We start from the raw sequence: 113,969 nt of genomic DNA on the forward strand, positions 1-113,969 counted from the left end.
CCCTGAATGCTGTGCACGATAAAAACAACGGCGCCTGCGAGGCGCCGTTTGTTTACCAGTAGTTTTCCACGGCCACCTGCCCGGGCCGACGGGTCAGGCTCAGGCTCATGTGGCGCTTTTTCAGCAACGCGCGAGTGTCATCGATCATCTGCGGATTGCCACACAGCATGACCCGCGAGTGTTCCACCGAAAGCGCCACACCCGCGGCACGTTCCAGTTCACCGTTTTCAATCAATGTGGTGATGCGCCCGTGCAGTGCGCCAGGATGCACTTCACGCGTCACTGTCGCGATGAACTGCAATTTGTGCGCATATTCGCTGAGGTATTCACGCTGCGTGAGCCCGGCTATCAACTGCTGATACGCCAGTTCCCGCGCTTCGCGCACGCTGTACACCAGAATGATGCGCTCGAATTTTTCCCAGACTTCGAAGTCCTGCAGAATCGACAGAAACGGCGCCACCCCGGTGCCCGTCGATAACAGCCATAGATCGCGGCCGTCGACAAAGCGATCAAGAGTCAGATACCCGAAAGCCTGGCGATCCACGAGCAAGGTGTCGCCGACCCTGAGACGACTCAGCTCACTGGTGAATTCACCGCCCGGCACCACGATGGAAAAGAACTCAAGAAACTCGTCAAAAGGCGACGACACCATCGAATAAGCCCGCCACACGATACTGCCATCGGCTTTGGTCACACCCAGCCTGGCGAACTGCCCTGCACGGAAACGAAAACCTGCGTCACGGCTGGTTCGCAAGGTAAACAGGCTCGGGGTCAAAGGCTGTACCTCGAGCAACGTCTGTGTGGTGAATTTCTCTGCGCTGGCGGTCATGGGGTACTCCATTGAACGATTGCCGTCAGTGTCGCGCAAATCGACCGCATCAAACACCGACAATGAGTAATGCCATTCGCCTACGTGAATGGAATTCAACTCATTAATAAAACTTCAGTATTTAGAATTTAGGATGACAACTTAAATACCAAACTCGGCCAATCGCTAAGAACCTTTTATAAAAACATTCTCACCTTCAATATCGAAAAAATTTAATGCCCGTTGTATGAAACGTCCTACACTCCGTTGCGTGCAGGATCTTTTGGATCCATTCGCCCCGCACCCCGATGGAGATTCTGTAATGGAAACGTGGAAGGAGTCGCAGTTAAAGCAACTGACCTTTGCCAAGGGTATAGATGCTGCCTATCCGATTCTGCTGAGATTCGCTGAAAACCTCGGTTTTAATTTTTGTGCAGTTTCGGTGACCTCAGCCAATCGAGAATTACAACTCAATGCCTTACAAATCAATAACTACCCCAAAGAATGGAACAGCCAATATAACCAGAAAAGTTACAGTAAAATCGACCCACTGATAGCACACTGCAATCATTCGATGATGCCGATCATCTGGAGCGAGTCAGTCTTCACAGAAACTCCGCAGCTCTGGCACGGCTTGCAACAACATGGACTGCAACATGGCTGGTCGCAATCATTCCATCATGAGCCCAGCGGTTTGTGCAGCATTATCAGCCTGGCCCGCAAACACTGTTCGATCAGTCCCTTGGAGCTATACGAGCATTTTGGTTATATGTTCTATGCCGCCAGTCATCTGAGTGAACTCTTTGCCCGGACGATGCCGCCACAGTCTCTCAAACCCCGGCAACCGCACCTTTCGCCACGAGAACTGGAGGTTCTGCAACTGTCCGCGGGAGGCAAAACGGCCTATGAGATTTCCAAAATACTCAGCCTGAGCGAACGCACGGTTAACTACCACGTGCAAAACGTCATTGAGAAGCTCAACGTCTGCAACAAGATTTCCGCAGTAATCGCGGCCGCCAGAGCCGGCATCATCTAATCGATCAGTCTTGCGTCCCCTATAAAACGTGCAGGTAATAACGAAGAAAAAAACGTACCATTCGCGACCCTCCTGAGTGATGACGTGAACGTTCTGCGTTGCATTACACTCAGTCGGTTCCGCCGCACATCGTCAGGGCTGCGGAACACCCCGTTGATTACCCTGAGTTCCCGCCCGATGCCTTTGCTTGATACGCCTTTTGCCCAACTCGACCTGATCCGCCAGCCCGAACAGCAGAACGAACCGCTGCAGGCATTCGATGCGGCCGACGAATACCTGCTCAACCATCTGGCGGCGCAGCAACCGACGGCTGACACGCGCGTATTGGTACTCAACGACAGCTTCGGTGCACTGGCAGCCAGCCTGCTCGGCAAGGTCCGGATCAGCAGCAGCGGCGACTCGTTTCTGGGTTTTCAGGGGCTGGAAAAAAACCTGCTGCGCAATGGCCTGGCGTTCGATGCCATTCGTGGAGTTCCCGCCAGTGAGCCATTGGTCGGACCGTTCGACCGGGTGCTGATCCGCGTACCGAAAACCCTCGCGCTGCTGGAAGAACAACTGATCCGCCTGCAGGGGCAACTCGCACCCGGCGCCGAAGTGATCGCCGCCGCCATGGTCAAGCACTTGCCCCGCGCCGCCGGTGATTTGCTCGAGCGCTACATCGGCCCGGTGCAAGCCTCTCTCGCAGTGAAGAAGGCGCGGCTGTTGATCGCCACGCCCGAAGCCAAAGCTGCGGCCGTCTCGCCCTACCCTTCACGGTATCGCCTCGATGAGCCGCCGATTGAATTACTCAACCATGCCAACGTCTTCTGCCGCGAAGGCCTGGACATTGGTACGCGGGCCTTTCTGCCGCATCTGCCGAAAAACCTGGGCAATGCCCGCGTCGCCGATCTGGGCTGTGGCAACGGTGTTCTCGCGATCGCCAGCGCTCTGCACAACCCCGATGCGCATTACACGCTGGTCGACGAATCGTTCATGGCGGTGCAATCGGCTGCCGAGAACTGGCGCGCAGCGCTGGGTGATCGCGAGGTGATCGTGCGTGCCGGCGATGGTCTGGCCGGGCAGGAACCGCAATCGCTGGACGTGGTGCTGTGCAATCCGCCGTTCCATCAGCAGCAGGTGGTCGGTGACTTTCTGGCCTGGCGCATGTTCCAGCAAGCGCGCGAAGCGTTGGTAGTCGGTGGCGCGCTGTACATCGTCGGCAACCGTCATTTGGGTTACCACAGCAAACTGGCGCGGCTGTTCCGTGGCGTCGAGCAAGTGGCTGCCACGCCGAAATTCGTGATCCTCAAGGCCCGCAAGTAACCTTCAGGCAAAAAAAACCCTCCGCGAGGAGGGTTGCAAAGCCGTACCCGAAGGCGCCGGGACGGGGATGTTTCAGTGCGTGGTCAGGCCTGCCGCATTCATGAACATGCGCATCAGGCTGGCGGCGATAAACAGCACGCCAACACTGCCGACCCAGATCAGGGCCAACCAGCCGAGCCGCTGCCACAGCGGTTTTTTTTCAGCTTCTTCAATGTCGTGCAGAGAATGTTTGCCGGTCATTTTCTTCAAACCTCTTCAAGATTGATGGCGCCATTGCCGACGCCATCGCAGCAGGTTTTTGCTCAGTGATAACCGTCTTCATGGGTGACCTTGCCGCGGAACACGTAGTAGCTCCAGAAGGTGTAACCCAGGATGAACGGGATGATGAACAGCGTGCCCACCAACATGAAGCCCTGACTTTGCGGTGGCGCGGCGGCGTCCCAGATCGAAATCGATGGCGGTACGATGTTCGGCCACAGGCTGATGCCCAAACCGCTATAGCCGAGGAAAATCAGCACAAGGGTCAGCAGGAACGGCATGTAGTTGGCGTTACGCGCCACGGCGCGGATCAGACCGTACATCGTCACCAGCACCAGAATCGGCACCGGCATGAACCAGAACAGGTTGGGCATGCTGAACCAGCGCGAGGCGATTTCCGGGTGGGCCAGCGGCGTCCACAGACTGACGACACCGATCACCGCCAATAGCACGAAGGCCAGTGGCCGTGCCAGATTGTGCATCTGCTCTTGCAGCTTGCCTTCGGTTTTCATGATCAGCCAGGTGCAACCGAGCAAGGCATACGCCACCACCAGCGCCGCGCCGCAGAACAGCGTGAACGGCGTCAGCCAGTCGAGTGATCCGCCGGCGAACTGCCGATTGACCACCGGCAAGCCGTCGATGAACGCCCCCAGCGCCACACCCTGAAAGAACGTCGCCGCGACCGAGCCGCCGATGAACGCTTTGTCCCACAGGTGACGCTTGTCGTCCTTGGCCTTGAAGCGGAACTCGAACGCCACGCCGCGAAAGATCAAGCCGATCAGCATAAAGATCAGCGGCAGGTACAACGCCGACAACACCACCGAATAGGCCAGCGGGAATGCGCCGAACAATGCCGCGCCGCCCAGCACCAGCCAGGTTTCGTTGCCGTCCCAGACCGGGGCGACGGTGTTCATCATCACATCACGGTCGACTTTGCCGGGGATGAACGGGAAGAGAATCCCGATCCCCAGGTCGAAGCCGTCCATGACCACGTACATCATGATGCCGAAGATGATGATCACGGCCCAGATCAGCGGAAGATCAATACCCATGGCTCAAATCTCCTTGGTCAGGCTGGGGGTGTCGTCGTGATCGGCATCGGCCGTATCGTCGGCGGCGGACAACGGACGCGCCGGTGTGCGCTGTTTGCCTGGACCACCGTCCGGTGTCTCGGCGCCTTCGCTGATCTTCGGCCCTTTGCGCACCAGACGCATCATGTAACCGAGGCCCGCGCCGAACAGGGCGAAATACACCACCACAAACATGATCAGGGTGATGCTCATCTGCATGAAGCTGTGGTTGGAAGAAGCATCGGCGGTGCGCATCAAGCCGTAGACCACCCACGGCTGACGACCGATCTCGGTGGTGAACCAGCCGGCGAGAATCGCGATCAGGCCGGACGGCCCCATCCACAACGCCAGGTACAGGAACGGCCGCGAGGTGTAGAGCGAATCCCGCTTGCGCAGCCACAGACTCCACAAACCGGTGAAGATCATCAGGAAACCCAGGCCGACCATGATCCGGAACGACCAGAACACGATGGTCGAATTCGGCCGGTCCTGCGGCGGGAATTCCTTGAGCGCGGGCACCTGTTTGTCCAGCGAGTGGGTCAGGATCAGGCTGCCGAGGTACGGAATCTCCACGGCGAACTTGGTTTTCTCTTCTTTCATGTCCGGCCAGCCGAACAGGATCAGCGGCGTGGCTTCGTCGCCTTTGTTTTCCCAGTGACCTTCGATCGCGGCGATTTTTGCCGGCTGATGCTCGAGGGTATTAAGACCATGGAAGTCGCCGATGACGGCCTGGATCGGCGCAACTATCAGCGCCATCCACATCGCCATCGAGAGCATGGTACGGATCGCCGGGTTGTCCTTGCCGCGCAGCAAGTGCCAGGCCGCCGAGGAGCCGACGAAGAACGCCGTGGCGACGAACGCCGCCGTCGCCATGTGCATCAGGCGATAGGGGAACGAAGGATTGAAGATGATCGCCAGCCAGTCGGTGGGAATCACCTGGCCGTTGACGATTTCAAAGCCTTGCGGGGTCTGCATCCAGCTATTGGAAGCGAGAATCCAGAACGTTGAAATCAGCGTACCGATGGCCACCATCACCGTGGCGAAGAAGTGCAGCCCACGCCCGACCTTGTTCCAGCCGAACAGCATCACGCCGAGGAAACCGGCTTCGAGGAAGAATGCCGTGAGCACCTCATAGGTCAGCAACGGCCCGGTGACAGCACCGGCGAAGTCCGAGAAGCGGCTCCAGTTGGTGCCGAACTGGTAGGCCATGACCAACCCCGAAACCACGCCCATGCCGAAGTTGACGGCAAAGATCTTCGACCAGAAATGGTAGAGGTCACGGTAGGTGTCGTTGCGGGTTTTCAGCCACAGGCCTTCGAGCACCGCAAGGTAACTCGCCAGACCGATGGTGATGGCCGGGAACAGGATGTGGAACGAGATGGTGAACGCGAACTGAATTCGGGCGAGATCGAGTGCCTCTAAACCGAACATAAGTCTTCCTCTGTCAGGTAATACCGGCTGCGGGCCCGGAGGCCTGCACCCACTGCCCCCACGGATATGGAGTGCGGCGAATTCTGATTCGTTCTTTTTAAACAACCATCGCAACGCAGGGAGTCTGGCCAACTGGCCACCGGATCAATTCCGTCTGGGGTCTTGATCTGGATCAAGCAACGTTGAAAGAGTAGTCCCATTTTTGCCGATGAACCGCGTGGTCGTTTGCCGCGTGACAAGTTGCCTCATTGCTGCGGCAATGCTCTGCCACACATCCCCGACGGGTCGTAAGCGAGGAAAACAGTACTGATTCCGAGGACGACACAAATTCCCGAACAGCAGAATCAATCTGCACCGCAGACAAATCGATGTCCTCCTAACTAAATTTTTTGTCATAGCAACTTCCTGTTACAGACTGGTGATAACCTCGGCATTCCCCTCGAGCCAGACCTGCCTTCAGATGCCCAGCCAAGCGCCCCTGCTGTTACGTCATCATCGTCCGTTTCTCGCTTTCTGGTTCGCGCGGATTTTTACCGCCAGCGGTTTCCAGATGCTCACCGTGGCGATTGGCTGGAACCTCTACCAATTGACCGGCAACGTCCTCGATCTGGGCCTGGTCGGGCTGGTCGAATTCGCCCCGCGCGTGCTGTTCATGCTGCACACCGGGCATGTCGCCGACCGCTATGACCGGCGCAAAGTCGCCGCAATCTGTCAGTCGCTACAAGCGTTGATCGCCCTGGCGCTGGCCATCGGCAGCGCCACCGATCACGTCACCCGCGAGATGATCTTCATCCTCGCCTTCCTGCTCGGCGCGGCGCGTTCGTTCGAGATGCCGACCACTCAGGCACTGCTGCCGAGCATCGTGCCCAGTGCGTTATTCCCCCGCGCGGTGGCGGCGGCACAATCGGCGCAGCAGTCGGCGACCATCGTCGCCCCGGCGCTGGGCGGTTTGCTCTATGCATTCGGCAGCGTCTGGGTCTATGGCCCGACGGTGCTGCTCTATGTGATCGCCTGCACGCTGATGCTCAACCTGCCCGCGCGGCAAACGCCGCTGAACAAAGGCAAAGCGACGCTGGATTCGTTGCTGGCAGGGATTCGTTTCATTCGCAGCCGCCCGGACATTCTCGGGGCGATTTCGCTGGATTTGTTTGCGGTACTGCTCGGCGGGGCCACGGCGCTGTTGCCGGTGTTCGCCAAAGACATCCTGCTGACCGGGCCATGGGGCCTCGGCCTGCTGCGTTCGGCACCGGCGGTCGGCGCATTGGCGATGTCACTGTTCCTTGCGCGATTTGCCGTGGAACGCAATGTCGGCCGGGTGATGTTCACCGCGGTCGGCGTATTCGGCGTCGCCACCATCGCCTTCGGCCTGTCGACCTCGTTCTGGTTCTCCCTGGCGGTGCTGGTAGTGCTCGGCGCGGCGGACATGATCAGCATGGTCATCCGTGCGTCTTTCGTACAACTGGAAACCCCGGACGAAATGCGCGGCCGGGTCAGCGCGGTGAACGGCCTGTTCATCGGTGCTTCGAATCAATTGGGCGAATTCGAATCCGGTGTCACCGCCCACTGGTTCGGCACGGTGCCGGCGGTGGTGATGGGCGGGATCGGCACGCTGGTGGTGACGGGGACGTGGATCAAACTGTTCCCGACGCTGGCCAAACGAGACCGGATGACGGAGTTGGTGGAAGAGGCGAAGGCCTGAAAACCTTCAAAGCACAAGACGACTGAAAATGTGCGGTACATAGTTACCGCACTGAGTGTAATGTATCGCCTTACACTCGAGCCCATGGTCAAATCCTTTCAGCACAAAGGCCTTCGCGGCTTCTATGAAACAGGTTCGACTCGCGGGATTCGTGCCGACCACGCAAAACGGCTGTCGCGCATGCTGCAGTTCATGGATCGCGCTACGATTCCCGCAGACTTGGATCTTCCGGGCTGGCGCCTGCATCCATTGAACGGTGAGCTGACGGAGTACTGGTCGCTGAGCGTTTCAGGCAACTGGCGAGTGATCTTTCGTTTTGTCGGTTCAGACATCGAATTGGTCGATTATCTGGACTACCTCTGACAGGAGGCAGGCTCATGCCCATGCACAACCCGCCACACCCCGGTGAAACACTGCTGATGGATGTCTTGCCCGAGCTTGGCATCAGCGTGACCGAATTAGCCCGACACTTGGGCTTCGCACGCCCGCATCTTTCACGTGTATTACACGGACATGCGCCAATCAGCCCCGATCTGGCTGTGCGTCTTGAGCGTGCCGGTATTGGCAAGGCGCGCGTGTGGCTAGGCGTACAAACCGACTATGATCTGTGGCAAGCGGAGCATCGGGAGCAACCGGCGATTGAACCTATCGCCGCGCACGCCTGATCCCTTTCAAACCAGCAACTCCCCCGCCACTTTAGCCCGCAAGGCCTTGCCGCCGAGTTGCTCGACCAGCGTCAAGGCAAACTCCAGCGCCGCGCCGGAACCTTGGGCGGTGATGCAGTTGCCATCGGCTACCACCGGTTGATCAACAAACGTACAGCCCGAGAGTTGATGACTGGCGCTGGGCAAACAGGTCATGCGCCGCTGGCGCAGTACGCCGAAGCTTTGCAGGGCGACGGCCGGGGATTCGGCGATGGCGGCGAACAGGCGGCCGGCGCTGGCCTGATCCTTGAGCAGTTGTTGCAGCAGTTGATGCGCCGCCAGGTGTTGAGCGCCGACGGCGCCGCCGGGCAGGACGATCAGGTCGAAGGTTTGCGCCAGCACATCGACCAGCATGCCGTCGGCAGTCAGGCGCGTGCCGCGAGCGCAGGTCAGCATGCGCCGGCCTTCGATGCTGGCGGCGACAACTTCAATGGCGGCGCGGCGCAACACGTCGATCAGGGTCACGCTTTGCAGATCATCGATGCCCTCGGCGAGGGTAATCAGGACTCTAAAGGTCATGGGCGCTATCCGCTGGGTGATACTTCAAGCGTAGTCAGCTTCAACCGGATCGCGCTGCAGCAGCCGTTACTTGATGTAAAGCTGGGTCGACATTGTGTTGCGTGGCGCGTTGATTGACGTGTTGCTGAAGGTGAAGGTGCCTTCCTGTTTGTCCGCCAGATCGAAGGTATATAGAGAACCAACGGTTTTATTACCGGGGGTGCATTCGGTCAGGTTGCCGTTATCAAAGGCACACACCGGGGCACGGGTGCCGTTCACTTCAAAGCCGTCCAGTGTGACCTGAGGCTGGCTTTTGCCGTAGCCGACTTCGAGCACGTAGACCTTGATGTTCGGGCCGCTGTGATTGCAGCGGGTCTGCGTCTGCCCATCGCCGATGTCTTCAAGACCGCAGGCCGACGATTGAACCTTGATGACTTTCACTTGCGTCAACGGCGGTGCCGATGCCGCCGAGGCTGTCGACATCCCGACCATCAGCGCGGCAATCAAACCCAAAACCTTCATCCAGCACCAGCTCATGTGCGTCCCGCCCCGAAAAAAACAGCGCGCAGTATGGCGCAGTTGGCTCCAACGCAAAACTTCGCCGACGATCGACACCAACAACCGCCATATTCCTCACGCTGCTGGTATGATGCGCGGCTTTTTCCGGCCCACCACAATTTTTCAGGCGCTTGCGACGGTCTGTGCTTTGCTGTTGAGGTCGATACATTCACGGCGCCACGCGCGCCACGGGGAGCAGACATGCTGGAAAGGCTGTTTCAACTCAAGGCACACAACACCAACGTGCGCACCGAGATTCTGGCGGGCATCACGACTTTCTTGGCCATGGCCTACATTCTGTTCGTCAACCCGAGCATTCTCGGCGAGACCGGTATGGACAAAGGCGCGGTGTTTGTCGCCACCTGCCTGGCCGCCGCGATCGGTTCGACGATCATGGGCCTGATCGCCAACTACCCGATTGCCCTCGCTCCGGGCATGGGTCTGAACGCCTTCTTCACCTACACCGTCGTCTTGCACATGGGTCACACCTGGCAAGTGGCACTGGGGGCCGTGTTCATCTCGGCCGTGTGCTTCTTCCTGTTGTCGATCCTCCGTATCCGTGAATGGATCATCAACAGCATTCCGCTGCCGCTGCGCTCGGCGATTGCTGCCGGTATCGGCCTGTTCCTGGCACTGATCGCCCTGCACAACGCCGGCATCGTGGTCAGCAACCCGGCGACCATGGTCGGCCTCGGTGACCTGAAAGCCCCGGCACCGATTCTCGCCACCCTTGGCTTCGCCCTGATCGTCGCCCTCGAAGCACTGAAAGTGCGTGGCGCTGTGCTGATCGGCATCCTCGCGGTGACCATCGTGTCCATCGCCATGGGCTTCACCCCGTTCGGCGGCGTGACCTCGATGCCACCTTCGCTGGCCCCGACCTTCCTGCAATTGGACATCAAAGGCGCACTGGACATCGGTCTGGTCAGCGTGATTTTCGCCTTCCTGTTCGTCGACCTGTTCGACAACTCCGGCACCCTGATCGGCGTCGCCAAGCGCGCCGGCCTGATGGGCAAGGACGGCCACATGCCGAAAATGGGGCGTGCGCTGATCGCTGACAGCACGGCGGCCATGGCCGGTTCGTTGCTGGGTACGTCGACTACCACCAGTTACATCGAGTCTGCTGCCGGCGTGAGTGCGGGCGGCCGTACCGGTCTGACGGCCATCGTCGTGGCGATGCTGTTCCTGCTGGCACTGTTCTTCTCGCCACTGGCGGCCAGTGTTCCGGCCTTCGCCACCGCGCCGGCACTGCTGTTCGTCGCCGTGTTGATGACGTCGGGCCTGGCGGAAATAGACTGGGACGACATCACCGTCGCCGCACCGGTCGTGGTGACCGCGCTGGCCATGCCGTTCACTTATTCGATCGCCAACGGCATCGCGTTCGGTTTCATTTCCTGGACCGTGATCAAGTTGCTGTCGGGCCGTGCCCGTGAGCTGAACCCGGCGCTGGTGATTCTGTCGATTCTGTTTGTGATCAAGTTGGGTTGGTTCAACGCATGACATTCGATTCCCAGACTTACGCCGAGCAACTTGAAGCCAAGGTCACGCGCTTGCGTGATCTGCTGGCGCCGTTCGATGCCCCCGAGCCGACGGTGTTCGACTCGCCGCTGCAGAACTTCCGTCTGCGCGCCGAATTCCGCCTGTGGCGCGAGGGTGGCGAGCGGCATTACGCGATGTTCGCTCAGGACGACAAACGCACGCCGATCCTCATTGAAGACTTCCCGATTGCCAGCCTGCGCATCAACCAGTTGATGCCGCAGCTGAAAGCGGCGTGGCAGGCCAGTTCGGCGTTGAGCCACAAGTTGTTTCAGGTCGAGTTCCTGACCACGCTGTCCGGCGATGCGATGATCACCCTGTGCTATCACCGCCCGCTGGACGCGCACTGGCATGCCGCTGCGACCCAATTGTCGGCAGATCTGGGCGTCAGCATCATTGGCCGCTCGAAGGGCAAACGCGAAGTACTTGGCCTCGATTACGTGGTCGAGAAGCTTGAAGTCGGCGGTCGCACCTTCAGCTATCGCCAGCCGGAAGGCGCGTTCACCCAGCCTAACGGCACGGTGAACCAGAAGATGCTGAACTGGGCGTACGAAGCACTCGGCGATCGCAGCGACGATCTGCTGGAGCTGTACTGCGGCAACGGCAACTTCACCCTGCCGCTCGCGACCCGCGTGCGCAAGGTGCTGGCCACCGAAATCAGCAAGACCTCGGTCAACGCCGCATTGAGCAACCTCAGCGAAAACGCTGTGGACAACGTCACGCTGGTGCGTTTGTCCGCCGAAGAACTGACCGAAGCACTCAACGAAGTGCGCCCGTTCCGTCGTCTGCAAGGCATCGACCTGAAGAGCTACGAGTTCGGCAGCGTCTTCGTCGACCCGCCGCGCGCTGGCATGGATCCGGACACCTGCGAGCTGACCCGGCGTTTCGACAACATCCTGTACATCTCCTGCAACCCGGAAACCCTGGCGGCCAACATCGCCCAGTTGCACGACACGCACCGTATTACCCAGTGCGCGCTGTTTGACCAGTTTCCGTGGACACATCACATGGAATCGGGTGTGTTGCTGACCCGGCGCTGAGTGCAGATGCCAATACAAGAAAGCCGTCGTGATTGACGGCTTTTTTGTGGGTGTTCATTTTTGTTTGTGCGATCACCGAACATAAAACGCCAAGGCCATTGTTGTTCAATTGACCATGGTAACCATCTAGTACATTTTATCTCCACAGGCTGAAACCCTCGGCCAAAGCCAAAAACAATAAGTGGAGTCCCCCCTCATGCCCCCTATCGTTCTGGTGCTCAACGGCCCGAACCTGAACCTGCTCGGCACCCGCGAGCCGGCGACTTATGGTCACGAAACCCTGGCGGACATCTCGGCGTTGTGCGGTCGCGCTGCCGAAGAATTCGGCCTGGCCGTGGAGTTTCGCCAGACCAACCACGAAGGCGAACTGCTCGACTGGATTCACGCGGCTCGCGGTCGTTGTGCCGGGATCGTGATCAACCCGGCAGCATGGACGCACACGTCGGTGGCGATCCGCGATGCGCTGGTGGCCAGTGAGTTGCCGGTCATCGAAGTGCACCTGTCCAACGTCCATGCCCGCGAACCGTTTCGTCATCACTCGTTTGTCTCGGCAATCGCCACGGCGGTGATGGCCGGTTTTGGCAGTCATGGCTATCGCCTGGCGCTGGAACATTTCAGTCAGCGGCTGAAGGGGTGAATCGCATGTCTCGCTCTAACGTGATACTCGCCGGGCTGATCGGCGCTGGCATTCAGGCCTCGCGCACGCCAGCGCTGCATGAGCACGAAGGTGATGCGCAGGACATGCGTTACCTGTACCGATTGATCGATCTCGATCAGCTGAAAATGGACAGCAGTGCCCTGCCCGACCTGCTGCTGGCGGCCGAACGGATGAATTACACCGGGCTGAACATCACGTTCCCGTGCAAGCAGGCGATCATCCCCCTGCTCGATGAGTTGTCGCCGGAAGCCAAAGGTATTGGTGCGGTCAATACGGTGGTGCTGAAGGACGGTAAACGCGTCGGCCACAACACTGACTGTCTGGGATTCGCCGAGGGTTTTCGCCGTGGCTTGAAGGACGCTGCCCGTGAGCGTGTGGTCCAGATGGGCGCTGGTGGCGCGGGCGCGGCAGTGGCCCACGCGTTATTGAGCGAAGGCGTACAGCAACTGAGCATTTTCGACGTCGACCGTGAACGCGCGGAAAGTCTGGCGAACAATCTCAATCAGCATTTCGGCTCGAGTCGCGCAGTGGCCGGGCTCGATCTGCCGAGCACGCTGAATCTGGCCGACGGTTTGGTTAACACGACACCAATGGGCATGGCCAAACTACCGGGCATGCCGGTGCCGATTGAGCTGTTGCGCAAGGAATTGTGGGTGGCGGAGATTGTGTATTTCCCGCTGGAAACCGAATTGTTGCGCAATGCCCGCGCGCTCGGTTGCCGGACCCTGGATGGCGGCAACATGGCGGTGTTTCAAGCCGTGAAGGCGTTTGAACTGTTCAGCGGCGTGGTGCCGGATGCGCAGCGCATGCTTGCGCACTTTCAAAGCATGAATGGTTGAAAACCTGTGGGAGTGAGCCTGCTCGCTCCCACAATGGAATGCCTCAGGCCTGCAGGTAGCGCAGCACCGATTCGCAAATCATCTCGCGATGTCGCTGTTTGATGCTTTCATCCGGCAGATCGATCTGGAAGATCTCGCCGAACGTGTGCCGGTTCGACACACGATAAAAGCAGAACGAACTGATCAGCAAATGCACATCCAGGGCATTGAGCCCAGCACGGAACACACCCTCTTCAGCACCCCGACGCAGAATTTCGCCGAGTGAATCGAGGATGGTGTTGTTCATCGCCTTGATCGCATCGGAACGCTTCACGTATTCAGCGTTGTGGATGTTTTCGATGCTGACGATGCGCACGAAATCGACGTTGCGATCGTGGTGATCGAAGGTGAATTCGACCAGTCGGCGAATCGCCTCCACCGGCGCCAACTCGGCCAGGTGCAGACGGTTTTCAGTACTGCGGATATCACCGTAAAGCTTCTCCAGCACCTCGACGTACAATTGCTCCTTACTGCCGAAGTAGTAATAGATCATGCGTTTGGAGGTGTGGATACGCTCGGCGATCGCATCGACGCGAGCGCCGGACAAGCCCTGCTGGACGAACTCGACGATCGCCTCCTGCAGGATGTTCTCGCGGGTCTTTTCCGGGTTGTTCTTGCGACTCTTGCGCGGCTCAACGGCGGACACTTCAGGAGCTGCGGTAAGTTCTGTATTCATCGTCATTGCGGGCTCACGGCCATCACTGCACAGGCGGCGATTATGGGCCGCGCAGCACAGTGAAGGAAGCCGCGCGGCCTGTGTTTAATCCCGCGTTTACGAATTTCCTACAACTTAGCCTGGCGCACTGCGCCACTGCGTGATTTGGCCATCGCCGCCAGACGCACCGCGACGTTCGCCGCGCCATACCCGACATAGCCATTTTTACGCTGGATGATCTCGAAGAAGAAGCGCCCTTCGAACGGTTCGGTGTAGACGTGGAACAGCTCACCGCCCTGGGCATCACGGTCGTACAAGACGTTGTAATACGCCAGTTCGCTGAGAAATTCGTCGTCGAAATCGAAACGCGCGGCGAGGTCGTCGTAATAGTTGAGCGGAATATCCAGCAACGGTACGCCGGCCTCTTTGGCGCGACTGACTTCGGCGAAGATGTCGTCACAATCGAAGGCGATGTGATGCACACCGGAACCGCGATAACTCGACAGCGCGTGGGAGATCGCGGTGTTGCGGTTCTCGGAGATGTTCAACGGCAAGCGGATCGAACTGTCGCGGCTGCGCAGTGCGCGGCTTTTCACCAGACCATAGGGATCGGGCAGCACCACTTCATCGTCCGCTTCGAAATCCAGCAGGCTCTTATAGAACAGCACCCAACTGTCGAGGCTGTCGGCTGGCAGCGCCATGGCCATGTGGTCGATGCGCTTGAGACCGCCACGGGCCGTGGCGTCCGGCAACAGATTGAAATCGGTGCCGTAGACATCCGCCTCTTCATCGACCAGATAAATCAGACTGCCGTCGGGTGCGCGCACGGCTGCCAGCTCCAGTTCATTGGGGCCGACCAGTCCGCGATAAGGCTGGCCTTTGTAAGCGACGGCGCGGGCCAGAGCGCTGGCGCTGTCCTTGACCCGCACGGCGGTGGCACACAGCGACGGGCCATGTGCCTCGAAAAAGCTGTGAGCGAAGGAATAAGGTTCGGAGTTGAGGATCAGGTTGATGTCGCCCTGGCGCAGCAGGCTCACACTCTTGGAGCGATGCTGCCCGGCCTTGACGAACCCGAGGCGCTCCAGCCAGTTCGACAGCTTGGCGCCGAGGCTTTCATCAACGGCGAACTCAAGAAACTCGATGCCGTTGTACTCGCTGGCCTTCGGTGTTTCGAAGAGAATTTCGCGATTGGCCACAGGTTTGACGTCCTGCTCCAGACGCTGACGGGTCTTCTCTTCCAGATACAGCAGCGAACGCAAACCGTCGGCAGCATTGGCCCGTGGCGGCGCGGCGCGGAAGCCGTCGTTGAAGATTTCCAGCGACAGTGGCCCGGTGTAGCCACTCTGGATGATCGGCGCGAGGAAGCCCGGCAGATCGAATTCGCCCTGCCCCGGGAAACAGCGGAAATGCCGGCTCCACTCCAGCACGTCCATGGCCAGAATCGGCGCATCTGCCATCTGCACGAAGAAGATCTTGTCGCCGGGAATGTCGGCGATGGCGCGGGGATCGCCCTTCAACGACAAGGTGTGAAAGCTGTCGAGCAACACGCCGAGACTTGGATGATCGGCCTGACGCACGATGTCCCAGACCTGTTGATAAGTATTCACGTGACGGCCCCACGCCAGCGCCTCATAACCGATGCGCAAGCCGCGTGCGCCGGCGTGTTCAGCCAGCAGGCGCAGATCATCGACCAGAATTTGTTGATCGCCGACGCTGTCGGCCGAGGCGTTACTGCAGACCAGCACCAGGTCGGTGCCCAGTTCCTGCATCAGATCGAACTTGCGTTCGGCCCGCTCCAGATTGCGCGCCAGGCGATCACGGCGGCAGCCTTCGAAATCGCGGAACGGCTGAAACAGGGTGATGGCGATGCCGAGGTCGGCGCACATCTGTTTAATTTCCCGCGGACTGCCGTCGTAGTACAGGAGGTCGTTTTCGAAAATCTCCACCCCGTCGAACCCGGCGGCGGCGATGGCTTCGAGCTTTTCCGGCAGGGTGCCGCTCAAGGAAACGGTGGCAATGGAACGCTGCATGATTCAACTCCCGGACTGCGCCGCTTTATCTTTACTGTAGGAGCTGCCGCAGGCTGCGATCTTTTGATGTTGCTTCTCAGATCAAGATCAAAAGATCGCAGCCTGCGGCGGCTCCTGCATGGGATGTTTTTTATAAGGGGAAATTATTGGCTGCATCGAACGTCGCAGCAATTTAAAGTGTACTACCCGGTTAGTTTTGCGTGCGATTATCGAACACAATGGCGGTTTGGCGAATTGACGATTTTTCGTCCACTGCCCAACATCGGCTGCACATTGAGTCCGGATCTGAACCACCGGTCGCAGCGTGCACAGAAAAAAGCACACCAAATAACAAATCCAAAAACGGGTGGAACACATGATTCCTTCACAGACTTCCCGCATGGCTCCGGCCATCAACACTGCCACGGGTGGCATCGGCGACAAGATCCGCGGCGCCATGGCCGTCGGCAAGACCCGTTGGGGCATGCTGGCACTGGTGTTTTTCGCCACCACCCTGAACTACATCGACCGCGCAGCCCTCGGCGTCATGCAGCCGATCCTCGCCAAGGAAATGAGCTGGACGGCGATGGATTACGCCAACATCAACTTCTGGTTTCAGGTCGGCTACGCGATCGGTTTCGTCCTGCAAGGTCGACTGATCGACCGGGTCGGCGTCAAGCGCGTGTTCTTCTGCGCCGTACTGCTGTGGAGCCTGGCCACCGGTGCCCACGGTCTGGCGACATCGGCCGTCGGCTTCATGGTCTGCCGGTTCATCCTCGGTCTGACTGAAGCGGCGAACTACCCGGCCTGTGTGAAGACCACGCGCCTGTGGTTCCCGGCCGGCGAACGCGCAGTCGCCACCGGCATCTTCAACGCCGGCACCAACGTCGGTGCGATGTTCACGCCAATGCTGCTGCCACTGGTCCTGCACGTCTGGGGCTGGCAAGCGGCGTTCCTGTGCATGTCGGCACTGGGCGGCATCTGGCTGTTGTTCTGGGGCTTGAAGTACTTCAACCCGGAAGATCATCCGAGCGTCAAACAGTCCGAGCTGGACTACATCCAGCAAGAAGTCGAACCGGAACAGGCCCGCGTACCGTTTTCGAAGATCCTGCGCATGCGCGGCACCTGGGCTTTCGCCCTCGCCTACTCGCTGACTGCGCCAGTGTTCTGGTTCTACCTGTACTGGCTGCCGCCGTTTCTCAACCAGCAATACAACCTGGGCATCAACGTCACCCAGATGGGTATTCCGCTGATCATCATTTACGTCACGGCTGACTTCGGTAGCGTCGGTGGCGGCATCTTGTCTTCGTTCCTGATCGGTCGCGGGATGAACTCGATCAAGGCGCGGCTGCTGTCGATGTTCCTGTTTGCCTGCTGCATCATCGGCGTGGTCATGGCGGCTGGCTCGGCCAATCTGTGGGTCGCAGTGGCGGCTATCTCTCTGGCCATCGGTGCACATCAGGCCTGGACCGCAAACATCTGGAGCCTGGTGATGGACTACACGCCCAAGCACATGATGAGCACGGTGTTCGGTTTCGGCGGCATGTGCGCAGCGATCGGCGGGATGTTCATGACCCAGATCGTCGGCCACATCCTCACCGTGACCAACAACAACTACACCGTGTTGTTCACCTTGATCCCGGCGATGTACTTCATTGCGCTGACGTGGATGTACTTCATGGCGCCGCGCAAAATTCCTACCGTCACCGAGTAACCGGCCTACACCACCTTCCCCTGTAGGAGCTGCGGCACGCTGCGATCTTTTGATCTTGATGTTGAAGATCAAAAGATCTCAACCTCGTTTCACTCGCCAGCTCCTACAAGGGTTGGTGTTTTCTGCTCTGCTGCCACGCCGCCGCCAGCCCGCTGCAACAGATCACCGCAATGCCGATGATCGTCAACAGACTCGGCGTGTGATTGAACAGCAACCAGCCCAACAACCCCGCAAACACGATCTGGCAATAACCGAACGGCGCCAGCAACGCCGGAGCGGCATGGCGGAATGCCTGGGTCAGAAACAAATGCGCAGTCATCCCGCAACTGCCCAGCGCCAGCATTAGCCCGGCATGGGTCAGCGTCGGCACTTGCCAGAAGAACGGCACCAGCGCACTCATCACCAGCGTGTTGCACAACCCGGCGAAAAAGTTGCTGGTGGTCGGGCTGTCCACTTCGGCGAGCTTGCGGGTCAGCAGTTGATAGAAGCAGAAAAACAGCGCCGAACAGAACGGCAGCAACACCGCCGGTGTGAACAATTCACCGCCCGGGTGAACGATGATCAGCACGCCGATAAAGCCGCAGATCACGGCAATCCATTGCCCGCGTGTCACACGCTCCTTGAGCAGCGGCACCGACAAAGCGGTGACTAATACCGGCGCAAGAAAGTTGACCGCCGTGGCTTCCGCCAGCGGGATATACAGCAGGGCCGTGGTGAAAAACAGGCTTGTACCGAGTAGGCAAAGTGCTCGGGTCAACTGCCATAACGGCTTCTTGGTGCGCAGGACGCGCAACCCGGACTGCGGCAGAAAAATCCCCGCCATCAGTAAGGTGTGCACCAGATAGCGTGCCCAGACCACCATCACGATCGGATAGAAACCCGAGAGGTATTTCGACAATGCGTCGTGACTGGAGAACAGGAAGGTCGCCACAACGATCAGCAAGATCCCTTTGAAGGGTTGGTTGACACCGGAGAGCGGGGTGCTGACGGTCATTGGGTTTCCTTGTGGTGCCGTAAAAGATCAAAAGCTTCGCAGGCAGTCTCGCCTCCCCCTGTGGGAGCGGACGTGCCCGCGATCAGGTGCGCAGCAGCGCTTACAGCCGCGCCAACAACTCCCGCGTTCTATCAATCGCCATCTGCGCCCGCTGCAATCCGCTCACGCCCTGCTCCAGCAGTTTAACCGTGGGAATTTCCAGACTCAGTGGGATATTAGCCGGCAGCGCTTTCAGCAACCCGAGCAGATCACAATCACCCTCGCCGGGAAACCGCCGCTCGTTGCGCGCCTGACGCAAGATCTCGGCCATGTCTGACGGTCGCGGACCCGCGACATCACATAACTGCGCATAACGCAGGCGCGACATCGGCACTTGCGCCAGATCCTCCAAGCGTGACGCCGAACGATCAAAGTGAAACGCATCAACCAGCACCGCAGCGTTTTCCCGATCAGCGTTTTCGACAATTCGCAGCGCTTGTTCGAGGTTGCGCGCATCAGTCCAGGGCATGAACTCCAGATGCGGGTGCAACCCGTAAGGCGCGGCCAGATCGCACAGGGCCGCGAAGTTCTCAGTCAGCCGCTGTTCGTCAGAATCGTTACCGGCGACCAGCAATTCAGTAGCGCCCAATTGCGCGCCGACCGTAAGAAGCTTCTCGAAATCGGCGACGACGGTTTGCGGCTTCAAACGCAGGATTTCCACATCGAGTACACGGATGCCGGTATCGCGCAGGCGTTGCAACGTCTGACGCCGCAAATCGCCATCGGCTACCAGCGGGAAGTGATATTCCTCAGGTGTCGCCGGTTCCAGGCGCAAGCCGACATGGCTGTAACCGGCACGCGCGGCCACCTCGACCATTTGCGGTGGCGACAACTCCAGCACGGTCAGGCTGGCCAGGGACAGGATTCGTTCGCTCATGTTCAAGCCTCGATCAGTGCAGGGGCGCAGGCGCGGCCAGTGGCGGCAGCTTCGCGAATGGCTTCGATCAGCGCGAGGGTGCGCGCTGCATCGGCAGCGCTCACCAACGGCTCGACCTCCCGGCGTGCCACGCGGACGAAATGCTCTAACTGCAAGCGTAAAGCTTCGTCACCGCTGTAGGACTCTTCCACACTCAACAACGGTTCATGCCAACCGGCATCCACCTGATCAGCGGCGTAATGCCAACGCTTGAGTTGCGGAATGCTCAACGCTCCGGCGGTACCCGCCAGCAGATAACACGGTTGATCCGCCTGGCGCGGATACGCCGGGTTTTCACCGGATGCCAGCTCCCAACTCCACGGTGCCGCAACTGCATCGGAACCGCTCAACGTGCCAAGTGTGCCGCTCACAAATTGCAGCAACACTGCCGCGCTGTCTTCGTTGGCGAAACCGCGCACTGAGTTGTCAGTGATCGCTTGCACCGATCGCACCTCACCGCACAGGTGACGCAACAGGTCGAGATCGTGAATCAGGTTAGTCAGCAACATCCCCGCCCCCGCTTCACGGCGCCACGGGATCTCGAAATAGCTGTCCGGTTTGCGCAACTGAAACAGCGCGGTGACCGTGGTCAGGCGCCCGAGCGCTCCGCTCTGCAGCAATTCATAAGCGCGAACGATCAATGGATTGTGGCGCCGATGATGGCCGACCAGAACCGGCACACCGCTGCGTTTAACCGCCGCGACCAGCTCGCGCGCTTCATCCAGATGCACGCCGACCGGTTTCTCCAACAGCACCGGTACGCCTGCCGCCAGACAATCGAGCGCCGTCGCGACGTGCTGATTATTCGGATTGGCGACGATCACCGCGTCTGGCCTGACGTGCTCGAGCATCTGACGATGATCAGCGAAATGCCTTACACCCCATTCAGCCGCAAGTGCTGCTGATTGCGGCCCGGGATCAGCTACCGCGCAGAGCGTCGCTTCGGTGAGGAATTGCAGATGCCGATAATGTTGCTGGCCCATGTTGCCAGCACCGATCAAGGCGATTCGAAGGGGCGAATTCAAGGTGCGGTCCTCTTGTGATTGTTCTCGGAATGACACTCCGCAAACAATTTAGAACCGAGTTCCAGAATCAAAAACCCATGAGTGAGAAAACCGTGCGAACACCGCACCCTTTCAGCAAATACAAAAATCCCTGTAGGAGCTGCCGAAGGCTGCGATCTTTTGATCTTGTCCCTTAAAAGCAAAAAGATCGCAGCCTTCGGCAGCTCCTACAAGGGATTGGCGGCGGATCAGATAAACAGTTCTGAGGCCAGGCTCGCCGCGGATAATTCTTCGGTGAATGTCAGCAACAACGGCGCAAGTTCATGCAACCGCGCCCCCGGCATCCGCGCGCTCGGCCCGGCGATACTCAGCACGCCAATCACTCGCCCATCTGCAGGATGTCTCACCACCGCGGCAATCGCCGAAGTCCCCACTGCCGAACTCTCTTCGACACAGGCATACCCCTGCTCGCGCGCCAAGCGCAGCCGCTCGAGCAACTCGATATTCGAGCGCGGCGCATTCGGCCCAACCCCCACCGGCACTTCCGCCGCTTGACGCTCAACCAGCGACAGCGCCTCGGCATCGCTCATGCACGCCAGCCATGCGTGCCCGGACGCGGTGTAGAACAGCGGCGCATCGCGGCCCATGTCCGGGTCATAACGCAGACCGGTACGCGCCCCCTGCGCCTTGGCGATCCAGGTCTGGCGCTCGCCATCGATCACGCCCAGACGCACCAGTTCACCGGTTTCCTGCGCCAGTCGATCCAGCACTGGCTGGACAATATCGGCGCCGCTACTCGAAAGGTATTGAAAGCCCATCGCGACCAGTTTGGTCGACAAGTGATAACGCAAGGTTTCCGCATTCTGCCGCACATAGCCCAAGCGGATCAGCTCGGCGAGCAAGCGGTGCGTTGCACTCTTGGGGATGCCCAGTTGCTCGGCCAGCATCTGCATCGGCAGCCCGCGCGGATCACTGGTGAGGCTTTCCAGCACGCTGAAAACCCGTTCGATTTGACTGCCGGCCATGGTGAAATCCAAATAAAATTTCGCCGATTCTAGAAGACATCTCCCACAAAGCGAAATCTGGAACCGTACGTTCGATAACCGCCCGGTTTGTCGTATCAAGGCTTGTAGGCCGTCGGCAGCAATGGTTATTTTCTGGAATCAAATTCCAAAAAAAAAACCAGCCTGGAGCCTTGTTTGATGCCTGCCGAACTTCCCGCAATCGACTGCGACGTATTAATCGTCGGCTCCGGCGCCGCCGGATTGTCAGCAGCCGTCACCGCTGCATGGCATGGCCTGAAGGTCATCGTCGTCGAAAAGGATTCGGTGTTCGGTGGCGCCACCGCATGGTCGGGGGGCTGGGCGTGGGTGCCGTGCAATCCGCTGGCCCGTCGCGCCGGCATCATCGAAGACGTCGAACAGCCGCGCACCTATTTGCGCCATGAGCTGGGCGAGCATTTCGATCCGGCGATGATCGACGCTTTCCTCGAAGCCGGGCCACGCATGGTCGCGTTTTTCGAGCAGCACACTGCCTTGCAGTTCGCCGACGGCAATGCGATTGCCGACATCCATGGCGACACACCGGGCGCAGGCACCGGCGGTCGATCGGTGATCGCCGCCCCCTACGATGGCCGCAAGGTCGGACGCTTGCTCAAGCGACTTCGTACGACCATGCGCGAAACGTCCTTCATGGGCATGCCGATCATGGCGGGCGCAGACCTGTCGGCGTTCCTCCACTTGACCCGTTCGCTGACAGCCGCGTGGCACGTGACGCGACGGTTCACTCGGCACCTGTTTGACCTCGCACGGCATGGCCGCGCGCTGCAACTGGTCAACGGCGTGGCGCTGGTCGCGCGACTGGCGAAATCGGCGGAAGACCTCGGCGTGTTGCTGTGGGAATCGGCGCCGGTGACCGAGTTGCTGCGCGACGAAAACCGCGTTTGCGGTGCTGTGATCAACAGCAACAAAGGCCCGATCCGCATTCATGCAGGCAAAGCCGTCGTGCTCGCGGCAGGTGGTTTCGCCAACGACATCGAACGCCGCCAAGCCCTGTTCCCGCGCACACCCACCGGCCACGAACATTGGGCATTGCCGCCACTGGCCGTGAATGGCGATGGCTTGCGGCTGGGCGAAAGCGTCGGTGCGCGGGTCAACAGCGACGTCGCGTCACCGGTCGCGTGGGCACCGGTTTCACAAGTGCCTCATTCCGACGGCAGCATCGGCCATTTCCCACACATCATTGAGCGCGGCAAACCCGGCATCATCGGCGTGCTCAGCAACGGTCAGCGTTTCGTCAACGAAGCCAACGGCTATTTCGACTACGTCAGCGCCATGGTTGCCGCCGCGCCAGAAGGTGAAGAAGTCGCCTCATGGCTGATCTGCACCCACGCCTTTCAACGTCGTTATGGCCTCGGCATATCGCGACCGTTTCCGCTTCCATTGTCAGAATTTATCCGCAGCGGCTATCTGAAAACCGGCAATACCGTTGAGGAATTGGCCAACAATTGCGGCATCGACCCCAACGGTTTGCGCCAGACCCTCGACAACTACAACCGCCATGCACGCCACGGCGAAGACCCGCAGTTCGGTCGTGGCTCAACACCCTACAACCGCAAACAGGGTGATCCGGCGAACCTTCCCAACCCCTGCGTTGCCCCCATAGAAACCGGCCCGTTCTACGCCGTAAAAGTCCAACCGGGCTGCTTCGGTACGTTTGCCGGCCTTAAGGTCAACCCACACGCGCAAGTGCTGAATGCCCACGAACAACCCATCACCGGCCTTTACGCAGCGGGTGGTGACATGGCCAGCATCATGGGTGGCCACTACCCGGCGGGCGGCATCAACCTCGGCCCGGCCCTGACTTTCGGTTACATCGCCGCCCGGCACATTGCCGGCATGACTGCTTTCGAACAGGAGATCGACCATGCAGTACATCGTTAATACCCAAGGTTTGAACATGCCGAAACTCGGCCTCGGCACCTGGCCAATGCTCGGCGATGAATGCACCCGCGCCGTGGAGCAAGCGCTGGAATTGGGTTATCGACACATCGACACCGCGGCGGCCTACAACAACGAGGACGCTGTCGGACAAGCGCTGGCGAATACCCCGACACCACGCGAGCAGATCCATGTCACCACCAAAGTCTGGTGGGATCAGTTGCAACCCGACGCGATGCGGCACTCCATGGACCGCAGTCTTACGGCCTTGCGCAGCGACTACGTCGATCTGTTCATGATCCACTGGCCAACCACCGACTGGGATCTGCCACGTACCCTCGAGACGCTGGCCTCGTTCAAGCAGCAAGGCCTGGCGCGGAACATCGGCGTAGCGAATTTTCCGCTACCGTTGCTGCGCAAAGTCATCGAGGAATATGGGATTGGTCTGTCAGCCGTTCAGGTCGAGTACCACGTACTCCTCGGTCAGAACGCCCTGCTTGACTACGCCCGCCACCACAACCTGGCGCTGACGGCCTACACCCCGCTGGCGCGCAACAAGGTGTCGGACATCCCGCAGATTCAACAGATCGCCAACAAGCACGGCGTGCTGCCGACTCAAGTGGCGTTGAAATGGCTGCTCGATCAACCCAACGTCGCGGCGATTCCCAAGGCCAGCAGCCGAACCAATCAACTGGCCAACCTCGCCTCGCTGAAGGTCGAACTCGACGATGAAGACCGCGCAATGATCGCCGCGCTGCCAAAGCGTGAACGCCAGGTCAGTCCGGATTTCGCCCCGGAGTGGGATGCATTTGATCGCTGATTGATCATCCAGCGATAGAAATCCTGCGCAGGATTGAATTTGCCGCACGCCAGACCGTCAATAACAGGCCCGACCTCGTCAGCACGAGGCCGGGCCTGTTTGCGTGTGGCCAATAGACGGACGACCGGACTGGCGCCACACTCACACAACAGCAACACTCATCACCACCCGATACACACAGAGGATTCCCACATGCTATGGAAAAAAGGCCGACGCAGTGACAACGTCGTCGATGCCCGTGGTGATGATGCCGGCGGTGGCGGCGGCATGCGTTTCGGCGGTGGCAAAGGCCTGAGTCTGGGGGCCATTCTGCTGATCGTCGGTATCGGCTGGATCACCGGGCAGGATCCGCTGCAGATCCTCGGCCAACTCGCCGGGCAATCGGGGCAACAAGCCGCACCGACTTCGCAAACCCGCCAGGCGCCGCCGGCCAATGATGAACAGGCCGAATTCGTCCGCTCGATCCTTGGCGACACCGAAGACACCTGGGGCGCGATTTTCCAGCAGGCCGGGCGGCAATATAAAGATCCGACCCTGGTGCTGTTCAGCAATCGGGTCAATTCCGCCTGCGGTCTGGCAACCTCGGCCACCGGCCCGTTCTATTGCCCGGCGGACCAGAAGGTCTATCTGGACATGGCGTTCTTCCAGGAAATGTCACAACGCTTCAAGGCTGCCGGCGACTTTGCCCAGGCCTACGTGATCGCTCACGAAGTCGGACACCACGTGCAGACTCTTCTCGGCGTCTCGGCGAAAATTCAGACAGCCCGTCAACAAGGCCGGCAGATGGAAGGCGACGGCGGTTTGCTGGTGCGTCAGGAATTGCAGGCCGACTGCCTCGCCGGCGTCTGGGCCAACAACGCGCAAAAGCGCCTGAACTGGCTGGAACCGGGCGACATCGAAGAAGCTTTGAACGCGGCCAACGCCATCGGTGATGATCGCCTGCAACAACAGGGTCAGGGCCGTGTGGTGCCGGACTCGTTTACCCACGGTACGTCGGCGCAAAGGGTGCGCTGGTTCAAAACCGGATTCGCGCAGGGCCAGGTCGGCCAGTGCGACACCTTCGCGGCGAAAAACCTGTAAATGCATAAATGGCTTTTGGCGTTACTGATCGTTGGCAGCACTGCGCAAGCCGCCGGTGTCGATGCGATCAGCCCCGGTCGTTTGCAACTCAAGGCCGGGGAAATGGCGGTGGGCATCGGGCCTGCGCCGGAGAAAATCGAGCGCGTGCTGATCGTCATTCATGGCCGTTTGCGCAACGCCGAGACCTATCGCAAAAGCGCCGAGAGCGCGGCCGAGCTGGCGGGGCAAAGCGCGCACACCTTGGTGATCGCCCCGCAGTTTCTCAATGAGAGTGATGTCGCACTGTATTCGCTACCGGCGACCGTGCTGCGCTGGCAGGGCAACGAGTGGATGGGCGGCGGGTTATCCACAGGTCCGAATCCGTTGAGTTCCTATGCGGCGCTCGATGAGATCGTCGGACGGATCACCGACCGCAAACAGTTTCCGGACGTGAAGCAGATCGTGATCTTCGGCCACTCCGGTGGCGGTCAGGTGGTGCAGCGTTATGCCCTGCTCGCCAAGGATCAGCCGGCGCTGAAGGCCAACGGCATCCGCTTGCGCTACGTGGTCGCCAATCCTTCGTCGTATGCGTATTTCAATGAACAACGGCCGGTGGCGTTCGATCATGCCAAGTGCGTGGGCTTCAATCGCTGGAAGTACGGTCTGTCAGACATGCCGGTGTACGCCGGTGGGCAAACGCCGTTGCAGCTTGAGAGCAGTTACGTCAAACGCGAGGTGATTTATTTGCTTGGGCAGCAGGACACCGATCCCAAGCATCCGGCACTGGACAAGCGTTGTGAAGCCGAGGCGCAGGGTGCGTATCGCCTGGAGCGTGGCAAGCTGTACTTCGGTTATTTGCTGCGTCGGCATCCGGAAGGGGTCAATCAACGACTGGTCGAGGTGCCCGGGGTTGGGCATAACGGCGATGGCATGTTGACGTCGCCGGAGGGGCAGAAGGCGTTGTTCGAATAAGTTTTGTGCTGATTGATCTGACGTCATCGCGAGCAGGCTCACTCCTACAGGGGGAAGGCATTCCAATTGTAGGAGCGAGCCTGCTCGCGAAGGGGCAGCTCAGGCACCGAAGATTTCAGGCCAGAAGCATCCGCCGCAACTCGACACAATCCTGCGCATGCCAGTCGGTCAGCTCCGGCCATGGGTTATCCGGCAGATTCACCAGCACCGTCCGCGCGCCCGCCGCTCGCCCGCAATCCAGATCAAAACGGTAATCACCGACCATCACCATCTCGCTGGCCGGTACTTGCCAGGCGTCTGCCAGTTTCAGCAAACCACCCGGATGCGGTTTCGGCGGTGCTTCATCGCGGCCCAACACATCCTCCACCGCGAAGCAGTCAGCCAGGCCGATCGCCTCCAGCGTCACATGCGCCAGTTCCCGCGCATTGCGGGTCAGAATGCCGAGGCGATAACCGCGCGCGTGCAGATCACGCACCAGCTCTACCGCCCCATTGGCCGGGGTCGAACCCAGCGCCAGATCCCGTTCGTGCTCAAGCAACCAGGCATGCTTGGCCGCCGCCTCTTGCGCCGGCAATGCCGCCAGATGAGTGAGGATGTCGTCCTCCGGCGGAATCGCCAGTGCCACGCGAATCGCCGCAAAATCATGCACGGCGACGGTCAGCGTGCCGTCCATGTCGAACACCCAGTGCTTCACATCCTTCAGGCTCATGCCCAATCCTTGCGATGACGGATCAAGCCTTCCTGCGTCACCGAAGCCACCAGTTGCCCGGCGCGGTTGTACACGCTGCCACGGGAGAAACCGCGGGAGTTGCCGGCCCATGGACTGTCCATTGCATAAAGCAACCAGTCATCGGCGCGCAAATCGTTGTGGAACCACAACGCGTGATCGAGGCTGGCGACCTGCATGTCTTTCTGCCAGACCGATTTGCCGTGGGGCAGCATCGAGGTGGTCAGCAGACCGAAGTCCGAGGCGTAGGCCAGCAAGTATTTGTGCAGCGCCGGAATGTCGGCCAATGCGCCGTCGGCGCGGAACCACACATATTTCACCGGATCGGCCGGTTGCGGGTTGTATGGGTCTTTTTCGGTGACCGGGCGCACTTCGATCGGCTTCGGGCACAGCAGTTTTTCGCGCATGTGTTCCGGAATCAAATGCGCGCGTTGCTGGGTCAACTCCAGCTCCGACGGCAGGTTTTCCGGACCGACCACGACCGGCATCTGGCTCTGGTGCTCGAAGCCGGCCTCGTCGTATTGAAACGAAGCGCTGCAGGTGAAAATCGGATGGCCCTTCTGGATCGCCGTGACGCGGCGCGTGCTGAAACTGCCGCCATCGCGCACGCGATCAACCGAATAGACCACCGGCAACTTGGCATCGCCCGGACGCAGGAAATAACCGTGCATCGAATGCACATGGCGCGTTTCTTCAACCGTCTGACTGGCCGCCGACAGCGACTGACCGAGCACCTGACCACCGAACAACTGACGGAACCCCAGATCCTGGCTACGGCCACGGAACAGGTTTTCTTCGATCGGTTCCAGGGTCAGCAGGTCGACCAGATCTTCCAACACTTGGCTCATTCAGACTCTCCTCACACAAAGCTATGCCGCGCAGTCTTGGCTGCGGCGGGCGATTCAGGTTCTGGCGCGGGCCAATGATATGGCGGCCATTGTAAACGTCCGTGTCGGCTTAGCCATGCAAGGTTTGCAGCCATTGTTCCCGGGTGATGCGGTACAGCACATGCCTGCGTAACGGATGATCGACAGCAAGCTTGGGGTGATCGAAATCATCGTCCGGGGCGTGATGCATGCCGATCGCCTGCATGACTTTCTCCGAAGGCAGATTGGTTTGCGCGGTGAAGGAGACGATTTGCTTCAAGGCCAAGCGGTCAAAGCCTGCGCGCAACGCGGTCCACGCCGCTTCACTGGCATAACCCAGGCCCCAATGCTCCTTGGCCAGACGCCAGCCGATCTCCACCGCCGGGGTGAACGGGGCATCGAAGCCGACCACGCCAAGCCCGGTGAAACCGATGAATTCGCCGCTGTCCTTGCGCTCCAGCGCCCACAAGCCGAAACCGTGCTCGGCAAAATGCCCGCGCACCCGACCGATCATCGACGCGCTTTCCAGTCGGCTCAACGGTGCCGGAAAGTAGCGCATCACCTGCGGATCGGCGCACATCGCCGCAAATGCCGGCAAATCTTCGTCCTGCCACTGACGCATCAGCAAGCGCGCGCTTTCAAGTTCCAGTATCGGCTCCATCGGCCCCCTCCGTTTCCATGCCGCAAGTCTACATCGCTGGTAGGATCCTTCACTCTTTCCAACGTTCCTACATGAAACCGCCATGCCACTGCCGCTGATCTACCACGAAGACTACAGCCCCGAGTTTCCGGCGGATCACCGCTTTCCGATGGACAAGTTTCGTCTGCTGCGCGATCACCTGGTCGACAGCGGTCTGACCCGTGATGCCGATCTGCTGCGCCCCGAGATCTGTCCCAACGACATCCTCGCCCTCGCCCATGACCGTGCGTATATCGAACGCTACATGAGCGGCGAGTTGTCACGCGAAGACCAACGGCGCCTCGGCCTGCCATGGAACGAAGCCTTGGCGCGACGTACGGTGCGGGCCGTCGGCGGTTCGATTCTGGCGGCGGAGAAAGCCCTGGAGCACGGTCTGGCCTGTCACCTGGCCGGCGGCACCCATCACGCGCATTACGACTATCCGGCGGGCTTCTGCATCTTCAATGACCTGGCGATCATCAGCCATTACCTGCTGCAAAGCGGCCGGGTGAATCGCGTGCTGATCTTCGATTGCGATGTGCATCAGGGCGATGGCACCGCGCGGATCCTGCATGACACGCCGGAGGCGATTACCGTTTCCCTGCACTGCGAGAAGAATTTTCCTGCACGCAAAGCCGAAAGTGACTGGGATATTCCGCTGCCCAAAGGCATGGGCGATGCTGATTACCTGAAAGTGGTCGATGACACGCTCAACTATTTGCTGCCGCTGTATCAACCGGATCTGGTGCTGTATGACGCCGGTGTCGACGTGCACAAGGATGATGCCCTCGGTTATCTGCAACTGACCGACGAAGGCGTCGCCGCCCGCGATGAAAGCGTGATGCGCCATTGCCTTGGCCGCGACATTCCAGTGATGGGCGTAATCGGCGGCGGCTACAGCAAGGATCGCCATGCTCTGGCCCGCCGCCACGGCATCCTGCATCACAGCGCGCAACGGGTCTGGCAGTCACACGGTTGTCATTGAGCTGTGCTGCGTTACCCACAATCGCTGTGGAACGGCCTGTGGATAACCTGAGTGAAAGGGACTGCAGGCCATGCTGGCTATACCGTCCAGCACTGTGGTTGTTTTTCAACCAATCGCTGTAGGAGCTGCCGCAGGCTGCGATCTTTTGATCTTGATCTTTAAAAACAAGATCAAAAGATCGCAGCCTGCGGCAGCTCCTACAAAGATCCCGGCTGTTAGAATGCGCGCCTTATCCCGCCATACCGCAGCGCACGCCATGACCCAGAACTCCGCCTCCTCCCCCGCTCACGTCGCCATCATCGGCGGTGGCCCTGCCGGCCTGATGGCCGCTGAAGTGCTGAGCCAGGCCGGCATTCGCGTCGATCTCTACGACGGCATGCCCTCGGTGGGTCGCAAGTTTCTACTGGCTGGTGTCGGCGGCATGAACATCACCCACTCCGAAGCCTACCCGGCGTTTCTCTCGCGCTACGCCGAACGCGCGCCGCAAATCGCCCCGCTGCTGCGCGGCTTCGACGCCGATGCGCTGTGCAAATGGATTCACGATCTGGGCATCGAAACCTTCATCGGCAGCTCCGGCCGGGTGTTCCCTACGGACATGAAAGCCGCGCCGCTGTTGCGCGCCTGGCTCAAGCGTCTGCGCGACAGTGGCGTGGTTATCCACACCCGCCATCGTTGGCTCGGTTGGGATGAACACGGCGCGCTGCGCATCGACAGCCCCGATGGCGAAATCACCGTAAAACCCGCCGCCACCCTGCTCACCCTCGGCGGTGGCAGTTGGGCGCGCCTCGGCTCCGACGGTGCATGGATGCTCGCACTGGAGCAGCGCGGGGTAGGACTGGCGCCGTTGCAGCCGAGTAATTGCGGCTTCGAGGTGCAGGCCTGGAGCGAGTTGATGGTCAGAAAATTCGCCGGCGCGCCGCTGAAAAACATCGCCATCGGTCTGAACGACGACATTCCACGCTTGGGCGAATGCGTGATCACCGCGACCGGGATTGAAGGCAGTCTGATTTATGCGTTGTCGGCGCCGATCCGTGAGGCGATCCATCAGTACGGTGCAGCGACCCTTCACATCGATCTGCTGCCCGGCCGACCTGTGGATAAATTGCAGGCGGCGCTGAGCAAACCACGGGGTTCGCGTTCGATGGCCAAGCACCTGCACAGTCAGATCGGGATTGATGGCGTGAAAGCAGCATTGCTGCGTGAACTGACTGACGCGGCGACCTTCGCCGATCCGGCACTGCTGGCGCGGGCGATCAAGGCGCTGCCACTGACATTGGTGAAAACCCGTCCACTGGACGAGGCAATCAGCAGTGCCGGGGGCGTGACGTTCGAGGCGATGGACGAGCGGCTGATGCTCAAGGCGTTGCCGGGGGTGTTCTGTGCGGGCGAGATGCTCGATTGGGAAGCGCCGACGGGCGGCTATTTGCTGACGGGGTGTTTTGCCAGCGGGCGGGCTGCAGGGTTGGGGATTGTGCAGTGGCTGAAAAGCTAAACCCTCACCCCAGCCCTCTCCCAGAGGGAGAGGGGGCCGACCGAGGTGTCTGACGCCATACATCGACCTGAAACACCGAGTCGATTATGGATTCGGCCAGCCAACCGAAGTGTCTGGCGAAGGCCCTGTCGCTTATGGATTCACAACAGAAGAATCAGGTCGGCGTACTTCGCAAGCATCCCCCAATCAGTCCCCTCTCCCTCCGGGAGAGGGTTAGGGTGAGGGGCTTTTTGACTTAAGGCTTGCGCTTACGCGGCCCGGTGTTGAACACCGGCACTTTACGCACAGGCTTGATCGAAGGCTCCGGCGCTTGGGTCTCGCCGCTGTCGACCCACTTACCGAGATTGCGCTTACCGCCACCGCCAGAGGTTTTGGGTTTTTTCGGCTTCTTCGGCTTCTTGATCACCTGACCGCTGGCATCGGTGTCCGGCACGCGGTGCTCAGGCTCGAAGTCCGGCTCGTTCTGACGCTTCAGCGTCTGACGCGTCAGCATCTCGATCGCCGACAACATGTTCACTTCATCGGCACACACCAGCGAGATCGCCTCGCCCGTAGCGCCAGCGCGGCCGGTACGACCGATCCGGTGAATGTAATCCTCAGCCACAATCGGCAGATCGAAGTTGATCACCAACGGCAGGTCTTCGATATCCAGACCACGAGCGGCAACGTCGGTTGCGACCAGAATCTGCACTTCACTGAGTTTGAAACGATCCAGCGCACGCTGACGGGTGGCCTGCGGTTTGTCGCCATGGATACCGTCGGCATTCACGCCCAGACCCTGAAGTTTTTCCACCAGCGCATCAACACCGTTGCGGGTCTTGGCGAACACCAGCACCTGCTTCCACTTGTTCTTGCGCATCAAGTGCACGAACAGTTCAGCCTTGCGCTTCTTGTCCACCGTCACCACCCATTGCTTGACGGTGTTGGCGGCGACGTTGCGCGGGCTGACTTCTACAGTCAGTGGATCGTCGAGCATTTGCCCGGCAAGCAGGCGGATGTCATCAGAGAACGTCGCGGAAAACAGCAGCGTCTGACGCTTCTTCGGCAGTGCGCGGTAAATGTTCGACAGTTCTTCGGAGAAACCCAGATCGAGCATCCGATCGGCTTCGTCGAGCACCAGCGTTTGCAGCTGATTGAATTTCAGTGCCTTCTGGCGGAACAGGTCGAGCAAGCGCCCCGGCGTTGCCACCAACAGATCAACACCACCGCGCAGCTTCATCATTTGCGGGTTGATGCTGACGCCGCCATACACCGCGTAAGTGCGCAGCGGCAGGTTTTCGGCGTACTGGCGCACGGCTTCGTGAACCTGCTCGGCAAGCTCGCGGGTCGGAACCAGAATCAGTGCGCGCACCGAGTTGGCGGCGACTTTCGGCCCTTCCATAGCCAGCAACTGCAGCAGTGGCAAGGCGAAACCGGCGGTTTTGCCGGTGCCGGTCTGGGCCGCTGCCATCAGGTCACGACCGGCCAGCACGGCCGGGATGGCTTGCGCCTGAACCGGCGTCGGGGTCTGGTAGCCGAGCTTCTCGAGGGAGCGCAGCAAGGGTTCGATCAGGCCAAGGGTGGCGAAAGTCATGGGAGTACCGTAGGAAAAAATAACGCAGGCATGCAATGCCGCGCAGTTTACCCTAATTCGTACGCTGTTCTTCGCGAACGGCTGTCGGCGCGGCGACTGGCGGCTGTGGCGGGCGGCGCCACTGCGGCAAACCAATCAACACCACGGCACTGATGATCACCAGCATCGCCAGCGCTTCTTCGACCCCGATGGTCTCGCCCACAAACACGATCCCCAGCAACACCGCGACTGCCGGGTTGACGTAGGCATAACTGGTCGCCGCCGCCGGACGCACGTGCTTGAGCAAATACATGTAGGAATTGAACGCGATGATCGAGCCGAAGAAGATCAGGTACGCCAGCGCCAGCCAGCCCTCAACCGGCGGCACAGCTTGCAGGTGTTCACCACTCGCGGCGCTACCGATCAGCAGCACCACACCGCCGACCAGCATTTCCACCGCACTGGCCATCGCGCCCTGCGGCAACGGCAGATGTCTGCTCCACACCGAACCGAACGCCCAGGTCGCCGCAGCGAAAATCAGCAGCGCCGCGCCCGTCGGACTCGATTGCAGGTTGGAGCCCATATTGAGCATGGCGATACCGATAATCCCCAACACCACCCCCGCCCACTCGAGCCGAGTATTACGCGCGCCCCAGAAATACCCGCAAAGCAATGTGAACAACGGCACCGTCGCCACCGCCAATGCCGCCACACCTGAAGCAACGCCCGTGTGCTCGGCCACACTCACCGCGCCGTTACCGAAGCTGAGCAGCAAAATGCCGATGATCCCCGCCGCTTTCCACTGCGCCCAGGTCGGCGCCGGTGCCCCGCGCCAGCGCAGGAAGGCGTACATCAGGCTGCCGGCAATCACGAAGCGCACCCCGCCCAGCATCAGCGGCGGCCAGTACTCGACGCCGAGGCGAATCACCAGGTAGGTCGATCCCCAAATCACGTACAGCGCGAAAAACGCGGCGATCAACGGCAAGGAAAAACGGCGCAAGGCAGGCATGGGCAGCTCGAATGTCAGAGGTAGCGGATGAATTATTCTAGAAAGGCCGGCGAGCAAAAATAAGTTACAAAACCTGTTTATCTCGCCGGTACACTTTGGAAATCACGGAGATCGACGGGATAAACCACGATTTCGAAAGTCTGGCATTTTCAGGAGTACGGCCTTGGACAAATACGACCGCATGCTGCTCAGCGCCCTACTCGAAAACGGTCGCGCGTCCTACGCCGATCTGGCGCGCAAGGTGAACCTTTCCGCCCCCGCCGTCGCCGAGCGCGTGGCCAAGCTTGAGGCATCCGGGGTGATCACCGGCTATGAGGCGAAAATCGACCTATCGAAAATCGGCTTGCCGATCCAGTGCATGATCGAATTGCGCCTGCACCAGAACGGCAGTCAGAAGGTCTACGACGAACTGGTAAAAATCCCGCAACTCACCGAGTGTTTTCGAGTGACGGGCGATCCGTGCGTGATGATGAAGGGAGCGGTGGGCTCGATGCCCGAGCTTGAGGAGTTGATCAATCGGGTGGCGAAGTTCGGGTTCAGCAAGACGTCGATTGTGTTGTCGAGCGCCATCGAAAAACGCGTGCCGCTCGGCCAGATCGAAGGCAACGGCAAATCCTGAGGATGATGATGCCCCCCTGTGGGAGCGAGCCTGCTCGCGAAAACGGTGTATCAGGCAACATCCATGTTGAATGAAAAACCGCTTTCGCGAGCAGGCTCGCTCCCACAGGGATTTTGTGTGGGGCGCGGGGTCAGCGAAAGCGCTGCAAGTGTTCCGTGACTTTGGCGGCAGGTACTTTCTGCAATTTGCACAGCAGATCATGCGATAGCTCGCGCACGCCGTGCTTGTGCCGCAGTTCTTCCGCCAGATGCGCCATCAGGTTGGCCGCCATCTCGGCATCGGCCATGGCCCGGTGAGCCTGGCCGGTGTGCGGCAGGCGCGCGAACGTGGTGAGCGTACCGAGCTTGTGATTCGGCGCCGCCGGCATCAGGCGCCGGGCGAGCAGCAGTGAACAGGCAAAATTCTGCAACCGCGTACGCTTGATTCGCCCCAGCTCAAAGTCCCAGAACTTCTGGTCGAACGAAGCGTTGTGCGCGACCAGCGGCGTGCAGCCGACGAATTCGTTGACCTCTTCCATCACCCGCTCGGCTGGGGGTGCGGTGCGCAGCATGGCGTTGCTGATGCCGGTCAATTGTTCGATGAAGGCCGGGACGCGCACGCCGGCATTCATCAGGCTTTGGTAACGCTCGACGATACGGCCGTTTTCCAGCATGACCACGGCGATTTCCGTGGCGCGGCAGCTGCTGTTCGGCGAGAGGCCGGTGGTTTCAAAGTCGATGACTGCAATGCGTTCCAAACCGGGTTCAACTCCGTACAAATCAATTCTTCAGTCGCTGTTCAATTCTTCAGCAGCAGCGCGCCTTCGATCGGCACGTAACGGCTGGCAGCGCGGATCAGCGAGTTGGCGGTCAGGCCCGGCACGCCGTAGGCGACCGCTTGCACGCCGTGTTTGCTGATGATGCGTTCGAGCAGCATGTCGAAATCGCCGTCACCGGAGGCCAGGACGATTTCGTCGACGTGGTCGGCGGCGTCCATGATGTCGAGGGTGATGCCCACGTCCCAGTCGCCCTTGGCCGAGCCGTCGCTGCGCTGGATGTACGGTTTGAGCTTCACGGTGAAGCCGAGGTTGCGCAGGATCTGCTGGAACTGCTGCTGTTTGCTGTCACCACGGTCGATGGCGTAGGCGTAGGCCTCGACGATCTGCCCGTCCTTGCTGATGTCTGCCCACAATGCGGCGTAGTTGAAGTGACAACCATAGGCCTGACGCACGGTGTAGTAGAGGTTCTGCACGTCGGCGAACACTGCGATTTTTTTCACCGGAGTTCCTGTGGGCGCGCAAGCGCACGAAGCGGGATCAGGCGCCAGGCCCGAAAAAGGCGCTCAGTATGCCAGCCATCAGGAGGGTTCCGCGAATAATCGGCCCGGAGCCCTCAGGGGCTCCGGACGAATGGTGAATCAGACGAAGGAATCGTCGTCATCGAAGAACGATGAGCTGTCGTCGCTGTAGTCGGTGTCGGTGAACCCGCCCTGGTCATTGCCAGAGAAGCCGTTATCGGCCACACGCTGATCATCGCCCCAGCCGCTGTTGCTCTGGTCGGCGACCTGCGCCGGTTCTTCCTTGATCACTTCAACGATTTCTTCCGGCTGCTGATTGTGATGAAAGAGGCTGCTGATGCCCTGCGCCAGCATCACGCCGCCGGCCACACCGGCCGCGGTTTTCAAAGCGCCGCCGAGGAAGCTGCTGCCTGCTGCTGGAGTGGCTTGTTGTGCGTAGTTAGGTGGTGGGGCGCCGAAGTTCTGTTGTGGTGCCGGCGCCGCATAATTCTGCTGCGGGGCCGGTTCACGCCAACCGCCAGTGGATGCCGGGGCGGCACTCTGGGTCGGCGCCGGACGCGGGCTGCCACCAAAAATGCTCGACAGGAAACCGCCGCCACCGCTCGGCGCCGGTGCGGCACTCTGCGCCTTGGCCGATTGCAGTTCAGCCTGCAACTGCTGAACTTGTTGCGTCAGCTGCTTGTTCTGTTCATCGAGGCTCTTGAGCGCAGCCTCTTGCACCAGAATCGCCTGGGTCATGAAATAACCTGCAGCCGGTTGGCGGGTCAGGTGTTCCTTGATCCGCGCCTCAGCCTGGGCGTCGCGCGGGGCTGCCTCCGTTTCGGCCTGTTGCAGCCGGGAAAACAGTCCATCGATCAGGGTTTGCTCTTCGCTGTTCATGGCGACCTCGTAGATTGCCGGGGATAACATTGCCCTCGCCCACATTGGCCGAGGTGCTCTCCTGTAATGGAGACGGTGACAAAACGTTTCAATGACCTTTACCGAATGTTTACGTTTGTGTCGCGCCAGCCATCATCGGTTAAAGTGAGCCACTGTTTTCGACCTGCGATACCGACTGATGAATGCCCTCGAAGTGCTGCGCGACTCTCTGTATTTTTTCAAACGCCATTTGGGCAGCATCGTGCAGTTGTGCCTGCCGTTGGTGATTTTCGAAGCGTTCTTGCAACAAGTGGTCGATCGCGCCACCGGGCCGGAAAATATCTCGGCCATCAGTATCGTCGTCGGTCTGCTGGTGTATCCGCTGTACACCGCCGCGCTGATCCTGTTCCTCGATGCGCGCAGCCGTGGCGAGGCGCCGCGCAACCGTGACCTGCTGGCAATGGCCGCCACCCTGTGGCCACGTTTCGCTTTGCTCACGGCACTGAACACCTTGCTGATTTTGCTGGGCCTGTCGCTGTATTTCCTCCCGGGCCTGATGCTGATGGTCATGCTCGCGTTCGGCGAATACTTGCTGGTGCTGCGCGGCATGGGGCCCTTGCAGGCCATGAAAGAAAGCCTGCGCCTGACCCGTGGACACTTCTGGCGGATCCTGCTGTGCATTCTCTGTGTGATGACACCGCTGTGGTTGCTCAAAGGCGCGACATTGGCGGTGTACCCCGAGCCGCAGAATCCGCTGATTGCCGTACTGATCGACAGTGCTCACAGCTTCCTGCAACTGTTTACCAGTGTGGTGTTGTTCCGCTTGTTCATGCTGATCAGCGAATTGCCTGACAAACGTGACAGAGCCGTCTGATGGCACTGTGCTTGGGCTTCGAGTCGACCGTCAGGTATGCTCGGGGCCACTTTCTGTAACGCTATAAGCCGAGCCATGACCCGTCTACTGCGCTACACCCTGCTGCTTGTCGTGCTCGCCATCGCCCTGATCGGCGGGCTGCTGTTCAGCCTGACCTGGCGCCCTGACGCCCGCGAAACCCTGCCGGTCAGTTGCACCGCCACACCACCGACGCTGGTGCCGGGCCAGGCGCTGAAAGTCATGACCTGGAACGTGCAGTACCTGGCCGGCAAGCGTTACGTGTTCTGGAATGATCTGGCCGAGGGCACGGATGAAGCGCCAACCCTGGAAGACATGGCCTTCAGCCTCGACGAAGTGGCCCGGGTGATCCGTGACGAGCAGCCCGACGTGGTGCTGCTGCAGGAGCTCGATGACGGCGCCAAGGCCAGCGACTATCAGGACCAGCTCAAGCTGTTGCAGGAACGCGTCGCCGACCTGTATCCGTGCAGCGCCAGCACGTTTGACTGGAAAGCCGAGTTCGTCCCTGATCGACACATCTTCGGCAGCGTTGGCCGCCAGTTGGCAACCCTGAGCCGCTACCGCATCGAACACGCCGAACGCCTGCAATTGCCGGTCGCCACGACTGACTTCATCAGCCGTCAGTTCCAGCCGAAAGACGCCCTGCTCGCGACCAAACTGCCCCTGAGTGACGGCGGACAGCTCACCGTGTTCAACACCCACCTTGAGCGCGCCAGCAAACCGGATGACACCGCGCAGGCACAAGTGACCGCCGTGGCCAAAGTGCTCGACAAGTACGAAAGCCAGGGCCTGCCGTGGTTGATCGGTGGCGACTTCAACCTGCTGCCGCTCGGCCAGTTTCGTCGCCTCCCCGCCGAGCAGCGTACGCCCTACTCCGCCGACAGCGAATTGCATCTGCTGTGGGACAAATACCCGATGATCCCGACCAACAACGAAGCCAGCGGCATCGACCGTGCGCAGTGGTTGACCCACTACCCCAACGACCCCGGCCTGAATGGCCCGGATCGCACAGTCGACTATCTGTTTTACAGCCCGAAGATCAAACGGGTGGAAGCGATGGTGCGCCAGGACGATACGTTGCGCATTTCCGATCACTTGCCGGTGATTGCGCGCTTCCTGCTGCCGGCGGCGCCCTAGGCAGGGCCGAGGAACATCGACTCGTCGCCCCGAATTCACGATATGGAATCCCATGAAAATCTTATTGGTGTGCAAGGACATTGGTGGTTACGCGCGCAAACTGGCTGACTATCTGAGGATCGACAATGAGGTGTGTTTCATCGATACATCATCGACGCAGAACAGCTTTGATCGAGCGCCGAAGATCCTGCGCCGCCCGCTTAAACGCTGGGCGCAGTTACGCCAGTTCAAGAAGAGTATCGGTGCATCAGGGCGCTTTGACGTTGCGTTGATCATCAACCCGGCACAAATCGATCCCCGGCAACTGAGCGCTGGCCTCAATGCCAGCGAACACAAAATCGCCTACCTCTACGACAGTTTCAGTCGCTGGCCGATGACCCGCGAAGCCCTTGCCGCCTATGACGAGGTGTTTTCCTTCGACCCGGAAAATGCCCAGAGCCACGGCCTGAAAAAGCTCTACAACTTCATCTACGACGACTACATCGCCGACGGCGAACCCGGTGAATACTCGGCGTTTGTGGTAATGGCGGGCAAGGATCGGGTGCCAGCACTTGAGGGCCTGGCGCAGGCATTCGATCGTCTCGGGGTGACTGATTACAAGTTTTTGGTGCAGTGCAAACCGATTGCGGGCGCCCATCCGGGCATCACTTTCTTTGAGCAAAGAATGTCACTGGCGTCTGTCGGCGAACTGGTCAAGCGCTCGCGGATCATTCTGGACATTTCCAAACCCGGCCAGACCGGGTTGAGCTTCCGGTTCTTTGAAGCCATGGCTGCACGGAAAAAAGTCATCACCACCAACAAGAGCGTGGTCGACTATGACTTCTACAACCCGGCGAACATTCTGGTCATCGATGAGGCCAACCCGGTGATTCCGGAACAGTTCATTACTGATCCGTATGTCGATATCCCTGAACCCATTTACCAGAAATACACTTTGCAGGGTTGGGTCAAAACCGTGTTCGCCCGCCCCTGAACTGACTTCGCCCCCCTGCACCACAAAACCCTGTAGGAGCTGCCGAAGGCTGCGATCTTTTGATCCTGCCGCTAAAAAACCAAAAATCGCAGCCTTCGGCAGCTCCTACGGGTTCGGTGTCAGATCTGAATCAATGCACTTCTTCCAGGTCGTCATGCAGCAATCCGAATATCTGCCGTTTCATGTCGATGAACGAGCGCTCCATGACCATGTCGAGTGAGCGCGGGCGTTCGATCGGCACATCGAGTATCTGTTTGATCCGCCCGGGTTTGGCGCCCATCACATAGACCCGGTCACCGAGCAGAATCGCTTCGTCGATGTCATGGGTGACGAACAACACGGTCTTCTTGCTGTTGCCCCAGACCCGCAGCAACAACTGCTGCATCTGCAAACGCGTCTGGCTGTCGAGGGCACCGAAAGGTTCGTCCATCAGCAGAATCTGCGGATCATTGGCCAGTGCCCGCGCAATCGCTACGCGCTGCATCATCCCGCCCGACAGTTGCTTGGCGTAATTGTCGGCGAACCCGGCGAGGCCGACTTCGTTAACGTAGTAATCGACAATCTCCTTGCGCCGCGCCGCCGGCATGCCGCGGCGCTTGAGGCCGAACTCGACGTTTTGCCGCACCGTCAGCCACGGGAACAATGTGTAGCTCTGGAAGACCATGCCGCGATCCGCGCCGGGGCCTTGCACTTGCTGGCCGCCAACGTAGATCTCGCCGGACGTCGGTTCAGCCAGACCAGCGGTCAGGTACAACAGACTCGATTTACCGCAACCCGACGGCCCGACCAACACGGCGAATTGCTGATCCGGCACCTCGAACGACACCTCTTCCAGCGCCGTAAAGGTCCCGCCGTCAGGCTTCTTGTAACGCAGGCTGACTTTATCCACCTGCAAGCGTGGCGCGGCTTGTGCCGGGGTCGCGACAGGTTCGATGAAACGATGATTGGCAGCAGTCACTGAGCCCATGCGGCAACCCTCAAGCGAAGAAAACGGAACAGTTGATCGGTGACCAGACCGAGCAGGCCGATGATCGCGATGGCGAGGAAAATCACATCCACCTGAAAGCCGCGCATGGCCTTCAGGCTCAGGTAACCCAAACCGCTGGAAGCGGCGACCAGTTCAGCCACCACCAGATAGGTCCAGGCCCAGCCCATGGTCACGCGCAAGGTGTCGAGTACACCGGGCACCGAGGCCGGCGCGATCACATGCAACACCGCATCACGGCGACTGGAGCCCAGGGTGTAGGAGGCGTTGATCAGGTCCTTGGAAATGCCCTTCGAGACGTCGGCAATCATCACCAGTTGCTGAAAGAACACACCGAAGATAATCACCGACACGCGCTGCTCCAGACCGATGCCGATCCACAAGATGAACAGCGGCACAAACGAGGTCACCGGCAAGTAACGAATGAAGTTCACCAGCGGTTCAAGGAACGCCTGAACAATGCGGAAGCTGCCCATCAGCAACCCCAACGGCACCGCCACCAGCGACGAAACAATGAAGCCGACCATCACCACTTCGACGCTGGCCCAGACATGCGTGCCCAGCGTGCCGTCGCGGCCCAGGCGTACGGCGGCTTCAACCACCGCGCCCGGCGTCGGCAGGAACATCCCCGGGACAACGCCGCCGTAAGACAACCCGGCCCACAGGCCGACCAACAACACCCAGGCCAGACCGCTGGCGCTCCATACCACTTGCACCGGCAAAGCGGTTTTCGGCGTGAGGCTGCGGCTCAGCCACGAATTGCGCTTGAACATTGCAAACCTCCTAGAGCGGGCTGACGAAACGGTTGTCGACCAGTTCGTCGTTGCTGACGTTGTACGGTTTGCCCTGCAATTCGCTGGCGGTTTCGTTGGCCAGCTTGATCAGCGGGGCGCTGTCGCCCGGTTTGCCCGGCGAGCCGAGCAGTTTCTCGCTCATGGCTTGATCGTAGAAGCGCACGCCTTGTGCGGCGGCGGCCAGTTCCTTCGGATCAGACAGGTAACCGCCGACGCCTTTGGCCATGATTTTGTAGGCGTCTTCCGGATGGTCCTTGGTGTACTGCACGGCTTTGTACAAACCGGCGACCAGCGCCTTGACGTCTTGCGGCTGTTTTTCTATGACGCTGCAATTGAGCGCAACCACATCGACGATCACGCCCGGGGTACTGCTGCTGTCGATCAGCACTTTGCCTTGCTGCTTGTCGCGGACCATCGACAGGTGCGGCTCCCAAGTGACGGCGGCCGGCACGCGACCGGCGATGAACGCGGTGGCGGCATCGTCTGCGGTCATGTTCTGCACGGTGATGTCGCTCATCGTCATGCCATTCTTTTTCAGCAGGTACGAGAGCCAGAACTGCGAAGTGGAGCCTTCGTTGACCGCGACGGATTTGCCCTTGAGTTCCTGCAGGCTCTTCACATCTTTACCGACCAGCACGCCGTCACCGCCATGGCTGTCATCCAGCGCTGCGACTGCCTTGAAGCAGAACTGCGGGCGGTATTTGAGCACTTCATCGATGGTCGACGCCGAACCGGACAATTGCCCGGACGCCTGCGCGGCCATGTACATCGACGCTTCCTCGACCACCGGCAACTCGACGGTCAGGCCGTTTTCCTTGAAGTAGCCCAGATCCTGAGCCAGGTAAAGGGTGCCGTAGCCGACCCACGTGGTGTGGCCGATGGACAGGGTGCCGGCCTGGGCGCTGGTCGCGACCGTGGCGGCCAGGGCGGTGATTGCCAGTGGATGAGTAAGACGAATACACAAGGACTTGATCATGGAGCACTCCCGACGCTGTTGATTTAGTTTTGTCATGGGCAGTACGGTCGCCGGCCGTTGTGCAGTTGCTGCCGTTGGTCTCTCGCGGACGCTTGGGCGGACAACATTCGGCTGGCGGGCAAGTTCGATGGTGGCCCATGTGCGCGGTGAGGAAAATCAGGAAATTGTTGGCTGCAAATGATGAAAAAACTGGGTAGTGCGCACCGCTAAAGGGCGGGGATTGCGGGGGTGCGCAAGGTGGGTGCAGATCGGGGGGACGCCTGTGACTGACCCACCGCATTCGCGAGCAAGCTCGCTCCCACAATGATCTCGAGCGAACCCTGGATTTGTAGACACCACTGAATCTGTAGGAGTGAGCCTGCTCGCGATGGCGGTGTGTCAGACACAGATGTATTAACTGACAGACAGCTATCGCGAGCAGGCTCACTCCTACAGGGGATCTTCGGTGTGACATAGATCCAGTGTGGGAGCGAGCTTGCTCGCGAAGGGGGCGACTCGGTCTCAGCGCAACTGAAACCAGGTGGTTTTCAGCTGGGTGTATTTGTCGAACGAGTGCAGCGACAGATCGCGGCCGAAACCCGATTGTTTGCCGCCGCCAAAAGGCACCGTAACGTCCAGCGCATCCACCGTATTGACCGACACCGTGCCCGCGCGCAACTGCCGCGCCACGCGATGTGCGCGGTTGAGGTCATCGGTCCACAGCGAGGCCGCCAGTCCGTACACGCTGTCATTGGCCAAGCTGATCGCCTCGGCTTCATCATCGAACGGCATAACCGCCAGCACCGGCCCAAACACCTCGTCACGAAACAGCGGCATGTCGGTTGTTACACCGGTAAAAATGGTCGGCTCAATAAAATTATCCGAGCCGTTGAAGCGCCGCTGCTCCCCCCCACAAACACGCGTCGCCCCCGACTGCTCGGCACTGCGAATGAAGCGCATGATGCTCGCCGTCTGCTGGTGATCGACGATCGCGCCAGCACTGCTCTGCGGATCCAGCGGATCCCCCGGCAACCAACGCTCGGCCTGGGCTTTCAGGCGTTCGACAAACTCATCATGGATCGAACGCTGCACCAGCAAGCGCGAATTGGCCGAGCAGACTTCACCTTGATTGAAGAAAATCCCGAACGCCGCTTTCTCCGCCGCCAGATCCAGATCCTGACAATCAGCGAACACCAGATTGGCGCTCTTGCCACCGCACTCCAGCCACACCTGCTTGAGGTTTGATTGCGCGGAATACGCCATGAAATATTTGCCGACCTGAGTGGAGCCAGTGAACACCAGACAATCGACATCCGCGTGTAACCCCAACGCCTTGCCGGTCTGCTCGCCAAGCCCCGGCAAGACGTTCAACACACCCGCCGGCAGCCCCGCTTCCAGCGCCAGCTCAGCCAGACGCAAGGCCGAAAACGGTGACTGCTCGGCCGGTTTGAGAATCACCGAATTGCCCGCCGCCAATGCCGGCGCAAGCTTCCACGCCGCCATGTCCAACGGGAAATTCCACGGCACGACCGCCGCAACCACACCGAGCGCTTCACGGGTAATCGTCGCAAACACATTCGGCGCACTGGGCGCGACCTGATCGTAGAGCTTGTCGATGGCTTCGGCGTACCAACGGAACACCCCGGCGGCGCCGGGCACGTCGATGTTGTAAGCGTCCATCACCGGTTTGCCCATGTTCAGCGAGTCGAGCAAGGCCAGTTCTTCGCGATGACTCATCAGCAGATCAGCCAAGCGCAGCAGCACTTGCTTGCGTTCGGCCGGAGAACGTTGCGACCACGTACCGGCCTCAAACACCTGTCGCGCATTGCGCACGGCGGCGTCGACATCCGCCTCACCACACGCGGCGACATTCGCCAGGCATTGCCCGGTCGCCGGGTTGATCGCGGCGAAGGTCTGCCCCGATTGAGCGGCGCAATATTTGCCGTCGATCACGGCCTGGTCGGGAAACTTCAATGCAACGGCACGGCGCTGCCACTCTGCAAGCTCGAACACGACGGATGCTCCTGAGACGTTATTGTGAATCGATGGTCGCTCAGGCCCACGCGGGCTAAAAATAGTAAAAATATCTTCGCAGGCAATAAAAACACTGGGCAATGACTTCCCCGGAACGCTGCGCAGGTGACTATGGTTGAAGGATAAAAACATCGTCGTGCAATGGACGTGGCGGCGCACAAATTGCTTTGAAGTCGAGTCCGCTCGTCCTGAGGTTTGCCGTGGCCGCCTACAATTTGCGTCAGCTGAAGTATTTCATCACCACCGTCGAATGCGGCAGCGTTGCCGAGGCTTCACGCAAGCTGTACATCGCGCAGCCGGCGATTTCCACCGCGATCAAAGGACTGGAAGACAGCTTCGGTGTGCAACTGCTGATCCGTCATCACGCCCAAGGTGTGTCGCTGACGCCAAGCGGTGCGCGGTTTTTTCGCAAGGCGCAAGAGTTGCTGCGCATGGCCAAGGAGTTCGAACAGAATGCCCTCGCCGACAATGACGTGGTCGCCGGGCAGATCGATATCGGGTGTTTCGAAACGGTCGCGCCGTTGTACCTGCCGCAGTTGATCGCCGGGTTCTCGGCGCTGTATCCGGGCGTGAAAATCCGCATTCGCGACGGTGAACAGCAAGAGCTGGTGCAAGGCCTGACGTCAGGCGCGTTCGATCTGGTGATTCTTTATGAACATGAACTCGACGCGACCATCCAGACCGAACCGCTGATGCCCGCGCAACGCCCGTATGCGCTATTGCCCGCCAACCACCGTTTTGCCCAATACAAGCAAGTGTCGCTGCGCGATCTTTGTCTGGATCCGATGATCCTGCTCGACGTGCAGCCGAGCCGGACTTACTTCGTCAGCCTGTTTGAAGAACTGGGGCTGACGCCGCGAATCGAGTTCAGCTCACCTTCCATCGAGATGGTGCGCGGCATGGTCGGTCAGGGTTTCGGCTTCTCGATTCTGGTGACCAGACCGCATTCGGAATGCACCTACGACGGCAAGAAAGTCGTGTGCGTGGACATCGTCGAGAACGTCACCGGGTCGGGTTTGGTGGCGGCGTGGCTCAAGCGCGGGCAACTGACCAAACCGGCGCAGTTGTTCGCCGATTATTGCCGCGAACAACTCACTGCCAAGACCCACCTTTAACAGCAAAAGATCGCAGCCTGTGGCAGCGCCTACAGTAGATCGAGGTAGCTCCATTATTTGTGGCCGACTTCAATTCTGTAGGAGCTGCCGAAGGCTGCGATCTTTTGCCCTTCAGGTTCCGCGCGGTTTCGCCCGCGCCGTCGCCTCGGCCACCAACGGATCGTCCGGCCAATAGTGCTTCGGATAGCGGCCCTTCAAATCCTTCTTCACCTCGGCATAGGTGCTGCGCCAGAAGTTGGCCAGATCCTGCGTCACCTGCACCGGCCGCCGCGCCGGCGACAGCAGATGCAACTTGACCACCTGTCGTCCGCCGGCAATGCGCGGCGTATCCGCCAGACCAAACAATTCCTGCAAACGCACCGCCAGAATCGGTGGAAACTCGCTGTAGTCCAGACGAATCGATGAACCCGACGGCACACTCAGATGATGTGGCGCCAGTTCATCAAGCTTTTGCGGCAGCGGCCATGGCAGCAGATTGCGGACGATGCTCGACAGGTCCAGATTGGCGAAATGACTGAGCCGCGAGACCTTGCCCAGATACGGCATCAGCCAGTCTTCGAGGGTGTTCAGTAACGTCGCGTCGCTGACATCCGGCCACTGACTGTCGTCCTGACTGTTCAATTCCAACTGCCGCAATAACGCCACGCGCGCCTGCCACTGACGCAATTCCGGCGTCCACGGCAACAGCTCCAGACCTTTGCGCCGCACCAGGTTGACCAGCGCCTGACTGCGCGCATTTTCGTCGAGACCGGTCAGCGGTTCACGGCTGAGAATCAGCTCGCCGACCTTGCGCTGCCGCTCGGCACGCAGCACGCCTTCGCGTTCGTCCCAGTCGAGTTGATCGACATTGCGCACCTGTTCGGCGAGCACCGAATCGAACAGCGCCGGATCGAAATCCGCCGCCAGATAAATCCGTTCTTCGCGCTGGCCCTGACGGCTGCCGAGATCGGCGATGACGATCCACGGCTCTTTCATCAGGCTGTCCGCTTCGGCGAACAGCGCCGCGCGACCGTTGGCCAGACGGTATTCGGCGCCACCGGCACGCCGCTGTTGCGCAACACGATCGGGATACGCCAGCGCCAGCAATGCGCCGAGCCAACGCGGATGATCGGGATCGCTGACCGGCTCACTCGCCTTGCCACGCAGATAACCGCGATATTGCCGCGCCAGTTGCCTGGCGCGCTGCACACCGCCCTGCGCACCTCGAGCCGCACGTTCTTCACCAGAGAGCAGTACCAGACGACTGTGCAGATCAGCCCCGGCGCCACGCAAGATATCGCGCTCGCCAAGCAGTGCAGCAACATCGCACGCCATGTTCGCCAGGCCCAACGCCTGACCGCGCAGTAACAAGTGACCGATGCGCGGATGCGCCGGCAGCTCGGCCATGGCTTGACCGTGGGAAGTCAGCGCCTCACTTTCCAGCGCACCGAGCCGTTGCAGCAAATCCTGCGCCTGTGCATAAGCTGCCGCTGGCGGAACGTCGAGCCACACCAGTTCGCCCGGCGTGACACCCCAGCGCCCCAATTGCAGCGCGAGGCTGGCGAGATCCGCCGAAAGAATTTCCGCACTGCCATAAGCCGCGAGTTGTTCGTGCTGATCCTGCGACCACAAGCGATAGCAAACACCCGGTTCCAATCGTCCGGCGCGGCCCGCGCGCTGAGTGGCGCTGGCTTTGGAAATCCGCTGGGTTTCGAGACGCGTCATGCCGCTGCCGGGATCGAAACGCGGCACCCGCGCCAACCCGGCGTCGATGACTACACGCACGCCGTTGATGGTCAGACTGGTCTCGGCGATATTGGTCGCCAGCACCACTTTGCGCTGGCCGGCCGGCGCTGGATCGATCGCCGCGCGTTGCGCATTGAGGTCGAGTTCACCGTGCAACGGGCAGAGCAACACATCGCTGCGCTCACCGATGGCATCGGCCAATTGCTGGTGGACGCGGCGGATTTCCGCCTGCCCCGGCAGGAAAACCAACAGACTGCCGGTTTCATCGTGCAGCGCTTCGAGCACGGTTTGCGTGACGCGTTGATCAATGTACTCGCCGGGCTGAAACGGCCGCCCCCAGCGCATCGTCACCGGATACATGCGCCCTTCGCTGCGCAGGATCGGCGCGTCATCCAGCAACCCGGCCAGACGTTCACCTTCCAATGTGGCCGACATCAGCAAAATCTTCAGCGGCTGTTCAGCTCGGAACAGTTCGCGACCGTTCAGACTCAAGGCCAGTGCCAGATCGGCGTCGAGGCTACGCTCGTGAAATTCGTCGAAGATCAGCAAGCCCACGCCTTCCAGCGCCGGATCATCCTGCAAACGCCGGGTGAGAATGCCTTCGGTGACCACTTCGATACGGGTATTGGGGCCGACTTTGCTGTCGAGACGAATGCGATAACCGACGGTTTCACCGACCTTCTCGCCCAGCTCGCTGGCCAGACGTTCCGCCGCTGCACGCGCGGCGAGACGGCGCGGCTCAAGCATCAGAATGGTCTGCCCGGCCAGCCACGCTTCATTGAGCAAGGCCAAAGGCACGCGGGTGGTTTTACCGGCACCGGGCGGTGCTTCGAGCACAGCTTCGTGGCGCGTCGCCAAGGCTTCACGCAGGGCGGGTAAAACGTCATCGATTGGCAAAGAATTCATGCTGGCTCCCAAACAGAGGGCCGAGTATAACGGCGAACTGCCGGGCGTTCGTCAGGGTCTTAATTCCAGACGACTACGCTTCGTTTTCAAATGACTCAGGAGATTTCCCCATGCGCTTACCTTTTCGCCTGATCGGCGGTGTACTGGTCGCCACCCTGCTCACGCAAATCACCGCGTGCGGTTCGATTTTCTACCCGGACCGGCGCGGTCAGATCGACGGCAAAGTCGACCCGGCGATTGCCGTGCTCGACGCCGTGGGCCTGCTGTTCTACATCATTCCCGGGCTGATCGCGTTCGCCGTCGACTTCGCCACCGGCGCGATCTACTTCGAACCGGGCCACACCGCGCAGATCGATCCAGCCAAGCTCAAGCAAGCCATCGGCCCGGACGGTCAGGTCGATAATCACAAGTTGCAGGCTATTCTCGAAAGCGAGTTGGGCCGAGACTTCCCACTCGATGATCCTCGCCTGATTCAACATAAAGGCAGCACCCAGCAACTGGCGATGTTCGGCCTGCAACCCGCCGCCTGAATAAGGAAACGCAATGACCTCCAGCCCCGAACATGCTCGCCTGCTGCGGCTGGCGACTCGCGCCTCGGTAGCGGTCGCCTGCACGCTGATCGTCGCCAAAGCCATCGCCTGGTGGTTCAGCGGCTCGGTGAGCATGCTCGCCGGCCTGACCGACTCGGCGCTGGATGGCATCACCTCGATGCTCAATCTGCTGGCGGTGCATTACGCGCTGCGCCCGGCCGATGACGACCACCGTTATGGCCACGGCAAGGCTGAATCATTGGCGGGCATGGCGCAGGCATTGTTTATCGGCGGCAGTGCGGTGTTGATCGCGTTTCAGGCGTACGAGCGACTGCACGATCCGCAGCCGCTTGGCGCGCCATGGCTGAGCATCGGCGTGATCGTGTTTTCACTGCTGCTGACAGCGGCGTTGCTGGTGTTGCAGCATCGGGTGATCAAGCAGACGGGTTCCAACGCCGTGCGCGCCGACTCGCTGCACTATCGCTCGGACATGTTGCTCAACGGCAGCATCCTGATCGCGCTGGTATTGGCCGGATTCGGTTTTGATCAACTGGATGCGTGGTTCGGTCTGGGAATTGCCGGGTACATCTTGTGGAGCGCGATCCAGATCGCCCGGGAAAGTTTTTCGGTGTTGATGGATGAAGAGCTGCCGACGGACGTCAGTCAGCACATGCTCGAACTGGCCTGCAGTGTGCCAGGGGTGTTGGGCGCGCATGACTTGCGCACGCGGATCTCCGGCAACCACTGGTTCGTGCAGTTGCACCTGGAGCTGCCGGGGGAATTGACCCTGTCAGTGGCCCACGGCATCAGCGATCAAGCCGCCGATGCCATCCACAAAGCCTACCCGCGAGCCGAAGTGCTGGTGCACGCCGACCCGCAGGAAGTGGTCAAGTCAGAACAGGCGCAAACCCGGCTTCAGTAACTGACCCGATAACCGCGACTGCTCAGGCAATTGCCCTGAGCCTGTCGATAGGCCTGCACCACTTCGGGCGCTGGTTGATAGGTCGCGGTGCGCGGGTCGAAACCGCTTTGCTGCACGGCGTATTGATAGCACTGGTAACCGTCCTGCTGCACCTGCTCCGGCGACTGGCCGTTGGCCGGATAGGCTTCGACGTCATAGCCTTGGGATTGCGGCTGCGGCGGTTGCTGCACCGGCGGCTCGACCACCACGTAATCCTGCGTCGCTTCCTGATAGGCATAGTAGGAACCGGCGGCGAGAAACAGCAGCGAACCACCAATCCACACTTCACGGGCGTAATCGGGCAAATACTGGATGCGAATCCCGCGCGGCGGCTGCACAACGATGTAGCGCGGGCCTTGCGGGCGATACCAGTAGCCGCCGGAATAGAAGTAATCCTGGCCGCGATACGGCACGCGGTAATCGCGATCCGGGAAACGGTCGATCACGTGCCCCGGGCGATATTGCGGGCCCGGCCCCCAGCCGTTGCCATCCCCGTCCGGACGCCCCGGCCAGCGATTGTCGTTGGGCCGGTTGCCGGTCTGCCATTGCTGGTTGTGGTAACCGTTCTGCGGACGCTCGTCGCGGTAGTAACCCTGACGCGGCTCTTGAGTCTGGCGCACGGCGTCGGGCCGTGGCTGAATCGGCAGGCTGTTGGCCGGCAGTTGGGGTGGCGGGGGTGGCTGGCGCACCGGGTTAGGGTTGTACGCGGGACGGTTCTGGTCGTGGTTTTGCCACTGGCCATTATTGTTGTTGTGCTGCTGGCCGTTGTGCTCGAACTGGCGGCTGTTGTCGCCTCGAATGATCTCGTTGTTCTGCGGACGCGGCTGATTCTGTGGCGGCTGATTCTGGGATGGATTGTTCTGCGGGCGCGGCTGGTTGTTGCCGCCATGCCCCTGATTATTGCCCTGATGGTCCTGGCCGTGGCCACCGCCATCCGGCCCACGATTCTGCGGCTCGTCGGCGAGCGTTTGCACACTGACACTCATACACAGCAAACCAACACCGGCCAGACGCCAGATGCGCGAATTCATGCTTTTTCTCACTGAGGTTTAGGACCTGTAACTAAGACCGGACATGTACACCTCCGGTTCTGCAACAGGTTATCAGTCACGCAACTTATTTATTGAGCGCGACAACATGAAATCGCAGGCAAGAAAAAAGGGAGACCCGTCGGCCTCCCTTCTAGAGAACTTCGTCCTGGCTCGACGCTTTTGACGTCGGCTCACCTCACGCCGTCTTCTGGACAGTGTGCAGCTCGGGGGCCGGCACAACCCCGGTGGGGGTGGCGACCGCGGCGGGCCTGATAGGGCGGGCCGCTGTGGACTGTGTTACCGAGCAGTGATTCTGGTGATAAGAATAGGCCTGAGGCCGCGACAGAGGATTGCGAAGATTGCTGAAATAAACACCACTTGCGCAATTTTTAACCCTGGATAGATAATCCGCCGCAATAGTTACAACCAAGGACAGATTGATGAGCAAACTCGACCGTTACGATCTGAGCATTTTGGCGGAATTGCAGCGCGACGCCCGCATCTCCAACCAGGAATTGGCCGAGCGCATCGGTCTGTCGCCCTCCCCCTGCTCGCGCCGGGTCAAGCAGCTGGAAGACGACGGCTACATCTCGCGTCAGGTGGCGTTGCTCGATCGCAAGATGCTCGGGCTGAGCCTGACCGCTTATGTATTGATCGGCATGGACCGGCATACGCCGGAGCGCTTCGAGAACTTCGAGGCGGCGATTCGCACGTTGCCGCAGGTGCTGGAGTGCAGCCTGGTGACGGGCGTGGATGCGGATTACCAGTTGAAAGTGGTGGTGCCGGACATGGATCACTATCAGAAGCTGCTGCTCGGACACCTTACCCGGATTGAAGGCGTGACCAGCGTGCGCTCGAGTTTTGTGCTGAATCAGGTGTTGAACAGCACTGAACTGCCCCTCACCCACCTGCGCAACTGATCGAAAGCACCCTCATCGGAACGCCGCCCGCCCAGCCCTCTCCCGGAGGGAGAGGGGGCCGACCGTGAGATGCTGAAGAAGTACGCCGACCTGAGCGTACTTCTGTGAATCCATAATCGACTGGATATTTCAGGTCGATGTACGACGCCAGACACCTCGGTCAGTCCCCTCTCCCTCTGGGAGAGGGCCAGGGTGAGGGCAACCGCTCCGGATCAGACCCAGATCAATGCCACCCCACACACCTTGGCGTATAATCGCCGCGCCCTTTCAGCCCCGCGCGCGTCGGAGAAACCCAATGGATCCAGCACTATTAGAAGAGTGGATGATGACCGGCCTGGTCAGCATCCTGATCATTTTCATGGGTTTTATCGTCTGGGATCTGGCGAAAAAATCCAAGGCCGGGCGCTTTGGCTCGTTCATTCTGTTCTTCGTGCTCGGGCTGGGCGTGGCCGCGTTCATCATCAAGAGTGTGGTGATCGGCCTGATCGAATCCGGCGCTCTATAAGCGCGCCGGCACTTCCTGCCACTGGCCCTGATCCAGCCCTTCGATCGTCCAGTCGCCAATCCTTACCCGCACCAGCCGCAATGTCGGCAGCCCGACTGCCGCGGTCATTCGCCGTACCTGACGATTGCGCCCTTCGCGGATCACCAGTTCCAGCCATGAAGTCGGTATGGTCGCGCGAAAGCGTACCGGGGGGGTGCGTGGCCACAGGTCAGGCTCATCCAGTTGCCGTGCTTCGGCGGGCAAGGTCATGCCGTCGTTCAACTCGACGCCATCACGCAGACGCTGCAACTGCTCGGCCGTCGGCACCCCTTCGACCTGCACCCAATAGGTTTTCGCCAGTTTGTGTTTCGGATCGGCGATGCGCGCCTGCAATTGCCCGTCATTGGTCAGCAGCAATAAACCTTCGCTGTCACGATCAAGGCGTCCGGCCGGGTAGATGCCGGGGATGTCGATGTAATCCTTGAGTGTCGCCCGCCCCTCTCCATCGCTGAATTGCGTCAGCACATCGAACGGTTTGTTGAACAGGATCAGCTTCGGCTCGGCCGGCGGCGCCTTGGCGACACGGCGCGGGGAAGAAGACTGAGGCTTCGCGCCAGGGCGGCGGGAAGGTGGACGTGGAGGACGGGACATGGCGAAAAAAACATCTAACGGTCAGGGCTGCTAATGCTAGTGCCCCGACCGCCAAATGACCACGCCTAACCGTTAACGGAACGGCGGCTCGTCGAAGCTGCGCAGTTTGCGCGAGTGCAGCGAGTTGAGTTCGGTGCGCAGCAGGTCCACCGCTTCGATGCCGATCTTCAGGTGCTGGCTGACCGCGCGCTCATAGAACGCGTTGGCCGAACCCGGCAGCTTGATTTCGCTGTGCAGCGGTTTGTCCGAGACGCACAGCAACGTGCCGTACGGCACCCGCAAGCGATAACCCTGCGCGGCAATCGTGCCGCTTTCCATGTCCACCGCGACCGCGCGGGACAGGTTGATCAACGGCCGCTCCTGCGCCCAACGCAATTCCCAGTTACGGTCGTCGTAAGTCAGCACGGTACCGGTGCGCAGGCGTTTTTTCAGATCATCACCCTTCTCGCCGGTGACATTCGCCGCTGCCTGCTGCAGCGCCATTTGCACTTCGGCCAGTGCCGGGATCGGAATGTTCGGCGGCACCACGCGGTCGAGAATGCCGTCGCGACGCATGTAAGCGTGGGCCAGCACGTAGTCGCCAATGGTCTGCGACTGACGCAGGCCGCCGCAGTGGCCGATCATCAGCCAGCAATGCGGACGCAGCACCGCCAAGTGGTCGGTGATGTTTTTGGCATTGGACGGGCCGACGCCGATGTTGACCAAGGTCACGCCGTGGCCATCGCTGGCGATCAGGTGATAGGCCGGCATCTGGTAGCGGTGCCAGACCACACCGGCAGCAATCGCCGACGCTTCGCCGTGATCCATGCCTTTCTCGATGATCACATTACCCGGCAGCACCATGCGCACGAAACGCGGGTCGCGGCGCAACTGCTCCAGACCATGGACGATGAACTGGTCGACGTAGCGGTGGTAGTTGGTCAGCAGAATCCACGGCTGCACATGGCGCCAGTCACTGCCGGTGTAGTGCACCAGACGACGCAGCGAGAAATCCACGCGCGCGGCGTCAAACAAGGCCAGCGGCAGCGGATCGGTGTTTTCCCAATCGTAGAGACCGTCGGCGATGCCATCGGTGGCGGCAGACAGATCGGTACTCGGGAACACCCGCGCCAGCACGGCGGCGGTAACGCCGGAGCCGGCCAGTTCATCGCCCTGTTCGACCACGTACGGATAGGGAATGTTTTGCTGGCTGACGCCGACTTCCACGGTCACGGTGAAGTCGTGCATCAACGGCACAAGTTGTTCGAGCAGGTATTTGCGGAACGCCGCCGGGTGGGTGACGGTGACGCTGTAAGTGCCCGGCAATTGCACCTTGGCGTAAGCGCGGGTGGTCTGTGGGACTTCGCCCTGGCAATGGTAGGTCAGACGCAATTCGGGATAACGAAAAAGAGCACGCTGCGCAGCGTCGGGTTCGACGCGATCCTTGAGGTAACGCTTGAGTGCGGAATTCAGTGCGGTGGTAGCCTGCTCATGCAGCTCGGCCAGACGATCCACGGCTTGTTCGGCGGTTTGAACGACAATAAACGCTTCGGTCACGATCAGCTTCCTGTGTTCTGACTTGCAGAGCTTCATCTTGCCTGCATCGTGGCGTCACGGGAACAGTGGCATGTTGGCAACTGCACAATATATGGGTCACCTACGATCACTGTAGGAGCTGCCGAAGGCTGCGATCTTTTGATCTTATAAACAGCAAGATCAAAAGATCGCAGCCTTCGGCAGCTCCTACAGGTGATTTTGTGTGAGGTCAGAAGCCTTGCGGGGTTGAGCGGGCGACGAGGGCTTCGACGTCCAGACCACGCGGCAAGGCGCCGTAGACCCGGCCGCCACCGCTCAGACGGCTGGCAATGAAAGCATCACTGACCGAAGAGTTGCCGGCCTCCAGCAACAGCTTGGCCTGCAAACCGAGCGCGATGTCTTCGGTCAGTTGCCGTGCCCGATACTGAATGTCGCTGGTGTCCTTGAACTGCGCCTGCAACTGCTGAATATGCGCGGCCAGGCGTTTGTCACCATGTCCGTCGCCCAGCTCACTGAACAACACATCCAGCACTCCCGGCTCTTTCGACAAGGCGCGCAACACATCGAGGCACTGCACATTCCCCGAGCCTTCCCAAGTCGAATTTACCGGCGCCTCGCGGTACAGACGCGGCAGGATGCTGTCCTCCACATACCCGGCGCCGCCCATGCATTCCGCCGCTTCATTGATCATCCCCGGCGCACGTTTGCAGATCCAGTATTTGCCCACCGCCGTCACCAGCCGGGCGAATTGCGCTTCGTGGCGATCATCCAGATGATCCAGCGCCTTGCCCATGCGCAAACTCAGCGCCAGCGCGGCTTCGCTTTCCAGCGCCAGATCGGCCAGCACGTTTTGCATCAACGGCTGCTCGCTGAGCAGTTTGCCGCCGACCTTGCGGTGCGCGCAGTGGTGGCTGGCCTGGGTCAGCGCCTGACGCATCAGCGCACTGGAACCGACCATGCAATCGAAACGGGTCATCGCCACCATTTCGATGATGGTCGGTACGCCGCGCCCTTCTTCGCCGACCATCCACGCCAGCGCGCCGCGGAACTCCACTTCACTGGAGGCGTTGGACTGGTTGCCCAATTTGTTTTTCAGACGCTGGATATAGAACTGATTGCGCGTGTCATCCGGGCGATGGCGCGGCAGCAGGAAGCAGCTCAAACCCTTGTCGGTCTGCGCCAGCGTCAGGAAGGCATCGCACATCGGCGCCGAGCAGAACCACTTGTGCCCGACCAGTTCATAAGCCTGACCCGGGCCGCTGGCGCCGACCGGATAGGCCTTGGTGGTGTTGGCGCGCACGTCGGTGCCGCCCTGTTTTTCAGTCATGGCCATGCCGATGGTCACGCCGGCCTTGTGCGCCATGCCGACATTGCGCGGGTCGTATTCGGTGGCGAGGACTTTCGGCAGCCACTGCTCAGCGATATTCGCCTGCAAACGCAGGGCCGGCACGCTGGCGAAGGTCATGGTCAGCGGGCAACCGCTGCCCGCCTCAGCCTGACTGTGCAGATAACTCATGGACGCGCGGGCAACGTGCGCGCCGTCCTGTGGGTGAGTCCACGGCATCGACGTCAGACCATGCTCAATCGCCATGCGCATCAGTTGGTGATAAGCGGGATGAAATTCCACCAGGTCGATGCGATGGCCGTAGCGGTCATGGCTAGCGAACGTTGGTTTGTTCTGGTTGGCGAGGAACCCGGCTTCCATCAGCGGGCCACCGGCCAGCGCGCCGTAGGCATCGATTCGCGACTCAGCCCAACCGGCACCGAACCGGCGCGACCACTCCTGCAACGGCAGGTCGATACGGTACAGGTTGGTGCCGTCCAGCGACGGTGGCTGGTTGGTGACTTCGTGGGTTTCGGCGAACTGATGCAGGTTCATGACGGGGCTCCTTTGGGCAACCGAGGAACTCAGTTAAGCACCGCACCGCAACCGGTCAAAGTGTCATATCAGCCGAATTTGCGGCGCTTTTACCCTATCAGCAGCACAACACGCGCCGCTCCAGCGCAGATTGCAGGTCTTCGAATTTCACCGGTTTGTTCAGGTAGTCAATCGCGGCGCCCGTTGCGCAAAGCTCTCGATCAGCGTTCAACGCCAACATGAACACCGGCAGATTGGCGCAGCCCGGCAGCGCATGAATCTGGCAGCACAACGAAACGCCTTCGTGGCTCGGCAACTGGCAATCGATCAGCACCGCATCGACCGTTTCACGCTGCAAACAATCGAGCGCCGCTGCGCCGTTGTCAGCGGTACGCACGCGAAAACCGAGCTTGAGCAACATGCCGCGCATCACCAGTTGGTTGACGCTGTTGTCGTCCACCAGCAACACCGTGCAGTCCTGCGGTGCACGCACGCAATCGTGTGCAGGTATCGGCGTCGATGCCGCCTCAACCACCGGCAACTCAAACTCGACATCCAGCTGGAAGCGGCTGCCACGCCCGGGCTCCGAGCGGTGCGTGAGCTTGCCGCCGAGCAACTCGACCAACTGTCGACAGATCGCCAGCCCGACGCCCAAACCGCCATATTCGCGAGTCATTGAACCGTCGAGCTGGAAGAAGCGCTGGTACATGGTGGCTTCGCCCAGATCGGTAAAGCCGATGCCGGTGTCGATCACCGCAAATGACAACGCCAGGCGATTGTCCGTCGACGGTTTGCCCGTGACCCGCAGCGCCAGGCCGCCGACGCGGGTGAACTTGATCGCGTTATCCAGCAGGCATTCCAGGCATTGCACGAGTTTGGCGCTGTCGCCATGCAAGCGATCCGGCAAGCTCGGCAGGACTTCAACCTTGAAGTCCAGCGACTTGCTCGCCGCATTGCCGTCGAACTGTGCGCGCAACGCCTCGACCACCGCGCGCAGACTGAAACTGCCCGGTGTGGCCTTGAGTTTGCCGGCCTGCAATTCGGTGAGGGTGAGGATGCCGTTGACCATGCGCATCATGTCCCGCGCAGACCCGGCGGCGGTCTGCTGGTATTGCTCAAGCTCCGGATCCAGATCGACGGTCTGCATCAGTTCCAGCGAACCGATCACGCCATTCATCGGCGTACGCAGTTCGTGGGTCAGCGTCGCCAGGAATTCATCCTTGAGCTTGTTGCTATGGGCCAGTTGCTGGTTGAGCACTTCGAGTTTTTGCCCCGCGTCGTACAGCGTTTGCGCCTGCTGCTCGCGCATCGCGTTGATCCGGTCGGCCAGTGCCAGCGACAGCAACGCCACCTCAATGGCCGAACCGATCTGGCTGGCGTACATGGTCAGGAACACATTCGGCAGCAAGCCCAGCACCATCAGCGTGTTGACGACGCCGCCGAGCAGAAACGCCGACCAGGCGATGATGAAATAGCGCGCCACGCGCAAGCCGCGCCACCAGGCAAGAATCCCGGCGGCAAAAATCACCACAGTAAAGGTCAGCGCCAGCGTCGTTGCCAGCCGCAAAGCCAGGGCGTAACTGGTCATCAGTGACAGACCGATGACCAACGCACCGAATGCAATGAGCCCGATCAGCAAGCGATCGAGCCAACGGCTGTGGTTTTTGGTCTGCAGGAAGCTGCGGGCGAACTGACTGCCGAACAGGCCGGCGCAGCCAATGAAGAATGGCGTCGCGGCGTTGGCCCACCATGGGTTGTCCGGCCAGAAGTACTCGACCGCCGCACCGTTCACCGACAGTTGATAGAGACCGAACGAAGCAATGTAGAAGATGTAATAGAGGTAGCTGGTGTCGCGCACGCTGAGGTAGATGAACAGGTTGTAGACCAGCATCCCCAACAGCACGCCATAAATGATGCCAAGCACATACAGGCGCACGGGTTGATCTTCGAGGTACGCAGTACTGGACCATAACGTGACCGGTGCCTGGATTGAGCCTTCGCTGGCCAGTCGCAGGTACACGGTTTGCAGTTGATCGGGCTTGAAGGAAAGGTCGAACAAATAGTTGTTCTGACGGATCTCGCGACTGGCGAACGGCAAGGCATCGCCGGTTTGCCGGACGAGGCGGTAGTCGCCACTGGCGTCAGGCATATAGAGGTCGAGATGGTCGAGCGGTGGGTACGCCAGTTCCAGCAGCCACGTGCGCTGGGCGGCGGGATTGCTCGGACGGTAATGCAGGTCGATCTTCAACCAGAACGCCGAGCGCGAGTATCCGGCATTGAGCGTGGCTTTATCGTGAGCTTTGAAATTGCCGGCAGCAGCCTGCGCGCGAACATCGGCAATGCTCGCCTGACCACTCGGGTCTTCGAACACTTGCAGCGATCGGCCCAGAGGGAGGCTCTGGGTAAACTCGTCGAATTCGACGGCGCTCGCCATTAGGGGCAAGCAGAACAACAACATCAGCAAATAGCGCATTGAAGCCCCAGCGTGGCTCGTCCGGTTGTGTCAGGAAGCCCCCCATTCCCTTTGAGTAGACGTAAAACCGGTATTACCTGTTATTGGTTTGGATCCAGACTAGCATAGCCGTTGATGGCCATTGAGCACCATTGAAATTTTTCCTACAAAGGCTCTAGAACGGGCGTTCCAGAGCAAAGCAGCGAGCTAGAGCTGTTGGATTGGTCAGGAAGACAAAAAGATCGTCCGAACGCGGCCCGAGCCTTCGGCAGCTCCTACATTGGAATGCGTTCCCTGCAGGTGCTGCCGCAGGCTGAGATCTTTTGATCTTGCGCTACCGCCCACACCCGAAAATCAGCTTTGGTGGTAAGCTCGCGCACCATGAATATCTACAGCTCTCGCCCCGTTGTCCTCTGTCTCTCCGGCCACGACCCAAGTGGTGGCGCCGGCTTGCAGGCAGATATCGAAGCCTTGCTCGCGCAGGGTTGCCATGCGGCTCCGGCCGTCACCGCCCTGACCGTGCAAGACACCGTCAACGTCACTGACTTCCGCGTCCTCGACCGTGAGTGGGTACTGGCCCAGGCCAATGCCGTGCTCAACGACTCCGAGGTCGCGGCGGTTAAACTGGGCATGCTCGGTTCGCTGGAAATGGTCGACACCGTGGTCGAACTGCTCTCGGCGCACCCGCACTTGCCAGTGGTCTGCGACCCGGTGCTGCGCGCCGGCGGCGGCGGACGCCTGGGCAAGGACGAGGTCGGCTATGCGATGCGCGAGCGTCTGCTGCCGCTGTCGATCATTGCCACCCCTAACCTCCCTGAAGCCCGCATCCTCGCCGAACTGCCCGAAGGCAGCGCCGACGAGTGCGCGGAAAAACTCCTGCCGTTCGTCAAAAACCTGCTGATCACCGGCGGCCACGGCGACGAAACTGAAATCCACAACCGCGTGTACAGCCGCGACGGTCTGCGTGAAACCTTTATCTGTCAGCGTCTGCCGGGCAGCTATCACGGTTCCGGCTGCACGTTGGCCAGTGCTTTGGCCGGGCGTCTGGCCCAAGGCGAACACTTGGCCAGCGCCGTGCGCAGCGCATTGGATTACACCTGGCGCACCCTGCGCGATGCCGAACAACTGGGCAAAGGCCAGTTCGTACCGCGTCGCCTGCCGCTGGATTTCTGCTCGTAACGTCGTGAGGTCTGCCCGATGAAACTACGTGGCCTGTATGCCATCACCGACAGCGAATTGCTGGCCGGCAAGTTTCTGTCTTACGTAGAGGCGGCGCTGGAAGGCGGCGTCACCCTGCTGCAATACCGCGACAAGAGCAACGACGAGGCTCGCCGTCTGCGCGAGGCCGAAGCGTTGCGCGATCTGTGCGAGCGCTACAAGACGCAACTGATCATCAACGATGACGCCGAACTGGCCGCACGCCTGAACGTCGGTGTGCACTTGGGCCAGACTGACGGCCCGCTGTCGCCGACCCGCGCCCTGCTCGGATCGAAAGCGATCATCGGTTCGACCTGCCACGCGCAAATCGCGCTGGCCGAACAAGCGGCCAAAGAAGGCGCGAGTTACGTCGCCTTCGGCCGCTTCTTCAATTCCAACACCAAGCCCGGCGCGCCGACGTGCAGCCTCGACCTGCTCGACGAAGCCAGGCGCACACTGCACTTGCCGATCTGCGCGATTGGCGGCATCACCCTCGACAACGCACCGCCGCTGGTCGCCCACGGGGTCGACCTGCTCGCCGTGGTCCACGGCTTGTTTGGTGCCGAAAGCACCGCCGAAGTGACCCGTCGCGCCCGCGCGTTCAATGAATTACTTAAAGTCTGATTTGAGAGCCCGATCATGTCTCGTTCCGAAACCCTGTTTGCCAATGCCCAGAAACACATCCCCGGTGGCGTGAATTCGCCAGTGCGTGCGTTCAAAAGCGTTGGCGGCACGCCGCTGTTCTTCAAGCACGCCGAAGGCGCCTACGTCACGGACGAAGACGACAAGCGTTATGTCGATTACGTCGGCTCGTGGGGGCCGATGATCCTCGGCCACAGCCATCCGGACGTGCTCGACGCGGTGCGCAATCAGCTGCAACACGGCTTGTCGTACGGCGCGCCGACTGCGATGGAAACCGAGATGGCCGATCTGGTCTGCTCGCTCGTGCCGTCGATGGACATGGTGCGCATGGTCAGCTCCGGCACCGAAGCGACCATGAGCGCGATCCGTCTGGCCCGTGGTTACACCGGCCGTGACAGCATCATCAAGTTCGAAGGCTGCTACCACGGCCACTCCGACAGCCTGCTGGTCAAGGCCGGCTCCGGCGCACTGACCCAGGGCGTGCCGAGCTCGGCCGGTGTGCCGGCGGCGTTCGCCAAGCACACCCTGACCTTGCCGTTCAACGATATCGACGCGGTTGAGAAGATGCTCGCCGAAGTCGGCCAGGACGTGGCGTGCATCATCGTTGAACCGGTGGCCGGCAACATGAACTGCGTACCACCGGCACCAGGTTTCCTCGAAGGCCTGCGTTCGCTGTGCGACAAACATGGCGTGGTGCTGATTTTCGACGAAGTGATGACCGGTTTCCGCGTTGCCCTCGGTGGTGCTCAGGCGTACTACGGCGTCAATCCTGACCTGACCACGTTCGGCAAGATCATCGGCGGCGGCATGCCGGTCGGCTGCTTCGGTGGCAAACGCGAAATCATGCAGCGCATCGCGCCGCTGGGCCCGGTGTATCAGGCCGGTACGCTGTCGGGTAACCCACTGGCGATGGCCGCCGGTTTGACTACTCTGCGTCTGATCAGCCGTCCGGGGTTCCACGCCGAGCTGACCGACTACACCACGCGTTTGCTCGACGGCCTGCAACAACGCGCCGATGCTGCCGGTATTCCGTTCGTGACCACGCAGGCGGGCGGCATGTTCGGTCTGTACTTCAGCGGCGCCGATGACATCGTCACCTTTGAAGACGTGATGGCCAGCGACGCTGCACTGTTCGGTCGCTTCTTCCACCTGATGCTGGAAGGTGGCGTTTACCTGGCGCCGAGCGCCTTCGAGGCCGGTTTCACTTCGATCGCTCACGGCGAAGCCGAGTTGAAACTGACGCTGGACGCTGCCGAGCGCGCCTTCGCCGCACTGAAATAATCGCACTACCGCTGACGTTGGCTATCGCCAGCGTCAGCATTCACCTACATCCATGCCGTTTTTCCGACGCTCCTGCTAAAAATCCCCCATAAAGTGGGCGATATATTCCCCGCGCAGCAGAAAAACGAGTAAAGACTTTGTAAGGTTGGCCCTGCTTATTTCATAATGCGCGCTTATTGGATCCCTCGATGGGTCCGCGTGCCCTTCAGAGGTAAGTCGATTCCCATGAACCGCACCGGCCGCACCCTTGCCTTGGGCTGCCTGTTGCTCCTTCAGCCCCTGCTCGCGCATGCACAAGCAGGCGGCAACTCGTTGTTGATCCCGGCGATGGGTCGTTGCACCCTCAATACTCAGCCGCAAGACGTCACGCAGGCACTGGCCGCCTGCCAGAAAGCGGCGGACGAAGGGGATGCGCAAGCGCAATACGAGTTGGGTGAGTTCTACTACGACGGCAAGAATGCGCCGCGCGACCTCAATCAAGCCCTGAGCTACTTCGAAAAAGCCTCGCTGCAAGGCCACGCTCAGGCGCAATTCAAACTGGGCACCATGTTCTTCCACGGTGAAGGCGTGCAGGCCAACAACATTCAGGCGTACATCGTGCTGAAGATGGCTGCAGTCAACGGCGCTGAAGACGCGCTCGACACGGCCGACGAAGTCTCGGAAAAAATGTCCCGCGAAGACCTCGAAACCGCCACGCAGGTGCTCGGGCAAATTTTCCGTAAATACCTGATGGAACTGCAGAGCGCCGATGGGCGTACGCCTTTCTCACCTCTTCCCTGATCAGCGATCGTTCCCACGCTCTGCATGGGAACGATCATCTGAACCGGCTTACTTCTCAGGCATCGGCATCGGGAACGGCATCACATTGCCGACCGCGCCACGGGCTTCGCTGATTTTCGGGGTACCCAGACGCTCAACCTCGTCGATGCGCACAATCGAATGCATCGGCACAAAGCTGCGCACCACGCCTTCGAACTGCGCCTTGAGCTTTTCTTCGCTCGGATCGACGACCACTTGCGTGCGCTCGCCAAAGACGAACTCTTCCACTTCCAGAAAACCCCACAGATCACTTTGATAGATCTGTTTGGCGTACATTTCGAACACCTGGCCCTGGTTGAGGAAAATCACCTTATAGATTGGAGCTTCGCGTTTGGTCATGGCGGGGGGATAACATCGGGGATAAAAATGAGGGCGCAAACTATAGCATAGCCTCCGGACGCACAGCGGTAGGAACCTGCGGGCTTGTTCCCTATAATGCCGGGTTCTTTGAATCACGTGACGACACTAATCCATGGCCAAGAAGCTTTACATCGAAACCCACGGTTGCCAGATGAACGAGTACGACAGCTCGCGCATGGTCGATCTGTTGGGTGAACATCAGGCCCTGGAAGTCACCGCTCGCGCGGAAGACGCCGACGTGATTCTGCTCAACACCTGCTCGATCCGTGAGCGCGCGCAAGACCGCGTGTACTCGCAGCTCGGCCGCTGGCGCGAACTGAAACTGGCCAACCCGGAGATGGTGATCGCCGTCGGCGGTTGCGTCGCCAGTCAGGAAGGTGCGGCGATCCGGGATCGCGCGCCGTACGTCGACGTCGTGTTCGGCCCGCAGACCCTGCACCGTCTGCCGGAAATGATCGACGCCGCGCGCATCACCAAGCTGCCGCAAGTCGACGTGTCGTTCCCGGAAATCGAAAAATTCGACCACCTGCCGGAGCCGCGCATCGATGGCCCTAGCGCCTACGTGTCGGTGATGGAAGGCTGCAGCAAGTACTGCACGTTCTGCGTGGTGCCATATACCCGCGGCGAAGAAGTCAGCCGGCCGTTCGATGACGTGATCGCCGAAGTCATCCATCTCGCCGAAAACGGCGTGCGTGAAGTGACCTTGCTCGGGCAGAACGTCAATGGCTATCGCGGCACCACCCACGACGGTCGTCTGGCCGATCTCGCCGAGCTGATCCGTGTCGTCGCCGCGATCGATGGCATCGACCGTATTCGCTATACCACTTCGCACCCGCTGGAGTTCTCCGACAGCCTGATCCAGGCCCACGCCGATGTCCCGGAACTGGTGAAACACCTGCACTTGCCGGTGCAATCGGGTTCCGACCGGATTCTCGCAGCGATGAAGCGCAACCACACGGCGCTGGAGTACAAATCCAAGCTGCGCAAACTGCGCGCCGCTGTGCCGGGGATCTGCATCAGCTCGGACTTCATCGTCGGCTTCCCGGGCGAAACCGAGAAAGATTTCGAACAGACCATGAAGCTGATTGCCGACGTCGGTTTCGACTTCTCCTATTCCTTCGTTTATAGCCAGCGCCCGGGCACCCCGGCTGCCGATCTGGCCGACAACACTCCGGAAGAGTTGAAGAAGGAGCGCCTGAATGCGCTGCAACATCGCTTGAATCAGCAAGGTTTCGAGATCAGCCGACAGATGGTCGGCTCGGTCCAGCGCATTCTGGTGACCGACTATTCGAAGAAAGACCCGGGCGAGCTGCAAGGGCGCACCGAGAATAATCGTATCGTCAACTTCCGCTGCGACAATCCCACCCTGATCGGCCAGTTCGCCGACGTGTACATCGACGCGGCGCAACCGCACTCGCTGCGCGGCTCGCTGATCCAATAACACGCAAAAGATCGCAGCCTTCAGCAGCTCCTACATGGATCGCATTCCCCCTGTAGGAGCTGCCGGAGGCTGCGATCCTGACGGTCTCGACGCCAAGAATATTTAAGAGCTTTCGCACCCAAGCCTCTGGCGTTATCCTTGATTTCATCTTAATTGCCCCAGGGCGGCTAAATACGACCTTGAACGCACCCATAGAACCACATCGTTTTATCCTCGAGCCCTTTGAGGCTCGCCGCTTCGCCAATCTGTGCGGGCAATTCGACGAGCATTTGCGCTTGATCGAACAGCGCCTGACCATCGAGATCCGCAACCGCGGAAATCAGTTCGAGCTGATCGGCGACCCCAAACACACCACGTCTGCGGAAAACCTGCTGCGCCGCTTGTACCGCGAAACCAAAGGTACCGAGCTGTCGCCGGACCTGGTGCACCTGTTCCTGCAGGAATCGGCCGTCGTCGAGCTGGACAATCACGCCCCCGCCGAAGCCTCCGTCGCCCTGCGCACCAAGAAAGGCATGATTCGCCCACGCGGCTTGAATCAGCTGCGCTATGTGAAGGAAATCCTCGGCAACGACATCAACTTCGGCATCGGCCCCGCCGGTACCGGCAAGACCTATCTGGCCGTGGCGTGCGCGGTCGATGCACTGGAGCGCGAGCAGATCCGCCGCATCCTGCTGGTCCGTCCGGCGGTTGAAGCGGGTGAAAAACTCGGCTTCCTGCCCGGCGACCTGTCGCAGAAGATCGACCCGTACCTGCGCCCGCTCTACGATGCGCTCTACGAGATGCTCGGTTTCGAATACGTGGCCAAGCTGATCGAACGTCAGGTGATCGAAGTTGCGCCACTGGCCTACATGCGCGGTCGCACGCTGAACAACAGCTTCATCATTCTCGACGAAAGCCAGAACACTACCGTCGAACAAATGAAAATGTTCCTGACCCGGATCGGCTTCGGCTCTACAGCAGTGATCACCGGTGACATCACCCAGGTCGACCTGCCGAAAGGCACCAAGTCGGGCCTGCACCACGTGATTGAAGTGCTCAAAGACGTGCCGGGCATCAGCTTCACGCACTTCCAGCCTAAAGACGTCGTGCGCCATCCTTTGGTCCAGCGGATCGTCGAAGCCTACGAGCGCTTCGAAAACCGTGACGAAGCCCCCAAGGACACCTCGCGAAATGCTTGAGCTAGACCTGCAAATCGCGACTGAAGCGAGCGCGCCGAGTGAAGTCGACTTCCGTCTGTGGTGTGAACTGGCCCTGCGCCAGCGCACCGCTGACTCGGAAATGACCATTCGTCTGGTCGACGAGGAAGAAGGCCGCGAGCTCAACCACACCTGGCGTCACAAGGATTACGCGACCAACGTCCTGTCGTTCCCGGCCGAAGTGCCCGACGAGTTTCTCGACATCCCGCTGCTCGGCGATCTGGTGATCTGCGTGGCCGTGGTCGAGCGTGAAGCCGCCGAACAAGGCAAGGAACTAAAGGCCCATTGGGCACATCTGGTCATTCACGGCTGCTTGCATCTGCTTGGTTACGACCATATAGATGACGAGGAAGCCGAAGAAATGGAAGCACTGGAACGCGAGTTGCTTGCCGAATTGGGCTATCCCGATCCGTACGCGGACGACGAACCCGAAACATCCCCTATCGTTACAACAAAGGATTCAGAGTAATCGCTATGAGCGAAGATCGATCGAGCAACGGGCAGAAGTCATGGCTGGGTAAACTGACCCAGGCTTTTGCCCACGAGCCGAAGAACCGTCAGGAGCTGCTTGAGCTGCTGCGTGATGCACATCAGAACAAACTGCTGGACAGCGAAGCGCTGGCCATCGTCGAAGGCGCCATTCAGGTGGCTGACCTGCAAGTACGCGACATCATGGTGCCGCGCTCGCAGATGATCAGCATCAAGGCGACCCAGACACCGCGTGAATTCCTCCCGGCCGTGGTCGACTCGGCCCACTCGCGCTATCCGGTCATCGGTGAAAGCCATGACGACGTGATGGGTGTGCTGCTGGCCAAGGATCTGCTGCCGCTGATCCTCAAGGAGAACGGCGACAGCTTCAACATCAAGGACCTGCTGCGCCCGGCCACGTTCGTGCCGGAGTCCAAGCGTCTGAATGTGTTGTTGCGTGAATTTCGCGCCAACCATAACCACATGGCCATCGTCATCGACGAATACGGCGGCGTGGCGGGCCTGGTAACGATTGAAGACGTGCTGGAGCAGATCGTCGGCGACATCGAAGACGAGCACGACGTCGAAGAAGACAGCTACATCAAGCCGCTGCCGAGCGGTGACTTCCTGATCAAGGCCCTGACGCCGATCGAGAACTTCAACGAGTTCTTCGACAGCGAATTCTCCGATGACGAGTTCGACACCGTTGGCGGCCTGGTGATGAGCGCGTTCGGGCACTTGCCAAAACGCAACGAAATCACTGAAATCGGCGCCTATCGCTTCCGCATCCTGAACGCCGACAGCCGTCGGATTCATTTGCTGCGACTGACCCCAATCGCTCGGTAATACATCTAAGGATTGAAATGCGCTGGACAACCCGCCCCGGCTGGCCCGGTAACCTGCTGGCCGTGGCGGCCGGTGCAATCACCACCTTCGCTCTGGCACCTTTCAACATCTGGCCGCTGGCTTTGCTGGCGGTCGGCTTGTTCTATGCCGGTTTGCGCGAACTGAGCCCGCGTCAGGCGCTGGGCCGTGGCTGGTGTTTCGGTTTCGGCCTGTTCGGCGCCGGCACCAGCTGGATCTATTACAGCATTCACCATTTCGGCGGCGCTTCGGTGCTGCTGGCCGGGTTCCTGATGCTGCTGTTCACAGCGGCGATCGCTTTTTTCTTCGCTTTGCCCGCCTGGCTCTGGGCGCGCTGGTTGCGTCGCAACGAGGCGCCACTGGCCGATGCATTGGCATTTGCTGCGTTGTGGGTTGGCCAGGAAGCGTTTCGCGGGTGGTTCCTCACCGGGTTCCCGTGGCTGTACTCCGGTTATAGCCAGCTCGACGGGCCGTTGGCCGGACTCGCGCCAGTCGGTGGTATGTGGCTGGTGTCGTTCGTTCTGGCATTGACCGCAGCATTGATCTACAACACGCCGCGTCTACTGCAAACCGGCCGCAAAGGTTTTGTTGCCGCAGGTTTGGTGCTGCTGGTTGGCCCTTGGGTGGCCGGCATTGCGCTTAAGGGCCACGCCTGGACCAGCCCGTCCGGTGCGCCGCTGTCCGTTGCCGCGATTCAGGGCAACGTTGCGCAAAGCATGAAATGGGACCCGGCGGAGCTAAACGCACAGTTGGCGCTTTACCGCGATCTCAGTTTCCGCTCGAAACCGGTGGACCTGCTGATCTGGCCGGAAACCGCCGTGCCGGTACTCAAGGAGTCCGCCGAGGGCTACCTGAGCATGATGGGCAACTTCGCCGCCGAGCGTAAATCAGCACTGATCACCGGCGTACCCATTCGCGAAACGGTGCGTCACGAAAAACGCTTCTTCAACGGCATCACTGTCGTAGGCGAAGGTGATGGCACTTACCTGAAGCAAAAACTGGTGCCGTTCGGCGAATATGTGCCGTTGCAGGATATCCTGCGCGGGCTGATCGCCTTCTTCGACCTGCCGATGTCCGACTTCGCTCGTGGCCCGGCGGATCAGGCACTGTTGCAAGCCAAGGGTTATCAGATCGCACCTTTCATCTGCTACGAGGTGGTGTATCCGGAATTCGCCGCTGGCCTGTCGGCGCGCAGTGATCTGCTGCTGACGATCAGCAACGACACCTGGTTCGGCACCTCTATTGGCCCGCTGCAACATTTGCAGATGGCGCAGATGCGCGCGCTTGAGGCTGGGCGCTGGATGATTCGTGCAACCAACAACGGCGTGACCGGCCTGATCAACCCGTTCGGGCAGATCACCGAGCAGATCCCGCAGTTTGAACAGGGCATTCTCTACGGCGAAGTGGTGCCGATGCATAACCTGACGCCGTACCTGCAATGGCGCTCATGGCCGTTGATCATCGTGTGCTTGCTGCTGTTTGGCTGGGCACTGATGGCCAGCCGGATGTCGAAAACGCTTTAAAGCCCCCAACAATGATCGTTCCCACGCTCCGCGTGGGAATGCCGCCGGGGACGCTCCGCGTTCCGCTTCGGATGTGGCGCAGAGCGCCACGGGATGCATTCCCACGCAGAGCGTGGGAACGATCAGTCACCGCGGTAGAACAACGAATACCCCACCTGCCCCACCGCCTCATTCAGCAACTGCCCGCTCTGCCAGATCGATTTGAATTCCGGCAACCAGCCACCAAACGGTCTGGCATTATCGGTCCCCAGAAACCCGACCGGCGCCGGCACCACTTCAAATCCCGCCTGCTGAAAACTCCACACCGAGCGCGGCATATGCCAGGCCTGCGTGACCACCACTACGCGCTTGATTCCCTGCGGCAACAAGATATCAGCCGTGAATTTCGCGTTTTCCCACGTCGTCCGGCTCTCGCCTTCCTGCCAACGCACTGTCACCCCAAAGTCGTCTCGCAAAGAATCCGCCATCAACTTTGCCTCGGTCGGCGGCGTCCCGTAATGCAGGCCGCCCGTGGTCAAAATCGGCAAGCCCGAGGCTTTCGCCAGCCGCGCGGCATAACGCTGACGCTCAAGCCCTACGCCGGTCGGCTGATCCTCACCCCAGGCCAGATCGCCGCGCTCGCGCCCGGAACCCATCACCACAATGGCATCCGCTCGTTGCGCCAGCGTCGCCCATTCTTCACGTGCCAGCGGCGGCTCGCGCTCCAGCGCTTTGGCGCCCCATTGCACGACCACCGGCAGGCTCATGAGCCACAGCCCGCCAAAACCAAGGGCAAAACACACGCCAGCGATTCGCGGCCGTGAGCGGCGAAGCCACCACGCAGCCAGCAACAGCAGCAAAAGAATGCCGGGCGGCAATAAAAGTTGTTTGATGAAATAACGAAAGGGCATCGAGCATCTCCAGAGATGCCCGAAGCCTAAGAGTGTTAATAAAGCGTTACAACCAATAGGTGGGATCCTGTTGAAAAAGATCCGGTTCCTAACCTGCCATGCGCTTACTTGGCCTGCAAAGAGCGAACCTTGACGGTGTCTCTGCCGGGTGCCTTGTCCTTGAGCCAGATAACCTTGGCCGAATGTGCTGCATCGAGCTGCTTCACTGCTTGTGACAGGCATCCATGCGATTCACGTTCACTGCGATCCAGATAGGCCTTGACCAGTTTGAACTCGGCGGGGCTCAAGCCACGCAATTCCAGTTCCAGGGGGCGCTCGTCGCGCAGCCGGTCAGCGGTTTTTACTGCGTCCAGGGCCATACCCAGACGGTCGATCAACCTCTCGTACAACTCGGGTTTAGTCACGTTTTTTTGCCGTTGCTCCACCATCCCTCACCTCATTGAAGATAAGACTCACTCCCCAGTTAGAGCTTAGCTTCGCTGCACAAACCGGCTGCACGCCGCGACCAACGGCCCTCGCCACGGATTTGTCGGGACAAACAGCTGTAATCAGGGTTTCCCTAGGCCAAGCGCGGTCATGTATGCTACGGCGCTTCCTGTAATTCCACTTCCAGCTCGTCCGGGCCACCCCGGAACCTGCGTTGAAGAGGATTAGGCCACCCCTATCCAGTACAAAAGTAGCCATGCACGAACAATATCAGCCCCGTGAAATCGAAGCCGCCGCCCAGTCGTTCTGGGACGAGCAAAAGTCCTTTGAAGTCAGTGAACAGCCAGGCAAGGAAACTTACTACTGCCTGTCGATGTTCCCTTACCCCAGCGGCAAGCTACACATGGGGCACGTGCGCAACTACACCATCGGCGACGTGATCTCCCGCTACCAGCGCATGCTTGGCAAAAACGTTCTGCAACCCATGGGTTGGGACGCGTTCGGTATGCCGGCAGAAAACGCTGCGATGAAGAACAACGTCGCCCCGGCCAAGTGGACCTACGAAAACATCGCCTACATGAAAACCCAGCTGCGCAGCCTGGGTCTGGCGGTCGACTGGTCGCGCGAAGTCACCACCTGCAAACCGGATTACTACCGCTGGGAACAATGGCTGTTCACTCGCCTGTTCGAAAAAGGCGTGATCTACCGTAAAAACGGCACCGTGAACTGGGACCCGATCGATCAGACCGTTCTGGCCAACGAACAGGTGATCGACGGTCGCGGCTGGCGTTCCGGCGCGCTGATCGAAAAGCGCGAAATCCCGATGTACTACTTCAAGATCACCGCTTACGCGGATGAGTTGCTGGAGAGCCTCGACGAACTGACTGGCTGGCCTGAACAGGTCAAGACCATGCAGCGCAACTGGATCGGCAAATCCCGCGGCATGGAAGTGCAGTTCCCGTACAACGTCGATTCCATCGGCGAAGCCGGCACTCTGAAAGTCTTCACCACCCGTCCGGACACCCTGATGGGTGCGACTTATGTCGCCGTGGCTGCCGAGCACCCACTGGCCACTCTGGCCGCAAAAAACAACACCGAGCTGCAAGCGTTCATCGCTGAATGCAAAGGCGGCAGCGTGGCCGAAGCCGACGTCGCCACTCAAGAGAAGAAAGGCTTGCCGACCGGCCTGTTCGTCGAGCACCCACTGACCGGAGAAAAACTCCCGGTGTGGGTCGCCAACTACGTGCTGATGCACTACGGCGACGGCGCGGTCATGGCTGTACCGGCGCACGACGAGCGCGATTTCGAATTCGCCCACAAGTACAACCTGCCGGTTAAATCCGTAGTGCGTACCAGCTCCGGCGATACCAACCCGGCCCCGTGGCAAGACGCTTACGGCGAGCACGGCACGCTGATCAACTCCGGTGAGTTCGACGGTCTCGACTTCGCCGGCGCGTTCGACGCCATGGAAGTCGCCCTGATCAAGAAAGAACTGGGCGCCTCGCGTACTCAGTTCCGCCTGCGCGACTGGGGCATCAGCCGTCAGCGCTACTGGGGCTGCCCGATCCCGATCATCCACTGCGATGCGTGCGGTGACGTACCGGTGCCGGAAGATCAACTGCCTGTGGTCCTGCCGGAAGACGTGGTGCCGGATGGCGCCGGTTCGCCGCTGGCACGCATGCCTGAGTTTTACGAATGCAGCTGCCCGAAATGCGGCCAGCCTGCCAAGCGTGAAACCGACACCATGGACACCTTCGTCGAGTCGTCGTGGTACTACGCCCGTTACGCCTCGCCGCACTTTGAAGGTGGTCTGGTAGAAAAAACCGCCGCCGATCACTGGCTGCCGGTCGATCAGTACATCGGCGGTATCGAACACGCCATTCTGCACCTGCTCTACGCGCGCTTCTTCCACAAGCTGATGCGCGATGAAGGCCTGGTGAGCTCCAACGAGCCGTTCAAGAACCTGCTGACCCAAGGTATGGTGATCGCCGAGACTTACTACCGTCGCGAAGCCAATGGTGCCTACACCTGGTTCAACCCGGCGGACGTGGAACTCGAGCGCGACAGCAAAGCCAAGGTCATCAGCGCCAAGCTGAAATCCGACGGTCTGCCGGTGGAAATCGGTGGCACCGAGAAAATGGCCAAGTCAAAAAACAACGGCGTTGACCCACAGTCGATGATCGATCAGTTCGGCGCCGATACTTGCCGCCTGTTCATGATGTTCGCCTCGCCGCCAGACATGAGCGCCGAATGGTCCGACTCCGGCGTTGAAGGCTCGCACCGCTTCCTCAAGCGCGTCTGGCGTCTGGCGCAGGCCCATGTCACTCAAGGCCTGCCGGGCAAACTGGACATCGCCAGCCTGAATGACGAACAAAAAGCCGTGCGCCGCGCGATCCATCTGGCCATCAAGCAGGCCAGCCACGACGTCGGCCAGAACCACAAATTCAACACCGCCATCGCTCAGGTGATGACGCTGATGAACGTGCTGGAAAAAGCCGCACAAGGCACCGAGCAGGATCGCGCGCTGGTTCACGAAGGCCTGGAAGCCGTAACGCTGTTGCTGGCACCGATCACGCCGCACATCAGCCACGAACTGTGGAATCAACTGGGTCACGCCGACGCAGTGATCGACGCCGGTTGGCCAGCAGTGGACGAAAGCGCTTTGGTGCAGGACAGCCTGACCCTGGTTATTCAGGTCAACGGCAAGCTGCGTGGCCAGATCGACATGCCAGCCAGCGCAACCCGTGAAGAAGTGGAAGCGGCAGCACGCGCCAACGAAAACGTACTGCGTTTCGTCGACGGTCTGACCATTCGTAAAGTGATCGTAGTGCCCGGGAAACTGGTCAATATCGTCGCCAGCTAATTGGATCGGGCGTCAGGTTCGCCTGACGCCAAGTAAAACCTTTCGGGCCGCACCGTCGGCCCACGTGGTTTCAAGGGGAGCAACACAATGATCAAACGCAATCTGCTGGTGATGGGCCTCGCCGTTCTGTTGAGCGCCTGCGGTTTCCAGCTGCGCGGCACCGGCACCAACGAGCTGACAATCAAGGAACTTGATCTGAGCGCCCGCAACGCCTACGGCGAGACGGTCACGCAACTGCGTCAGGTGCTGGAGTCGAGCGGCGTCAAGGTTTACAGCGGCGCACCGTACAAGCTGTTCCTGGCTGACGAGCAGGAAAGCCAGCGCATCCTCAGTTACGCCGGTGCTGGCCGTACAGGTGAATATCAAGTCAACACGGTCCTGAACTACGAGATCCGTGGCGACAAGAACCTGCAACTGCTGAGCGACAAGCTTGAAGTGCAAAAGGTGTTCATCCACGACGGTAACAACCTCGTGGGCTCCGATCAGGAAGCCAACGACGCCCGTCGCGAAATGCGTCGCGAGCTGGTTCAGCGCATGATGTTGCGTCTGCAGCAACTGACGCCGGGCCAACTGCAACAACTGCAGCAAGCGGCCAATGATCGCGCCAAGGCAGAAGCCGATGCACTGCAAGCGGCGCAAAAGGCTGAAGCGGAAACCCCGCGTCAGTCGCCGCTCGAAATACCGCAGCAGTAAGACGTTCGGGGCGCTCAGGCGCCCCGTTCGACCTTTCTTATGAAGCTCGCTCCCGCCCAACTCGGTAAACACCTGCAAGGTGCTCTCGGCCCCGTCTACATCATCAGCGGCGATGACCCGCTGTTGTGTCAGGAAGCCGCCGACGCCATCCGCAGTGCTGCGCGCCAGCAAGGTTTCGACGAACGCCAGGTCTTCGCCGCCGACGCCAATTTCGATTGGGGCACGTTGTTGCAGGCCGGCGCCAGCATGTCGTTGTTCGCAGAAAAACGTCTGTTGGAACTGCGTCTGCCTTCGGGTAAACCGGGTGACAAAGGCGCAGCTGCGCTCATCGAATACTGCTCGCGTCCTGCTGAAGACACGGTTCTTCTCGTCAGCCTGCCCAAGCTCGATGGCAGCGCGCAGAAGACCAAATGGGGCAAGGCGCTGGTTGAAGGCCCACAGACCCAGTTCATCCAGATCTGGCCGGTAGACGCCAATCAACTGCCAAGCTGGATTCGTCAGCGTCTGTCGCAAGCCGGGCTGTCGGCCAGCCAGGACGCGGTCGAATTGATTGCTGCACGTGTCGAGGGCAACTTGCTCGCTGCCGCGCAGGAAATCGAAAAGCTCAAGCTGATGGCCGAAGGTGGGCAAATCACTGTTGAGACCGTACAAGCCGCTGTGGCGGACAGTGCGCGGTTTGATGTGTTTGGTCTGACCGACGCCGTGCTCAACGGCGAGCCGGCGCACGCGTTGCGCATGCTTGAAGGATTGCGCGGTGAAGGTGTTGAGCCGCCGGTGATTCTCTGGGCGCTTGCGCGGGAGTTGCGTCTGCTGGCCAATATCTCGTTGCAATACAGCCAGGGTACGCCGCTGGACAAGTGCTTCAGTCAGGCGAGGCCCCCCGTCTGGGACAAGCGCAAACCGTTGATGAGCAAAGCCTTGCAACGCTACTCGGCACAACGCTGGGCGCAGTTGTTGCTTGAGGCGCAGCGTATCGATGCACAAATCAAGGGGCAGGCGGCCGGCTCACCCTGGATGAGTCTGAGTCGCTTGGCGCTGTTGATGGCTGGCCAACGAATTTCACTGCCTGCCGAATAAGATCAAAAAGATCGCAGCCTTCGGCAGCTCCTACACCGATCCCTGTAGGAGCTGCCGAAGGCTGCGATCTTTTGACTTTTCTATAGCATGAGCAGATTATCTGCGGCGCAAAACCCACTCACTCGAGAGAACGCTCATGAGCAAAAAGCCATCGAAACATGGCCCCAACAAGGCCAAATCCATCGTCGCCCAGACCCTGTTCCGCAGTCGCCAGGAACGACCAACCAAGGGTAAAGGCAGCTACCGCCGCGAAGCCTTCCAGTCTGACAGCTGGGAGGCTTCTTACTTTCTGGCCGCTTAAAGCGCAGTACCCCCCGGTCATGTTAAGGTCTGCACCTGATTCGTTTTCCTGGAACTGTGCATGCCCCTAAGTCTTTCCCGTCGTTGGCCTGTCCGCCAATTGATCGCTGCCTCCAGCTTCATTCTGCTTGTCGCCTGCGCGGAAAAACCGACCGCCGCCGATGCGCAACCCCTTCAAGCCGCTCCTGTCGCCACGGCCCCAGCGATTATCCCGCCGGTAGTGCCGTCCGCCGACCCCCTTGATCTTCAGCCGACCCAGACTTTTGCCGAATGGCAGGCAGGCTTTCGCAAAGATGCGCTGGCCGCCGGGATCAGCCCTGAGCTGTTCGATCGCGCCTTTGCCAATGTCAGCTTCGACGCCAGCGTGATTCGGGCCGACCGCAGTCAGCCGGAGTTCTCCCGCCCGGTGTGGGAATACCTTGATGGCGCGCTTTCGCCACTGCGTGTGCGTAAAGGCCAGACACTGATCACTCAGTATGCCGATATTCTGCAAAGCATCGAACAGCGATATGGCGTCGACCGCCAGGCGCTGGTGTCGGTGTGGGGCATGGAAAGCAACTTCGGCCAGTTCCAGGGCAGCAAGTCGGTGATCAACTCGCTGGCCACCCTCGCTTACGAAGGCCGTCGGCCGGGCTTTGCTCATGCGCAATTGATCGCTGCGCTGCAGATTTTGCAACAGGGTGACATCACGCCGGAGAAGATGCTCGGTTCCTGGGCTGGCGCGATGGGGCAGACCCAGTTCATTCCGACCACTTACAACACTCACGCCGTGGACTTCGACGGTGACGGTCGCCGCGATATCTGGGGCAGCCCTGCCGATGCGTTGGCCTCGACGGCGCATTATCTGCAAAGCTCAGGCTGGCAGCGCGGGCAGCCGTGGGGTTTCGAAGTGCAACTGCCGAGCAGTTTCAATTACACGCTGGCTGATGGTGCGATTCGCAAGAGCGTCGCCGAATGGCGTCAGCTTGGCGTAATCCTGCCGAACGGCGCTCAGGTCCCAGCCGGTTCGGAACAATTGTCCGCGGCCTTGCTGCTGCCCGCCGGCTACCGTGGCCCGGCGTTCCTGATCCTCGACAACTTCCGGGCGATCCTCAAGTACAACAACTCCTCGTCGTATGCCCTGGCGGTGAGCCTTTTGTCCGAGCGTTTCAACGGCGGCGGTTTGATCAATGGCAGTTGGCCGAAAGATGACCTGCCGCTGAGCCGCACCGAGCGTATGGAATTACAGACCCTGCTGAGCGCTCGCAATTACGATGCCGGCACAGCGGACGGGATCATCGGCGCCAATACCCGTAAAGCGATTCGCAGTGCCCAGCAGTCGTTTGGCTGGCCGGCGGATGGTTATCCGACGCATAAGCTGCTTGAGAGCCTGCGAACTCAATAAAGCCAGATCAAAGATCGCAGCCTGCGGCAGCTCCTACATTGGAATCCGTTCCTGTAGGAGCTGCCGCAGGTTGCGATCTTTTGCTTTATCGGATCACCACATCCTGCTCCAGCATCAACTCTTTCTTCCCCGCATCCAGCCGCACCAGCGCACCCATCGGCAGCGTCAGGTTCGGATCGCAATGCCCGCTACGCCACCCCGATAACACCGGAATCCGCAACGGCTCGAAAGTCTGCTTGAGCAAACGGTTCAGTGCGGCGACATCCACCCCCGCCACGTCCCCGACCAGCACGCCGCGCAATTTGGCCAGCTTGCCGGCCAGGCGCATCTGGGTCAGCAAGCGGTCGATGCGATAGAGCGGCTCGTTGATATCTTCGATGAGCAGAATCACCCCCTCGACGTCGATTTCGTATGGCGTGCCCAATGTCGAAGCGATCATCGCCAGATTGCCGCCGAGCAAGCGCCCGTGCGCGATACCAGGCTCGACAGTGGTCAACGGATAAGCCACCGGATGGCTGAACACACTTCCCGCCTTCAATTGCCCGCGCAGCATGGCGAAAAACGAAGTGACGGTCGGCGGCTCCTTGTCACCAAGCAGATCGGCATTGAGCAAAGGCCCGTGAAAGGTCACAAACCCCGAATAACGACTGATGGCCAGATGCAACGCAGTGATATCGCTGTAGCCGACGAATGGCTTGGCGTTGCGGCTCAGCAGGTCATAGTCGATTCGGTCGAGCAGGCGCGGCGTACCGTAACCGCCGCGCAAGCAAATGATGGCGTCGACCTCAGGATCAGCGAACGCCGCGTGCAGATCGCGCAGGCGCACATCGTCACTGCCCGCCAGATAGCCGTCCTTTTCATAGACACCGGGAAACACCTTCAGCCCATAACCACGGGCGCGCATCCATTGCAGCGCTTTCTCGGTGTCCAGAGCTCCGGGACCCGCAGGCGCAATGACGCCGATCAACCCTTCCGAGGGCAGCGCGGGCACGGTTCTGTGCGGACAAAGTGTGTGGGTCGGTCGAACGGTCATCCTTGGATCTCCCTGTGAGTCATGCACACACAGTAGTCAGGAACGGGGGCAAACAGAAGAGGGTCGGCCACGCCGCAGGTTGCAGGAAAAATCAGCATCGAATGTAAGGCGGGCAAAAAAATGCCCGCCGGGCGTTAAAACCTCGGCGGGCAGTCTTTTCATTCAGCGCCGGATCAGGAACCCAGCAGCTCAGCCTTGACCAGCTTCGCCTGCTCGTCGGCATGGTACGAAGAACGCACCAGCGGGCCCGAGGCAACGTTCTTGAAGCCCATCTTGTAACCTTCCTCGGCGAACCAGGCGAAGGTGTCCGGGTGCACGAAACGCTGTACCGGCAAGTGGCTGCGCGACGGTTGCAGGTACTGACCGAGGGTCAGCATGTCGATGTCGTGTTCGCGCATGCGCTTCATCACTTCAATGACTTCTTCGTCGGTCTCGCCCAGACCCAGCATCAGGCCGGATTTGGTTGGAATGTGCGGCATCATCTGCTTGAAGCGTTGCAGCAGGGTCAGCGACCACTGGTAGTCCGAACCCGGACGCGCAGCCTTGTAAAGGCGTGGCACGGTTTCCAGGTTGTGGTTGAACACATCCGGCGGCTCGGCGGCAGTGATTTCCAGGGCGATGTCCATGCGGCCACGATAGTCCGGAACCAGAGTCTCCAGCTGCACGTTCGGCGACAGTTTGCGGATTTCGCGGATGCAGTCGGCAAAGTGCTGGGCACCGCCGTCACGCAGGTCGTCGCGGTCAACCGAGGTGATCACCACATACTTGAGTTTGAGGTCGGCGATAGCGATGGCCAGGCTTTCCGGCTCGTTGACGTCCAGTGGTTTCGGACGACCGTGGCCGACGTCGCAGAACGGGCAGCGACGGGTGCAGATGTCACCCATGATCATGAAGGTCGCGGTGCCGCCGGAGAAGCATTCACCGAGGTTCGGGCAGGAGGCTTCTTCGCAAACACTGTGCAGCTTGTGTTTGCGCAGCAGGCTCTTGATCCGGTCGACTTCCGGCGACACCGGGATGCGCACGCGAATCCAGTCAGGTTTCTTCGGCAGTTCGGTGGTCGGAATGATCTTTACCGGGATGCGTGCAACCTTCTCGGCGCCGCGCAGCTTGACGCCGGCTTCTACCTTGGGACGCGGGGCCGGGCGCTCGGTCACGTCGAGCGTCGGGATCATGGTTTGCACTGCATCAGTAGTCATATCAGTCGATTCCGCCCGTCAGGGTCGTCTGCTCAGCATAGTCGAGGTGTTTGACGAGCTGCGCACGCAGCCGGGCACTTACCTCGGCAAATTCAATCGATCCTGCGTGATCGCTGAGCTGGGTCATCGCCAGCCCGGCGTAGCCGCAGGGATTAATCCGTCGAAACGGTTCCAGGTTCATATCCACGTTCAGGGCCAGGCCATGAAAGGAACAACCGTGGCGAATCCGCAAACCCAGAGAAGCGATTTTCGCTCCATCGACGTACACGCCGGGAGCATCTGGCTTGGCCGCTGCAGTTACCCCGTAGCTGGCCAGCAGTTCGATCAGGCAAAGCTCCATGCGGCTGACCAGATCACGCACGCCGAAACCCAGCTTGCGTACATCCAGCAGCAGATAAGCCACCAACTGGCCGGGACCATGATAAGTCACCTGCCCGCCGCGATCGACCTGCACCACCGGGATATCACCCGGCAGCAGCAAGTGTTCGGCCTTGCCGGCCTGGCCCTGAGTGAACACCGGCGGGTGCTCGACGAGCCAGATTTCGTCGGCGGCATCGCTGCCGCGTTCGTTGGTAAAACGTTGCATGGCATGCCAGACCGGCTCGTAAGCCATCTGGCCGAGCTCACGAAAGCCCAGCGTGCCAGACATCACAACACCATATGCACGAAGCCGGTCGCCCGCAGTTCGCTGTTGATGTTGTACAGCTGATCCTGGTCGGTTGCGACGATGTGCAACTGAATGGTGGTGTACTTGCCGTTGGTGCTTTGACGTTCGTCGATGCGCTCATCATTGATGGTCGCGTGTTTCTTGACGATGTCGATGATCTTGTCCTTGTTGCCTACGCCGGTATCGCTGATCACCTTAACGGGATAATCCTTCACCGGGAATTCGATCTTTGGCGCCTTTACTTCGGTATCGGTCATGGCGTAACGGCCTCTAGAGCGCAAGCCGTGGTAACGCACATGGCCCCGCACCGGATCGGGGCGGGGCCATGCAGGTCAACACAAATCAGTTGAACAAGCCGTAGAAGAATAGACGGATGCTATCCCACATGCGGCGGAAGATACCACCCTCCTCGACGCCATCCAGAGCGATCAGGTCAGCGCTGTGCACCACCTTGTCTTCCAGTTTGACTTCGACTTTACCGATCACGTCGCCCTTGGCGATTGGCGCTGTCAGTTGCGGGTTCATGGTCATGCTCGCAGCGAGCTTCTTCAGCTGGCCTTTTGGCAGGGTCATGGTCAGGTCTTCAGCCAGGCCGGCCTTGACTTGATTGGTGGTGCCTTTCCACACCGGGGCCTGAGCCAGTTCGGTGCCCTTCTGATAGAAGGTCTGGGTTTCGAAGAAGCGGAAGCCGTAGGTCAGCAGCTTCTGGGTTTCAGCGGCGCGAGCCACTTCGCTGTTGGTGCCGAACACCACGGCGATCAGGCGCTGGCCGTCACGTACAGCCGAGGACACCATGCAGTAGCCGGCTTCGTCGGTGTGACCGGTTTTCAGACCGTCGACGGTCTTGTCGCGCCACAGCAGCAGGTTGCGGTTAGGCTGCTTGATGCCGTTCCAGAAGAACTCTTTCTGCGAGTAGATCGCGTAGTGAGCCGGATCTTCGTGGATGATCGCGCGGGCCAGGATCGCCATGTCGTGAGCCGACGAGTAGTGCTCAGGGTTTGGCAGACCGGTCGGGTTCATGAAGTGGGAATTGGTCATGCCCAGATCAGCCACAGTCTTGTTCATCAGGTCGGCGAAGGCGTCTTCGCTGCCGGCGATGTGCTCGGACAGCGCGACGCTGGCGTCGTTGCCGGACTGGATGATGATGCCGTGCAGCAGGTCGCTGACAGTCACCTGCGAGCCGACCTTGATGAACATCCGCGAACCGCCGGTGCGCCAGGCGTTTTCGCTGACGGTCACCGGATCGTTTTCACCGATCTGGCCGCGACGGATTTCCAGGGTCGCGATGTACGCGGTCATCAGCTTGGTCAGGCTGGCCGGTGGCAGACGCTGGTCGCCATTGTTCTCGACCAGCACGTTGCCGCTGCTGGCATCCATCAGAACGTAGGCTTTGGCGGCCAGTTGCGGTGGCGACGGCATCATCTCGGCCGCGAAGGCGGCTGGCGAGAGGAGCAGCGGGACTAGCAGACACAGGCGTTTGGCAAAGGTGGTGATGTTCATCCGTCTCTCGAAATCGCTAATGGAAACTGTCCTTGCGGACAAAATTTAATCAGATGACTTTCTAACGAGCCATCGCGTGTTCAGTTGCTCACTCCAGTCACCCTTGCCGGGCTTTTGTTCTTCGACGAGCCAACAACCTGGTTCACCCCCCAATACCGCAAGTGAACCGTCAATCAAGTTCTACGTATTACTCGGTGACCACACTTGGCGAACCAAGGTTGGCCAGGCGCACGCTGTTCTGCACCTGGGCAATTTCACCCGGCGAGCCGATCGGCCCCAGGCGAACCCGGTGCAGGGTCTGCTGATTGCGCACGATCGAGCTGATGAACACCGGAGCGCTCACCATCCCGCTGAGCTTCGACCTCAGCAGTTCTGCAGCGTCCGGGTTGGCGAACGCGCCCACCTGCAGATACTGGCCAGTTGCTGTTGCAGAAGCGTTTTTTTTTGCACTCATCGGCACCGGGACGGTGTCAGAGGCGTGTTGCTGCGGCGGCGGCGTCCACTGCTCGACAGTGCCGGCCGAGGCCGTGATCACCGGAGCGCTGTTCTGCGCGACCTGCGGCTCGTTGAGCATCAACGGTGCCGGACGGCCCTTGGCGGCCCAATATTGCTGCGGATCGATGCCTTCAACCTTGACGCGCGCCGTACCGGTTTCGGCGTAACCGAGTTTTTTCGCGGCGGCGTACGACAAGTCGATGATGCGATCGGAATAGAACGGCCCACGATCGTTGACCCGCAGGATCACTGTGCGGTTGTTGTCCAGGTTGGTCACCCGAACGTAACTTGGCAGTGGCAATGTCTTGTGGGCGGCACTCATGCCGTACAGGTCGTAAACCTCGCCATTGGCAGTGTTCTGACCGTGAAACTTGGTGCCATACCAGGACGCCGTGCCGGAGGCGACGTAGGTCTTGGATTCCTGCAACGGGAAGTAGGTTTTGCCCAGTACGGTGTACGGGTTGGCCTTGTACGGACCGGTGTGCAGGGTCGGCGTGGCATCAGGAATGCGCGAAACATCGACGTCCCACCACGGCGCGCCATCTTTGTGCGCGCGGTTGATATCCAGACCCGGCTGCGCTCGCACAACGGTATTGGAGGTTTTCGGCGTCGGGGATCGGCTGGTCGTGCAGCTGGCGACCAATACCGCCAACGCAGCGAATGCCACCAGCTTCAGGGGTTTATTGTTAGGCAATGCCCGCATTACTTGACGCCCCGTGCTTGTACCAGCTGTTCAGACAGTTGATGTACGGCCATGGCGTACATCACGCTGCGGTTATAACGCGTGATCGCGTAGAAATTCTTCAGGCCCATCCAGTATTCAGGGCCGTTGTCGCCTTCGAGGCGAAATGCAGTAACCGGCATATCATCGCGCAGCGCATCATGACTTGACCAGCCCAGCGCTCGCAACTCTCCGACGGTCTTCGTCGGCTCGATGCCAGTGGTCAGGCCTTCATCGACCTGTTCGCCGCGGACATCGGCACGGCTGACCACCGGCTCACCCGCGACCCAGCCGTGACGCTTGAAGTAGCTGGCGACGCTGCCAATCGCATCATCCGGGTTGTTCCAGATATTGATGTGGCCGTCACCGTCGAAATCCACCGCATACGCGCGAAAGCTGCTCGGCATGAACTGCGGCAAGCCCATGGCCCCGGCGTACGAGCCTTTGAGGGTCAGTGGGTCGACCTGTTCTTCACGGGCCAGCAACAGGAACTCACGCAGTTCCTTGCGGAAAAATTCGGCACGGGGAGGATAGTCGAAACCGAGCGTCGACAAGGCATCGATCACCCGGTAATTACCGGTATTACGTCCGAAAAAGGTTTCAACACCGATAATCGACACGATGACTTGTGCCGGTACGCCGTATTCCTGCTCGGCACGGGCCAACGTCGCCTCGTGCTGACGCCAGAAGTCCACACCACGAGCGATACGCGCATCGGTGATGAACATCGGGCGATATTCTTTCCACTGTTTGACCCGCTCGGCAGGCTTGGAAATGGCGTCGAGAATCGCCTGTTTGCGTTGAGCCTCGCGGAACACCGCCATCAACTGCTCACCGGCGAAACCATAGTCGCGGGTCATTTCACCGACGAACTCGGCCACCTGAGGCGAGCCTTCGTATTCGCCGGCCAGCGCTTCCTGCACGCTGCCCAGTAGGCCCATCAGGCCAACCAGCGGCGCGCATCGAGTCGCCCAGCCACGCATTACTTGCATTGAACTCTTCACCTTATTCAAACCTGTGCGATCCACTTGCGATGGGTATGGATCGACATCAAAACCCCAAACGCTGACAGCAGCGTCACCAGCGAAGTTCCTCCGTAGCTAATGAACGGCAATGGCACCCCTACGACCGGCAACAGGCCACTGACCATACCGATGTTGACGAAAACGTAAACAAAAAACGTCATGGTCAACGCACCGGCGAGCAATTTGCCGAACAGCGTTTGCGCCTGAGCGGTAATCACCAGTCCTCGGCCGATCAGCAACAGATAGATCAGCAACAGCGCACAGATGCCCACCAGGCCGAACTCTTCGCCGAGTACGGCAATGATGAAGTCGGTGTGGCTTTCCGGCAGGAAGTCCAGGTGCGACTGGGTGCCGAGCAGCCAGCCCTTGCCGAACACACCGCCGGAACCGATCGCGGCTTTCGACTGAATGATGTTCCAGCCCGTGCCGAGCGGATCGCTTTCCGGGTCGAGGAAGGTCAGGATTCGCTGCTTCTGGTAGTCGTGCATGATGAAAAACCACATCGCCACCGACACCGGAATCGCCGCCGCCAGCACGCTGAGAATCCAGCGCCAGCGCAGCCCGCCCATGAACAGCACGAACGCGCCACCGGCAAGAATCAGCAGCGAAGTACCGAGGTCAGGCTGGCGCACGATCAACACGAACGGCACACCGATCAGCATCAAACTGATACCGACGTGCTTGAGTTGCGGCGGCAGCGTGCGCTTGGACAGATACCAGGCGATGGTCGCCGGCATCAGGATTTTCATGAATTCCGAGGGCTGGAAGCGGATCACTCCGGGAATGTTGATCCAGCGTGTAGCGCCCATGGCGTTGTGGCCCATGATGTCGACCACCATCAGCAACACCACGCCGATCACGTAGCCGAGCGGCACCCAGCGCGCCATGAAACGTGGCTCGAACTGGGCGATGACGATCATCGAGACCAGGCCGATGCCGAACGAAGTAGCCTGTTTGGCCAGCAGGTCCCAGCTCTTGCCGCTGGCCGAGTACAGCACGAACAGGCTGCCGGCGGCGAGGATCAGCAGCAGGATCAGCAACGGGCCATCGATATGCAGTCTTTGCAGCAGCGTCGCGCGGCGACGCATCACATCCTCACTGGAGAGCATGCGATCAAAGTTATTCATCACGGGCCGTAGCCTCCGCACTGATTGGGCTGGCGTATTCGGCCTTCAAGCGTCCGTCCTGATCGAGCAGCCAGGCGTCCATGACCTGACGCACGACGGGTGCAGCGACGCCGGAACCGGACTCACCGTTCTCGACCATCACCGACACGACGATGCGCGGGTCATCGGCCGGAGCGAAACCGACGAACAAGGCGTGGTCGCGGTGGCGCTCCTGAACCTTGGAGCGGTCGTACTTCTCGCCCTGCTTGATCGCGACGACCTGAGCCGTACCCGATTTGCCGGCGATACGATATTGCGCGCCGATCGCGGCTTTGCGCGCGGTACCGCGAGCGCCGTGCATCACTTGCTGCATGCCGTGATTGACCTTGGTCCAGTCCGACGGATCACGCAGGATAATGTCCGGCATCGGGTTTTCGTCGACCGGTTTCACCCCTTCGAGGGATTTGGCCAGGTGCGGACGGTTCCACACGCCTTTGTTGGCGACCAGCGCTGTGGCCTGGGCCAATTGCAGCGGAGTCGATTGCATGTAGCCCTGGCCGATCCCGAGGATCAGGGTTTCGCCGGGGAACCACGCCTGCTTGCGCGTCGCCCGCTTCCATTCGCGGGACGGCATCAGGCCGGGGGATTCTTCGAACATGTCCAGCGAAACCTTCTGGCCGATGCCGAACTTGTTCATATAGGACGACAACCGATCGATGCCGAGCTTGTGCGCCAGGTCATAGAAGTAGGTGTCGTTGGAGCGCATGATCGCCGTGTCGAGGTCGACGAAACCGTCACCGGTACGGTTCCAGTTACGGTATTTGTGATCGTAGTTGGGCAACATGTAGTAGCCCGGGTCGAACACTCGACTGGACGCCGTCACCACACCGGAATCGAGACCGGCAATCGCCACCGCAGGCTTGATTGTCGAACCCGGCGGATACAGACCGCGCAGCACGCGGTTGAACAATGGCCGGTCGATGGAATCACGCAACTCGGCGTAGGCCTTGAAGCTGATGCCGGTGACGAACAGATTCGGGTCGAAGCTCGGCTGACTGACCATCGCCAGCACCTCGCCGGTCTTTGGATCGAGCGCAACGACTGCACCACGACGCCCGCCCAACGCTGCCTCGGCCGCTTCCTGCAACTTGATGTCCAGGCTCAGGACGATGTCCTTGCCGGGAATCGGATCGGTGCGCTTGAGCACACGCAGCACGCGGCCACGGGCGTTGGTCTCGACTTCTTCGTAACCGACCTGCCCGTGCAATTCCGGCTCGTAGAAACGTTCGATGCCGGTTTTGCCGATGTGATGGGTGCCGCTGTAGTTGACCGGATCGAGACTCTTCAGCTCTTTCTCGTTGATCCGCCCCATGTAACCGACCGAGTGCGCAAAATGCGCGCCCTGCGGATAGTGACGCACCAGCTGCGCGACCACTTCCACGCCCGGCAGGCGGAACTGGTTCACCGCGATCCGGGCGATCTGCTCTTCGCTCAGCTCGAACAGGATCGGCACCGGCTCGAACGGCCGGCGCCCCTGACGCATGCGCTTCTCGAAGATCACCCGGTCCTCGGGCGTCAGTTCCAGCACTTCGACGATCACGTCGAGCACTTGCTGCCAGTCGCCGGAGCGCTCGCGGGTCATGCTCAGGCTGAAACTCGGACGGTTGTCCGCCACCACCACGCCATTGCGATCGAAAATCAACCCTCGGGTCGGCGGAATCGGCTGCACGTGGACGCGGTTGTTTTCCGAGAGCGTCGAGTGGTACTCGTACTGGATCACCTGCAAGTAATACAGCCGCGCAATCAGCACCCCGATCAGCAGCATGATCGCAATGGCCCCGAACACGACGCGGCTACGCACCAGGCGTGCGTCCTTTTCGTGGTCCTTGATGCGGATCGGCTGAGACATGAGGGCTGGATTACTTGTGGTAAGGGTGACCGGACAGCACGGTCCAGGCACGATACAACTGTTCGCCGATCAGAATCCGCACCAACGGGTGCGGCAACGTCAGCGGCGACAACGACCAACGCTGATCGGCCCGGGCACAGACTTCCGGCGCCAGCCCTTCCGGGCCACCGACCATGAAATTGACCGTGCGCGAATCCAGCCGCCAGCGATCGAGTTCGACCGCCAGTTGCTCGGTGCTCCAGGGTTTGCCGTGGACTTCCAGCGTGACGATCCGCTCGTTCGGCCCGACCTTGGCCAGCATGGCTTCGCCTTCCTGACGGATGAATCGGGCCACGTCGGCATTCTTGCCACGGGTATTGAGCGGTATTTCCACCAGTTCCAGTGCCAGCTCGGACGGAAGACGCTTGGCATATTCATGCCAGCCTTCTTCCACCCACTTGGGCATGCGTGAACCGACGGCGATCAGGCGCAGTCGCACAGCAATCCCTTACAGCTGGTCTTTGTTGAGCTTGGTGAAATGCTCGTGGGTGTTTTCCGGGCTGTGGTGCTTGGCGTCCGCCGCACGGCTCTGCTCGGCACCGGCCCACAGGCGCTCCAGGTCATAGAACTGGCGTGCCGAGGCGGTCATCATGTGCACGATCACCAGGTCCAGGTCCAACAGCACCCAGTCGCTGTCGCCCTTGCCTTCTTCGCCCAGCGGCTTGGCGCCCTGCTTTTTGACTTCTTCGCGAACCTTGTCGAGCATCGCGTTGATCTGGCGGTTGGACGTACCGGTAGCGATGATCATGTAGTCAGTGATGCTCTGCTTGTCGCGGACATCAATGATCTGGATATCTTGCGCCTTGACGTCTTCCAGGGCCGCTTCGGCAATCTTGACCAGCTGATCGCCAGTCAGTGGCTCATTGGTGTTGATCGGCTCAGGCAGCGGAGCGCTCTTGAATGTACCTTTGCGCTTAACTTTCTTTTCGATGTCAGTCATATAAAACTCGTTTTGCTCATATATTCGGCGGCTTGGCGATACGTGAATTCGTATCAGTGAAGCACGCCTTGCTCAGTTCGACGCACGGTACAGACCGTGCGCATCGATGTAGGCCAGGACCGCGTCGGGCACCAGGAAACGTACCGACTTACCGCTGGCCAGCAGTTGACGGATCTGGGTGGCGGAAACCGCGAGCGGTGTCTGCCAGACGAATGCAATCTGTCCGCTCGGCCCTTTCAGGGCCAGCGGGTCGCTCACCGAACGCGCTGCCAGCAGGTTGCGCAAGGCATCCGGCGGTTCGCTGTCGGCGTCCGGGCGCTGTAGCACCAGGATGTGGCAATGCTGGAGCAACTCTTCCCAGCGGTGCCAAGTGGGCAGGCCGCAAAATGCGTCCCAGCCCAAAAGCAGAAAAACCTGGGTCTCGGCGGGCATTTCAGCCCGCATCAACTCCAGGGTATCAATGGTGTAAGACGGTTTGTCCCGCTGCAATTCGCGGGCGTCCACCACCAGCGGCGGCACTCCGGCCACCGCGCACTCGACCATCGCCAGCCGATCCTGCGCCGACACCTGCGGCGTATCGCGATGCGGCGGCCGCGCACTGGGCGTCAGGCGTAACTCATCGAGCGCCAGCGCTTCGGCGACTTCCAGCCCACCGCGCAAATGGCCGATGTGCACCGGGTCGAACGTACCGCCCAGAACGCCGATGCGTCGGGGGCGCGACTCGCTGCCGGCTTGCGGCGCTGTCAGGTCGAGGTCGGTCAAGTCAGACCGTCGCCTGGCCGCGCAACTGGCCATCACCGACCACGATGTACTTCTCGCAGGTCAGTCCTTCGAGGCCCACCGGGCCGCGGGCGTGCAGCTTATCAGTAGAAATGCCGATCTCGGCACCCAATCCGTATTCAAATCCATCGGCAAAGCAGGTCGGGGTGTTGATCATCACCGATGCCGAGTCGACTTCCGCCACAAACCGGCGGGTGTCGGCGAGGTTTTCGCTGACGATCGAATCGGTGTGATGGGAGCCGTAATGGTTGATGTGTTCGATGGCCTGGTCGAGACCGTCGACCACACGAATCGACAGGATCGGCGCCAGGTACTCGGTGCTCCAGTCGTCTTCGCTGGCGGCAACGGCGTCGATGATCGCCCGCGTACGCTCGCAGCCGCGCAGTTCGACGCCTTTTTCAAGGAACTGTGCGGCCATCGACGGCAGGAAATCCTTCGCAACCGTTTGATCGACCAACAAGGTTTCCATCGCACCACAGATACCGTAGCGATAAGTCTTGGCGTTGAAAGCAATGCGTTGGGCTTTCGGCAAATCGGCATCGGCACTGACGTAAACGTGGCAGATACCGTCCAGATGCTTGATCACCGGCACGCGGGCATCACGGCTGATGCGCTCGATCAGGCCACGGCCACCGCGCGGCACGATCACGTCGACGTACTCAGGCATGGTGATCATCGCGCCGACGGCGGCACGGTCAGTGGTTTCGACCACTTGCACCACGGCGGCGGGCAGTTCGGCTTCGGCCAGACCGCGCTGAATGCATGCGGCAATCGCCCGGTTGGAGTGAATCGCCTCGGAGCCGCCACGCAGGATGGTCGCGTTGCCCGACTTCAGGCACAGGCTGGCAGCATCGATGGTCACGTTCGGACGGGATTCGTAGATTATCCCGATCACGCCCAGCGGCACGCGCATCTTGCCGACCTGAATGCCCGACGGACGGAAGCTCATGTCGCGGATCGCGCCGACCGGATCCGGCAGCGCGGCGACCTGACGCAAACCTACGATCATGCCGTCGATGCGCGCCGGGGTCAGCTCCAGCCGTTCCAGCAGTGCCGGCTCCAGACCATTGGCGCGGCCGGCGGCCAGATCCTGTTCATTGGCTGCAGCAAGCTCGGCGCGGGCGGCATCCAGGGCATTGGCAGCAGCCTGCAAGGCGCGGTTTTTCTGCGCGGTGCTGGCACGGCCGATGACCCGGGAAGCTTCGCGGGCGGCGCGACCCAATCGGGTCATGTAGTCAAGAACGGACTCAGTCATGGTCTGCTGGGGTCTTGGCAAAGAGGAAAGCGGCAGATTATAGCTGTCGCGTCCCGGGACTAACAGCGGTGACGGGCGGATGGTCGAAATGGACGGCAAATTGCCGATGTTCAGCCGTAATTAAGCCGCGGATTGTTATCATCACGTCCTCATTGAGCCTGGATAAACATTGCCTGCCATGTCCAACCTGACCGTTCGCAACAGCGCCGAGCGCCTGCCACTGGGACTTCCGGACGCTTTTTTCGACCGTGACGCCCAAGTAGTGGCGCAGGATCTGCTCGGCAAAGTCATTCGCCACCGCGTCGGCGACCTTTGGCTGAGCGCCCGGATCATCGAAACCGAGGCTTATTACTGCGCAGAAAAAGGCAGCCACGCCTCCCTCGGCTACACAGAAAAACGTAAGGCATTGTTTCTGGATGGCGGTCACATCTATATGTATTACGCCCGAGGCGGTGATTCGTTGAACTTCAGCGCCCAAGGGCCGGGCAATGCAGTACTGATCAAATCCGCCTATCCGTGGGTCGATGAAATCAGCGGCCCGGCGAGTCTGGCGCAGATGCTGCTGAACAACCCGGATGCCCAAGGTCGCCCGCGTCCGTCGCAGAAGCTCTGCGCGGGGCAGACATTATTGTGCAAGGCACTGGACTTGAAGGTGCCGGTATGGGACGCCAAGCGTTTCGATCATGAAGTGCTGCTGGTCGAAGACACCGGGCCGGCGCCCGCGCACATCATTCAAACCACGCGCCTGGGCATACCCCATGGCCGTGACGAACACCTCATGTACCGTTTTGTCGATGCCGCTTATGCGCAATGGTGCACGCGGAACCCGCTACGCCGCGGTCAGGTCGAAGGCCGGGATTATTTTCTGCTGTAAACACAAACCTGTGCAGGAGCTGCCGAAGGCTGCACAGGGATCATCAATGGTTTGGAGTTTTTCTGTATGGGCCCATGGCTCGATAGCGTGACCGGCTGGCTGGCGGCCAATCCACAGTGGCTGGCTGCTGCGGTATTCATTGTTGCCTTTGTGGAATGCCTGGCGATTGCCGGTTTGATCGTGCCGGGCACCGTGCTGCTGTTTGCCGTCGCCGTTCTCGCCGGCAGCGGCGCACTGTCGCTGAGCGAAACGTTGTTGCTGGGTTTTCTCGGCGGGATTCTCGGCGATGCCGTTTCGTATTTCCTCGGCCGCCATTTCCACCAGAACATTCGGCGCCTGCCGGGGCTGCGCCATCATCCGGAATGGATGGCGGGCGCCGAGTCCTACTTCCAGCGCTATGGCATCGCCAGCCTGCTGGTCGGTCGCTTTATCGGGCCGTTGCGGCCGATGCTGCCCATGGTCGCCGGCATGTGCGACATGCCGTTCCCGCGTTTCGCCGCTGTCAGCCTGCTGGCCGCCGCCGGTTGGAGTCTGGCCTATCTGTTGCCCGGCTGGGCCACCGGCGCGGCTTTTCGCCTGCCATTGCCGGAAGGTTTCTGGCTTGAAGCGGGGATCGTCGCCGCCAGCATCGCGGTGATGGTCGGCCTCAGTGTGAACAGCAGCCTGCGCCGCCACCGCCGCGCGACGATCTGGATCAGCAGCATGAGCCTGCTGATTCTGATCGGTCTGTTCATCGGCTATCCGTACCTGAACGCCCTTGATCAAGGCGTGATGACGCTGGTGCAGGAGCATCGCCAGCCGGTACTGGATGAGATCGCGGTCACGCTGACCCTGATCGGTGAGTTTCGCAACATGCTGCTGTTCAGCATCTTGCTGACCGGCCTGTTGCTGCTGTGCCGGCAATGGCGTCAGGCGGTTTTCGCTGGCGGCACCCTGCTCGTCACCGCACTGGCCAACACCGCGACCAAACTGTTTTTCGCCCGGGTCCGCCCGGAAGTGCTGACCGATCCGATCACCAGTTACAGCATGCCCAGCGGCCATGCTTCCGGCTCGTTTGCGCTGTTTCTGACCCTGGCCGTCCTCGCCGGACGCGGGCAACCGCCACGCATGCGCCTGACGTGGCTGCTGATCGGCTGTATTCCGGCCATGGCGATTGCCCTCTCGCGGGTCTACCTGGGCGCTCACTGGCCGACGGACATTCTGGCCGGCGCCATGCTGGCCGCGTGCGTGTGTGCGGCGAGCCTGTGGCTCAACCAGCGGCAGGCGCCGCTCAATGCCATGCCCTTTAAAGTCTGGTGGCTGATCCTGCCGGCCATGGTGGCGTTGTTCTCCTTCTTCGTCCTGCGTCATTTGCCTCATACGCTGTTGCGCTACGCCTACTAACCAACAGCGAACGACTCGTTGTGTTGCCACCGCGCCACTCTTTAAGGAATCTTCCGACGAGAGTGGCGCTATTGCCCTACTCCAACTTACCGACGCGAAGTTAACTTTCTTAGTTAAAACTTCCAAAACGCCTCAATCTTTTGAATAACTTAATTCAGGTTACATATTTTACTTGTGACCGGAACAATTGCGCCTTTCACACCGTTAAAAATCGATTAGATTCAATTCACATACTTTCAGCCGCCGATTAATAAACCGCGCGCAACAGCAATACTTCGCACACCTTTTGTTAATGCCAAGCATCTTTTTCGACAACCAAGATTTTTCGTAGATCACCAGAATGAGTATTCCATGAGTCCCAAGTTACCTCGCAAACCACCCACTTCCACAACAGACCCGACGGCATCGTCAACGCGGCGCACCGATACCCACTTCGATACCACCCTGCCTCATCGGATCTGGCCCACAGGCGTTCCTGAACGCGTGCATCCGACCCCGCCCTTTGATACCGGCCTGCACACCGAGCTCGCCCCGCCGCCCGCAATACAAGTGACTCCGATGTCCCGGCAAGACGCTGTCCGCCCCGAGAACGACGGCTCTGTGCACCATTACTGGCAACCGGAAAAACTCGTGCGCGGAATGAAACCGGCGGACGCCGACGGATTTCGCTGGATCGTCGGACGGCGCTTTGTCGATGTTGAATTTGAGGGAGTGCTGCAGACCCTGCATGTCGGCGTTGATCGATCCGGCGCCTATCGAGGCAAACTGCTAACCGAGGGAGAACCCACCGGCCCGTTGATTTACAAGAACGAAGACCGCCCGACATGGCGCCTGACCGCAGAGATCAGCGAGCCACCGGCCGTCAGCGTGGATCGCGCCTCGTCACCACGACCGCTGGCGCCAACGGACGATCTGGCTGATCTCCCCCCGGCCGCTAAACGTCCAAGACCTGCCGATCAGCCGCCGGATATTGACCACGGCGGTCATGCCTCATCCCCGCAGTGGAGCGTGACGAACAACCCGCAGACTGACCTGCTGCAAGGCGCCATCCGCCAGTTGTATCCAGCCTCGAATCTGCACGACCGTCAGACGTTTCTGCAATCGTTCAACCTGCTGCCGAGCCAACTGGCCCGCCTGCAGCAAGCGATGAAAACCGCCACAGCGATGCCGCAATGGGCGCTGGCACACAAACGGCGGGTCGACGACATCGCCAACCCCGAGCGCCTCGATCAGCTTGCCCGGGATACCGTCGAGGAGCTGAACCTCAAGCGTAATGCCCGGCATGCCTGGTACGACCCCGAGTCCAGCATGACCCTCGAACTGCGCGAAGCGTTGTTGAGAAAAATGGGTTACCTGCGCAACAAGTACAACTGTCTGTACCGCACTGACGTCCCGGCCCTGTTTCGCGGCGATGAGCGCACGCCGTTTGAACTTGCCAACGACGGCACCATGCTGCCGCGCTACAGCCACCAACCCGGGGCCACCACGCACAAGCCGATGAGTGCGACCTTCAGCCTGAAGGAGGGCCAGCTGTACGCCCGCGAACCCGACCCCGAGTACCTGCGTTTCAACAGCCAGACCAATCGTTATCCCGGCCGGGACGCCGACGCGTCGCCGCCGCGCAGCGATGCCGACGACTCGGACAGCAGCAGTGCTTCCGACTGGTCGGACGCCGACAGTCCGATTCCTTGGGATCACGACCGCGACTACGAGCGCGTTCGCGAGCGGCAAAAAGAAATGTTCCTGTATGCCCTGGATACCCGCCAGCTGGAAGTCGTCCGCCACGAAGAAAACATGCTGTTCAATTCGACCGCCCGCGACACACCGCCCACCTGGTTCCCCTCGGATGATTTCGAAGGACTGATTTCAGTCACCCGCAGCGGCCTCGAGGCAGATCGCCTCTGGCTGTTGAATTCAGCGCTGACCAAAGGGGTGAAAGTGGACGACCTCCTTGAGCTGGCCGGCAGTCGCGCCGAACCCATCGAAGCGAGTACCCATGCCGGGCACAGGAATAAACACGAATACGATCAACTCATCGATGACGCCGAAGCGGCGGGCAAACCCGTTCTCAAACTGTCCGGCAACGGCAACGAGTTTGGCGACGACATCGTCTGGCCCTGAGCCAACAGCGCAGACCAGACTAAACTGCCCCTGCAACACAACCGGTACGGAAACCGGGGCTTAACCCGCTCACTATCAAAGGATTAAAAACGTGGCAATACCTATCGAAGCCTCCACTGACACCCTGCAAGGCAGCAACATCCAAGTAACGGAAATCGACACGTCGCCCAATGCGCATGCACCGCCGGCGGGGAAAGTCGCCTCTCCCGCGCCACCCTCAGTTGCACCCGCGCCCGAGGACGGCGATGCCCCCTACCGACGTACACTCAAAGCCCTCGACAAACATTTCGGGCCATCGCGTATTGGCGAAGTCATGGTCAACCGGGCAGAACTCAAGTCGTTGGGTGCCACGGTAAACGGCCATCCGATCAGCCCGGCAAACGCCGGTATGCAAACGCCTGATCAAGGGTTTCTGGACGGGCTTAATTTTGACTCGGCCACGGTCAAGACCCGGCTCAAATCCGTCGACATCCCGGACAGCGGCGTCGTCGCCACGCTGTTCTATGAAATTGCCTGCAAACGCTCGTACAACGCCGCGCCACTGTTCATCGGCGCCGAAGGGCTCGACCCGGGCAGTGCCATGGATCGCCTCAACAAGTTGGGCACCGCCGCACAGAAACTGGATATTCACCGGGTCGACTCATTCCAGAACACGCCCGGTTGGGTCAGCAAGACCAAAAGCTACTTGATGAGCGGCACCGGCGTCGGCCTGCAAGCCTTCGGTATTTACAGCGGCTACCGGGGAATGCTCGATGCGGTCAAGAACGGCGACGCCGGGGAAGCGATCTACCAGGGCGGATCGATCGCCGCCGAATTCGGTTCACTGATCATCGAACAGGGCTTGCGCAAGGGCGGCGAAGCGATGCTCAGGAACGGCTCGACCGCCTTCGGGCATTTCTCGAGCACCTCGGCAGGCAAATTCCTGAGTCGCGGTGCCGGACTGTTTGCCAGTGCAATCACAATGCCTTTCGACATCGTCGATGCCGTCAAATCCTTCAATGCGGCGGCGGATGCAAAAGACAAGGTAGCCCAGGATCACTACGTCAACGGTGCCGTGAGCGTAGCCGGCGCCGGTGTCAGCCTGGTGCTGGGCGTGGCGGCGCTGGCGGGGTTCGGCAGCGTCGCAGGGCCTCTCGGCCTCGCCGCCGCTGCGGTGCTTATTTTCGGCTCGATGATTTACCACGCCGCCCGGGCCGTGGACGACATCGATGACTACATCGAACTGAGCGCTCACGAACGCTTACGCTCGGGCTGGTTCGCCTGCACCGGCCAGGAGCTGGACAAGGAAGTCATGGATCGCTTCAAGATTTCCAAGACCTTCAGTGACTACGACCATCAACTGAGATCCTCAGCCAGGGCCGTGCTGGAAGGCGCCTACAAAGATTCGATCGAACACGTGGTCAACGGTAGCTTCAAGGTGGTCTTGAAAGACGTGCAGGTCTGGCGCCATCGCTGGAATGAAAGCGCCGGGGAGAAACCCTTCAAGCTCGACAGTGAGCCTGTGATTGTCGGCACCGACGACGTCATTAATGCCCGTGACGGCCTGCCGGCCAACCTCAAAGGCAAAGTCACGGGCACGCCGGGCGAGGCCAAGGGTTTGCTCTGGAACCTCGGTGACGGCGATGACCGCGTCGTTGGCGTCCAGGCCAGACCCAATTTGTTCACCTACCGCGACGGCACCAAAACACTGACCGGCGGCGACAAAAACGATGAGTTTTATTACCAGGTCCCCGAGCAGGAACTGAACCGGGCGACCCGCCCCGCGCAATTGAGCTTTATCGATGGCGGTGCGGGCGTCGACACCCTGGCGTTTGAAGGCCAGCGTCCGCTCAGCGATACCCGCCATGTCGGTTACGACGTCAACCTTGTCAGCAACAAGGTCAAATTGCGCGGTCTTGATCCTGAGGGCGACGGCGTCGAGGTCGCGCAACTCACAGCGGTCGAGAACGTCTCGACACTGCGCAAAGGCACGAACCGGGTTACCGGCAACGATCAGGCCAATCAGATTTCGGCCAACGGCTACGACCGCATCAACGCGGGTGCCGGGGATGACACCATCGCGGTACGCGGGCCGGACTGTCATGTGCAGGGCGGTAGCGGCAAGGACCGCTATTACATCGCCGACACCAACGCGCAAACGACGATTGTCGAGGACGGCGCACAGTTGAGCCTGATCGAATTCGGCTGGACGATGGACGTCATCCAGCGCTGGGAAATCGTCGGCACCTCGCTGGTGGTCAGCTCACTGCGTGACCGGGACGGAAGATCCCCGCTGCATGAACTGACCCTTGAAAATGTCTACCAGTGGATCGATGGCAAGCGCCACCGCAAGAACGATCAACTGCTGTTCAAGACCGGCGACGGCTATGAGTTGCTGCCTTCGCTGCCCGCACTGCTGGATGATTCGCCGAGTCAGGACATCGAGGTCGCAGTGAGCGTCAAAGGCCGACCGGCTGCCGCTGCCGTCATCGTCAACAACGGCACGTTTTCGCTCACCGCACAGGGAACCAGACGGCATTTTGTTTCACGCGCAGCAGGCGACGTCGAATTCGTGGCACAACGCAACGCAGCAGAAACGTCGAACGTCATTTACCTGGATTTCAAGCACACGGAAATTATCAGTGTCGGGCTGGACTACGAAGTTCAAACGCGCAAAGGCGTATCGGGCAATACCCACCTGACCTACAAAGACCTCAATCTCTCGATCGCGCTGGCTGGCAAAACCGTGAGGGTGAAAGGTGTCATCCAGACCATCGCGGCGGCCACTGGCTACAGCGGCAGGAACAGCCTCAAAGTCACGACACCCCTGCTGGCCCATGACGTTGCCCTGGTCTTGCAGGACGAGGTGTCCTGGCGCCTGCAAATTCCCGACATGGACTATGAGGACGATGCCAAAAATCCCGGTCACAGAACCCGCAGCACCCGCAGTTGCCTGAAGCGACGCCACGGCAAGTATCTGTTTATCCAGCCGCAAGTGACAGAAACCCAGCGACTGCCGGCAAAAAACAGCAATGTCGATATTGCCGCCAAACCTCACACCGGCATTTATGCCCTGGAAGGTCAAAGTTGCGCTTATGGCGTCTACCTGGCCAGCAACTCGATCATCCGGCTGTCCACCCCCGACGCCCTGGCGAAAAGCGCCGATGCCTCCACCTGGACGCTGTTCACCCGCCGCATGGCCGAAACGGTGACCCGCGACGAGATACGGCTGGACGCCAACCGGTTGCGCATTGGCAGCGCCGTGATCGAATTGCCGGACGTGCCGGATGACGCACCGGTGGAGTCGGTCAGCGTGGCGACCTCGGCAGGCAACATTTATGAAGTCTCGCTGTTGTTCGAGGTGCTGCAACTGTACGTCATCAATGCGCAGGGCTACGCCAGTGTGGATGAGCTGCTGGCGGATCTGCGCAACCACCGCGAACGCGGCGAGCTGGCTGCCCGGGTCGCGGTCACCCACATCGGCGCGTTCCCCTCGATTGACGGCACTGTTATCTACCACACGATTGGCAATTATTGGGGAGTCGAATCAAACCAGACATTACGAATCGCCCCGGAAAACCTGGTCATAACGACAAGCAAGACCGCTTGATAACAACCGCCCGGAGTCACGGTTATCGTCACTCCGGTGCTTGCTCCATTCAGCCAACGGACAGGCTGACAAACCAACCATGGAAGAACACTTATGCGCAACAAACCCAAAGGTTCCGGCCGTAAACCCACGGTCGAGACACCCGATCTGCCGACGCGCCGTCCAGACTCGCCTGACGACGGCCCGAGTGATGTGGATTTCGGTCTGCCCGGCCGTATCAGGCCACAAGGCTCGGACGTGCCGTCAGGCGTGATCCTCGACAGCCCCACGGCTGGCGCTTCGCACAACCAGGCCAGCGTCACGGTCACGGTCACGCCAATCATCGACCTCGTCTCAACGCAGCACAACGCCAGTCAATCCCCGCTGCAAGCCTACGTGCAAAATCCGCCGAGTGCGTTGTCCGCACACAATGACGTCGGCCTCAGATCCTATAAAGGCCGGCCATTCGCTGATATGGCCAGCGATGACGCCACCGCCGCCACGCAGACGGTGATGGTGGGGTACCACGAGGCCATGAAAGCCTACCGGGCAAAGTTGCCGAACGAACGAGCGCCCACGGGGCCACCGCTCTATCGCATCGCCGACAGCAACACCTGGAGTTTGCAAAAGCCGATCGAGTACTACGACTCCACGCGGTACGCCTCGTCTCATACTCCGGACACACGAGGCTACTACGCCGTTCGCGAGCAAGCGGCTATCACCGGTTCGCCATTCAAACTGAAGCCTGTAGATATCGGCTTCGCCCTCAAGGACGAACGTGGCAGGTTGATCCGGGTCGATCCGCTTGAGGCTCGGGGAGATGCGTCGGTGCCTTTGAAACTGGCGCATTGGACCGATGGCGATATCTGGAGCGCATACCGCTTGCGGGAGTCAGAAGCGCTGGTCTTTCGCAGTGAGGCAGAAGCCAAAGGGCGGGCACCTGACTGGGCCACGCGCTTCGACGAGCCGGACATGCACAAATACCTGACCGACTCTCTGCGCTGGTCTTATCCACAGAAATCCCTGGCCGAGCGCGCAGAGATCCTGCGCGCCTACAACCTGAGCATCGCCCAACGCAATCAACTGCGAAGGGATATGGAACACGGTGTGTTCCCCGAATGGGCCGAACAGCACAAGCGACTGACCCAAAGCGATGACGCCCGGCGATTCCAGCAGATCGCCGAGGAGCTGGATCCATACATTCTCAGTTTGAGAACTGAAGGCGAAAACCCAGACGTCTCGTTACCCGACGTTAAACAACGCTACGACAGCCAGTTTCTGAACAGTTATCTGGAGCATGCCGGCTACAAGCGAAACGTGCACGACATGCTGTATCGAACCGACATCCCTGCCATGTTCCGCGCAGATCTGCGCACGCCGTTTGAACTGGCCCGGGACAAACGCCTGGTGAAACTGCGGGGTAATCCCTCCGACTCCACCACCAAAAGGGCATTAAGCGCGACATTCAGTCTGTCCGACGGCGTGGGATACACGGGACTTCGTTACTACTCCAACCCTCGGCATTACAACAGCCAGGCCAATCGCTACCCGGGGCATTTCAGTGACAGTGATTCGTCGAGCGGAAGACGACACAGCACGGACGGGGAATCGGATACATCGTTCGAAATGGACAACTCGCGTGACTATCCACTGCGCAGGCGCCAACAAACACTTGGCTTCCTGTATGTCATCGACACCCGGGGCGTCGAAGTGGTACCCCGGGCGGAAAACATTTACCTGAACGACAAGGACTTTGACGGCGACGTGCTGGAAGGCCGGATATCCATGCCGACGCGGGGTATCAGCGCCGAGAGAATCTGGCTGGTGCACTCGGACTTGACCAAGGCTGCCCGGGTGGAAGATGTCTTTCGACAGGCCGGTGATAACGCCGAGGCAATCGAGCAAGCAACATGGGCAGGTAACGACGAAGTCGTGGGCACTTTCCTTGAAATGTTTCCCAGCAATGAATTCGAGGTACGAAAGTTGTTTCGCTATGACCAACTGATCGACGAACTCGCCAAAACGGAGGGTGTGGTGCTGAACCTGTCGCAAGGCAGAGGCACATACTCCGACGATGTCGTCTGGCCGGTTCCCGAACATTACAGGCCCTGAGCCGAAAACAACCAACTAGGCGAACAGTTCACCCTGCAACTCATCGAGCAACGCCTGAATAGCATCCAGCCGTTGTTGCGGATCATCGAGTTGCAACAGGTCGATCTTGTCCTCCTCGGCGAACGGCAGCAGATAAGCCAACTGATTGGCCAGTGATTGCTGGCCAAGCGCATCGGTGCCCATGTTCAGCGCCTCGACCATCGGATGCTCGGCCAAGGCCTTGAGCAGCGCCACCAGGTCGGCGTCTTCGTCCTGCAACGGTTGCTCGGGCTCGTCATCCAGCCACTCGACATCGGCGAGGATCAACTGGTCGCGCTGCACTTCGGTGCGCAACACGTTGAAGCGACGCCCGCCCTGCACACGAATGCCGAGCAGGCCGTTGTCTTGTTGCTGGAAATCGGTGATCCGCGCCTCGCAGCCGACCAGGGCAAAACCTTCGGCAGCAACACCGACCTCATGGCCGTCGAGGATGCACACCACGCCGAAGCCGCCCCCCTGTTTCATGCAGCGACCGATCATGTCCAGATAGCGCGCCTCGAAGATCTGCAAGTCGAGGTTGCAGCCGGGAAACAGCACTGTGTTCAGCGGAAAAAGCGGCAGACTCATAGACATTTCCTTACACCACCATCGACACCGCCAACGGCAGGAACACCGCCGTGGCCACGCCCATCAGACTCATCGCCAGCGCCGCGAAGGCACCGCACTCATCACTTTCCTGCATCGCCACCGCCGTGCCGACCGCGTGCGCCGTCATCCCCAACGCCATGCCGCGCGCTTCAGGGCTGTGTACGCCGAGGCGGTTCAACAGGGTCGGGCCGAAGATCGCGCCGATGACCCCGGTGATCAGTACGAACACCGCCGCCAGCGCCGCGACACCGCCGATCTGTTCCGCCACCAGCATGGCAATCGGCGAGGTCACCGACTTCGGCGCCATGGTCATCAGGATCATGTGCTCGGCACCGAACCACCAGCCCAGCGCCACACCCATGCCCGTAGCGACCACTCCGCCTATCACCAGCGTAGTAAAAATCGGCCAGAACAATTGGCGAATGCGCCGCAGATTGAGATACAGCGGTACGGCCAGCGCCACCGTCGCCGGTCCCAACAGAATGCTGAGGATTTCGGTGCTCTTGCGGTACTCGGCGTAGGTCAGGCCACAGCCGACCAGCACGCCGATCACCAACAACATGGAGACCAGCACCGGTTGCAGAAAGATCCAGCGGGTTTTCTCGAACGCCGCCAGCACCAGTTGATAGGCACCGAGGGTGATGCCGATGCCGAACAAGGGATGATGAATCACCGACGCCCAGGCGCCGTGCCAGTCGAAAAGCATCAGGACTCCTCCGAACGGTGCGCGTGACGTTTGACCAGGCGCTGCATCAGCACGCCGGCGAAGGCCATCGACAGAATCAGCGACACCACTAGGGCGCCGACAATCGCCCAGAAATCCGCGGCAATGTCGCTCGCATAAACCATCACGCCCACGGCCGGCGGCACCAGCAACAACGGCAGATAACGCAGCAGACTGCCGGCCGCGAGGTTCAGCGGTTCGCCGACTTCACCGCGAACGATCAGGAACACCAGCAACAACAGCAGACCGATGATCGGCCCAGGCAGCACCGGCAACAGCAAATGATTGAGCGCCGTACCGAGCAATTGGAACAGCACCAGCATGGTCAGGCCACGTAGCAACATCCGACATCTCCGTCTTACTTTTCACCCTGCAAGTCGTCGGCATTATAAGCACGCCTGCGCTATGGATCGGCATTCGCCAAAAGCATGGTCGGTTGACCGGAGCAAATCGCCATGATGATCTACAGTGGTTCGCAGGGAGGTCAAATCCCCCCACCTGAAAAACTATAAAACCGATGAACCCAAGGAGAGTCTCAATGCCCTATGTTCCCGTTGCAGAGCTCAAAGATTATGTCGGCAAGGAACTCGGACGTTCCGAATGGCTCACCATCGATCAGGAACGCATCAACCTGTTCGCCGAAGCCACCGGTGATTATCAGTTCATTCACGTCGACCCGGTCAAAGCCGCGCAAACGCCATTTGGCAGCACCATTGCCCACGGTTTCCTGTCGTTGTCGCTGATCCCGAAATTGATGGAAGACATCCTGATCCTGCCGCAAGGCGTGAAGATGGTGGTCAACTACGGGCTGGACAGTGTGCGTTTCATCCAGCCAGTCAAGGTCAACTCCAAAGTCCGGCTCAAGGTCGATCTGGGCGAAGTGACCGAGAAAAAACCGGGCCAGTGGCTGCTCAAAGCCACCGCAACACTGGAGATAGAAGGCTCGGACAAACCGGCCTACATCGCCGAGCCGCTGTCGCTCTGCTTCGTCTGATGGTTCTGGATGCGAAGCAGCGCACGCTGTTTCGCGTCAACACTGTTTTTACCGGCTGCATTAGGTCACACAGCTGCGGCATACTCGGTCGCCTAATTGCCCGGATCCCGCTATGCGCTCACTCGCTCGTCTTGCACCCCTTGCCTTGACCCTGATGCTCACCGCGTGCGGCGACGGCGAATCGCTGTTGCCCCCGGATGCGCGCCTGCCTGACGGCGGACGCTATCGCGGTGAACTGGTCGATGGCTTGCTGCAAGGTCAGGGCCGCGTCGACTACCCCAACGGCAGTTGGTATGCCGGGCAGTTCGACAAGGGCCAGTGGCATGGTCAGGGCGAATGGCATGGCAGCAATGGCGAGGTTTATCGCGGCCAGTTTCAGCAAGGTCTTTTCGACGGTCAGGGCAGCCTGACCACCAATGCCAGCAGTTACACCGGCGGCTTCAAGCAGGGCCGCCGCGAAGGCGAAGGTACGCTGAAAGAAAACGGCATGACCTATCGTGGCGAGTTCAAGGCTGATCAATATTCCGGACTCGGCCGTCTGGAGATGGACGACGGCAGTTCCTATCAAGGCCAGTTCGCCCACGGCAAACCCAACGGCGAAGGCCAGCGCGGCGACGCCAGCGGCAACTCGTTCAGCGGGCATTTCGTCAACGGTCAACTGGAAGGCAACGGCACCTTCAACAGTGCCGACGGCGACATCTATGTCGGCGGCTTCAAGAACAATCAATTGCACGGCAAGGGCCGCTATGAAAACGCTGACGGCGATGTCTGGCTCGGCCAGTTCAAGGAAGGCGCACTGACCGGCAAGGGCGAACTGATCGGCGCCGACGGCAGCCATTACATCGGCGCATTCAGCGACTGGCGCTTCAGCGGTCAGGGCCGTTTGAACCTGTCTGATGGCAGTTTCTACATCGGTGGCTTCGACAACGACAGTTACGCCGGACGCGGCACTCTGGTGCTCACCGATGGCAGCGTCATGAGCGGCACCTGGATCAATGGCCAGCGCGTGCGCGACGCCGACGGCAAGTTGCTGCCCGATACGCTCGAACTCGGCTTGCTCGCTCAGGGCCGCCTGCTCGAGGACGCACTGGCCGCCATTCCTGCTTCGACCCCGGCGGTCGAGTTGTACACCCTGACCCTCGGCGGCGACGGCAAGCAAAGTGTGTTCCTGCGCGAATCCGACTACGTCGCCAATATGCTCAACACGCGCTTCGGCGCTTATGGCCAGATCCGTCTGGTCAACCACCGCGACCACCTCAGCGACCGGCCGATGGCCACGCGCGAGAACCTGCGCCGCGCCGCGCAAACCCTCGCCGAACGCAGTGGCCCGGAAGATTTGCTGTTCATCTACCTGACCAGCCACGGCACCGCCGAGCACGAACTGGTGCTCGACCAGCCGCGCATGGAGCTGGCCGACCTGCCCGCCGACGAACTCGCCGCCGTACTGGCGCCGCTGAAAAACCGCGACAAGATCATCGTGATTTCGTCGTGCTACTCCGGCGGTTTTATCCCGGCGCTGAAAGACGAACGCACGCTGATCATGACCGCCTCGCGCGCTGATCGCGTGTCCTTCGGCTGCTCGGAAGAAGCCAACTTCACCTATTTCGGCGACGCGCTGTTCGCCCAGGCGCTGAACCAGACCGATGATCTGGAGCAAGCCTTCAAACTGGCCAAGGCCACCGTGGCCGAGCGTGAACTGGCCGATAACTTCGAGGCCTCGGAGCCGCAGATCTGGGCGCCGAAAACCGTGCTGTCGCACTGGCAACTGCTGCGCAAACAGCAAGCCAGAAAAGCATTGCAAAGTGCTGCGTTGAACGACGGAGCGATAAAGAGCAACTAAGCTGAACAGTATCAAGGGAGAGACACTATGTACTTGACGCCTCAGCACGTATTGCTTGCCGGAGCCACCGGTTTGACCGGTGAACATCTACTCGACCGTTTGCTCAACGAGCCAACGATTTCTCGCGTGCTCGCCCCATCCCGTCGACCTTTGGCCGAACATCCGCACCTGGAAAACCCGGTGGGTGATCCGCAGGCGTTTCTGCCGCAGCTCAGTGGTCGCGTCGATATCGCCTACTGCTGCCTCGGTACCACCATCAAGCAGGCAGGCTCGGAAGCGGCGTTTCGCGCGGTGGACCTGGACATGGTGGTGGCGTTCGCCAAACGTGCGCGGGAAATGGGTGCACGGCATCTGATCGTGATCAGTGCGATTGGCGCGGATCCGAAATCGTCGGTTTTCTACAATCGGGTCAAAGGCGAAATGGAGCAGGCACTGCGCGCGCAGGACTGGCCGCAACTGACCATTTGCCGGCCGTCACTGTTGTTGGGTGAACGGACTGAACCGCGTCTGGCCGAGCAGCTCGCCGGGCCGCTGTCGAAGCTGATTCCCGGCAAATACCGTGGCATCGAGGCCTGCCAACTGGCGCGGGCGATGTGGCGATTGGCGCTGGAAGAGCAGGATGGGGTGCGGGTGATCGAGTCGGATGATCTCAGGAAACTGGGTAAATAATCTGAAACCGCTATCGCCAGCAGGCTAGCTCCTACACTGATCTTCAGTGAACACAACATTTGTGGGCAACCCGAAAACCTGTGGGAGCCAGCCTGCTGGCGATGGAGTGCGAAGCACTCCCAAGATCAAAAGATCGCAGCCTTCGGCAGCTCCTACACGAGATCACCTGTAGGAGCTGCCGAAGGCTGCGATCTTTTGCTTTTTACAATCCGCCAGTTGCCTGAAACCCCACGCCTATCACCGTCAGCAATGACAACGGCAACAAAAGCGTATCGAGCAACGCACTCGCCGGCAGATCCACCCCCGGGTAGCTCGGCGCCTCGGCCCCGAACCGATCCATCGCGCAACACCCGCCATTCATTGCGTACAAATCCAGTCGCGTCCCGGAATACACCACCGGAGCGCCCGGTTTGGCCGCATCCAGCGTGCGCGCCGTGGCGCACCCGCTCAGTTGCAGCGCCAGCACCAGCGCCAGCAGCTTATTCATCGCTGCTCAGATGATGCTCACCCCAACGCGGCAGCATGTCCTGGGGAATGCCGAGCAGATTGAGGATCCGCGCCACAACGAAATCGATCAGGTCATCGATGGTCTGCGGCTGGTGATAAAACCCCGGCGAGGCCGGCAGAATGGTCACGCCCATGTTCGACAGCTTGAGCATGTGCTCCAGATGAATGCTCGAATACGGCGCTTCGCGCGGCACCAGAATCAACTGGCGACGCTCTTTCAATGTCACATCAGCCGCGCGTTCGATCAGGTTATTGCAGGCGCCCGTGGCAATCGCCGACAGCGTGCCCGTAGAACACGGCACCACGACCATCGCCGCCGGCGCACCAGACCCCGAGGCTACCGGCGACATCCAGTCTTCCTTGCCGTACACGCGGATCTGCCCGGCGGCAGCCCCGGTGTATTCGGTCAGGAACGCCTGCATCATCTGCGGCTTCGGCGGCAACGTCACATCGGTCTCGGTGGCCATCACCAGTTGTGCGGCCTTGGAGATCAGGAAGTGCACCTCGCGATCTTCACGCACCAGGCAATCAAGCAGGCGCAAGCCGTACTGCGCGCCAGACGCGCCGGTCATGGCCAGCGTGATGCGTTCCGGGCCGCCGTCCCGGGCAAAAGTGTTCATTGCAGCGCCTCGGCGAGTTTGCCGTGCAGGCCGCCGAAGCCGCCGTTGCTCATGATCACCACATGAGTGCCGGGCTGGGCCTGGCTCTTCACGCGCTCGATGATGCCTTCCAGCGAATCGCTGACAATCGACGGCACCGTGCACAGCGCAGCGGTGGCAGCCAGGTCCCAGCCGAGGTTGGCCGGGGCGTACCAGATTACCTGGTCGGCATCGACGACGCTGTCCGGCAAACCATCACGGTGCGCGCCGAGCTTCATCGAGTTGGAGCGCGGTTCGATGATCGCAATCAGCGGCGCATCGCCAATGCGTTTGCGCAGACCATCAAGGGTCGTAGCGATGGCCGTCGGGTGGTGAGCGAAGTCGTCGTAAATGGTGATGCCGCGTACTTCGGCGACTTTCTCCATGCGACGTTTGACGTTCTTGAACGCGCTCAGGCCGGCGATGCCCATCGATGGCACCACGCCAACATGCCGCGCCGCTGCCAAGGCAGCCAAGGCGTTGGCAACGTTGTGCTGACCGGTCAGCTCCCACTCGACGGTGCCTTGCGACACCCCTTCGAACATCACTTCGAACGCCGAACCGTCCTCGCTCAGCAGTCTGACCTGCCACTGGCCGCCGGCACCGGTGGTTTGCACCGGGGTCCAGCAGCCCATTTCGATCACACGTTGCAAGGCCGGCTCGGTGGTCGGATGGATGACCAGACCTTCACTTGGGATGGTGCGCACCAAGTGGTGGAATTGCCGCTCGATCGCCGGCAAATCCGGGAAGATGTCAGCGTGATCGAATTCAAGGTTATTGAGGATCGCGGTGCGCGGACGGTAATGCACGAACTTCGAACGCTTGTCGAAGAAGGCGCTGTCGTATTCGTCGGCTTCGATCACGAAGAACGGCGTGCCGCCCAAGCGAGCAGACACCGAGAAGTTCTGTGGTACGCCGCCGATGAGGAAACCCGGGCTCATGCCGGCGTGCTCCAACATCCAGGCGAGCATGCTGCTGGTGGTGGTTTTGCCGTGCGTACCGGCCACCGCCAGTACCCAGCGACCTTGCAGCACGTGGTCAGCCAGCCATTGCGGGCCGGAAACGTACGGCAGGCCTTTGTTCAGGACATATTCCACCGCCGGGTTGCCGCGGGACATGGCGTTGCCGATCACCACCAGATCCGGTGCCGGATCGAGTTGCGCCGGGTCGTAACCCTGCGTCAGTTGAATGCCCTGGGCTTCAAGCTGCGTGCTCATCGGCGGATAGACGTTGGCGTCGGAGCCGGTCACGTGATGGCCCAGCTCTTTGGCCAACACTGCCATCGAGCCCATGAAAGTGCCGCAGATACCCAGAATATGAATGTGCATAGTCGACCTCGTAAAACATGGCCGCAGGTTAGCGTAGGGAGGGGGAAATCGCACTCTTTAGCTGAGGGGCGGGACTGGTTGGCCGCAGCATCTCGGTTCGGCGGCTAATTGTCGCCCCTCACCCCGGCCCTCTCCCGAGGGAGAGGGAGCCGATCTGCGTTGCCTTCAAATCCTGAGTTCGGCTCGATAACTCAGGTCGGCGCAGATCAGTAGAGCGACTCGGTCAGTCCCCTCTCCCTCTGGGAGAGGGCTAGGGTGAGGGCCTTCTAACTGACCCGCCGCTCAATCCCATGCTTACGCAGTTTTCTGTAAAGCGTATTGCGGCTAACGCCCAGTTGCTCAGCGGTGCGAGTCATGTGCCACCGCGTTTGTTCAAGAGCTCCGAGCAAGGCTAACCGTTCGGCATCTTCCAGTGGGTGTTCGCTAGATTCGACAGGCGAAATGACTGGACGCCCCTGCCGAATCATCACCGGCAAATCCTCAATCCCGATCCGCCCCTCATCACACAGCGCCGCCAGCGTGCGCAGCACATTGCGCAACTGCCGCACATTGCCCGGCCAGTTGAACGCCAGCAAAGCCTGACGCGCCGGCTCTTCGATCAAGATCGTTTCGCCGCCCGCCTCCTCGGCCAGCAGGAAATCCAGCAACTGCGACTTGTCGCTACGTTCACGTAATGCAGGCAACGCCACTTCCAGCCCATTGAGCCGGTAATACAGATCTTCGCGAAAACTGCCCTCTGCGACCCGCTCCAGCAGATTACGGTGGGTGGCGCTGATGATCCGCACATTGACCGCCTCCGGCTCACCGCCAATCGGCACCACTTGCCGGTCTTCAAGCACCCGCAACAACCGGGTCTGCAAGGCCAGTGGCATATCGCCGATTTCATCGAGGAACAACGTGCCGCCATCGGCCTGCTGCAACTTGCCGCGCATACCGTCCTTGCGCGCGCCGGTGAAGCTGCCACCGCGATAGCCGAACAGTTCGCTTTCGATCAGGCTTTCCGGGATGGCCGCGCAGTTGAGGGCGACGAAGGCTTTGCCAGAACGCTGGCTGGCCTGGTGCACAGCCTTGGCGAAGGCCTCTTTGCCGGAGCCGGTTTCGCCGTTGATCAGCAGCGGGACATCACGTTCGAAGACGCGCAGGGCTTTACGAAAATCGGCCTGCAACGCCTCGTCACCGAGACAGATGCCGGACAGGCGCGGCGAGTCAGCCACCACCGGCGTCGGTGCCATCGGTACAGGTTTGCGCGATTCCCCGCGCAACACGGCAAACAAATGTCGGCCGTCACGGGTGCGTAGCGGCCAACTGGCGCTGGCATGGGCACTGGCGCGGCCAAGCAATTCATCCAGTGAACAATCGAAAAACGCCTCAACCGGTTTACCCAGCAAACCGCCACGAATATGCCCAAGCAAATTCAGTGCACTCTGATTGACCGCGCTGATCCGCCCTTCGCCGTCAAACGCCAGCAAGCCTTCGCTGAACAACCCGACCGATTCGGCCTGTAAATGAAAACGCAACAACCATTGGTTATCGAAACAGCGCAGGAAGTAGCAACTCTCGATCATCTTCGCCGACAGATTGACCAGTGCCATGGTGTGAAACTGGCTCTGCCGCGAGACGTCATGGCGCGCCGACGACACGTCGAGCACCGCGAGCAGTTCGCCATGCGGGTCGAACACCGGGCTCGCCGAACAGGTCAGGCCGGTGTGGCGACCGCGAAAGTGTTCATCCTGATGAATAGTCAGCGCCTGGCGCTCGACCAGGCAGGTGCCGATGCCGTTGGTGCCTTCGCAAGCCTCGCTCCAGTCCGCACCGAGCCAGAGGCCGGCGCGCTCGAAAATCTTGCGTTCGGCGGGGGCGGTGACGCAGTTGAGGATCACCCCGCGCGCGTCGGTCAGCAGCACCGCGTGGCCGGCGCCGGAGAGCTGTTGATGCAGGCTGCTCATTTCATTGCCGGCGATCTGCAACACCTGTTGCAGGCGCTCGCGGCTTTCGAGTACCCGGCCGTGTTCGAGCACGGTCGGCGCCATGGTCAGCGCGGGGTCGAGGTGATAGTCCTCAAGACAGCGCAGCCACGAACGGGCAATCGACGGATCGGCTCCGGGCCCGTGCAGGTGCGGCTTGCCCTGACTGACGGTGAGGACCTGCCGGGCATGGCGACTCAAATGGTTGTCGTGCATTTCTTATTGTTCTCCCCGAAAGGTCGACGCAAACCTCGTGCAGGAGCTGCCGCAAGCTGCGATCTTTTGATCTTTGGTTTCTGAAGATCAAGATCAAAAGATCGCAGCCTTCGGCAGCTCCTACAGGGGTTCTGTTGGCTGAGGATCCTCCAGGCAGGCCGCCATTGCAATGCTGGCAAGACTACTCGGTCACTGGCTGTGCCAGAAGCGGTACAAACTGTCACGGCACCTGTACCGAAACCGTCACAGCTCCCCCCCGCTCGTCTGACGCAAACCGTCCAAACCCTTGATTTACCTGCCCCGCACGGCAGTGGCCCAACCTTTGCTCTACGCTTATAGCAAGCGCAATTGCGCGTTTCTCTAATAAGTACAAAGCCAAGGAGAACAACATCATGCGTTACGCTCACCCCGGTACTGAAGGCGCCAAAGTCTCGTTCAAGAGCAAGTACGGTAACTACATCGGCGGCGAGTTCGTCGCGCCTGTCAAAGGTCAGTACTTCACCAATACCTCGCCAGTGAATGGTCAACCGATTGCCGAATTCCCCCGCTCCACTGCCGAAGACATCGACAAGGCACTGGACGCCGCCCACGCCGCTGCTGATGCGTGGGGTTCGACCTCCGTGCAGGCACGTTCGCTGATCCTGCTGAAAATTGCCGACCGTATCGAACAGAACCTCGAACTGCTGGCGATCACCGAAACCTGGGACAACGGCAAAGCCATCCGCGAAACCCTCAACGCCGACATCCCGCTGGCGGCCGACCATTTCCGCTACTTCGCCGGTTGCCTGCGCGCCCAGGAAGGCAGCGCTGCCGAAATCGACGGCAACACCGTGGCCTATCACATTCATGAACCGCTGGGCGTGGTCGGCCAGATCATCCCGTGGAACTTCCCGATCCTGATGGCCGCGTGGAAACTCGCGCCGGCGTTGGCCGCGGGCAACTGCGTGGTACTCAAACCCGCCGAGCAAACCCCGCTGGGCATTACCGTGTTGCTGGAACTGATCGGTGACCTGCTGCCGCCAGGCGTGCTGAACATTGTTCAGGGCTACGGCAAAGAAGCCGGCGAAGCGCTGGCCACCAGCAAACGCATCGCCAAGATCGCCTTCACCGGCTCGACCCCGGTCGGCTCGCACATCATGAAATGCGCGGCCGAGAACATCATTCCGTCCACCGTGGAACTGGGCGGCAAATCGCCGAACATCTTCTTCGAAGACATCATGCAGGCCGAGCCGACCTTTATCGAAAAAGCCGCTGAAGGTCTGGTGCTGGCGTTCTTCAACCAGGGCGAAGTCTGCACCTGCCCTTCCCGCGCACTGGTGCAGGAATCGATCTACGACGAGTTCATGGCCGTCGTCATGAAGAAAGTCCTGCAAATCAAACGTGGCGATCCGCTGGACACCGACACCATGGTCGGCGCCCAGGCGTCCGAGCAGCAATTCGACAAAATCCTTTCGTATCTGGAAATTGCCAAGGGCGAAGGCGCCGAGCTGCTGACGGGCGGCAAAGTGGAAAAACTCGAGGGCAATCTGTCGAGCGGTTATTACATTCAGCCGACCCTGCTCAAGGGCACCAACAAGATGCGCGTGTTCCAGGAAGAAATCTTCGGCCCGGTGGTGAGCATCACCACGTTCAAGGACGAAGCCGAAGCCTTGGCCATCGCCAACGACACCGAGTTCGGTCTCGGCGCCGGTCTGTGGACCCGCGACATCAACCGCGCCTACCGCATGGGCCGCGCGATCAAGGCCGGTCGCGTGTGGACCAACTGCTACCACCTGTACCCGGCGCATGCCGCGTTCGGCGGGTACAAGAAGTCCGGCGTCGGCCGTGAAACCCACAAGATGATGCTCGATCACTATCAGCAGACCAAAAACCTGCTGGTGAGCTACGACATCAATCCGTTGGGCTTCTTCTAAAAAACCGGGGCGACACAGGTGTTTCTGTGTTGCCCCATCGACCGCTATCGCGAGCAGGCTCACCCCTACAATTGCACCGCATTCCTCCTGTAGGAGTGAGCCTGCTCGCGATTGGCGTCCTTAATGACACAACCCAAAGGCCTGGCCGCTCTGGCACGGCCCTTGCGTACCCGTCATTCAGGATTCGCACCGAAACTGCCGCTGCGTGAACAGCATCCACCCACTCAACCGCTGCACCCGAAAGTCCAACAGATCGAACAATAAAAAACAGAGAGGACTTATGACTTCCACCACACAGCTCAAACCCACACTCGGCACCCTGCACCTGTGGGGCATTGCCGTCGGCCTGGTGATTTCCGGCGAATACTTCGGCTGGAGTTACGGCTGGGGTACTGCGGGCACCCTCGGTTTTCTGGTCACGGCGCTGATGGTCGCGACCATGTACACCTGCTTCATCTTCAGTTTTACCGAATTGACCACCGCCATCCCACACGCGGGCGGGCCGTTTGCCTACAGCCGCCGGGCGTTCGGCGAGAAAGGCGGATTGATCGCCGGCATCGCCACATTGATCGAGTTCGTCTTTGCGCCACCGGCGATTGCCATGGCCATTGGCGCCTACCTCAACGTGCAGTATCCGGAGCTTGATCCGAAGATCGCGGCGGTCGGCGCGTACTTTGTGTTCATGACCCTGAATATTCTCGGCGTGAGTATCGCCGCGACCTTTGAACTGGTGGTCACCGTGCTCGCCGTCGCTGAGCTGCTGGTATTCATGGGCGTAGTTGCGCCGGGCTTCAGCTTCAGCAACTTCGTGCTCAACGGCTGGTCGGGCGCCAACGAATTCACCCTCGGCTCGATTCCGGGGATCTTCGCGGCGATACCGTTTGCGATCTGGTTCTTCCTCGCCATCGAAGGTGCGGCCATGGCGGCCGAAGAGGCGAAAGACCCGAAACGCACGATTCCCAAGGCATACGTCAGCGGCATTCTGACCTTGGTATTTCTGGCGATCGGCGTGATGGTCATGGCCGGTGGCGTCGGCGACTGGCGTCAGCTGTCGAACATCAACGATCCGCTGCCACAGGCGATGAAAGCGGTGGTCGGCAACAATTCCTCGTGGATGCACATGCTGGTGTGGATCGGCCTGTTCGGCCTGGTGGCCAGTTTCCACGGGATCATTCTCGGTTACTCGCGGCAGTTCTTCGCCCTCGCCCGCGCCGGTTATCTGCCCAAGGGGCTGGCCAAACTGTCGCGTTTCCAGACTCCGCACCGGGCGATTCTGGCCGGCGGCGTGATCGGCATCGCGGCAATCTACAGCGATGGTCTGGTCAATCTGCAAGGCATGACCCTGACCGCCGCGATGATCACCATGTCGGTGTTCGGCGCCATCGTGATGTACATCATCAGCATGCTCAGCCTGTTCAAACTGCGCAAAACCGAACCGAACCTGGAACGCACCTTCCGCGCGCCGGGGTATCCGGTGGTGCCGGCGATTGCGCTGTTTCTGGCGGTGGTGTGCCTGGTGGCGATGGCGTGGTTCAACACGCTGATCGGTTGTGTGTTCCTTGGCTTTATGGCCGCCGGTTACCTGTATTTCCAGCTGACCGCCAAGCAGCGCTCCGAAGCGCCGGCAGACGCTATGCTCGAAGGGATCTAGTTGCCATATAAAAGTGCGCAGCGCCCCATATAGGCGCTGTGCTGGAACGGTGTAGGAGCTGCCGAAGGCTGCGATCTTTCAATCGTCAAAGGTCAAGATCAAAAGATCGCAGCCTTCGGCAGCTCCTACAGGGTGTATCAATTACAGGAGGACAGCATGGCCGCATTCGCCCATTCCGTCGGCGCCCAAACCTATCGCTTCGACAGCCTCAAGGACGTCATGGCCAAGGCCAGCCCGGCGCGCTCCGGGGACTTCCTCGCTGGCGTCGCAGCGCTCAACGACGGCGAGCGCGTGGCCGCGCAAATGGCCCTGGCCGACATCCCGCTCACGCATTTCCTGCAAGAAGCGTTGATTCCCTACGAATCCGATGAAGTCACCCGGCTGATCATCGACACCCACGACAAACAGGCCTTTGCCGTGGTCAGCCACCTCACCGTCGGCGGTTTTCGCGACTGGCTGCTCAGTGACGCCGCCGATGAAACCAGCCTGCGCGCCCTCGCCCCCGGCCTGACGCCGGAAATGGTCGCGGCGGTGTCGAAGATCATGCGCGTGCAGGATCTGGTGCTGGTCGCGCAGAAAATTCGCGTGGTGACGAAATTTCGCGGCACCCTCGGTCTGCGCGGACGTCTGTCGACCCGACTGCAACCCAATCACCCGACCGACGAGCCATCCGGTATTGCCGCGAGCATTCTCGACGGTCTGCTGTACGGCAACGGTGACGCCATGATCGGCATCAACCCGGCCACCGACAGCATCGCCTCGATCTGCGCGATGCTGGAAATGCTCGACGCGATCATCCAGCGCTACGACATCCCGACCCAGGCTTGCGTGCTGACCCACGTCACCACCTCTATCGAGGCGATCAACCGTGGCGTGCCGCTGGATCTGGTGTTCCAGTCGATCGCCGGCACCGAAGCGGCCAACGCCAGTTTCGGCATCAACCTGAATGTCTTGCAGGAAGGCTACGACGCCGGCCTGAGCCTGAATCGCGGCACACTCGGGCAGAACCTGATGTATTTCGAAACCGGTCAGGGCAGCGCTCTGTCGGCCAACGCCCATCACGGCGTCGATCAGCAAACCTGCGAAACCCGGGCCTATGCCGTAGCACGACATTTCAAACCGTTTCTGGTGAACACCGTCGTAGGATTTATCGGCCCGGAGTACCTGTACAACGGCAAACAGATCATCCGCGCCGGCCTCGAAGACCATTTCTGCGGCAAGCTGCTCGGCGTGCCGATGGGCTGCGACATCTGCTACACCAACCACGCCGAAGCCGATCAGGACGACATGGACACCCTGCTGACCCTCTTGGGTGTCGCCGGGATCAATTTCATCATGGGCATCCCCGGCTCCGACGACATCATGCTCAACTACCAGACCACGTCGTTCCATGACGCGCTCTACGCCCGGCAGACCCTGGGCCTGAAACCGGCGCCCGAGTTCGAGCAGTGGCTGGCAAACATGGGCATCTTCACCCAAGCGGACGGCAAGGTTCGCTTCGGTAACAACTTGCCGCCGGCCTTCCGCCAGGCGCTGGCGCAACTGGGATGAGTCACATGGAAAAACCGCCCGTCGACCCGCAAACCCCCTGGCTGGAACTGCGTCGCCTGACCCCGGCGCGTATTGCTCTGGGCCGAACCGGCACCAGCCTGCCAACCCGTGCACAACTGGACTTCCAGTTTGCCCACGCCCAGGCGCGCGATGCCGTGCATCTGCCCTTCGATCACGCCGGCCTCAGCACGCAATTGGAGGAGCGCGGGCGCGAAAGCCTGTTGCTGCACAGCGCCGCAGTGGATCGCAACAGCTACCTGCAACGCCCGGATCTGGGGCGCAAGCTGAGCGATGACTCGGCCCGGCGCTTGCGCGAGTACGCCGCGGCGCATCCGGGCGGTGTCGATCTGGCAATTGTGGTGGCTGACGGCTTGTCGGCGCTGGCGGTGCATCGGCATACCTTGCCGTTTCTCACACGACTGGAAGAACAAATGAGCGCCGACGGCTGGTCGATGGCGCCCGTTGTCCTGGTGGAACAGGGCCGCGTTGCCGTCGGTGATGAGATCGGCCAACTGCTCGGCGCAAAAATGCTGGTGATGCTGATCGGCGAACGCCCAGGCCTCAGTTCGCCAGACAGCCTCGGTTTATATTTCACCTACAATCCAAAGATCGGCCTGACCGACGC

At 60.3% G+C, this 113,969-nt stretch carries 106 protein-coding genes (2 of these 106 running past the window's edge); 53 read left to right on the forward strand and 53 right to left on the reverse strand.

Annotation, left to right across the window (positions count from 1 at the left end; genetic code table 11):
* On the forward strand, positions 1-6 hold the 3' portion of the coding sequence (gene mscL, locus P3G59_RS25070) for a large-conductance mechanosensitive channel protein MscL (RefSeq protein WP_007909770.1). Its footprint begins 408 nt before the window's first position; 6 of the gene's 414 nt are visible here — the last part of the coding sequence; the start codon falls outside the window, past its left edge; the stop codon is at positions 4-6.
* 46 nt (positions 7-52) lie between these two features.
* Here mscL and P3G59_RS25075 read toward each other — a convergent pair whose 3' ends face one another.
* On the reverse strand, positions 53-829 hold the full coding sequence (locus tag P3G59_RS25075; RefSeq protein WP_277759372.1) for a ferredoxin--NADP reductase: 777 nt from the start codon (positions 827-829) through the stop codon (positions 53-55).
* A 301-nt stretch (positions 830-1,130) separates the two neighbouring features.
* Here P3G59_RS25075 and P3G59_RS25080 point away from each other — a divergent pair, with 301 nt between their 5' ends.
* Complete coding sequence (locus P3G59_RS25080; protein WP_277759373.1) at positions 1,131-1,844, forward strand: autoinducer binding domain-containing protein; 714 nt, start codon at positions 1,131-1,133, stop codon at positions 1,842-1,844.
* Between the two features lie 177 nt (positions 1,845-2,021).
* Positions 2,022-3,146 (forward strand): class I SAM-dependent methyltransferase, encoded by a 1,125-nt coding sequence (locus tag P3G59_RS25085; protein ID WP_277759374.1) that lies wholly within the window; start codon positions 2,022-2,024, stop codon positions 3,144-3,146.
* Between the two features lie 72 nt (positions 3,147-3,218).
* Here the strand turns inward: P3G59_RS25085 and P3G59_RS25090 are convergent, their stop codons facing one another.
* The 3 genes from P3G59_RS25090 to P3G59_RS25100 all read right to left on the reverse strand — a co-directional run bounded on the left by P3G59_RS25090 (position 3,219) and on the right by P3G59_RS25100 (position 5,905).
* Positions 3,219-3,386 carry a DUF2474 domain-containing protein gene (locus P3G59_RS25090; protein WP_016773090.1) on the reverse strand — a complete coding sequence of 56 codons (168 nt, stop codon included), beginning with the start codon at positions 3,384-3,386 and terminating at the stop codon, positions 3,219-3,221.
* Positions 3,387-3,448: 62 nt separating this feature from the next.
* Positions 3,449-4,456, reverse strand: a complete 1,008-nt coding sequence (cydB, locus tag P3G59_RS25095) for a cytochrome d ubiquinol oxidase subunit II (protein ID WP_093434736.1) — start codon at positions 4,454-4,456, stop codon at positions 3,449-3,451.
* A 3-nt stretch (positions 4,457-4,459) separates the two neighbouring features.
* Positions 4,460-5,905: a cytochrome ubiquinol oxidase subunit I gene (locus P3G59_RS25100; protein WP_277759375.1), complete on the reverse strand. Its 1,446-nt coding sequence runs from the start codon at positions 5,903-5,905 to the stop codon at positions 4,460-4,462.
* Positions 5,906-6,365: 460 nt separating this feature from the next.
* Here P3G59_RS25100 and P3G59_RS25105 point away from each other — a divergent pair, with 460 nt between their 5' ends.
* From P3G59_RS25105 to P3G59_RS25115, 3 genes are all read left to right on the forward strand, one after another.
* Positions 6,366-7,604, forward strand: a complete 1,239-nt coding sequence (locus tag P3G59_RS25105; protein ID WP_277759376.1) for an MFS transporter — start codon at positions 6,366-6,368, stop codon at positions 7,602-7,604.
* Between the two features lie 84 nt (positions 7,605-7,688).
* The gene (locus P3G59_RS25110) at positions 7,689-7,967 is read left to right on the forward strand and encodes a type II toxin-antitoxin system RelE/ParE family toxin (RefSeq protein WP_277762203.1); all 279 of its coding nucleotides are present in this window, start codon (positions 7,689-7,691) and stop codon (positions 7,965-7,967) included.
* A gap of 14 nt (positions 7,968-7,981) precedes the next feature.
* A complete protein-coding gene (locus P3G59_RS25115) occupies positions 7,982-8,269 on the forward strand; it encodes a HigA family addiction module antitoxin (protein WP_277759377.1) in 288 nt (95 codons plus the stop codon).
* 6 nt (positions 8,270-8,275) lie between these two features.
* Here the strand turns inward: P3G59_RS25115 and P3G59_RS25120 are convergent, their stop codons facing one another.
* Together P3G59_RS25120 and P3G59_RS25125 are read right to left on the reverse strand one after the other, a co-directional pair.
* Entirely contained in the window at positions 8,276-8,827 is a 552-nt protein-coding gene (locus tag P3G59_RS25120) for a DJ-1 family glyoxalase III (protein WP_277759378.1), read from the reverse strand.
* A gap of 66 nt (positions 8,828-8,893) precedes the next feature.
* Positions 8,894-9,343, reverse strand: a complete 450-nt coding sequence (locus tag P3G59_RS25125) for a DUF4879 domain-containing protein (protein ID WP_277759379.1) — start codon at positions 9,341-9,343, stop codon at positions 8,894-8,896.
* 222 nt (positions 9,344-9,565) lie between these two features.
* Between P3G59_RS25125 and P3G59_RS25130 the strand changes: the two genes are divergently transcribed.
* The 4 genes from P3G59_RS25130 to P3G59_RS25145 all read left to right on the forward strand — a co-directional run bounded on the left by P3G59_RS25130 (position 9,566) and on the right by P3G59_RS25145 (position 13,434).
* The gene (locus tag P3G59_RS25130; RefSeq protein WP_277759380.1) at positions 9,566-10,861 is read left to right on the forward strand and encodes an NCS2 family permease; all 1,296 of its coding nucleotides are present in this window, start codon (positions 9,566-9,568) and stop codon (positions 10,859-10,861) included.
* Complete coding sequence (trmA, locus tag P3G59_RS25135) at positions 10,858-11,937, forward strand: tRNA (uridine(54)-C5)-methyltransferase TrmA (protein WP_277759381.1); 1,080 nt, start codon at positions 10,858-10,860, stop codon at positions 11,935-11,937. Before P3G59_RS25130 ends, trmA begins: the two co-directional genes overlap by 4 nt.
* A 196-nt stretch (positions 11,938-12,133) precedes the next feature.
* Positions 12,134-12,574, forward strand: coding sequence for a type II 3-dehydroquinate dehydratase (gene aroQ / locus P3G59_RS25140; RefSeq protein WP_008084592.1), 441 nt, complete (start codon positions 12,134-12,136; stop codon positions 12,572-12,574).
* A gap of 5 nt (positions 12,575-12,579) precedes the next feature.
* The gene (locus tag P3G59_RS25145) at positions 12,580-13,434 is read left to right on the forward strand and encodes a shikimate dehydrogenase (protein WP_277759382.1); all 855 of its coding nucleotides are present in this window, start codon (positions 12,580-12,582) and stop codon (positions 13,432-13,434) included.
* 43 nt (positions 13,435-13,477) lie between these two features.
* Here P3G59_RS25145 and P3G59_RS25150 read toward each other — a convergent pair whose 3' ends face one another.
* Positions 13,478-14,155: a TetR family transcriptional regulator gene (locus P3G59_RS25150; RefSeq protein WP_277759383.1), complete on the reverse strand. Its 678-nt coding sequence runs from the start codon at positions 14,153-14,155 to the stop codon at positions 13,478-13,480.
* Positions 14,156-14,256: 101 nt separating this feature from the next.
* The gene (gene quiC / locus P3G59_RS25155) at positions 14,257-16,158 is read right to left on the reverse strand and encodes a 3-dehydroshikimate dehydratase QuiC (RefSeq protein WP_277759384.1); all 1,902 of its coding nucleotides are present in this window, start codon (positions 16,156-16,158) and stop codon (positions 14,257-14,259) included.
* A gap of 355 nt (positions 16,159-16,513) precedes the next feature.
* Here quiC and P3G59_RS25160 point away from each other — a divergent pair, with 355 nt between their 5' ends.
* Positions 16,514-17,851 (forward strand): MFS transporter, encoded by a 1,338-nt coding sequence (locus P3G59_RS25160; RefSeq protein WP_277759385.1) that lies wholly within the window; start codon positions 16,514-16,516, stop codon positions 17,849-17,851.
* A 103-nt stretch (positions 17,852-17,954) separates the two neighbouring features.
* Here P3G59_RS25160 and P3G59_RS25165 read toward each other — a convergent pair whose 3' ends face one another.
* The 4 genes from P3G59_RS25165 to P3G59_RS25180 form a co-directional block, all read right to left on the reverse strand.
* The gene (locus P3G59_RS25165) at positions 17,955-18,845 is read right to left on the reverse strand and encodes a DMT family transporter (RefSeq protein WP_277759386.1); all 891 of its coding nucleotides are present in this window, start codon (positions 18,843-18,845) and stop codon (positions 17,955-17,957) included.
* A gap of 100 nt (positions 18,846-18,945) precedes the next feature.
* Entirely contained in the window at positions 18,946-19,761 is an 816-nt protein-coding gene (locus tag P3G59_RS25170) for a sugar phosphate isomerase/epimerase (RefSeq protein WP_277759387.1), read from the reverse strand.
* Between the two features lie 2 nt (positions 19,762-19,763).
* On the reverse strand, positions 19,764-20,825 hold the full coding sequence (locus P3G59_RS25175) for a Gfo/Idh/MocA family oxidoreductase (protein ID WP_277759388.1): 1,062 nt from the start codon (positions 20,823-20,825) through the stop codon (positions 19,764-19,766).
* Positions 20,826-21,052: 227 nt separating this feature from the next.
* The gene (locus P3G59_RS25180) at positions 21,053-21,829 is read right to left on the reverse strand and encodes an IclR family transcriptional regulator (RefSeq protein ID WP_277759389.1); all 777 of its coding nucleotides are present in this window, start codon (positions 21,827-21,829) and stop codon (positions 21,053-21,055) included.
* A gap of 177 nt (positions 21,830-22,006) precedes the next feature.
* Between P3G59_RS25180 and P3G59_RS25185 the strand changes: the two genes are divergently transcribed.
* The 4 genes from P3G59_RS25185 (at position 22,007) to P3G59_RS25200 (ending at position 26,594) form a co-directional block, all read left to right on the forward strand.
* Positions 22,007-23,746 carry an FAD-dependent oxidoreductase gene (locus tag P3G59_RS25185; RefSeq protein WP_277759390.1) on the forward strand — a complete coding sequence of 580 codons (1,740 nt, stop codon included), beginning with the start codon at positions 22,007-22,009 and terminating at the stop codon, positions 23,744-23,746.
* Positions 23,730-24,563: an aldo/keto reductase gene (locus P3G59_RS25190; protein ID WP_277759391.1), complete on the forward strand. Its 834-nt coding sequence runs from the start codon at positions 23,730-23,732 to the stop codon at positions 24,561-24,563. The genes P3G59_RS25185 and P3G59_RS25190 overlap by 17 nt, the downstream gene beginning before the upstream one ends.
* 192 nt (positions 24,564-24,755) lie before the next feature.
* On the forward strand, positions 24,756-25,643 hold the full coding sequence (locus tag P3G59_RS25195; protein WP_277759392.1) for a neutral zinc metallopeptidase: 888 nt from the start codon (positions 24,756-24,758) through the stop codon (positions 25,641-25,643).
* A complete protein-coding gene (locus tag P3G59_RS25200) occupies positions 25,644-26,594 on the forward strand; it encodes an alpha/beta fold hydrolase (protein WP_277759393.1) in 951 nt (316 codons plus the stop codon).
* Between the two features lie 115 nt (positions 26,595-26,709).
* Here P3G59_RS25200 and P3G59_RS25205 read toward each other — a convergent pair whose 3' ends face one another.
* The 3 genes from P3G59_RS25205 to P3G59_RS25215 form a co-directional block, all read right to left on the reverse strand.
* Positions 26,710-27,303, reverse strand: a complete 594-nt coding sequence (locus tag P3G59_RS25205) for an HAD family hydrolase (RefSeq protein ID WP_277759394.1) — start codon at positions 27,301-27,303, stop codon at positions 26,710-26,712.
* Positions 27,300-28,169, reverse strand: a complete 870-nt coding sequence (gene tesB, locus P3G59_RS25210; protein WP_277759395.1) for an acyl-CoA thioesterase II — start codon at positions 28,167-28,169, stop codon at positions 27,300-27,302. The genes P3G59_RS25205 and tesB overlap by 4 nt, the downstream gene beginning before the upstream one ends.
* A 109-nt stretch (positions 28,170-28,278) precedes the next feature.
* Positions 28,279-28,848 carry a GNAT family N-acetyltransferase gene (locus P3G59_RS25215; protein ID WP_277759396.1) on the reverse strand — a complete coding sequence of 190 codons (570 nt, stop codon included), beginning with the start codon at positions 28,846-28,848 and terminating at the stop codon, positions 28,279-28,281.
* A gap of 82 nt (positions 28,849-28,930) precedes the next feature.
* Between P3G59_RS25215 and P3G59_RS25220 the strand changes: the two genes are divergently transcribed.
* Both P3G59_RS25220 and P3G59_RS25225 read left to right on the forward strand, forming a co-directional pair.
* Positions 28,931-29,851 carry a histone deacetylase gene (locus P3G59_RS25220; protein WP_034153803.1) on the forward strand — a complete coding sequence of 307 codons (921 nt, stop codon included), beginning with the start codon at positions 28,931-28,933 and terminating at the stop codon, positions 29,849-29,851.
* 256 nt (positions 29,852-30,107) lie between these two features.
* A complete protein-coding gene (locus P3G59_RS25225) occupies positions 30,108-31,343 on the forward strand; it encodes a TIGR03862 family flavoprotein (RefSeq protein WP_277759397.1) in 1,236 nt (411 codons plus the stop codon).
* A gap of 235 nt (positions 31,344-31,578) precedes the next feature.
* On the opposite strand, the gene P3G59_RS25230 is transcribed toward P3G59_RS25225, so the two are convergent.
* On the reverse strand, positions 31,579-32,916 hold the full coding sequence (locus P3G59_RS25230; RefSeq protein ID WP_277759398.1) for a DEAD/DEAH box helicase: 1,338 nt from the start codon (positions 32,914-32,916) through the stop codon (positions 31,579-31,581).
* A gap of 52 nt (positions 32,917-32,968) precedes the next feature.
* Complete coding sequence (yedA, locus tag P3G59_RS25235; protein WP_277759399.1) at positions 32,969-33,904, reverse strand: drug/metabolite exporter YedA; 936 nt, start codon at positions 33,902-33,904, stop codon at positions 32,969-32,971.
* 163 nt (positions 33,905-34,067) lie between these two features.
* On the opposite strand from yedA, the gene P3G59_RS25240 reads away from it, so the two are divergent.
* Entirely contained in the window at positions 34,068-34,523 is a 456-nt protein-coding gene (locus tag P3G59_RS25240) for an Lrp/AsnC family transcriptional regulator (protein WP_277759400.1), read from the forward strand.
* Between the two features lie 130 nt (positions 34,524-34,653).
* On the opposite strand, the gene P3G59_RS25245 is transcribed toward P3G59_RS25240, so the two are convergent.
* The 3 genes from P3G59_RS25245 to P3G59_RS25255 all read right to left on the reverse strand — a co-directional run bounded on the left by P3G59_RS25245 (position 34,654) and on the right by P3G59_RS25255 (position 36,677).
* Positions 34,654-35,259, reverse strand: a complete 606-nt coding sequence (locus P3G59_RS25245) for a 3'-5' exonuclease (RefSeq protein WP_277759401.1) — start codon at positions 35,257-35,259, stop codon at positions 34,654-34,656.
* Positions 35,260-35,300: 41 nt separating this feature from the next.
* Positions 35,301-35,780 (reverse strand): NYN domain-containing protein, encoded by a 480-nt coding sequence (locus tag P3G59_RS25250; RefSeq protein WP_007949802.1) that lies wholly within the window; start codon positions 35,778-35,780, stop codon positions 35,301-35,303.
* A 138-nt stretch (positions 35,781-35,918) separates the two neighbouring features.
* The gene (locus P3G59_RS25255) at positions 35,919-36,677 is read right to left on the reverse strand and encodes a DUF2076 domain-containing protein (RefSeq protein WP_277759402.1); all 759 of its coding nucleotides are present in this window, start codon (positions 36,675-36,677) and stop codon (positions 35,919-35,921) included.
* A 178-nt stretch (positions 36,678-36,855) separates the two neighbouring features.
* Between P3G59_RS25255 and P3G59_RS25260 the strand changes: the two genes are divergently transcribed.
* From P3G59_RS25260 to P3G59_RS25270, 3 genes are all read left to right on the forward strand, one after another.
* Positions 36,856-37,530 (forward strand): YciC family protein, encoded by a 675-nt coding sequence (locus tag P3G59_RS25260; protein WP_277759403.1) that lies wholly within the window; start codon positions 36,856-36,858, stop codon positions 37,528-37,530.
* A 75-nt stretch (positions 37,531-37,605) separates the two neighbouring features.
* Positions 37,606-38,685, forward strand: a complete 1,080-nt coding sequence (locus tag P3G59_RS25265) for an endonuclease/exonuclease/phosphatase family protein (protein WP_277759404.1) — start codon at positions 37,606-37,608, stop codon at positions 38,683-38,685.
* 52 nt (positions 38,686-38,737) lie between these two features.
* The gene (locus tag P3G59_RS25270; RefSeq protein ID WP_277759405.1) at positions 38,738-39,658 is read left to right on the forward strand and encodes a hypothetical protein; all 921 of its coding nucleotides are present in this window, start codon (positions 38,738-38,740) and stop codon (positions 39,656-39,658) included.
* Positions 39,659-39,788: 130 nt separating this feature from the next.
* Here P3G59_RS25270 and P3G59_RS25275 read toward each other — a convergent pair whose 3' ends face one another.
* From P3G59_RS25275 to P3G59_RS25290, 4 genes are all read right to left on the reverse strand, one after another.
* Positions 39,789-40,625, reverse strand: a complete 837-nt coding sequence (locus P3G59_RS25275; protein ID WP_034153794.1) for an ABC transporter ATP-binding protein — start codon at positions 40,623-40,625, stop codon at positions 39,789-39,791.
* Positions 40,613-41,416 (reverse strand): ABC transporter permease, encoded by an 804-nt coding sequence (locus tag P3G59_RS25280; protein WP_277759406.1) that lies wholly within the window; start codon positions 41,414-41,416, stop codon positions 40,613-40,615. The genes P3G59_RS25275 and P3G59_RS25280 overlap by 13 nt, the downstream gene beginning before the upstream one ends.
* 10 nt (positions 41,417-41,426) lie before the next feature.
* The gene (locus P3G59_RS25285; RefSeq protein WP_277759407.1) at positions 41,427-42,413 is read right to left on the reverse strand and encodes an ABC transporter substrate-binding protein; all 987 of its coding nucleotides are present in this window, start codon (positions 42,411-42,413) and stop codon (positions 41,427-41,429) included.
* Positions 42,414-42,914: 501 nt separating this feature from the next.
* Positions 42,915-44,405 carry an aldehyde dehydrogenase gene (locus P3G59_RS25290; RefSeq protein WP_277759408.1) on the reverse strand — a complete coding sequence of 497 codons (1,491 nt, stop codon included), beginning with the start codon at positions 44,403-44,405 and terminating at the stop codon, positions 42,915-42,917.
* 221 nt (positions 44,406-44,626) lie between these two features.
* Here P3G59_RS25290 and P3G59_RS25295 point away from each other — a divergent pair, with 221 nt between their 5' ends.
* Positions 44,627-45,541, forward strand: a complete 915-nt coding sequence (locus tag P3G59_RS25295) for a LysR substrate-binding domain-containing protein (RefSeq protein WP_277759409.1) — start codon at positions 44,627-44,629, stop codon at positions 45,539-45,541.
* Between the two features lie 111 nt (positions 45,542-45,652).
* Here the strand turns inward: P3G59_RS25295 and hrpB are convergent, their stop codons facing one another.
* Complete coding sequence (gene hrpB / locus P3G59_RS25300; protein ID WP_277759410.1) at positions 45,653-48,172, reverse strand: ATP-dependent helicase HrpB; 2,520 nt, start codon at positions 48,170-48,172, stop codon at positions 45,653-45,655.
* 110 nt (positions 48,173-48,282) lie between these two features.
* Between hrpB and P3G59_RS25305 the strand changes: the two genes are divergently transcribed.
* Entirely contained in the window at positions 48,283-48,702 is a 420-nt protein-coding gene (locus P3G59_RS25305; protein ID WP_034153788.1) for a hypothetical protein, read from the forward strand.
* Between the two features lie 13 nt (positions 48,703-48,715).
* The gene (locus tag P3G59_RS25310; RefSeq protein ID WP_277759411.1) at positions 48,716-49,624 is read left to right on the forward strand and encodes a cation diffusion facilitator family transporter; all 909 of its coding nucleotides are present in this window, start codon (positions 48,716-48,718) and stop codon (positions 49,622-49,624) included.
* On the opposite strand, the gene P3G59_RS25315 is transcribed toward P3G59_RS25310, so the two are convergent.
* On the reverse strand, positions 49,618-50,694 hold the full coding sequence (locus tag P3G59_RS25315) for a DUF6515 family protein (protein ID WP_277759412.1): 1,077 nt from the start codon (positions 50,692-50,694) through the stop codon (positions 49,618-49,620). The two genes, P3G59_RS25310 and P3G59_RS25315, sit on opposite strands and share 7 nt — an antisense overlap.
* A gap of 440 nt (positions 50,695-51,134) precedes the next feature.
* On the opposite strand from P3G59_RS25315, the gene P3G59_RS25320 reads away from it, so the two are divergent.
* Positions 51,135-51,614, forward strand: a complete 480-nt coding sequence (locus P3G59_RS25320) for an Lrp/AsnC family transcriptional regulator (protein WP_008081091.1) — start codon at positions 51,135-51,137, stop codon at positions 51,612-51,614.
* 295 nt (positions 51,615-51,909) lie between these two features.
* Complete coding sequence (locus P3G59_RS25325; protein WP_007909655.1) at positions 51,910-52,119, forward strand: DUF2788 domain-containing protein; 210 nt, start codon at positions 51,910-51,912, stop codon at positions 52,117-52,119.
* On the opposite strand, the gene P3G59_RS25330 is transcribed toward P3G59_RS25325, so the two are convergent.
* The 4 genes from P3G59_RS25330 to P3G59_RS25345 all read right to left on the reverse strand — a co-directional run bounded on the left by P3G59_RS25330 (position 52,114) and on the right by P3G59_RS25345 (position 58,595).
* Entirely contained in the window at positions 52,114-52,749 is a 636-nt protein-coding gene (locus P3G59_RS25330) for a pseudouridine synthase (RefSeq protein ID WP_277759413.1), read from the reverse strand. The two genes, P3G59_RS25325 and P3G59_RS25330, sit on opposite strands and share 6 nt — an antisense overlap.
* A gap of 72 nt (positions 52,750-52,821) precedes the next feature.
* Entirely contained in the window at positions 52,822-54,321 is a 1,500-nt protein-coding gene (gene amn / locus P3G59_RS25335) for an AMP nucleosidase (protein ID WP_277759414.1), read from the reverse strand.
* Between the two features lie 172 nt (positions 54,322-54,493).
* Entirely contained in the window at positions 54,494-56,143 is a 1,650-nt protein-coding gene (locus tag P3G59_RS25340) for an acyl-CoA dehydrogenase family protein (protein WP_277759415.1), read from the reverse strand.
* A 97-nt stretch (positions 56,144-56,240) separates the two neighbouring features.
* Positions 56,241-58,595 carry a hybrid sensor histidine kinase/response regulator gene (locus tag P3G59_RS25345; protein ID WP_277759416.1) on the reverse strand — a complete coding sequence of 785 codons (2,355 nt, stop codon included), beginning with the start codon at positions 58,593-58,595 and terminating at the stop codon, positions 56,241-56,243.
* A 360-nt stretch (positions 58,596-58,955) separates the two neighbouring features.
* On the opposite strand from P3G59_RS25345, the gene P3G59_RS25350 reads away from it, so the two are divergent.
* The 4 genes from P3G59_RS25350 to P3G59_RS25365 all read left to right on the forward strand — a co-directional run bounded on the left by P3G59_RS25350 (position 58,956) and on the right by P3G59_RS25365 (position 62,474).
* The gene (locus tag P3G59_RS25350) at positions 58,956-59,753 is read left to right on the forward strand and encodes a hydroxymethylpyrimidine/phosphomethylpyrimidine kinase (RefSeq protein ID WP_277759417.1); all 798 of its coding nucleotides are present in this window, start codon (positions 58,956-58,958) and stop codon (positions 59,751-59,753) included.
* Positions 59,754-59,771: 18 nt separating this feature from the next.
* The gene (gene thiE, locus P3G59_RS25355; RefSeq protein ID WP_277759418.1) at positions 59,772-60,395 is read left to right on the forward strand and encodes a thiamine phosphate synthase; all 624 of its coding nucleotides are present in this window, start codon (positions 59,772-59,774) and stop codon (positions 60,393-60,395) included.
* Positions 60,396-60,410: 15 nt separating this feature from the next.
* Positions 60,411-61,694, forward strand: a complete 1,284-nt coding sequence (hemL, locus tag P3G59_RS25360) for a glutamate-1-semialdehyde 2,1-aminomutase (RefSeq protein ID WP_277759419.1) — start codon at positions 60,411-60,413, stop codon at positions 61,692-61,694.
* Between the two features lie 225 nt (positions 61,695-61,919).
* The gene (locus tag P3G59_RS25365; protein WP_003228518.1) at positions 61,920-62,474 is read left to right on the forward strand and encodes a tetratricopeptide repeat protein; all 555 of its coding nucleotides are present in this window, start codon (positions 61,920-61,922) and stop codon (positions 62,472-62,474) included.
* A gap of 48 nt (positions 62,475-62,522) precedes the next feature.
* Here the strand turns inward: P3G59_RS25365 and P3G59_RS25370 are convergent, their stop codons facing one another.
* Positions 62,523-62,852: a DUF1820 family protein gene (locus P3G59_RS25370; protein WP_003185742.1), complete on the reverse strand. Its 330-nt coding sequence runs from the start codon at positions 62,850-62,852 to the stop codon at positions 62,523-62,525.
* Positions 62,853-62,985: 133 nt separating this feature from the next.
* On the opposite strand from P3G59_RS25370, the gene miaB reads away from it, so the two are divergent.
* The 5 genes from miaB (at position 62,986) to lnt (ending at position 68,365) form a co-directional block, all read left to right on the forward strand.
* Positions 62,986-64,314 (forward strand): tRNA (N6-isopentenyl adenosine(37)-C2)-methylthiotransferase MiaB, encoded by a 1,329-nt coding sequence (miaB, locus tag P3G59_RS25375; RefSeq protein ID WP_277759420.1) that lies wholly within the window; start codon positions 62,986-62,988, stop codon positions 64,312-64,314.
* A gap of 179 nt (positions 64,315-64,493) precedes the next feature.
* Positions 64,494-65,492: a PhoH family protein gene (locus P3G59_RS25380; protein ID WP_277759421.1), complete on the forward strand. Its 999-nt coding sequence runs from the start codon at positions 64,494-64,496 to the stop codon at positions 65,490-65,492.
* Positions 65,485-65,979, forward strand: coding sequence for an rRNA maturation RNase YbeY (gene ybeY, locus P3G59_RS25385; RefSeq protein WP_277759422.1), 495 nt, complete (start codon positions 65,485-65,487; stop codon positions 65,977-65,979). Before P3G59_RS25380 ends, ybeY begins: the two co-directional genes overlap by 8 nt.
* Before the next feature lie 5 nt (positions 65,980-65,984).
* A complete protein-coding gene (locus P3G59_RS25390; protein ID WP_007909641.1) occupies positions 65,985-66,824 on the forward strand; it encodes an HlyC/CorC family transporter in 840 nt (279 codons plus the stop codon).
* Positions 66,825-66,841: 17 nt separating this feature from the next.
* Positions 66,842-68,365 (forward strand): apolipoprotein N-acyltransferase, encoded by a 1,524-nt coding sequence (gene lnt / locus P3G59_RS25395; RefSeq protein WP_277759423.1) that lies wholly within the window; start codon positions 66,842-66,844, stop codon positions 68,363-68,365.
* 122 nt (positions 68,366-68,487) lie between these two features.
* On the opposite strand, the gene P3G59_RS25400 is transcribed toward lnt, so the two are convergent.
* Positions 68,488-69,255, reverse strand: coding sequence for a YdcF family protein (locus tag P3G59_RS25400; protein ID WP_277759424.1), 768 nt, complete (start codon positions 69,253-69,255; stop codon positions 68,488-68,490).
* Between the two features lie 104 nt (positions 69,256-69,359).
* Complete coding sequence (locus P3G59_RS25405) at positions 69,360-69,683, reverse strand: hypothetical protein (protein ID WP_038361885.1); 324 nt, start codon at positions 69,681-69,683, stop codon at positions 69,360-69,362.
* 254 nt (positions 69,684-69,937) lie between these two features.
* Here P3G59_RS25405 and leuS point away from each other — a divergent pair, with 254 nt between their 5' ends.
* The 5 genes from leuS (at position 69,938) to P3G59_RS25430 (ending at position 75,998) form a co-directional block, all read left to right on the forward strand.
* The gene (gene leuS / locus P3G59_RS25410; protein WP_277759425.1) at positions 69,938-72,544 is read left to right on the forward strand and encodes a leucine--tRNA ligase; all 2,607 of its coding nucleotides are present in this window, start codon (positions 69,938-69,940) and stop codon (positions 72,542-72,544) included.
* 87 nt (positions 72,545-72,631) lie between these two features.
* The gene (gene lptE, locus P3G59_RS25415) at positions 72,632-73,237 is read left to right on the forward strand and encodes an LPS assembly lipoprotein LptE (protein WP_277759426.1); all 606 of its coding nucleotides are present in this window, start codon (positions 72,632-72,634) and stop codon (positions 73,235-73,237) included.
* 39 nt (positions 73,238-73,276) lie between these two features.
* Entirely contained in the window at positions 73,277-74,314 is a 1,038-nt protein-coding gene (gene holA, locus P3G59_RS25420) for a DNA polymerase III subunit delta (protein ID WP_277759427.1), read from the forward strand.
* Positions 74,315-74,450: 136 nt separating this feature from the next.
* Entirely contained in the window at positions 74,451-74,615 is a 165-nt protein-coding gene (gene arfA, locus P3G59_RS25425; protein WP_277759428.1) for an alternative ribosome rescue factor ArfA, read from the forward strand.
* A gap of 60 nt (positions 74,616-74,675) precedes the next feature.
* Entirely contained in the window at positions 74,676-75,998 is a 1,323-nt protein-coding gene (locus P3G59_RS25430; RefSeq protein ID WP_277759429.1) for a lytic murein transglycosylase, read from the forward strand.
* Between the two features lie 85 nt (positions 75,999-76,083).
* On the opposite strand, the gene P3G59_RS25435 is transcribed toward P3G59_RS25430, so the two are convergent.
* From P3G59_RS25435 to P3G59_RS25495, 13 genes are all read right to left on the reverse strand, one after another.
* Positions 76,084-77,031, reverse strand: a complete 948-nt coding sequence (locus tag P3G59_RS25435) for an LD-carboxypeptidase (protein ID WP_277759430.1) — start codon at positions 77,029-77,031, stop codon at positions 76,084-76,086.
* Between the two features lie 173 nt (positions 77,032-77,204).
* Positions 77,205-78,203, reverse strand: coding sequence for a lipoyl synthase (gene lipA, locus P3G59_RS25440; RefSeq protein WP_160768663.1), 999 nt, complete (start codon positions 78,201-78,203; stop codon positions 77,205-77,207).
* A 25-nt stretch (positions 78,204-78,228) separates the two neighbouring features.
* Positions 78,229-78,876: a lipoyl(octanoyl) transferase LipB gene (gene lipB / locus P3G59_RS25445; protein WP_038361904.1), complete on the reverse strand. Its 648-nt coding sequence runs from the start codon at positions 78,874-78,876 to the stop codon at positions 78,229-78,231.
* A complete protein-coding gene (locus tag P3G59_RS25450; protein ID WP_277759431.1) occupies positions 78,876-79,151 on the reverse strand; it encodes a DUF493 domain-containing protein in 276 nt (91 codons plus the stop codon). Before P3G59_RS25450 ends, lipB begins: the two co-directional genes overlap by 1 nt.
* An 85-nt stretch (positions 79,152-79,236) precedes the next feature.
* On the reverse strand, positions 79,237-80,394 hold the full coding sequence (locus P3G59_RS25455) for a D-alanyl-D-alanine carboxypeptidase family protein (RefSeq protein WP_007909601.1): 1,158 nt from the start codon (positions 80,392-80,394) through the stop codon (positions 79,237-79,239).
* A 187-nt stretch (positions 80,395-80,581) separates the two neighbouring features.
* The gene (locus tag P3G59_RS25460) at positions 80,582-81,592 is read right to left on the reverse strand and encodes a septal ring lytic transglycosylase RlpA family protein (RefSeq protein ID WP_277759432.1); all 1,011 of its coding nucleotides are present in this window, start codon (positions 81,590-81,592) and stop codon (positions 80,582-80,584) included.
* Positions 81,592-82,602: a lytic murein transglycosylase B gene (mltB, locus tag P3G59_RS25465; RefSeq protein WP_123448255.1), complete on the reverse strand. Its 1,011-nt coding sequence runs from the start codon at positions 82,600-82,602 to the stop codon at positions 81,592-81,594. The genes P3G59_RS25460 and mltB overlap by 1 nt, the downstream gene beginning before the upstream one ends.
* Before the next feature lie 17 nt (positions 82,603-82,619).
* Positions 82,620-83,723, reverse strand: a complete 1,104-nt coding sequence (rodA, locus tag P3G59_RS25470; protein ID WP_052229404.1) for a rod shape-determining protein RodA — start codon at positions 83,721-83,723, stop codon at positions 82,620-82,622.
* 31 nt (positions 83,724-83,754) lie between these two features.
* The gene (gene mrdA / locus P3G59_RS25475; protein ID WP_277759433.1) at positions 83,755-85,650 is read right to left on the reverse strand and encodes a penicillin-binding protein 2; all 1,896 of its coding nucleotides are present in this window, start codon (positions 85,648-85,650) and stop codon (positions 83,755-83,757) included.
* A gap of 10 nt (positions 85,651-85,660) precedes the next feature.
* On the reverse strand, positions 85,661-86,128 hold the full coding sequence (gene rlmH / locus P3G59_RS25480; protein WP_003185785.1) for a 23S rRNA (pseudouridine(1915)-N(3))-methyltransferase RlmH: 468 nt from the start codon (positions 86,126-86,128) through the stop codon (positions 85,661-85,663).
* 9 nt (positions 86,129-86,137) lie between these two features.
* Entirely contained in the window at positions 86,138-86,629 is a 492-nt protein-coding gene (gene rsfS, locus P3G59_RS25485; RefSeq protein WP_277759434.1) for a ribosome silencing factor, read from the reverse strand.
* Between the two features lie 72 nt (positions 86,630-86,701).
* The gene (gene nadD / locus P3G59_RS25490; RefSeq protein WP_277759435.1) at positions 86,702-87,424 is read right to left on the reverse strand and encodes a nicotinate-nucleotide adenylyltransferase; all 723 of its coding nucleotides are present in this window, start codon (positions 87,422-87,424) and stop codon (positions 86,702-86,704) included.
* On the reverse strand, positions 87,393-88,664 hold the full coding sequence (locus tag P3G59_RS25495) for a glutamate-5-semialdehyde dehydrogenase (RefSeq protein ID WP_277759436.1): 1,272 nt from the start codon (positions 88,662-88,664) through the stop codon (positions 87,393-87,395). Before P3G59_RS25495 ends, nadD begins: the two co-directional genes overlap by 32 nt.
* Before the next feature lie 178 nt (positions 88,665-88,842).
* Here P3G59_RS25495 and P3G59_RS25500 point away from each other — a divergent pair, with 178 nt between their 5' ends.
* From P3G59_RS25500 to P3G59_RS25520, 5 genes are all read left to right on the forward strand, one after another.
* The gene (locus tag P3G59_RS25500; RefSeq protein WP_277759437.1) at positions 88,843-89,538 is read left to right on the forward strand and encodes a DNA-3-methyladenine glycosylase; all 696 of its coding nucleotides are present in this window, start codon (positions 88,843-88,845) and stop codon (positions 89,536-89,538) included.
* 66 nt (positions 89,539-89,604) lie between these two features.
* On the forward strand, positions 89,605-90,921 hold the full coding sequence (locus P3G59_RS25505) for a bifunctional DedA family/phosphatase PAP2 family protein (RefSeq protein ID WP_277759438.1): 1,317 nt from the start codon (positions 89,605-89,607) through the stop codon (positions 90,919-90,921).
* A gap of 558 nt (positions 90,922-91,479) precedes the next feature.
* Complete coding sequence (locus tag P3G59_RS25510; RefSeq protein WP_277759440.1) at positions 91,480-93,042, forward strand: hypothetical protein; 1,563 nt, start codon at positions 91,480-91,482, stop codon at positions 93,040-93,042.
* Between the two features lie 91 nt (positions 93,043-93,133).
* Complete coding sequence (locus tag P3G59_RS25515; RefSeq protein ID WP_277759441.1) at positions 93,134-96,631, forward strand: calcium-binding protein; 3,498 nt, start codon at positions 93,134-93,136, stop codon at positions 96,629-96,631.
* Between the two features lie 93 nt (positions 96,632-96,724).
* The gene (locus P3G59_RS25520; RefSeq protein WP_277759442.1) at positions 96,725-98,722 is read left to right on the forward strand and encodes a hypothetical protein; all 1,998 of its coding nucleotides are present in this window, start codon (positions 96,725-96,727) and stop codon (positions 98,720-98,722) included.
* Between the two features lie 15 nt (positions 98,723-98,737).
* Here P3G59_RS25520 and P3G59_RS25525 read toward each other — a convergent pair whose 3' ends face one another.
* From P3G59_RS25525 to P3G59_RS25535, 3 genes are read right to left on the reverse strand one after another with little or no spacing between them, the layout of a single operon-like run.
* A complete protein-coding gene (locus tag P3G59_RS25525; protein WP_277759443.1) occupies positions 98,738-99,328 on the reverse strand; it encodes an LON peptidase substrate-binding domain-containing protein in 591 nt (196 codons plus the stop codon).
* Positions 99,329-99,338: 10 nt separating this feature from the next.
* Positions 99,339-100,055, reverse strand: a complete 717-nt coding sequence (locus tag P3G59_RS25530; protein ID WP_277759444.1) for an LrgB family protein — start codon at positions 100,053-100,055, stop codon at positions 99,339-99,341.
* Positions 100,055-100,417, reverse strand: coding sequence for a CidA/LrgA family protein (locus tag P3G59_RS25535; RefSeq protein ID WP_277759445.1), 363 nt, complete (start codon positions 100,415-100,417; stop codon positions 100,055-100,057). The genes P3G59_RS25530 and P3G59_RS25535 overlap by 1 nt, the downstream gene beginning before the upstream one ends.
* 194 nt (positions 100,418-100,611) lie before the next feature.
* Here P3G59_RS25535 and P3G59_RS25540 point away from each other — a divergent pair, with 194 nt between their 5' ends.
* The 3 genes from P3G59_RS25540 (at position 100,612) to P3G59_RS25550 (ending at position 103,576) form a co-directional block, all read left to right on the forward strand.
* Entirely contained in the window at positions 100,612-101,067 is a 456-nt protein-coding gene (locus P3G59_RS25540; protein ID WP_007909575.1) for a MaoC family dehydratase, read from the forward strand.
* 112 nt (positions 101,068-101,179) lie between these two features.
* Positions 101,180-102,907, forward strand: coding sequence for a C13 family peptidase (locus P3G59_RS25545; RefSeq protein ID WP_277759446.1), 1,728 nt, complete (start codon positions 101,180-101,182; stop codon positions 102,905-102,907).
* A gap of 27 nt (positions 102,908-102,934) precedes the next feature.
* On the forward strand, positions 102,935-103,576 hold the full coding sequence (locus P3G59_RS25550; protein WP_053124198.1) for an oxidoreductase: 642 nt from the start codon (positions 102,935-102,937) through the stop codon (positions 103,574-103,576).
* A gap of 202 nt (positions 103,577-103,778) precedes the next feature.
* Here P3G59_RS25550 and P3G59_RS25555 read toward each other — a convergent pair whose 3' ends face one another.
* From P3G59_RS25555 to P3G59_RS25570, 4 genes are all read right to left on the reverse strand, one after another.
* Positions 103,779-104,063 carry a YceK/YidQ family lipoprotein gene (locus tag P3G59_RS25555; protein WP_277759447.1) on the reverse strand — a complete coding sequence of 95 codons (285 nt, stop codon included), beginning with the start codon at positions 104,061-104,063 and terminating at the stop codon, positions 103,779-103,781.
* Positions 104,056-104,703: a flavin prenyltransferase UbiX gene (gene ubiX, locus P3G59_RS25560; protein ID WP_277759448.1), complete on the reverse strand. Its 648-nt coding sequence runs from the start codon at positions 104,701-104,703 to the stop codon at positions 104,056-104,058. Before ubiX ends, P3G59_RS25555 begins: the two co-directional genes overlap by 8 nt.
* The gene (gene mpl / locus P3G59_RS25565) at positions 104,700-106,049 is read right to left on the reverse strand and encodes a UDP-N-acetylmuramate:L-alanyl-gamma-D-glutamyl-meso-diaminopimelate ligase (protein ID WP_277759449.1); all 1,350 of its coding nucleotides are present in this window, start codon (positions 106,047-106,049) and stop codon (positions 104,700-104,702) included. The genes ubiX and mpl overlap by 4 nt, the downstream gene beginning before the upstream one ends.
* A 266-nt stretch (positions 106,050-106,315) precedes the next feature.
* Positions 106,316-108,229: a sigma-54-dependent Fis family transcriptional regulator gene (locus P3G59_RS25570; RefSeq protein ID WP_277759450.1), complete on the reverse strand. Its 1,914-nt coding sequence runs from the start codon at positions 108,227-108,229 to the stop codon at positions 106,316-106,318.
* 392 nt (positions 108,230-108,621) lie between these two features.
* On the opposite strand from P3G59_RS25570, the gene P3G59_RS25575 reads away from it, so the two are divergent.
* The 5 genes from P3G59_RS25575 to eutC all read left to right on the forward strand — a co-directional run.
* Positions 108,622-110,142 carry an aldehyde dehydrogenase family protein gene (locus P3G59_RS25575; RefSeq protein ID WP_277759451.1) on the forward strand — a complete coding sequence of 507 codons (1,521 nt, stop codon included), beginning with the start codon at positions 108,622-108,624 and terminating at the stop codon, positions 110,140-110,142.
* Between the two features lie 123 nt (positions 110,143-110,265).
* Positions 110,266-110,406 (forward strand): hypothetical protein, encoded by a 141-nt coding sequence (locus tag P3G59_RS25580; RefSeq protein WP_277759452.1) that lies wholly within the window; start codon positions 110,266-110,268, stop codon positions 110,404-110,406.
* A 16-nt stretch (positions 110,407-110,422) separates the two neighbouring features.
* Positions 110,423-111,793 carry an ethanolamine permease gene (eat, locus tag P3G59_RS25585; protein WP_277759453.1) on the forward strand — a complete coding sequence of 457 codons (1,371 nt, stop codon included), beginning with the start codon at positions 110,423-110,425 and terminating at the stop codon, positions 111,791-111,793.
* Positions 111,794-111,949: 156 nt separating this feature from the next.
* Entirely contained in the window at positions 111,950-113,344 is a 1,395-nt protein-coding gene (locus tag P3G59_RS25590; protein WP_108226263.1) for an ethanolamine ammonia-lyase subunit EutB, read from the forward strand.
* A gap of 5 nt (positions 113,345-113,349) precedes the next feature.
* Positions 113,350-113,969 carry the 5' portion of an ethanolamine ammonia-lyase subunit EutC gene (eutC, locus tag P3G59_RS25595; protein WP_277759454.1) on the forward strand. Its footprint extends 205 nt past the window's final position, so 620 of the gene's 825 nt are visible here — the first part of the coding sequence; the start codon lies at positions 113,350-113,352; the stop codon falls past the right edge of the window.

The sequence above is a fragment of the Pseudomonas sp. A34-9 genome, assembly GCF_029543085.1.
Classification (GTDB): Bacteria; Pseudomonadota; Gammaproteobacteria; order Pseudomonadales; family Pseudomonadaceae; genus Aquipseudomonas.

What these genes read in the sequence shown, in the direction of transcription:
- P3G59_RS25105 (WP_277759376.1), top strand. Translation starts at nt 6,366, where the DNA reads ATGCCCAGCCAAGCGCCCCTGCTGTTACGTCATCATCGTCCGTTTCTC.
- P3G59_RS25510 (WP_277759440.1), top strand. Translation starts at nt 91,480, where the DNA reads ATGTCCCGGCAAGACGCTGTCCGCCCCGAGAACGACGGCTCTGTGCAC.
- P3G59_RS25315 (WP_277759412.1), bottom strand. Translation starts at nt 50,694, where the DNA reads ATGAATTCGCGCATCTGGCGTCTGGCCGGTGTTGGTTTGCTGTGTATG.
- P3G59_RS25305 (WP_034153788.1), top strand. Translation starts at nt 48,283, where the DNA reads ATGCGCTTACCTTTTCGCCTGATCGGCGGTGTACTGGTCGCCACCCTG.
- P3G59_RS25325 (WP_007909655.1), top strand. Translation starts at nt 51,910, where the DNA reads ATGGATCCAGCACTATTAGAAGAGTGGATGATGACCGGCCTGGTCAGC.
- P3G59_RS25115 (WP_277759377.1), top strand. Translation starts at nt 7,982, where the DNA reads ATGCCCATGCACAACCCGCCACACCCCGGTGAAACACTGCTGATGGAT.
- quiC (WP_277759384.1), bottom strand. Translation starts at nt 16,158, where the DNA reads ATGCAGCGTTCCATTGCCACCGTTTCCTTGAGCGGCACCCTGCCGGAA.
- leuS (WP_277759425.1), top strand. Translation starts at nt 69,938, where the DNA reads ATGCACGAACAATATCAGCCCCGTGAAATCGAAGCCGCCGCCCAGTCG.
- amn (WP_277759414.1), bottom strand. Translation starts at nt 54,321, where the DNA reads ATGAAGCTCTGCAAGTCAGAACACAGGAAGCTGATCGTGACCGAAGCG.
- P3G59_RS25230 (WP_277759398.1), bottom strand. Translation starts at nt 32,916, where the DNA reads ATGACTTTCGCCACCCTTGGCCTGATCGAACCCTTGCTGCGCTCCCTC.
- aroQ (WP_008084592.1), top strand. Translation starts at nt 12,134, where the DNA reads ATGCCCCCTATCGTTCTGGTGCTCAACGGCCCGAACCTGAACCTGCTC.
- eat (WP_277759453.1), top strand. Translation starts at nt 110,423, where the DNA reads ATGACTTCCACCACACAGCTCAAACCCACACTCGGCACCCTGCACCTG.
- P3G59_RS25495 (WP_277759436.1), bottom strand. Translation starts at nt 88,664, where the DNA reads ATGACTGAGTCCGTTCTTGACTACATGACCCGATTGGGTCGCGCCGCC.
- ubiX (WP_277759448.1), bottom strand. Translation starts at nt 104,703, where the DNA reads ATGAACACTTTTGCCCGGGACGGCGGCCCGGAACGCATCACGCTGGCC.
- P3G59_RS25555 (WP_277759447.1), bottom strand. Translation starts at nt 104,063, where the DNA reads ATGAATAAGCTGCTGGCGCTGGTGCTGGCGCTGCAACTGAGCGGGTGC.
- hemL (WP_277759419.1), top strand. Translation starts at nt 60,411, where the DNA reads ATGTCTCGTTCCGAAACCCTGTTTGCCAATGCCCAGAAACACATCCCC.
- P3G59_RS25185 (WP_277759390.1), top strand. Translation starts at nt 22,007, where the DNA reads ATGCCTGCCGAACTTCCCGCAATCGACTGCGACGTATTAATCGTCGGC.
- yedA (WP_277759399.1), bottom strand. Translation starts at nt 33,904, where the DNA reads ATGCCTGCCTTGCGCCGTTTTTCCTTGCCGTTGATCGCCGCGTTTTTC.
- lnt (WP_277759423.1), top strand. Translation starts at nt 66,842, where the DNA reads ATGCGCTGGACAACCCGCCCCGGCTGGCCCGGTAACCTGCTGGCCGTG.
- lptE (WP_277759426.1), top strand. Translation starts at nt 72,632, where the DNA reads ATGATCAAACGCAATCTGCTGGTGATGGGCCTCGCCGTTCTGTTGAGC.
- P3G59_RS25195 (WP_277759392.1), top strand. Translation starts at nt 24,756, where the DNA reads ATGCTATGGAAAAAAGGCCGACGCAGTGACAACGTCGTCGATGCCCGT.
- mpl (WP_277759449.1), bottom strand. Translation starts at nt 106,049, where the DNA reads ATGCACATTCATATTCTGGGTATCTGCGGCACTTTCATGGGCTCGATG.
- P3G59_RS25430 (WP_277759429.1), top strand. Translation starts at nt 74,676, where the DNA reads ATGCCCCTAAGTCTTTCCCGTCGTTGGCCTGTCCGCCAATTGATCGCT.
- P3G59_RS25455 (WP_007909601.1), bottom strand. Translation starts at nt 80,394, where the DNA reads ATGAACATCACCACCTTTGCCAAACGCCTGTGTCTGCTAGTCCCGCTG.
- P3G59_RS25530 (WP_277759444.1), bottom strand. Translation starts at nt 100,055, where the DNA reads ATGCTTTTCGACTGGCACGGCGCCTGGGCGTCGGTGATTCATCATCCC.
- P3G59_RS25590 (WP_108226263.1), top strand. Translation starts at nt 111,950, where the DNA reads ATGGCCGCATTCGCCCATTCCGTCGGCGCCCAAACCTATCGCTTCGAC.
- P3G59_RS25580 (WP_277759452.1), top strand. Translation starts at nt 110,266, where the DNA reads ATGACACAACCCAAAGGCCTGGCCGCTCTGGCACGGCCCTTGCGTACC.
- P3G59_RS25215 (WP_277759396.1), bottom strand. Translation starts at nt 28,848, where the DNA reads ATGGAGCCGATACTGGAACTTGAAAGCGCGCGCTTGCTGATGCGTCAG.
- P3G59_RS25285 (WP_277759407.1), bottom strand. Translation starts at nt 42,413, where the DNA reads ATGATCAAGTCCTTGTGTATTCGTCTTACTCATCCACTGGCAATCACC.
- P3G59_RS25200 (WP_277759393.1), top strand. Translation starts at nt 25,644, where the DNA reads ATGCATAAATGGCTTTTGGCGTTACTGATCGTTGGCAGCACTGCGCAA.
- P3G59_RS25505 (WP_277759438.1), top strand. Translation starts at nt 89,605, where the DNA reads ATGGGCCCATGGCTCGATAGCGTGACCGGCTGGCTGGCGGCCAATCCA.
- P3G59_RS25165 (WP_277759386.1), bottom strand. Translation starts at nt 18,845, where the DNA reads ATGACCGTCAGCACCCCGCTCTCCGGTGTCAACCAACCCTTCAAAGGG.
- P3G59_RS25345 (WP_277759416.1), bottom strand. Translation starts at nt 58,595, where the DNA reads ATGCGCTATTTGCTGATGTTGTTGTTCTGCTTGCCCCTAATGGCGAGC.
- P3G59_RS25190 (WP_277759391.1), top strand. Translation starts at nt 23,730, where the DNA reads ATGCAGTACATCGTTAATACCCAAGGTTTGAACATGCCGAAACTCGGC.
- P3G59_RS25405 (WP_038361885.1), bottom strand. Translation starts at nt 69,683, where the DNA reads ATGGTGGAGCAACGGCAAAAAAACGTGACTAAACCCGAGTTGTACGAG.
- P3G59_RS25130 (WP_277759380.1), top strand. Translation starts at nt 9,566, where the DNA reads ATGCTGGAAAGGCTGTTTCAACTCAAGGCACACAACACCAACGTGCGC.
- P3G59_RS25225 (WP_277759397.1), top strand. Translation starts at nt 30,108, where the DNA reads ATGACCCAGAACTCCGCCTCCTCCCCCGCTCACGTCGCCATCATCGGC.
- holA (WP_277759427.1), top strand. Translation starts at nt 73,277, where the DNA reads ATGAAGCTCGCTCCCGCCCAACTCGGTAAACACCTGCAAGGTGCTCTC.
- P3G59_RS25110 (WP_277762203.1), top strand. Translation starts at nt 7,689, where the DNA reads ATGGTCAAATCCTTTCAGCACAAAGGCCTTCGCGGCTTCTATGAAACA.
- P3G59_RS25090 (WP_016773090.1), bottom strand. Translation starts at nt 3,386, where the DNA reads ATGACCGGCAAACATTCTCTGCACGACATTGAAGAAGCTGAAAAAAAA.
- P3G59_RS25145 (WP_277759382.1), top strand. Translation starts at nt 12,580, where the DNA reads ATGTCTCGCTCTAACGTGATACTCGCCGGGCTGATCGGCGCTGGCATT.
- rsfS (WP_277759434.1), bottom strand. Translation starts at nt 86,629, where the DNA reads ATGACTGACATCGAAAAGAAAGTTAAGCGCAAAGGTACATTCAAGAGC.
- rodA (WP_052229404.1), bottom strand. Translation starts at nt 83,723, where the DNA reads ATGCGTCGCCGCGCGACGCTGCTGCAAAGACTGCATATCGATGGCCCG.
- P3G59_RS25075 (WP_277759372.1), bottom strand. Translation starts at nt 829, where the DNA reads ATGACCGCCAGCGCAGAGAAATTCACCACACAGACGTTGCTCGAGGTA.
- thiE (WP_277759418.1), top strand. Translation starts at nt 59,772, where the DNA reads ATGAAACTACGTGGCCTGTATGCCATCACCGACAGCGAATTGCTGGCC.
- P3G59_RS25080 (WP_277759373.1), top strand. Translation starts at nt 1,131, where the DNA reads ATGGAAACGTGGAAGGAGTCGCAGTTAAAGCAACTGACCTTTGCCAAG.
- lipB (WP_038361904.1), bottom strand. Translation starts at nt 78,876, where the DNA reads ATGTCTGGCACGCTGGGCTTTCGTGAGCTCGGCCAGATGGCTTACGAG.
- nadD (WP_277759435.1), bottom strand. Translation starts at nt 87,424, where the DNA reads ATGGCCAGTTGCGCGGCCAGGCGACGGTCTGACTTGACCGACCTCGAC.
- cydB (WP_093434736.1), bottom strand. Translation starts at nt 4,456, where the DNA reads ATGGGTATTGATCTTCCGCTGATCTGGGCCGTGATCATCATCTTCGGC.
- P3G59_RS25400 (WP_277759424.1), bottom strand. Translation starts at nt 69,255, where the DNA reads ATGCCCTTTCGTTATTTCATCAAACAACTTTTATTGCCGCCCGGCATT.
- mrdA (WP_277759433.1), bottom strand. Translation starts at nt 85,650, where the DNA reads ATGTCTCAGCCGATCCGCATCAAGGACCACGAAAAGGACGCACGCCTG.
- P3G59_RS25125 (WP_277759379.1), bottom strand. Translation starts at nt 9,343, where the DNA reads ATGAGCTGGTGCTGGATGAAGGTTTTGGGTTTGATTGCCGCGCTGATG.
- P3G59_RS25100 (WP_277759375.1), bottom strand. Translation starts at nt 5,905, where the DNA reads ATGTTCGGTTTAGAGGCACTCGATCTCGCCCGAATTCAGTTCGCGTTC.
- P3G59_RS25540 (WP_007909575.1), top strand. Translation starts at nt 100,612, where the DNA reads ATGCCCTATGTTCCCGTTGCAGAGCTCAAAGATTATGTCGGCAAGGAA.
- ybeY (WP_277759422.1), top strand. Translation starts at nt 65,485, where the DNA reads ATGCTTGAGCTAGACCTGCAAATCGCGACTGAAGCGAGCGCGCCGAGT.
- miaB (WP_277759420.1), top strand. Translation starts at nt 62,986, where the DNA reads ATGGCCAAGAAGCTTTACATCGAAACCCACGGTTGCCAGATGAACGAG.
- P3G59_RS25460 (WP_277759432.1), bottom strand. Translation starts at nt 81,592, where the DNA reads ATGCGGGCATTGCCTAACAATAAACCCCTGAAGCTGGTGGCATTCGCT.
- P3G59_RS25170 (WP_277759387.1), bottom strand. Translation starts at nt 19,761, where the DNA reads ATGAGCGAACGAATCCTGTCCCTGGCCAGCCTGACCGTGCTGGAGTTG.
- P3G59_RS25270 (WP_277759405.1), top strand. Translation starts at nt 38,738, where the DNA reads ATGAAAATCTTATTGGTGTGCAAGGACATTGGTGGTTACGCGCGCAAA.
- P3G59_RS25575 (WP_277759451.1), top strand. Translation starts at nt 108,622, where the DNA reads ATGCGTTACGCTCACCCCGGTACTGAAGGCGCCAAAGTCTCGTTCAAG.
- P3G59_RS25535 (WP_277759445.1), bottom strand. Translation starts at nt 100,417, where the DNA reads ATGTTGCTACGTGGCCTGACCATGCTGGTGCTGTTCCAATTGCTCGGT.
- P3G59_RS25545 (WP_277759446.1), top strand. Translation starts at nt 101,180, where the DNA reads ATGCGCTCACTCGCTCGTCTTGCACCCCTTGCCTTGACCCTGATGCTC.
- P3G59_RS25390 (WP_007909641.1), top strand. Translation starts at nt 65,985, where the DNA reads ATGAGCGAAGATCGATCGAGCAACGGGCAGAAGTCATGGCTGGGTAAA.
- P3G59_RS25180 (WP_277759389.1), bottom strand. Translation starts at nt 21,829, where the DNA reads ATGGCCGGCAGTCAAATCGAACGGGTTTTCAGCGTGCTGGAAAGCCTC.
- P3G59_RS25370 (WP_003185742.1), bottom strand. Translation starts at nt 62,852, where the DNA reads ATGACCAAACGCGAAGCTCCAATCTATAAGGTGATTTTCCTCAACCAG.
- P3G59_RS25350 (WP_277759417.1), top strand. Translation starts at nt 58,956, where the DNA reads ATGAATATCTACAGCTCTCGCCCCGTTGTCCTCTGTCTCTCCGGCCAC.
- P3G59_RS25525 (WP_277759443.1), bottom strand. Translation starts at nt 99,328, where the DNA reads ATGAGTCTGCCGCTTTTTCCGCTGAACACAGTGCTGTTTCCCGGCTGC.
- P3G59_RS25275 (WP_034153794.1), bottom strand. Translation starts at nt 40,625, where the DNA reads ATGGGCTCAGTGACTGCTGCCAATCATCGTTTCATCGAACCTGTCGCG.
- P3G59_RS25330 (WP_277759413.1), bottom strand. Translation starts at nt 52,749, where the DNA reads ATGTCCCGTCCTCCACGTCCACCTTCCCGCCGCCCTGGCGCGAAGCCT.
- P3G59_RS25150 (WP_277759383.1), bottom strand. Translation starts at nt 14,155, where the DNA reads ATGACGATGAATACAGAACTTACCGCAGCTCCTGAAGTGTCCGCCGTT.
- P3G59_RS25260 (WP_277759403.1), top strand. Translation starts at nt 36,856, where the DNA reads ATGAATGCCCTCGAAGTGCTGCGCGACTCTCTGTATTTTTTCAAACGC.
- P3G59_RS25085 (WP_277759374.1), top strand. Translation starts at nt 2,022, where the DNA reads ATGCCTTTGCTTGATACGCCTTTTGCCCAACTCGACCTGATCCGCCAG.
- P3G59_RS25435 (WP_277759430.1), bottom strand. Translation starts at nt 77,031, where the DNA reads ATGACCGTTCGACCGACCCACACACTTTGTCCGCACAGAACCGTGCCC.
- P3G59_RS25160 (WP_277759385.1), top strand. Translation starts at nt 16,514, where the DNA reads ATGATTCCTTCACAGACTTCCCGCATGGCTCCGGCCATCAACACTGCC.
- P3G59_RS25500 (WP_277759437.1), top strand. Translation starts at nt 88,843, where the DNA reads ATGTCCAACCTGACCGTTCGCAACAGCGCCGAGCGCCTGCCACTGGGA.
- lipA (WP_160768663.1), bottom strand. Translation starts at nt 78,203, where the DNA reads ATGATCCCGACGCTCGACGTGACCGAGCGCCCGGCCCCGCGTCCCAAG.
- hrpB (WP_277759410.1), bottom strand. Translation starts at nt 48,172, where the DNA reads ATGAATTCTTTGCCAATCGATGACGTTTTACCCGCCCTGCGTGAAGCC.
- P3G59_RS25255 (WP_277759402.1), bottom strand. Translation starts at nt 36,677, where the DNA reads ATGAACAGCGAAGAGCAAACCCTGATCGATGGACTGTTTTCCCGGCTG.
- mltB (WP_123448255.1), bottom strand. Translation starts at nt 82,602, where the DNA reads ATGCAAGTAATGCGTGGCTGGGCGACTCGATGCGCGCCGCTGGTTGGC.
- P3G59_RS25340 (WP_277759415.1), bottom strand. Translation starts at nt 56,143, where the DNA reads ATGAACCTGCATCAGTTCGCCGAAACCCACGAAGTCACCAACCAGCCA.
- P3G59_RS25550 (WP_053124198.1), top strand. Translation starts at nt 102,935, where the DNA reads ATGTACTTGACGCCTCAGCACGTATTGCTTGCCGGAGCCACCGGTTTG.
- trmA (WP_277759381.1), top strand. Translation starts at nt 10,858, where the DNA reads ATGACATTCGATTCCCAGACTTACGCCGAGCAACTTGAAGCCAAGGTC.
- P3G59_RS25570 (WP_277759450.1), bottom strand. Translation starts at nt 108,229, where the DNA reads ATGCACGACAACCATTTGAGTCGCCATGCCCGGCAGGTCCTCACCGTC.
- P3G59_RS25265 (WP_277759404.1), top strand. Translation starts at nt 37,606, where the DNA reads ATGACCCGTCTACTGCGCTACACCCTGCTGCTTGTCGTGCTCGCCATC.
- P3G59_RS25120 (WP_277759378.1), bottom strand. Translation starts at nt 8,827, where the DNA reads ATGACCTTTAGAGTCCTGATTACCCTCGCCGAGGGCATCGATGATCTG.
- P3G59_RS25520 (WP_277759442.1), top strand. Translation starts at nt 96,725, where the DNA reads ATGCGCAACAAACCCAAAGGTTCCGGCCGTAAACCCACGGTCGAGACA.
- P3G59_RS25280 (WP_277759406.1), bottom strand. Translation starts at nt 41,416, where the DNA reads ATGTTCAAGCGCAATTCGTGGCTGAGCCGCAGCCTCACGCCGAAAACC.
- arfA (WP_277759428.1), top strand. Translation starts at nt 74,451, where the DNA reads ATGAGCAAAAAGCCATCGAAACATGGCCCCAACAAGGCCAAATCCATC.
- tesB (WP_277759395.1), bottom strand. Translation starts at nt 28,169, where the DNA reads ATGAGCCAAGTGTTGGAAGATCTGGTCGACCTGCTGACCCTGGAACCG.
- P3G59_RS25310 (WP_277759411.1), top strand. Translation starts at nt 48,716, where the DNA reads ATGACCTCCAGCCCCGAACATGCTCGCCTGCTGCGGCTGGCGACTCGC.
- P3G59_RS25450 (WP_277759431.1), bottom strand. Translation starts at nt 79,151, where the DNA reads ATGACCGATACCGAAGTAAAGGCGCCAAAGATCGAATTCCCGGTGAAG.
- P3G59_RS25220 (WP_034153803.1), top strand. Translation starts at nt 28,931, where the DNA reads ATGCCACTGCCGCTGATCTACCACGAAGACTACAGCCCCGAGTTTCCG.
- P3G59_RS25320 (WP_008081091.1), top strand. Translation starts at nt 51,135, where the DNA reads ATGAGCAAACTCGACCGTTACGATCTGAGCATTTTGGCGGAATTGCAG.
- P3G59_RS25205 (WP_277759394.1), bottom strand. Translation starts at nt 27,303, where the DNA reads ATGAGCCTGAAGGATGTGAAGCACTGGGTGTTCGACATGGACGGCACG.
- P3G59_RS25365 (WP_003228518.1), top strand. Translation starts at nt 61,920, where the DNA reads ATGAACCGCACCGGCCGCACCCTTGCCTTGGGCTGCCTGTTGCTCCTT.